The organism is Acidobacteriota bacterium (assembly GCA_019347945.1).
Lineage (GTDB): Bacteria > Acidobacteriota > Thermoanaerobaculia > Gp7-AA8 > JAHWKK01 > JAHWKK01.
Genome location: JAHWKK010000002.1, coordinates 115,344 through 230,686, shown reverse-complemented (window position 1 = coordinate 230,686; position 115,343 = coordinate 115,344). Strand labels below are relative to the sequence as shown.

General features: G+C 62.0%; 101 protein-coding genes, 1 tRNA gene and 3 pseudogenes (2 of these 105 cut by a window edge). 66 read left to right on the top strand and 39 right to left on the bottom strand.

Annotated features, from left to right (window positions below; translation table 11 throughout):
• The 11 genes from KY459_02525 to KY459_02475 all read right to left on the bottom strand — a co-directional run.
• A protein-coding gene (locus KY459_02525) for a tandem-95 repeat protein (protein ID MBW3563578.1) crosses the window boundary here: on the bottom strand, positions 1–3,857 show its start. 6,118 nt of this gene lie to the left of the window's left edge; the window shows 3,857 of its 9,975 coding nt (coding positions 1–3,857); its start codon is at positions 3,855–3,857; its stop codon lies beyond the left edge, outside the window.
• 299 nt (positions 3,858–4,156) lie between these two features.
• Entirely contained in the window at positions 4,157–5,602 is a 1,446-nt protein-coding gene (locus KY459_02520) for a tetratricopeptide repeat protein (GenBank protein MBW3563577.1), read from the bottom strand.
• Positions 5,599–6,027, bottom strand: a complete 429-nt coding sequence (locus KY459_02515; GenBank protein ID MBW3563576.1) for a RidA family protein — start codon at positions 6,025–6,027, stop codon at positions 5,599–5,601. Before KY459_02515 ends, KY459_02520 begins: the two co-directional genes overlap by 4 nt.
• A gap of 5 nt (positions 6,028–6,032) precedes the next feature.
• A complete protein-coding gene (locus KY459_02510) occupies positions 6,033–6,203 on the bottom strand; it encodes a hypothetical protein (GenBank protein MBW3563575.1) in 171 nt (56 codons plus the stop codon).
• A gap of 38 nt (positions 6,204–6,241) precedes the next feature.
• Positions 6,242–6,640 carry an AraC family transcriptional regulator gene (locus tag KY459_02505; protein ID MBW3563574.1) on the bottom strand — a complete coding sequence of 133 codons (399 nt, stop codon included), beginning with the start codon at positions 6,638–6,640 and terminating at the stop codon, positions 6,242–6,244.
• 145 nt (positions 6,641–6,785) lie between these two features.
• Positions 6,786–8,282 (bottom strand): tetratricopeptide repeat protein, encoded by a 1,497-nt coding sequence (locus KY459_02500; GenBank protein ID MBW3563573.1) that lies wholly within the window; start codon positions 8,280–8,282, stop codon positions 6,786–6,788.
• Positions 8,283–8,308: 26 nt separating this feature from the next.
• Positions 8,309–8,560, bottom strand: a complete 252-nt coding sequence (locus KY459_02495; GenBank protein MBW3563572.1) for a nucleotide pyrophosphohydrolase — start codon at positions 8,558–8,560, stop codon at positions 8,309–8,311.
• 80 nt (positions 8,561–8,640) lie between these two features.
• Entirely contained in the window at positions 8,641–9,150 is a 510-nt protein-coding gene (locus KY459_02490; GenBank protein ID MBW3563571.1) for a cyclic nucleotide-binding domain-containing protein, read from the bottom strand.
• A 28-nt stretch (positions 9,151–9,178) separates the two neighbouring features.
• On the bottom strand, positions 9,179–9,760 hold the full coding sequence (locus KY459_02485) for a TIGR00730 family Rossman fold protein (protein MBW3563570.1): 582 nt from the start codon (positions 9,758–9,760) through the stop codon (positions 9,179–9,181).
• A gap of 249 nt (positions 9,761–10,009) precedes the next feature.
• A complete protein-coding gene (locus KY459_02480; protein ID MBW3563569.1) occupies positions 10,010–12,142 on the bottom strand; it encodes a HAMP domain-containing protein in 2,133 nt (710 codons plus the stop codon).
• The gene (locus KY459_02475) at positions 12,139–12,684 is read right to left on the bottom strand and encodes a DUF4390 domain-containing protein (GenBank protein ID MBW3563568.1); all 546 of its coding nucleotides are present in this window, start codon (positions 12,682–12,684) and stop codon (positions 12,139–12,141) included. The genes KY459_02480 and KY459_02475 overlap by 4 nt, the downstream gene beginning before the upstream one ends.
• A 120-nt stretch (positions 12,685–12,804) precedes the next feature.
• On the opposite strand from KY459_02475, the gene KY459_02470 reads away from it, so the two are divergent.
• From KY459_02470 to KY459_02420, 11 genes are all read left to right on the top strand, one after another.
• Positions 12,805–13,116, top strand: a complete 312-nt coding sequence (locus KY459_02470) for a nucleotidyltransferase domain-containing protein (protein ID MBW3563567.1) — start codon at positions 12,805–12,807, stop codon at positions 13,114–13,116.
• Positions 13,103–13,462: a DUF86 domain-containing protein gene (locus KY459_02465; GenBank protein MBW3563566.1), complete on the top strand. Its 360-nt coding sequence runs from the start codon at positions 13,103–13,105 to the stop codon at positions 13,460–13,462. The genes KY459_02470 and KY459_02465 overlap by 14 nt, the downstream gene beginning before the upstream one ends.
• Positions 13,463–13,599: 137 nt before the next feature.
• Positions 13,600–14,271, top strand: a complete 672-nt coding sequence (locus tag KY459_02460) for a M23 family metallopeptidase (GenBank protein ID MBW3563565.1) — start codon at positions 13,600–13,602, stop codon at positions 14,269–14,271.
• Positions 14,272–14,329: 58 nt separating this feature from the next.
• On the top strand, positions 14,330–14,563 hold the full coding sequence (locus tag KY459_02455; GenBank protein MBW3563564.1) for a DUF465 domain-containing protein: 234 nt from the start codon (positions 14,330–14,332) through the stop codon (positions 14,561–14,563).
• 21 nt (positions 14,564–14,584) lie between these two features.
• Positions 14,585–15,235: a phosphatidylserine decarboxylase family protein gene (locus KY459_02450; GenBank protein MBW3563563.1), complete on the top strand. Its 651-nt coding sequence runs from the start codon at positions 14,585–14,587 to the stop codon at positions 15,233–15,235.
• Positions 15,232–16,110, top strand: a complete 879-nt coding sequence (gene pssA / locus KY459_02445) for a CDP-diacylglycerol--serine O-phosphatidyltransferase (protein MBW3563562.1) — start codon at positions 15,232–15,234, stop codon at positions 16,108–16,110. The genes KY459_02450 and pssA overlap by 4 nt, the downstream gene beginning before the upstream one ends.
• Positions 16,097–17,098, top strand: coding sequence for a hypothetical protein (locus KY459_02440; GenBank protein MBW3563561.1), 1,002 nt, complete (start codon positions 16,097–16,099; stop codon positions 17,096–17,098). Before pssA ends, KY459_02440 begins: the two co-directional genes overlap by 14 nt.
• A gap of 83 nt (positions 17,099–17,181) precedes the next feature.
• Positions 17,182–18,924, top strand: a complete 1,743-nt coding sequence (locus tag KY459_02435) for a sodium:alanine symporter family protein (GenBank protein ID MBW3563560.1) — start codon at positions 17,182–17,184, stop codon at positions 18,922–18,924.
• A gap of 47 nt (positions 18,925–18,971) precedes the next feature.
• On the top strand, positions 18,972–19,562 hold the full coding sequence (locus tag KY459_02430) for a riboflavin synthase (protein MBW3563559.1): 591 nt from the start codon (positions 18,972–18,974) through the stop codon (positions 19,560–19,562).
• Entirely contained in the window at positions 19,559–20,581 is a 1,023-nt protein-coding gene (locus KY459_02425; GenBank protein MBW3563558.1) for a hypothetical protein, read from the top strand. The genes KY459_02430 and KY459_02425 overlap by 4 nt, the downstream gene beginning before the upstream one ends.
• 124 nt (positions 20,582–20,705) lie before the next feature.
• Positions 20,706–22,103, top strand: a complete 1,398-nt coding sequence (locus KY459_02420; protein ID MBW3563557.1) for a S1 RNA-binding domain-containing protein — start codon at positions 20,706–20,708, stop codon at positions 22,101–22,103.
• 107 nt (positions 22,104–22,210) lie between these two features.
• On the opposite strand, the gene KY459_02415 is transcribed toward KY459_02420, so the two are convergent.
• Positions 22,211–23,767, bottom strand: a complete 1,557-nt coding sequence (locus KY459_02415) for an HD domain-containing protein (protein ID MBW3563556.1) — start codon at positions 23,765–23,767, stop codon at positions 22,211–22,213.
• 87 nt (positions 23,768–23,854) lie between these two features.
• On the opposite strand from KY459_02415, the gene KY459_02410 reads away from it, so the two are divergent.
• The gene (locus KY459_02410) at positions 23,855–26,563 is read left to right on the top strand and encodes a hypothetical protein (protein MBW3563555.1); all 2,709 of its coding nucleotides are present in this window, start codon (positions 23,855–23,857) and stop codon (positions 26,561–26,563) included.
• 31 nt (positions 26,564–26,594) lie between these two features.
• Here KY459_02410 and KY459_02405 read toward each other — a convergent pair whose 3' ends face one another.
• Both KY459_02405 and mutL read right to left on the bottom strand, forming a co-directional pair.
• Positions 26,595–27,041, bottom strand: coding sequence for a YraN family protein (locus KY459_02405; protein ID MBW3563554.1), 447 nt, complete (start codon positions 27,039–27,041; stop codon positions 26,595–26,597).
• 13 nt (positions 27,042–27,054) lie between these two features.
• Entirely contained in the window at positions 27,055–28,842 is a 1,788-nt protein-coding gene (gene mutL, locus KY459_02400; protein MBW3563553.1) for a DNA mismatch repair endonuclease MutL, read from the bottom strand.
• A gap of 123 nt (positions 28,843–28,965) precedes the next feature.
• Here mutL and KY459_02395 point away from each other — a divergent pair, with 123 nt between their 5' ends.
• The 3 genes from KY459_02395 (at position 28,966) to yidD (ending at position 30,616) form a co-directional block, all read left to right on the top strand.
• Complete coding sequence (locus KY459_02395; protein MBW3563552.1) at positions 28,966–29,124, top strand: hypothetical protein; 159 nt, start codon at positions 28,966–28,968, stop codon at positions 29,122–29,124.
• A gap of 16 nt (positions 29,125–29,140) precedes the next feature.
• Positions 29,141–30,265: a hypothetical protein gene (locus KY459_02390; GenBank protein MBW3563551.1), complete on the top strand. Its 1,125-nt coding sequence runs from the start codon at positions 29,141–29,143 to the stop codon at positions 30,263–30,265.
• A 150-nt stretch (positions 30,266–30,415) separates the two neighbouring features.
• On the top strand, positions 30,416–30,616 hold the full coding sequence (yidD, locus tag KY459_02385) for a membrane protein insertion efficiency factor YidD (protein MBW3563550.1): 201 nt from the start codon (positions 30,416–30,418) through the stop codon (positions 30,614–30,616).
• 218 nt (positions 30,617–30,834) lie between these two features.
• On the opposite strand, the gene KY459_02380 is transcribed toward yidD, so the two are convergent.
• Complete coding sequence (locus KY459_02380; protein MBW3563549.1) at positions 30,835–31,710, bottom strand: peptidoglycan DD-metalloendopeptidase family protein; 876 nt, start codon at positions 31,708–31,710, stop codon at positions 30,835–30,837.
• Between the two features lie 297 nt (positions 31,711–32,007).
• Between KY459_02380 and pyrR the strand changes: the two genes are divergently transcribed.
• The 8 genes from pyrR (at position 32,008) to rimO (ending at position 41,267) form a co-directional block, all read left to right on the top strand.
• A complete protein-coding gene (gene pyrR, locus KY459_02375; GenBank protein ID MBW3563548.1) occupies positions 32,008–32,544 on the top strand; it encodes a bifunctional pyr operon transcriptional regulator/uracil phosphoribosyltransferase PyrR in 537 nt (178 codons plus the stop codon).
• Positions 32,541–33,491 (top strand): aspartate carbamoyltransferase catalytic subunit, encoded by a 951-nt coding sequence (locus tag KY459_02370; protein ID MBW3563547.1) that lies wholly within the window; start codon positions 32,541–32,543, stop codon positions 33,489–33,491. The genes pyrR and KY459_02370 overlap by 4 nt, the downstream gene beginning before the upstream one ends.
• Positions 33,488–34,825 carry a dihydroorotase gene (locus KY459_02365; protein ID MBW3563546.1) on the top strand — a complete coding sequence of 446 codons (1,338 nt, stop codon included), beginning with the start codon at positions 33,488–33,490 and terminating at the stop codon, positions 34,823–34,825. Before KY459_02370 ends, KY459_02365 begins: the two co-directional genes overlap by 4 nt.
• Positions 34,758–35,213 carry a response regulator gene (locus KY459_02360; GenBank protein ID MBW3563545.1) on the top strand — a complete coding sequence of 152 codons (456 nt, stop codon included), beginning with the start codon at positions 34,758–34,760 and terminating at the stop codon, positions 35,211–35,213. Before KY459_02365 ends, KY459_02360 begins: the two co-directional genes overlap by 68 nt.
• Before the next feature lie 74 nt (positions 35,214–35,287).
• Positions 35,288–36,733: a PilT/PilU family type 4a pilus ATPase gene (locus tag KY459_02355; protein MBW3563544.1), complete on the top strand. Its 1,446-nt coding sequence runs from the start codon at positions 35,288–35,290 to the stop codon at positions 36,731–36,733.
• A gap of 7 nt (positions 36,734–36,740) precedes the next feature.
• Complete coding sequence (queF, locus tag KY459_02350; protein MBW3563543.1) at positions 36,741–37,112, top strand: preQ(1) synthase; 372 nt, start codon at positions 36,741–36,743, stop codon at positions 37,110–37,112.
• Complete coding sequence (locus tag KY459_02345; protein ID MBW3563542.1) at positions 37,112–39,616, top strand: hypothetical protein; 2,505 nt, start codon at positions 37,112–37,114, stop codon at positions 39,614–39,616. Before queF ends, KY459_02345 begins: the two co-directional genes overlap by 1 nt.
• Before the next feature lie 313 nt (positions 39,617–39,929).
• Positions 39,930–41,267, top strand: coding sequence for a 30S ribosomal protein S12 methylthiotransferase RimO (rimO, locus tag KY459_02340; GenBank protein ID MBW3563541.1), 1,338 nt, complete (start codon positions 39,930–39,932; stop codon positions 41,265–41,267).
• Positions 41,268–41,747: 480 nt separating this feature from the next.
• On the opposite strand, the gene KY459_02335 is transcribed toward rimO, so the two are convergent.
• The 5 genes from KY459_02335 to KY459_02315 form a co-directional block, all read right to left on the bottom strand.
• Complete coding sequence (locus KY459_02335; protein ID MBW3563540.1) at positions 41,748–42,428, bottom strand: class I SAM-dependent methyltransferase; 681 nt, start codon at positions 42,426–42,428, stop codon at positions 41,748–41,750.
• Positions 42,429–42,478: 50 nt separating this feature from the next.
• A complete protein-coding gene (locus tag KY459_02330; GenBank protein ID MBW3563539.1) occupies positions 42,479–43,969 on the bottom strand; it encodes a peptidase S10 in 1,491 nt (496 codons plus the stop codon).
• 85 nt (positions 43,970–44,054) lie between these two features.
• Positions 44,055–45,869 carry a sulfatase-like hydrolase/transferase gene (locus KY459_02325; protein MBW3563538.1) on the bottom strand — a complete coding sequence of 605 codons (1,815 nt, stop codon included), beginning with the start codon at positions 45,867–45,869 and terminating at the stop codon, positions 44,055–44,057.
• A 113-nt stretch (positions 45,870–45,982) separates the two neighbouring features.
• Positions 45,983–46,492, bottom strand: a complete 510-nt coding sequence (locus tag KY459_02320) for a GNAT family N-acetyltransferase (protein ID MBW3563537.1) — start codon at positions 46,490–46,492, stop codon at positions 45,983–45,985.
• Between the two features lie 154 nt (positions 46,493–46,646).
• Positions 46,647–47,705, bottom strand: a complete 1,059-nt coding sequence (locus tag KY459_02315; protein MBW3563536.1) for an A/G-specific adenine glycosylase — start codon at positions 47,703–47,705, stop codon at positions 46,647–46,649.
• An 85-nt stretch (positions 47,706–47,790) separates the two neighbouring features.
• Here KY459_02315 and KY459_02310 point away from each other — a divergent pair, with 85 nt between their 5' ends.
• From KY459_02310 to KY459_02290, 5 genes are read left to right on the top strand one after another with little or no spacing between them, the layout of a single operon-like run.
• Entirely contained in the window at positions 47,791–48,573 is a 783-nt protein-coding gene (locus KY459_02310) for a GvpL/GvpF family gas vesicle protein (protein MBW3563535.1), read from the top strand.
• Between the two features lies 1 nt (position 48,574).
• Entirely contained in the window at positions 48,575–48,904 is a 330-nt protein-coding gene (locus KY459_02305; protein MBW3563534.1) for a gas vesicle protein GvpG, read from the top strand.
• Positions 48,901–50,751, top strand: a complete 1,851-nt coding sequence (locus tag KY459_02300) for a hypothetical protein (protein ID MBW3563533.1) — start codon at positions 48,901–48,903, stop codon at positions 50,749–50,751. The genes KY459_02305 and KY459_02300 overlap by 4 nt, the downstream gene beginning before the upstream one ends.
• 12 nt (positions 50,752–50,763) lie before the next feature.
• Positions 50,764–51,129 (top strand): response regulator, encoded by a 366-nt coding sequence (locus KY459_02295; GenBank protein MBW3563532.1) that lies wholly within the window; start codon positions 50,764–50,766, stop codon positions 51,127–51,129.
• Positions 51,125–53,452, top strand: coding sequence for a DUF1343 domain-containing protein (locus tag KY459_02290; protein MBW3563531.1), 2,328 nt, complete (start codon positions 51,125–51,127; stop codon positions 53,450–53,452). The genes KY459_02295 and KY459_02290 overlap by 5 nt, the downstream gene beginning before the upstream one ends.
• Before the next feature lie 172 nt (positions 53,453–53,624).
• On the opposite strand, the gene KY459_02285 is transcribed toward KY459_02290, so the two are convergent.
• The 3 genes from KY459_02285 to KY459_02275 form a co-directional block, all read right to left on the bottom strand.
• Positions 53,625–54,155, bottom strand: a complete 531-nt coding sequence (locus KY459_02285; protein ID MBW3563530.1) for a DUF4388 domain-containing protein — start codon at positions 54,153–54,155, stop codon at positions 53,625–53,627.
• A gap of 72 nt (positions 54,156–54,227) precedes the next feature.
• On the bottom strand, positions 54,228–55,250 hold the full coding sequence (locus tag KY459_02280) for an isoaspartyl peptidase/L-asparaginase (protein ID MBW3563529.1): 1,023 nt from the start codon (positions 55,248–55,250) through the stop codon (positions 54,228–54,230).
• A gap of 28 nt (positions 55,251–55,278) precedes the next feature.
• Positions 55,279–56,760 (bottom strand): AAA family ATPase, encoded by a 1,482-nt coding sequence (locus KY459_02275; protein MBW3563528.1) that lies wholly within the window; start codon positions 56,758–56,760, stop codon positions 55,279–55,281.
• 839 nt (positions 56,761–57,599) lie between these two features.
• On the opposite strand from KY459_02275, the gene KY459_02270 reads away from it, so the two are divergent.
• From KY459_02270 to KY459_02240, 7 genes are all read left to right on the top strand, one after another.
• Positions 57,600–60,443, top strand: a complete 2,844-nt coding sequence (locus KY459_02270; protein ID MBW3563527.1) for a peptidase — start codon at positions 57,600–57,602, stop codon at positions 60,441–60,443.
• 514 nt (positions 60,444–60,957) lie between these two features.
• Entirely contained in the window at positions 60,958–61,422 is a 465-nt protein-coding gene (locus KY459_02265; GenBank protein ID MBW3563526.1) for a TerB family tellurite resistance protein, read from the top strand.
• A 14-nt stretch (positions 61,423–61,436) separates the two neighbouring features.
• A complete protein-coding gene (locus tag KY459_02260; protein MBW3563525.1) occupies positions 61,437–62,465 on the top strand; it encodes a TIGR00266 family protein in 1,029 nt (342 codons plus the stop codon).
• Complete coding sequence (gene purE / locus KY459_02255) at positions 62,462–62,950, top strand: 5-(carboxyamino)imidazole ribonucleotide mutase (GenBank protein ID MBW3563524.1); 489 nt, start codon at positions 62,462–62,464, stop codon at positions 62,948–62,950. Before KY459_02260 ends, purE begins: the two co-directional genes overlap by 4 nt.
• The gene (locus KY459_02250) at positions 62,947–64,089 is read left to right on the top strand and encodes a 5-(carboxyamino)imidazole ribonucleotide synthase (GenBank protein ID MBW3563523.1); all 1,143 of its coding nucleotides are present in this window, start codon (positions 62,947–62,949) and stop codon (positions 64,087–64,089) included. Before purE ends, KY459_02250 begins: the two co-directional genes overlap by 4 nt.
• A 219-nt stretch (positions 64,090–64,308) precedes the next feature.
• Positions 64,309–65,475 (top strand): methionine adenosyltransferase, encoded by a 1,167-nt coding sequence (gene metK / locus KY459_02245; GenBank protein ID MBW3563522.1) that lies wholly within the window; start codon positions 64,309–64,311, stop codon positions 65,473–65,475.
• Entirely contained in the window at positions 65,372–66,862 is a 1,491-nt protein-coding gene (locus KY459_02240; protein MBW3563521.1) for a M24 family metallopeptidase, read from the top strand. Before metK ends, KY459_02240 begins: the two co-directional genes overlap by 104 nt.
• A 359-nt stretch (positions 66,863–67,221) precedes the next feature.
• Here the strand turns inward: KY459_02240 and KY459_02235 are convergent.
• From KY459_02235 to KY459_02225, 3 pseudogenes are all read right to left on the bottom strand, one after another.
• Positions 67,222–67,434: pseudogene (locus KY459_02235) on the bottom strand (hypothetical protein).
• Positions 67,435–68,463: 1,029 nt separating this feature from the next.
• A pseudogene (locus tag KY459_02230) lies at positions 68,464–68,877 on the bottom strand (SpoIID/LytB domain-containing protein).
• A 150-nt stretch (positions 68,878–69,027) separates the two neighbouring features.
• Positions 69,028–69,549, bottom strand: a pseudogene (locus KY459_02225) (SPOR domain-containing protein).
• Between the two features lie 70 nt (positions 69,550–69,619).
• Between KY459_02225 and KY459_02220 the strand changes: the two are divergent.
• Positions 69,620–71,806, top strand: a complete 2,187-nt coding sequence (locus tag KY459_02220) for an ATP-dependent RecD-like DNA helicase (GenBank protein MBW3563520.1) — start codon at positions 69,620–69,622, stop codon at positions 71,804–71,806.
• 41 nt (positions 71,807–71,847) lie between these two features.
• Here KY459_02220 and kdsA read toward each other — a convergent pair whose 3' ends face one another.
• From kdsA to ribD, 6 genes are all read right to left on the bottom strand, one after another.
• On the bottom strand, positions 71,848–72,666 hold the full coding sequence (gene kdsA, locus KY459_02215; GenBank protein MBW3563519.1) for a 3-deoxy-8-phosphooctulonate synthase: 819 nt from the start codon (positions 72,664–72,666) through the stop codon (positions 71,848–71,850).
• On the bottom strand, positions 72,663–74,360 hold the full coding sequence (locus KY459_02210; GenBank protein ID MBW3563518.1) for a CTP synthase: 1,698 nt from the start codon (positions 74,358–74,360) through the stop codon (positions 72,663–72,665). Before KY459_02210 ends, kdsA begins: the two co-directional genes overlap by 4 nt.
• A 204-nt stretch (positions 74,361–74,564) precedes the next feature.
• Entirely contained in the window at positions 74,565–75,314 is a 750-nt protein-coding gene (gene kdsB / locus KY459_02205) for a 3-deoxy-manno-octulosonate cytidylyltransferase (protein MBW3563517.1), read from the bottom strand.
• Entirely contained in the window at positions 75,311–76,588 is a 1,278-nt protein-coding gene (locus KY459_02200; GenBank protein MBW3563516.1) for a dipeptidase, read from the bottom strand. Before KY459_02200 ends, kdsB begins: the two co-directional genes overlap by 4 nt.
• Complete coding sequence (locus tag KY459_02195) at positions 76,588–77,097, bottom strand: hypothetical protein (protein ID MBW3563515.1); 510 nt, start codon at positions 77,095–77,097, stop codon at positions 76,588–76,590. Before KY459_02195 ends, KY459_02200 begins: the two co-directional genes overlap by 1 nt.
• Before the next feature lie 77 nt (positions 77,098–77,174).
• Positions 77,175–78,296, bottom strand: a complete 1,122-nt coding sequence (gene ribD, locus KY459_02190) for a bifunctional diaminohydroxyphosphoribosylaminopyrimidine deaminase/5-amino-6-(5-phosphoribosylamino)uracil reductase RibD (GenBank protein MBW3563514.1) — start codon at positions 78,294–78,296, stop codon at positions 77,175–77,177.
• Between the two features lie 241 nt (positions 78,297–78,537).
• On the opposite strand from ribD, the gene KY459_02185 reads away from it, so the two are divergent.
• From KY459_02185 to KY459_02135, 11 genes are all read left to right on the top strand, one after another.
• Positions 78,538–78,729 carry a hypothetical protein gene (locus KY459_02185; GenBank protein ID MBW3563513.1) on the top strand — a complete coding sequence of 64 codons (192 nt, stop codon included), beginning with the start codon at positions 78,538–78,540 and terminating at the stop codon, positions 78,727–78,729.
• Complete coding sequence (locus KY459_02180) at positions 78,716–79,828, top strand: glycosyltransferase (GenBank protein ID MBW3563512.1); 1,113 nt, start codon at positions 78,716–78,718, stop codon at positions 79,826–79,828. The genes KY459_02185 and KY459_02180 overlap by 14 nt, the downstream gene beginning before the upstream one ends.
• Positions 79,825–81,219: an undecaprenyl-phosphate glucose phosphotransferase gene (locus KY459_02175; GenBank protein MBW3563511.1), complete on the top strand. Its 1,395-nt coding sequence runs from the start codon at positions 79,825–79,827 to the stop codon at positions 81,217–81,219. Before KY459_02180 ends, KY459_02175 begins: the two co-directional genes overlap by 4 nt.
• Positions 81,220–81,505: 286 nt before the next feature.
• Positions 81,506–81,883, top strand: coding sequence for a hypothetical protein (locus KY459_02170; protein MBW3563510.1), 378 nt, complete (start codon positions 81,506–81,508; stop codon positions 81,881–81,883).
• Between the two features lie 139 nt (positions 81,884–82,022).
• Positions 82,023–83,687 (top strand): M28 family peptidase, encoded by a 1,665-nt coding sequence (locus KY459_02165; GenBank protein MBW3563509.1) that lies wholly within the window; start codon positions 82,023–82,025, stop codon positions 83,685–83,687.
• 433 nt (positions 83,688–84,120) lie between these two features.
• On the top strand, positions 84,121–84,411 hold the full coding sequence (locus tag KY459_02160) for a tetratricopeptide repeat protein (protein MBW3563508.1): 291 nt from the start codon (positions 84,121–84,123) through the stop codon (positions 84,409–84,411).
• A 155-nt stretch (positions 84,412–84,566) separates the two neighbouring features.
• Positions 84,567–86,453: a hypothetical protein gene (locus KY459_02155; protein ID MBW3563507.1), complete on the top strand. Its 1,887-nt coding sequence runs from the start codon at positions 84,567–84,569 to the stop codon at positions 86,451–86,453.
• 50 nt (positions 86,454–86,503) lie between these two features.
• A complete protein-coding gene (gene deoC, locus KY459_02150) occupies positions 86,504–87,454 on the top strand; it encodes a deoxyribose-phosphate aldolase (GenBank protein MBW3563506.1) in 951 nt (316 codons plus the stop codon).
• Positions 87,455–87,489: 35 nt separating this feature from the next.
• A complete protein-coding gene (locus KY459_02145; GenBank protein ID MBW3563505.1) occupies positions 87,490–88,977 on the top strand; it encodes an aldehyde dehydrogenase family protein in 1,488 nt (495 codons plus the stop codon).
• Positions 88,978–88,987: 10 nt separating this feature from the next.
• Complete coding sequence (locus KY459_02140; GenBank protein MBW3563504.1) at positions 88,988–89,851, top strand: aldehyde dehydrogenase family protein; 864 nt, start codon at positions 88,988–88,990, stop codon at positions 89,849–89,851.
• 72 nt (positions 89,852–89,923) lie between these two features.
• Positions 89,924–90,154 (top strand): SWIB/MDM2 domain-containing protein, encoded by a 231-nt coding sequence (locus KY459_02135; GenBank protein MBW3563503.1) that lies wholly within the window; start codon positions 89,924–89,926, stop codon positions 90,152–90,154.
• A 320-nt stretch (positions 90,155–90,474) separates the two neighbouring features.
• On the opposite strand, the gene ftsH is transcribed toward KY459_02135, so the two are convergent.
• From ftsH to KY459_02115, 4 genes are all read right to left on the bottom strand, one after another.
• Positions 90,475–92,373: an ATP-dependent zinc metalloprotease FtsH gene (ftsH, locus tag KY459_02130; GenBank protein ID MBW3563502.1), complete on the bottom strand. Its 1,899-nt coding sequence runs from the start codon at positions 92,371–92,373 to the stop codon at positions 90,475–90,477.
• A 105-nt stretch (positions 92,374–92,478) separates the two neighbouring features.
• Positions 92,479–92,982 (bottom strand): hypoxanthine phosphoribosyltransferase, encoded by a 504-nt coding sequence (locus tag KY459_02125; protein MBW3563501.1) that lies wholly within the window; start codon positions 92,980–92,982, stop codon positions 92,479–92,481.
• A 3-nt stretch (positions 92,983–92,985) separates the two neighbouring features.
• Positions 92,986–94,356, bottom strand: a complete 1,371-nt coding sequence (tilS, locus tag KY459_02120; GenBank protein MBW3563500.1) for a tRNA lysidine(34) synthetase TilS — start codon at positions 94,354–94,356, stop codon at positions 92,986–92,988.
• Positions 94,357–94,366: 10 nt separating this feature from the next.
• Positions 94,367–94,443, bottom strand: a tRNA-Met gene (locus tag KY459_02115).
• Between the two features lie 94 nt (positions 94,444–94,537).
• Here KY459_02115 and KY459_02110 point away from each other — a divergent pair.
• Positions 94,538–94,735: a hypothetical protein gene (locus KY459_02110; GenBank protein MBW3563499.1), complete on the top strand. Its 198-nt coding sequence runs from the start codon at positions 94,538–94,540 to the stop codon at positions 94,733–94,735.
• Between the two features lie 48 nt (positions 94,736–94,783).
• On the opposite strand, the gene KY459_02105 is transcribed toward KY459_02110, so the two are convergent.
• Positions 94,784–95,635, bottom strand: a complete 852-nt coding sequence (locus KY459_02105; protein MBW3563498.1) for a DUF2911 domain-containing protein — start codon at positions 95,633–95,635, stop codon at positions 94,784–94,786.
• 187 nt (positions 95,636–95,822) lie between these two features.
• Between KY459_02105 and KY459_02100 the strand changes: the two genes are divergently transcribed.
• The 16 genes from KY459_02100 to KY459_02025 all read left to right on the top strand — a co-directional run bounded on the left by KY459_02100 (position 95,823) and on the right by KY459_02025 (position 112,314).
• Positions 95,823–98,156, top strand: a complete 2,334-nt coding sequence (locus KY459_02100) for a heavy metal translocating P-type ATPase (GenBank protein ID MBW3563497.1) — start codon at positions 95,823–95,825, stop codon at positions 98,154–98,156.
• Entirely contained in the window at positions 98,140–98,469 is a 330-nt protein-coding gene (locus KY459_02095; GenBank protein ID MBW3563496.1) for a divalent-cation tolerance protein CutA, read from the top strand. The genes KY459_02100 and KY459_02095 overlap by 17 nt, the downstream gene beginning before the upstream one ends.
• Before the next feature lie 9 nt (positions 98,470–98,478).
• On the top strand, positions 98,479–99,219 hold the full coding sequence (gene pyrH, locus KY459_02090) for a UMP kinase (protein MBW3563495.1): 741 nt from the start codon (positions 98,479–98,481) through the stop codon (positions 99,217–99,219).
• A 2-nt stretch (positions 99,220–99,221) separates the two neighbouring features.
• The gene (gene frr, locus KY459_02085; GenBank protein ID MBW3563494.1) at positions 99,222–99,782 is read left to right on the top strand and encodes a ribosome recycling factor; all 561 of its coding nucleotides are present in this window, start codon (positions 99,222–99,224) and stop codon (positions 99,780–99,782) included.
• Positions 99,783–99,884: 102 nt separating this feature from the next.
• Positions 99,885–100,568 carry a 2-C-methyl-D-erythritol 4-phosphate cytidylyltransferase gene (gene ispD / locus KY459_02080; GenBank protein MBW3563493.1) on the top strand — a complete coding sequence of 228 codons (684 nt, stop codon included), beginning with the start codon at positions 99,885–99,887 and terminating at the stop codon, positions 100,566–100,568.
• Positions 100,553–101,059 (top strand): 2-C-methyl-D-erythritol 2,4-cyclodiphosphate synthase, encoded by a 507-nt coding sequence (gene ispF, locus KY459_02075; protein MBW3563492.1) that lies wholly within the window; start codon positions 100,553–100,555, stop codon positions 101,057–101,059. The genes ispD and ispF overlap by 16 nt, the downstream gene beginning before the upstream one ends.
• A gap of 4 nt (positions 101,060–101,063) precedes the next feature.
• Positions 101,064–102,590, top strand: a complete 1,527-nt coding sequence (gene gltX / locus KY459_02070; GenBank protein ID MBW3563491.1) for a glutamate--tRNA ligase — start codon at positions 101,064–101,066, stop codon at positions 102,588–102,590.
• Positions 102,591–102,592: 2 nt separating this feature from the next.
• Positions 102,593–103,684 (top strand): quinone-dependent dihydroorotate dehydrogenase, encoded by a 1,092-nt coding sequence (locus KY459_02065; GenBank protein MBW3563490.1) that lies wholly within the window; start codon positions 102,593–102,595, stop codon positions 103,682–103,684.
• 154 nt (positions 103,685–103,838) lie between these two features.
• Complete coding sequence (gene rplM / locus KY459_02060) at positions 103,839–104,273, top strand: 50S ribosomal protein L13 (protein ID MBW3563489.1); 435 nt, start codon at positions 103,839–103,841, stop codon at positions 104,271–104,273.
• Complete coding sequence (gene rpsI / locus KY459_02055; GenBank protein ID MBW3563488.1) at positions 104,270–104,671, top strand: 30S ribosomal protein S9; 402 nt, start codon at positions 104,270–104,272, stop codon at positions 104,669–104,671. The genes rplM and rpsI overlap by 4 nt, the downstream gene beginning before the upstream one ends.
• 113 nt (positions 104,672–104,784) lie before the next feature.
• Positions 104,785–105,561: a 30S ribosomal protein S2 gene (gene rpsB / locus KY459_02050; protein ID MBW3563487.1), complete on the top strand. Its 777-nt coding sequence runs from the start codon at positions 104,785–104,787 to the stop codon at positions 105,559–105,561.
• 88 nt (positions 105,562–105,649) lie between these two features.
• The gene (gene tsf, locus KY459_02045) at positions 105,650–106,567 is read left to right on the top strand and encodes a translation elongation factor Ts (GenBank protein ID MBW3563486.1); all 918 of its coding nucleotides are present in this window, start codon (positions 105,650–105,652) and stop codon (positions 106,565–106,567) included.
• 109 nt (positions 106,568–106,676) lie between these two features.
• On the top strand, positions 106,677–109,511 hold the full coding sequence (uvrA, locus tag KY459_02040) for an excinuclease ABC subunit UvrA (protein ID MBW3563485.1): 2,835 nt from the start codon (positions 106,677–106,679) through the stop codon (positions 109,509–109,511).
• Between the two features lie 199 nt (positions 109,512–109,710).
• Complete coding sequence (locus KY459_02035; protein ID MBW3563484.1) at positions 109,711–110,061, top strand: PDZ domain-containing protein; 351 nt, start codon at positions 109,711–109,713, stop codon at positions 110,059–110,061.
• A gap of 13 nt (positions 110,062–110,074) precedes the next feature.
• A complete protein-coding gene (locus tag KY459_02030) occupies positions 110,075–111,607 on the top strand; it encodes a HAMP domain-containing histidine kinase (GenBank protein MBW3563483.1) in 1,533 nt (510 codons plus the stop codon).
• Entirely contained in the window at positions 111,604–112,314 is a 711-nt protein-coding gene (locus KY459_02025; protein MBW3563482.1) for a response regulator transcription factor, read from the top strand. Before KY459_02030 ends, KY459_02025 begins: the two co-directional genes overlap by 4 nt.
• Before the next feature lie 30 nt (positions 112,315–112,344).
• Here the strand turns inward: KY459_02025 and KY459_02020 are convergent, their stop codons facing one another.
• Together KY459_02020 and KY459_02015 are read right to left on the bottom strand one after the other, a co-directional pair.
• Positions 112,345–113,325, bottom strand: coding sequence for an ABC transporter permease (locus tag KY459_02020; protein ID MBW3563481.1), 981 nt, complete (start codon positions 113,323–113,325; stop codon positions 112,345–112,347).
• On the bottom strand, positions 113,322–114,245 hold the full coding sequence (locus KY459_02015; GenBank protein MBW3563480.1) for an ABC transporter ATP-binding protein: 924 nt from the start codon (positions 114,243–114,245) through the stop codon (positions 113,322–113,324). Before KY459_02015 ends, KY459_02020 begins: the two co-directional genes overlap by 4 nt.
• Before the next feature lie 35 nt (positions 114,246–114,280).
• On the opposite strand from KY459_02015, the gene KY459_02010 reads away from it, so the two are divergent.
• Both KY459_02010 and KY459_02005 read left to right on the top strand, forming a co-directional pair.
• Entirely contained in the window at positions 114,281–115,066 is a 786-nt protein-coding gene (locus KY459_02010) for a GDSL family lipase (protein ID MBW3563479.1), read from the top strand.
• Between the two features lie 11 nt (positions 115,067–115,077).
• Positions 115,078–115,343 carry the beginning of a lytic transglycosylase domain-containing protein gene (locus KY459_02005; GenBank protein ID MBW3563478.1) on the top strand. 487 nt of this gene lie beyond the right edge of the window, so only the first 266 of its 753 coding nucleotides appear in the window; its start codon is at positions 115,078–115,080; the stop codon falls past the right edge of the window.

The following is a 115,343-nucleotide window of genomic DNA, read 5'->3' as shown; positions in this document are numbered from 1 at the left end:
TTGCTGCTGATCGTATTGATGCCGTTGCCACCTCCGATGACGTTCTGATCGGAGAAGCTGGCGATGAAGATTCCGTAGGAGTTCGGGGCAGCTGCGCTGGTGACGTCGAGACCGATCGTATTGCCGGCGAGGGTGTTCGTGTCGGAACCATCGATGTAGATGCCTCCCGTGGCGAAGCCGGCACCGTCGTGACCCGTGATGACGTTGCTGGTGACCGTGTTTCCGCTGGTGCTCGAGAGAAGGATGCCGACCGGGCCGCTGGACGAGCCGACGCCGTTGCCGAGCCCGCCCGTTCCGTCGAGGCCCGTCCCGATCCAGTTGTCCGTGATCTGCGTTCCCGTTCCTCCGAAGATCTCGACTCCAGCCCCCGAGAACTGGGCGTTGTTCGATATGACGTTCGCGGCGATCACGTTTCCGTTCACACTGTTCGTGTGAATACCGCTGCCGCCGGATCCGGCGGGTGCGCCCGACATGTCGAAGCCGAGGGTATTGCCCTCGACCGTGTTGAACGGACCGGAGAGCTCGACTCCGAAGTTGCTGGCCGAATGGAAGACGTTGCGGTCGGACGGGTTCGGCCCGCCGATCAGGTTACCCGTGGCTCCCGCTCCCGAGATCACGACCTGCGATACACCGGTATCGAGCTCGTTACCCGCGATCGTATTGTCGGGCCCGGTGACGAAAAGCGTTTGCGAAGCGTTGGTATCGTGGAAGTGGATGCCGGTGATGATGTTGTTCGATCCGGAGATCTGCAGCATGTTGGTGCCGATGTAGTTGGCCGGCTCGGTCTCGACGACGATCGTGCGGATGGCGTTCGACGGAGAGCCCATCGGCGCGGTGTCGGCCGAGGAGCCGGGAGCGGTGAATCCATCGATCAGAACGCCGGTGGTCTGGGTCAGCGCGGGAAGCTCAGTCGTGATCTGGATGGTGCCCGAGACGGTGAAATCGATCACGTTGCACAGCCCGGCGTTTGCGTCGGTGATGGCCTGGCGGAGCGAGCCGCCACCACCGTCGGCGAGATTCGATACGGTGCAGCTCGCGAACGGGATCAGTGTCCAGGGGGAGAACGCGGTGACGTTCGGCGCAGAGGCGATGTTGTTCGTCGTGTCGACGTTCGCACCTGGGGGTACGACCCACTGCGTGCCGTCCCAGCGGGCGAGCTGGTACTGCGATTCATTCCCCACCACGTCCGAATCGGCATACCGGAAGGTTACGTCCGCCTGGCCGATGTTGGTCGGGGTGAGCTGCCAGTAGAGGTCGAGCGAACCGGCCGGTGCGTTCGGCTCGGTCGTGCCGACAGCGGTGACCTGGATCGAGGCGGGAGACGCCGTGGTCGCGTCGACCGTGATCGTCACTGGTGCGACAACTCCACCGACTCCGACGGGAAGGGTCTTTGTCTGTCCCGCGGTCACGATCTGTTTGACCGGGCCCTGGATGTAGCCGCCCGCCTCCGACACGTTGGATGTCGAGTCGAGTGTCAGCGGCGTGGGTCCGTTCACGGTCAGAACATTCGTGCCGAGGTCGAGTGTCCCGGTGATGGTGAGATCCGTACCAGAAGTGAGATCGAGATTCTGCTGGATCGTCAGATTGGAAAACGACAACGGGTTCGCGGCGGTGAGAAACTGCAGGGTGGACCCGTTGAAGACGATCGTTTTCGTTCCGGTGAGATAGGTACCAGCGATGTTGATGCTGCGGCTGAAGGAATCCTTGAGGCCGGTCGAAGAGTCGAACGTGACACCCGAAGCAACCACCAGCTCCGCTGCAACGATGTCTCCTGCCGCGGTCTTTGTCCCGGAGCCCTGAAGGCTCAACTCGCTGTAGGTGAGTGACGGGACTGACTGGTTGCCACCGGCAAAGACCAGAATGTTCTGGTTGGTCGAAAAGTCGAATGTGAGGCTCGGGTCGAGCGGTGTGGCCCCCGAGATTGCCAGCAGCGAGCCGGACCCTGCCACGAACGATCCGCCTGAACTTTGAGAGACGACTCCCCCGAGGACGTTGAGATTACCGGTATTCGTGAGAGTTGCTGCCGGATTGATGGCAATATCCTGGGAGATGAATGGAGAGCCGCTGACCGTGGTGGGTCCGTCGACGTCGAGGGTTCCCGACAACGAACCGTCACCGCCGAGTTGCTGGAAGACGCTGAACCGTCCCGTCGCCGGAGCGAGGGTGGAGAGATTCGTCAGAAACAGCGACTGCGCACTGGATGGGCTGGCGATCTGATAGGGCCCTCCCGCGATGGTCAGAGTGTTCCAGGCCAATGGATAGAGAATCAAATGGGAGGAGAAGCTCGTGCCGGTCCCGTTGAATGTCGCCGTCGCGGGAGTCCCCGAGATTTCGACTTCCCAGCTTCCGCCGACCGTGACCTTCTCCGTACCGCTGAAAAGGACTGTGCCATCGACCAGGGCGTCGAAGCCCTCGTCTGCATTTCCAAGCACGTCACCGGTGACGCTGAGGTTGAACCCGGCCATGTCCAGGATGACATTGTCGGCCGGACTTTGAGCTCCATCATCGAGAACCTGGAGAAAACCGAGGACATTCAGATCAGCGGTGACCACCGGTTTGGTCCAGGTTGCCCCTGCGTTGGGACGAAGGACCGAGCTTCCGGACCGGCTGACCGCACGCTGACGCGACGTGACCGAATTGCTCTCCTCACCTCCCTCGAGAGATGCTGGTGGCAGGTTCGCACCGACGTAGATCTTCTGATACATCGATGTGACGATCAGGTTGCCGTATGCGGGGGTCCCGTCGATGATCTGATTGGCGGCCGCGCTGTACTCGACCGTACTCGTGGGGTCGAGCTGATAGCCCGTGAAACCCTTTGGAAAAGTCGCGAACGCGGGCGGAGTCTTGGCATTGTTGCCTTCGAGATCGAACCTCGACACAGCTTCCATGACGAGCTGGTTCGCGCCCGGACCCGACAGGACCGAGCTTTCGGCGATCTGGAGATGTCCGCTCTTCCTGATCGTGAAGTCGTTGTAGACAGTCGGTGGGTCGTAGTAGTAGAAGAACTCCGGGGAAGCCGTCGCGTCGAGCGTCAGATTGTAATAATTTCTCCCCTCGATTTTCTGCGCCGTGGTCCCGTCGTAAGTGACGGTACCGTCATAGGTGATATTGGCGCCGGAAAACGAGCCGAAATTGAAGTCCTCTCCTTCGAGCCGGAGCTCGCTGCCCGTGTCGAAGACCACATTCCCGCCCCCGGTAAGATCTCCCGCGAGATCGATGATACTGCCGGGACCGAGGCTGACCGTATTGGGGTTGAAGGTTTCAATGCGCAGTTGGCCTGTCACCACGAGCGTTCCGTTGACTGTAAAAGTCGCACCCGCGGTATCGGTCGTGTCGAAAGTGAGGCCTACAGAAAAAGCCGGAATGGGATCGGCGAGCGTCAAACTCGACGCCCTGATGTTTGTCAGGATGTCAATCGAGCCGGAGCCACCGAATGACGTCGTTCCGGCATCCACGAAAAATTGACCGCTACCGAAAGTCGCTGTTGGGAGCGGGAGAATGTTCCCGTCAATTTGAATTGCCCCGCTCGAGCTGAGGGCCGATGAGTCGTCCAGCTGGACCCGACCCGCCGCATCGACCGTGAGCCCGCTCGTAGTGAGATTGCTCGAACTGTTGTTGGCGAGATCGAGCGTGCCGAAGACCGTCGTCGTCTGGGCCGCTTCGAAGGTATTGAGCGTGACGACGTGGGGCGATACTACAGTCACGTCGTCAATCGAGCTCGGCACGGCTCCGCAGCTCCATGTGGCGGCGTTGTCCCAGGTCCCAGTCGTGACCGAATCGCAGGTGGCGGCGTAAACCGATGGGGTCACGGCAAGCAGCGAGAGCCCGGCCGCCAGAATGATCAGACACCGGGTCATCGAGTTGAGGGAGAGATATTCACGCATTGTGTCGAGCCTCGCAAGAAAATAAAAAAAGGACGGCACAAAGCACCCGCCCCTTTACGTCGAATTTTGGAACCGACCGGAAGAGGACCGCCCTTTGGCGGCCTCCACTGGAGGAACCGAAGCTTAGACTTTTGTCCCAACGAAGTCCAGCAACTAGCGATGGGGAGCATAGGGCTCCGCCGGAGCTCTGCCGTGATGTCGGTCACATGGAGGGAGGCTTCGGACCGGTCTGACCCGTCCGACGGATCGGACACGTCGGAGAGAGAAAAAAATTATCTCGCCAGCAGCTCCCGCAGCAGTCGCTTGGCGTCGGTTTGACCCGGCGAGAGTTGCACGACGCGCTGGTATCCGTCGATCGCCTCCTGGGTGCGCCCGAGCCGGACGAGCGCATTCGCCCGGTTGAAGTGCGCGGTCCCGTCGTACGGGTAGAGCTCGATCGAGCGATCGTACGATGCGATCGCTTCCTCCATCCGACCGTCACCGGCGAGCCATACCCCCCGCGCGCTCCACGCCTTCGCATTGTTCGGCGCATCCTCGACGAAGGCTTCGTGAAATCGTTCACCGCTCGACCAGTCGCGGTAGCGGACCACGCTCAAAGATGCGAGCACCAGGACGACGATGATCATCGCCGGCTTCAGCCGGGACGTCCTGATTCCGGAAACCCGGACCGCCAGAAAGTATGCGAGCCCGGCGCTCGGAAAAAATGCGAGCCGTTCTCCCATGATCGTTCCGATCGGAAAGAGAAGGTTCGATGCGGGAAGGAAGAGAACCCACCACGCCAGAACCCCCTTCCATCCGCGCGATCTCTTCACGATCAGTACGGCCGATCCGATCGCGAGACCGAGTCCCGCCAACGCCCGGAGATCCCCGAGCGACATCACGAGCGGAATCTCCCGGTAGGAGTAATCCGCGGCGAGGTTCAGCGGAATCAGCGTCTTCCACAAATAGAGGCACTGCACCCAGAGCGCGGTGAGAATTCGCGGAAAATGGGGGAGGAGAGAGGCGGGATTGTCGAGCGCCGGAATTTCGGTCGATCCGGCGTCGACGGAGAGGCGGGCCCATGTTGCACACGCGACGATGGCCAACACCGCGAGTCCCGCCGGAATCATCCGCCGCTTCGGCGAAGGCGTCTCCAGCCAGCCGAGCACCGCGATCGCAGCTGCGCTCTCCTTGCTGAGGACGGCGAGCGCGAAGAAGAGCAGAGCGGCTGCGGGTCTCGATCGCTTCCAGAAAAGAAGGGACGCCAGGCCGAAACCAGCGGCGAGGAGCTCCGACTGGCTCGCCGCCTGAACGATCACCTCGGTGTGAACCGGGAAGACCGCGAAGAGAAGGGATGCGATCAGCGCGGTTTTTCGTCGGACGTGGGTCTGAAGATAAGCGAACAGCAGCACCACAACCCCCGCATGGAGAAGGATCGAAACGAGCCTGAAAGGAATCGGGCTGCCACCACCGAGGGCGTGCTGGAGGATCCAGAGCGTGCGGGGAACGGGGCGGTAGAGAGGAGAGCCGGGGCGCCCGTCGTACCAGAGCTCGCTCGTCCACGCGCCCGGGATCTCGGACACCTCATCGAAAGCGTTGGCGTTTGCGATCAGCGCGGTGTCGTCCCAGAGCCACGGTGCGCCGAGTGTGAAGAGCCGGGGGAGGACCGCGACTAGCAGAAGGAGGGCGAAGGGTAACCAGTCGCGGGAAGGGGTTTCGTCCCCGGCGCTTCGCTTCAATCGTCGACGCGCTCGCCCACGAATTTCTCGAAAGCGGACGCGATGATCGCTTCCGCTTCGATCTCGACGAGCATCGACGGATCGATCAGTCGCTTAACCTCGACAATCGAGGTCGCCGGCAGGATGTCACCGAAGACTTTTCCGTGGACCCGTCCGATCTTTTCCCACAGCGCGATGTTGGTCACGTAGATCCGGGTACGCACGACGTCGGACAGCCGCGCGCCGGCCTCGGTGAGTGCGCGCTCGATGTTCGCGAGCACCTGGGCCGTCTGCTTTTCCGGATCCCCGAGCCCGACCAGCTCACCTCTGGCGTCGGTCGCGGTCGTTCCGGAGACGTAGACGAAGGGCCCGATCCGGACCGCTCGCGAATACCCGACGACCGGCTCCCACGCGGTGTGACTCGAGATGTTCTTTCGGCCCGTCATCCGGCTCAGGATAGCAGGAAGAGGGCAGGGAAGAGTGAAGAGTGAAGAGTGAAGAGTGAAGAGTGAAGAGTGAAGAGTGAAGAGTGAAGAGTGAAGAGTGAAGAGTGAAGAGTGAAGAGTGAAGAGTGAAGAGTGAAGAGTGAAAGGAAGGGTGGAGAGTCTGACACGTCGGACACGTCCGACATGTCAGACGTGTCCGACTGTCTGACCGCTTCTAAGCGCGATTCTTGCGGATCCGGAGTCGCATCTCCGCGAGATCGGGAAAGGCAGTCTCCTGGAGGACCGAGAGGTCGCCCTTGGCCCGGAACTGCCTCGGCGACATACCGAACTTCAGCTTGAACTGCTGGCGGAAGTAGTTTTCCGAGTCGAATCCGCAGAGTCGCGAGACCTGAGACACGCGCATCTTCTTTTCGCGAAGAAGCCGAGCCGCTTTGTCGAGCCTTCGCTCCTTGAGGTAGTGGCTCAGCAGGTTGCCCGTTGTGCGATGAAACCGGCCTGACACGTACTGCCGCGTGAAACCGAGCTCTCTCGATACCGCTCCGACAGATACCTCTTCATCCTGGAGAATTCGTCTTTCTACGCATGAAACGATGTTTCCGACCAGTCCGTCCAATGGGACCTCCTTACGTAACAATTGATTGGCCGGCGACTCCGCCCGGAGCCGCGACTACAGGGACCAGACGATAGTATAGCTGCTTTTTTGGTGGTTGTCAGTTCCGTTGGGAACGCTCCCGTCTGAGATGCACCCGAGGGGACCTTCATCGCTCGGAAACCACGACGCCGGAGCCCTGGAAGCGGACGTGGAACGAGTCGGATGCGTCCTCGACCATGAACTGCCCGAGGTCGTGATCGTCGACGACGGTGGCGAGGAGACTCCCGGTCCAGGCGACGATGGAGCCGGAAGAGATCGACAGCGGATAGTTCGGCTGAACGCGGAGGGTCAGTGGCTCGATCGTCGTGGAGATCGCGAGCGAGCCGCGACCGTAAACCTTCACGACATCGAGTTTGTTCTGGTAGGTGGAATCGAAGATCGGTTCGGGTCGCGACGAGAGGGACTGCTCGAGCGCGAGCAGGTGCCGGCTTTCTACGAAGACGAATTCGTCATTGAGATCGAGAAGGAACGTCTGCCGGCCCCGGTCATACACCACGAGCCGTCCGGAGCCCTCGGCATTGACCATGGTCGCCGCCTGCGTTCCCGCCGGAGCGGGCTCCTCGATGAACCTCAGATTGCCGGAGTAGCTCGAGATCGTTCCCCGTTTGACGCGGACTTTGTTCGAGAAGTTGATCTCCAGAAATCCGTTCTCGTGGAGCAGGAACGTTCTCGATGCTCCTTCGATCTTTCGCAGGTCGATTCGTCGGGTCTGATCGAGCTCTTCCGGATCGACGGCCATCTGGAGCTTGGCAGCGGCACTCTCTGCCTGCGGAGGAGGCGAGGCCTTCTGGTCGAGGGTCGGACGGGTGAATTCGTCCTCCGGGAAAGGTGCTTCCTCCCGCTCGTCGACCCGGTTCTGGCCGGGTTGAGTGGAAAAGGTATCTCGCGGAGCAATCGGTTTCGATGACGCGGTCGAACGCTGCTCAACACCGGAGATTCGCTGTTCGGCAGCGGGTGGCGTCGCTTTCGGTTGCGGGGCCGTTTCGGCAGGGCGCTCCGGCATGCGTTCCTCTCGAGCTTTCGGGGGAGGGGGGGCCGGGGCTTGCTCATCGGCCTGTTCCCCGGGGGGGGCCGCCTTGGCAGGGGCCGTCTGGACGACGCCACTCGGCCCGCGCTGGCCCCCCTTCATCATCTGTTCGACCTGCTCGACTGCGCGGTCTGCGCCGGCAAAGCGGAGATGCTCGAGCGCGAGTCCCAGCTTGCCCTTGTCGCGATAGAGCAGACCGAGATAGAGGTGAGATCGGATGTAGTTGGGCTTGAGCTCGATCGCCTTCAGCAGGTGTTTTTCGGCATCCCCGGTCTTCTTCAGCTTGTACTTCACCAGCCCGAGGTTGGACTGGAGAATGAAGACCTCGGGATTGTCTGCCAGCAGCTTCTCGTAGACGAACTCGGCAGAGGGGTATGCCTCGAGTCTGAAGTAGACGAGGCCGAGCAGGTTGAGGACCTCCGCGTCGTCGGGGCGCATCTTCTGAGCCGCTTCGAGCTCCTTGCGGGCCTCGCCGAAGCGTCCGGCCTGAAAGGCTTCCTTTCCACGGTTGTAGTGAATCAGGAAGACTCCCTGGTCGAACGGGGGTGGAACGTTGTCGTCTTTACGTGGAGACATGCGCGAAAGTCGTGGCAGCTCCAATCTTACCGCGATCCGCCGGTTCGGGGAGTCCAGCGCGTCTGGTCGCGGCTTCTGTATTTGTTCATGACCCCTTCGAAGGCGGCATCCATGTCGACGTCGAGCGAGTTGGCCAGCGCCAGCAGGACGAAGACGACGTCGGCGATCTCCTCGGAGATTTCTGCGCTCCGCTCGCCGGGTTTGCGCGGCTTTTCGCCAAAAGAGTGGTTGATCTCGCGTGCGAGCTCCCCCACCTCCTCGGTCAACCGGGCCAGCATTGCGAGCGGAGGCCAGTATCCCTCTTCGAACTGACCGATCCAGCCGTCTACTTCGCGCTGTGCGTCCCGGAACAAACCGCTCACCTCGTACACATCGCGTACGCTTCCCTGAAGGTAGGGTTGTCCACCAGAGCGCGGTTGACCTCGAAGTACTGGCGGACGACCTCGTTGGTCTCGACGAGCCGGTCGCGGAGATCGCGAGCGAGCGCCTGCCAGAACATCGCGGCAGCCACGGGACTCTGGCGGAGGACGAAGTCGAGATCATCCATCGAGAGGGAAAGCACACGGCTCGGGGAGACCGTCCGAACCGTCGCAGTCGTTCTCTGATCGCCGAGGATCGAGAGCTCACCGAAGGTCTGTCCGGGTGACAGATCGCAGAGCGCGACCTCCCGCCCCTCGACGATGCGGCAGACGCGGAGTCTTCCGCTTCGGAGAATGTGGAAGGCGTGATTGTGGGCTCCTTCCTCGATGATGACGGCTCCCTTCTCGTACTCGACCTCCGACATCGCCTCGGAGAGTGCGGTCAGCTCGACCTCATCGAGCAGCCGGAGCTGCGGTACGGTGCGGAGAAATTTTGCGATCTCGGACATCGCGGACCCCCTCGGAGAGGATCATAGCTCACGTCTCGTCGGGCTCGATCCAGGTGCGCACCGGAGGCGGTACGTGCGCCGCCATCGAGAGGAGCAGTTGCCGCGGCTCGTCCGCGACGTGAACCATTCGCGCGTGCGTGATCTGGACGAACTCGGCCGCGACCATGTGCTCGAGCATTCGAATCAGGGGATCCCAGAACCCTCCGACGTTGTAAAGCCCGACCGGGTTGCGATGAAGACCGAGCTGCGCCCAGGTCCAGACCTCGAAGGTCTCCTCGAGCGTTCCCAGCCCGCCCGGCAGCGAGACGAAGCCTTCGGCGAGCTCCGCCATCTTCGCCTTCCGCTGGTGCATCGACTCCACGATGTGGAGCTCGTCGAGGCCCCCGTGCGCATGCTCGCGCTCCACGAGTGCCTGCGGGATGACGCCGATCACGCGTCCACCGGCGTCGAGCGCGGCGTTCGCGGCTTCCCCCATCAGGCCGAGCCTTCCGCCGCCGTAGACCAGTGTCAGCCCCTGCTCGGCTATCTCGCGACCCATCCGCCTCGCTGCTTCGATGAAGCGCTCGTCGTTGCCGGGCCGCGAACCGCAAAAAACCGCGACGCTCTTCATGGGGGCGTCACAATGCATCAGGAACGAGTGGAATGCAAATGGAGGCTGGAGGTTCGAGGTCGAGGCTGGAAGGTGGACGAAGTGGACGTTGTGGAGGAGGTCCGTCCACTTTGTCCATTCAGTCCATTTCGTCCACGACGTCCATTTCATCGAGCCTTAAGCCCGACGGCGGCGCGATGATTCAGAGGCTCAATTCGAGGTGACGAGCTGCACCTCGTCCAACCTCAAACCTCAAACCTCCACCTCACCTCACGCCGGGATCTCGATCTCGAAGATCGTGCCGGTCGGCGAATTGTCCATCACCGAGATCCTGCCGTCGTGATCGTGGACGATCCGGTGGACGATCGCGAGACCGAGTCCGGTGCCTTCCTTCTTGGTGGAGAACCACGGAAGGAAGAGTTTCTCCTTGTCCGCGTCGGGGACGCCGATCCCGGGATCGGCGACCGAGATCGCGATGGCGCGATCTCTTCTTTCGGCGCGAACGACGATCTCCCCCTCGGCCGTGGCCGCGACCGCGTTGTCGAGGAGATTGACGGCAGCGCGCTTGATCTGCTCCGGGTCGACGATCGCTTCGAGATCTTCGGGAGCTTCCACTCGGACGACGATGTCGTCGCGCGTGTCGCGGTAGAGAGATGCCGCCTGCTCCAGAATGTCGCGGATCGAGCACCGCCGCAGATGGACGGCGGGCATTCTCGCGAAGCGGGAGAACTCGTCGACCAGGCGTTTGAGCTGCGCAACCTCTTCGATGATGATCCGCGTCCCCTCTCTGGTCACGTCCTGGAGCCCGGGTGGACTGTCCGCGGCATGACGGGCGATTCGCTCGGCCGACAGCTGGATCGGAGTGAGTGGATTCTTGATCTCGTGCGCGATGCGACGAGCCGCCTCGCTCCAGGCTGCCAGTTTCTGCGCCTGAACGAGCTCGGTCGTGTCCTCGATCGCGATGACCCATCCGTTGACCGTGTCGGCCGAGCCGAGCCTTGCGGCGTGCAACTCGAAATAGTGGAGCTCACCTTTTCTGACGAGGCTGAGATCGCGCGGCTTCAGCCGCGACTCGGTGTCGAGTCCCGTGATGTAGCCGGCCAGGGGCGCGAGGTCGCCGTCGAGAAAATCCGAGACGTGCGTTCCGGGCGACGGCTCGTCGATTGCGAGCAGGCGAAGGGCAGCGGGATTCAATCCGAGAATGGAGAGACTGTCGTCGACGGCGATGATGCCGGTCGACAGAGACTCCTGGACGGCCGAGAGGAAGGCGCGCTCGTCGTCGAGTCTGCGGTTGACGAGCTGGAGCTCTTCGTTGGATCGCGTCAGTGCCGATCGCTGCTCCGAGAGCTGCTCGGCCATCGCGTTGAACGAGTCGACCAGCGTTCCGAGCTCATCCGTCGCCGTCGCTTCGATCCGGTGGTCGTAGTCGCCGTGAGCGAGCGTCCGGGTTCCTTCCGCCAGAGCCTGAACGGGTCCCGTGATTCTGCGAGAAACGTAGATCGCCGCCCATAGCGCCCCGAAGAGAATGTAGAGCGTGGCCGTCAGAAAAAGAGAGGTTTGAGAAGTCTTCAGCTCCGGTCTCTGTGCGACCGTCTGCCGATACTCGTCGTACGCGATGAGGTTCTCGTCGACGAGGCGGGCGAACGAGGCGGGGATGAACACACCGGTGACGACGTACCGGTTGGGCCCGGCGCCGACGCCCGAGCGCAGCCACTTTCCGCTCGGTGCGACGTCGATCTTGGTGGCGACGCCCTCTTCGTCGATCTGAGCGAAGAATCTGGCCGGCGGGTCCCGAAGCTCGTGGACGGGACTCCGGGGATCGGCGATCAGTCGGATCGTCCGGCCCGACTGGTAGAGTCCGGCGACGTCGACGTCGCTCTCTTCCCTCAGAACGTCGAGCGGAGGGGGGTCGTCTCCCCGCCATTGCGTGGCGATCGCCTCCGCGGCGCGCGTCGCGTGACTGAATCTTTCGCCCTCGTACGCTTCTGCGATCTCGGCGCTGTTGCTCACGAGCGTTTCCACCGGGACCGAGAACCAGCGATCGATCGAGAGTCTCAACAGATCGTTGGCGACCACGAAGAGAAGAACGATCGGAACGAGTGTGGTCGCGACCCACGTCACGACGAGCTTTGTTCGGAACCGCGAACCGAGGATGCCCCGCTGTCGCTCGAGGATCAGCTTGATCAGCACGCGCGAGAGGACGATGAGGATCCCGAGAATGAGAATCAGATTGATGTTCCAGAGTACGAACAGCAGCATCCGGCTGCCGAGCGCCTCGGGGGAGAGCTCGTTGGCTCTCTGGATGAGGTAGTAGATTGAGGAGGCAGCCGCGAGAATCAGAATGGCGATTCCGATGACGAAGCGCGGGTCGCGCCGGTATTCGAGCAGTCTCGGCAGGTTCACTGCTCCGCCTCCCGGGTGATCGGGACGATCTCCCACGGAGTCCCCCCTCTCCTGACTGCGTAGAACCACGGTCGCGAATCGTGGCTGTTCCACCCTCTGACGCGCACCCGGAGCCTGGAGAGATAGCGATCATCGGGTTGAGTGAATACGTCCTCCATGACCATTTTGGTCATTCGCTCCACGAGAGTGTCGAAGCCGGCCACGTTTTCGGATCGAACGAGCCGACGGTTCCGGCGATAGTTGACGAGGTACTCTCGGGTTCTGGAGTTGAATGTGGCGATCACCTCGAGTCGGGCCGAATCGAGAGTCTTGTCGAACCAGTTTTCTCGCTTGAGAGTCAGCTCGATGTCGAATGTGAAGATCGTCGGCAGACCGCTACGGACCGCCTCGCTGATTTCATCGTTCTCGAACGGCCCTTCGTACTCGAACGACACCGAGATTGCCTTCTGATCGGCGGATGCGCTGAGATTTCGAATCCTGTCGGCAGAAGCCTGGGCGGCGGCTGCCGCCACGATCGCCACCAGAACGAGTCGACGAACCATCCGGGCTAGTTTAGCCAGTTGTGAAAACAGTTGCAGATTGCCGGTTTGGATCATCGAGAACAAGACCCTTTCTCCATCGATCGACGACCGCTGTCGATATAATCGTTTACCGTGGAATTCATGACCTTACTACCGGCGGAACACGCTCAGGCAGTCCACGAGCTCTGTCAACGGTTTCGCGTGGAGAGTCTGTACATATTCGGATCTGCCGTGACGAGTGATTTTGATCATGCGAGGAGTGATCTTGATTTCCTCGTTCGGTTCGCCCCGGCCGCACCTCGAGATCACGCTGATCAGTACTTCGGGCTGCTCGAGGCGCTGCGAGATCTTTTCGGGCGGCAGATTGATCTGGTCGAGGAAGAGGCCATTCGGAACCCCTATCTACTCCGCTCGATCACGGCGTCGAGACAACTCGTCTATGAAGCAGCGTGATCTCCGGAAATACCTGTACGATCTCATCGCCGCTGCCGAGTTGATCCAGAAGTTCCTTTCTGGCAAGACTCTCGACGATTACCTGAACGACTCCCTGCTTCGTTCAGGCGTCGAACGGCAGTTCGAGATTATCGGTGAAGCTCTCCGGCAGGCTTCAGAAGTGGATCGATCAATCAGTGAGAGGATTACGGGTTTTCGGCGGGTCATCGACTTCAGAAATCAGTTGATTCACGGTTACATGATTGTTCGGAACGAGATCGTCTGGGCGGTGGCCGAGAACGACCTACCGGTCTTGATCGCCGAAGTTCAAAGATTCATGGACGAGCTCAATTCAGACCAGAACTGAGCCTTCTTCTCGCGCTTTTCATGGCAACCTCACCACCCTTCTGTCGACACGCTCCTTGTGATTGAAATGGAAATTGGGACTGAAAAGAGAATTCAGCCCGGGGTTAGAATCGCCTTGTGAAGCTGCTCAGTCGAGCGATGTTCTTCGTCTACGGCGTGGTGTTCGGGGCATTCACGACCGTGGTCTATCTGCAGTGGACGGGGCAACTCTCAGCTCCGACACGAACAGGAACCACCGATGTGACCCCGCAAGCCGTCGCCACCGCGACGGATCCTCTCGATCAGACCTTCGATGAAGGCGCTGCGCCTCCGGGCCGGGGAGACTGGCTGGCGATTCCGGTTGCAGACGTGACGAGATCAGCGCTGCAGGACACGTGGGGAGCGGCGCGCGGCGCGGCGAGAAAGCACGAAGCGATCGACATCGTGGCGCCGCGGGGAACGCCCGTTCTCGCCGTGGACGACGGGTCGATCATGAAGCTCTATCGGTCGACTGGAGGCGGCATAACGATCTATCAGTCGAGCGCCGACGAGCGGTGGATCTATTACTACGCCCATCTCGACCGCTACCGGCTGGGACTCGGCGAGAAGATGACCGTTCCGCGCGGAGAGGTGATCGGTTACGTCGGGACGACCGGAAACTCACCGAAACAGTCTCCCCATCTCCACTTCGCGATCGAGCGGATGCCCCCCGGAGGAGAGTGGTGGAAGGGTGAGCCCATCAATCCATATCCGGTGCTGCTTCGAAGGGGCAGAACGGTTCCTTCCGACTCGCTGCCGCCACCCGACTCGACATTGGAAAGCGCGGATTGAACGGAGCCGAACACCAGGAACCGGGCGCGATACAATCGGTCATATCTCAGGAGGACGAATGCGCAAAGGCGACGACAGCATCCGAAAAACATTGAGTCGGCAGGACAAGGAATTCCGCGCGCTGATGGAGGAACATCGGCGCCACGAGCTCCGACTCGAGGAGCTGGCTGGCAACGAGCCCCTCTCTCCCGACGAAGAGCGGGAGGCCCGCGAGATCAAGAAGCAGAAGCTCCATCTGAAGGACCGTATGGAGAGCCGGGTGCGAAGCTGGAAGGAAAACCGCACGGTCTGAAGAACCGGGAGGATTTCAGACTTGAGATACGGCATTGCGCCTGAAGGCTGGGTATTCATCATTCCGGCAGCGCTCCTGGCGATCGCCGCGCTGGCCGCGGGTTTCTGGCTGGTGGCGATCGTCCTCGGAGTGCTCGCCATCTTTCTGCTCAGCTTCTTTCGTGATCCGGTGCTTTCCGCCGGCGAAGCGGCAGACGAGGTCCTTTCACCCGCGGACGGGACGGTCGTGCGGATCGCTCCGCTGGAGAGCTCTCCCTGGGAGGGTCTGACTCAGCAGATCAGCATCTTCATGTCGGTCTTCGACGTTCACGTCAACCGCGCACCGATCTCGGGAGAAGTCGTCCACTACAGCTACAAGCCGGGTGCGAAGGGAAACGCGATGTCCGACAAGTCGTCGGCCGAGAACGAGCAGAATCTCATCGTGATGCGGGACGCGAATGGGCGTCACGTTGCGTTCCGGCAGATCGCAGGCCTGCTGGCGCGCCGGATCGTTTTCGACTTGTCCGAGGGGGACCGCGCCGAGAGGGGAACGCGGATCGGGATGATCAGGTTCGGCTCTCGTGTGGATGTTTACCTCCCACCCGATGCCCGGATCGAAGTCGAGATGCGGCAGAAGGTGAAAGTCGGGCGAACGGTGCTCGCGACGCTGAGCGCGAAGGGGGAGGCCGAGTGAACAAGCCGAACCGGTTCGGCCGGGGCGTTTACGTCGTTCCGACGTCACTGACCGTGCTGAATATCTTTTTCGGCTTCGCGGCAATCCTCTACAGCATGGGAGGGATGCGGGCGTCGACGATAGGGAACGTGGAGGAGGCGAGCCGGCTCTTTCAGCTGGCGTGCTGGGCAATAGCCTTCGCTGCTCTCTGCGATACATTCGACGGGCTCGTCGCGCGCAAGATGAATGCGACGAGCGAGTTCGGCAAGGAGTACGACTCCATCGCGGACGTCGTGACATTCGGGGCTGCCCCCGCCGTCCTGGTCTATGCCTGGGCATTGCAGACGCTCGGCCGGCTCGGGGGAGGGATCGCGTTTCTGTTTCTCGTCGGCGGGTCACTCCGTCTCGCACGATTCAATGTTCAGGCTGCGACCACGGACCCTCGTCACTTCATCGGTCTCCCGATTCCGGCTGCCGCGCTCACGCTGGCAGCGATCATCAATTATGCGCCGGCCCCCGTCTACGACGTGACGTTCGCCAGGATCATGCTGGTGGTGACGCTCGGGCTTGCGGTCGCGATGGTCTCGACGGTGAAGTACCGATCCCAGAAGTCCCTGCGCATCGAGCGGAAGCGGGCTCCGTTGTTTCTGTTGGGGTTCTCGGCTCTTCTCGCGCTTCTCTATTTCCGGCCCGAGGAGTTTCTCTGCGCATGGTTCGTCGGCTACGTCGTATCGGGGCCGGCTCTGATGTTGTGGCGGCGGGCGTTTCCCGGCGCCCGGCAGCCCGCAGAGGATCCGCTGGAGGACGACGACACGGTCCCGGGCTTCGAGGAGATCGGAGAGGACGAACCGTTCGAGTCAGCCATCGAGCGCGAGGACGCCGATGACGGGCTCTGACGGGTATCGCGTCGGAGTTTTCGGTGCACTCACGCTGCATGGAAAGGAGCTCGTCGGGATACTTCGGGATCGGATTTTTCCCGTTGCCAGGCTCGCACTTCTGACCGATGACGAAGAGGAAGCGGGAACGCTTGCCGAGGGCGTGCTGGAGCCGGCGTTTCTGAGGATGGCGAGTCGCGAGGTACTGGAAGGACTCGACATGATTTTTTTCTGCGGGGATCCCGAAACGGCGGCACGATGGATTCCGCTGCGCGACGAGCTCTCTTTCACGGCAATCGATCTGACGCAACCTTCCGCCTTCTCGAAAGACGTGGAGGCGAGAGTCGCCGGGATCGGCTCGGACGAACCGCCGACCGGGGATCTCGTCGTCTCCGCGCATCCGGTCGCCGCGATGATCTGTTTGATCCTCGAACCCCTGCTCCGACACGCGACGATCGAGTTCTTTACTGCAAGCGTCATTCTTCCCGCCTCGGAGCTGGGACAGGAGGGAATCGACGAGCTCTTTCAGCAGACGCTCGCTGTCCTGAACGCCGAGGGCCCGCCCCGACAGGTCTTCGAGCAGCAGGCTGCGTTCAATATCTACACGCCGCGGGACGCTTTCGAGCTCGAGAACTACATCGTCGGGCAAATCCGTCAGATCATCGGTTCGGAGCTTCGCGGTTCCGTTCTCGTCCAGCAGGGCTCGACCTTTCACAGTCACTCTCTCGCCCTTCACGTCAGACTGGCGGAAGCGGTGGGACTTGCCGAGATCCAGGAGGCGCTCGAGGGAAGCCTCTCCCTCGTCGCGGCGGATCCCGAGACACTTCCGGGGCTGACCGATGCCGGAGGACTGGATACGGTGCTGATCTTACGGGTCGGTCTCGACCGAGAGGACTCTCGAAGTCTCTGGATCCAGGCGGCGAGCGACAACCTTCGCAGAAGCAGTGTTCTCAACGCGGTCATGCTCATCGAAGAGCTCGTCGGCCGCACCGCGAGCGGTCCGAACTGAGCGCGAGGATGTTTGGCGCGCGTCGCCCGGACTGCAATAATGCGCCTTTCGTATCCGCAGGCCCGAGCAAGGAGGGAGACTGAATGAGCTGGTTCGAGTGGATCGTGGGGCGCCTGGAGTACTACGTCTGGAACTTCGGGATACCCGTCGCCGGAGAGATGATCCCGATCATCGTCATTGCGCTGCTCGGAACCGGCGTATTTCTGACGCTCCGTCTCGGGTTCATCCAGCTGCGAAGACTCGCGCACGGCTTCGGCGTCACGAGCGGCAAGTATGACGATCCGGCCGAACCGGGCGACGTTTCCCACTTCCAGGCGCTGACCACGGCGCTGTCGGCGACGGTCGGGATCGGAAATATCGCGGGAGTGGCGATCGCGATCCACTTCGGGGGTCCGGGGGCGCTGTTCTGGATGTGGATCACGGCGCTGCTCGGGATGGCGGTGAAGTACTCCGAGGTCGTACTCGCGCAGGAATATCGCGTGGTGGAGAAGACAGATCTCGATCCGAAGAAGTGGGAAGGGTCGGTTTCCGGTGGGCCGATGTACTACATCGAGCGGGGACTGGGGCCGAAGTGGAAACCGATGGCGGTGTTTTTCGCGCTCGCTCTGATGGCGACCTCGTTCCTTACTGGCAATGCGGTTCAGGCCAACACGGTTGCCGACACCGTGCAGACCGAGTTCGGGCTGGCAACGTGGATCACGGGGGCGATCACCGCCGCGATCGTTGCGGCCGTGATCATCGGAGGAATTTCGCGGATCGGTGCGGTCACCGGAGTCCTTGCCCCGGTGATGGCGGGTATCTACGTGATCGGGGCGCTGACGATTCTCGCGATGAACCCCGGTCAGATTCTTCCGGCGTTCGGGACGATTTTCTCCGAGGCGTTCAATCCGACTGCAGGAGTTGCGGGGACCGGGGTGGGAGCTTTTCTGGTCACGATGATGTGGGGAGTGAGGCGAGGTCTGTTTTCCAACGAGGCGGGACAGGGATCGGCGCCGATCGCGCACTCCGCTGCCAAGACCGACGAGCCGGTTTCAGAAGGTGTGGTGGCGCTGCTCGAGCCGTTCATCGACACCATCCTGATCTGCTCCATGACGGGGCTGGTGATCATCGTGACGGGAGTCTGGAACGATACGATTCCGACGACGATCGAGCTTCGGGGCGGAGATCTCTCCTACGTCGAACAGTTCGACGATGGTTCGTTCAGATCGACGACGCCGAGCGGAGAGATTCGCTACGAGAACGGGCAGCCGGCGGGAGGTCCCGTCCTCGCGTGGCACGAAGTGGGAATCGAGCAGCTGTGGGCCGACGAAGCGCGCTCGGTTCCGTTCACCGGAACGATCGATTATCAGCGCGGCGTGGCAGTGACACCCAGAGGTGAAGAGCTCGACCGCCTCTACGGAGACGCGGTCGAGAGCGGTGCTCCGCTGACAAAGCTCGCATTCGAGCGTGGTCTGGCACCGCTCGGGAACTGGGGTGGGATGATCGTCGTCATCTCGGTGCTTCTCTTTGCGATCTCCACGGCGATCTCCTGGAGTTATTACGGGGACAGATGCGCGAACTACGTCTTCGGCAAGGTCGCGATTCTGCCGTTCAAGTTCGTTTTCGTCGGCATGCACTTCATCGGTGCAACCGTGACGCTGGCGACGGTATGGACGCTCGGAGACATCGCGCTCGGATTCGTCACGTTCCCCAATCTCATCGCGCTGGTCCTGCTTTCGGGAGTGGTCGTGAGGCTGACGAAGAGCTACTTCGAGAGGAAGCCGTGGATCGAGAACGCAGAGGTACACAAGAGGATCGCCGAGGAGAAAAGGCAGCGCAGACATTGATGGCGGATCGTGCGGTCGTGCCGTTCGACCGCCGGCATTCCTGAGAGATGTTCACCGGACTGATCGAAGCAACGGGAGTCGTCGAGGAGCTCGTCGACGTCGACGGAGGCGCCCGGATCTCGATCCGTTCCGAGCTCGCCGGAGTGATCGCCGGCGAGAGCATCGCGGTCAACGGCATCTGCCTCACCATTTTCCCGAAAGACGGTCTGCTCCGTGCGGACGTTTCGACGGAAACGATCGAGCGCACCACGATCGGGGATCTGCAGCCGGGTGAGGTGGTCAATCTCGAAAGGGCGCTCGAGGCCGGCTCGCGCTTTGGCGGCCACCTCGTGCAGGGCCACGTTGACACGACCGGCCGGCTCGAATCGATCTCCCGCGCGGGGGAGTTTGCCGTTTACCGATGGAGTATCGGAGAGGCGTATGCGAGACTGCTCGTCGACAAGGGATCGGTCGCGATCGACGGCATCTCGCTGACCGTAGTGGAACCCTCGGAGTCGCAATTTTCCGCCGCGCTGATTCCGGAGACGATCGAGCGAACGAACCTGAAGAATGCAAGGGTCGGTGACAGAGTCAACGTCGAGCTCGACCTGATTGCAAAGTATGTCGAACGGCTGATTCGGCCGTATCTGAAAACGTGATCATCCACAGCAAATCGACCGCTCCATTCGTGAAGGAGTTCGCGACGCCTGCGGAGCCATTCCACACGAGAACGTGGATCTCGCCATACAGCCTGTCCGCGCGGTCATCGTGGCATCCGGCGATCGATCTCTACCGGCTCGAGGGAGTCGCTCCATCGCGAACCAACGTCGAAGTCGCTTCGGGTTTCGACCGGGCCGGAGCCGGGGCTTTGGCGCGACCCGTCGTCTGTGACGTGAGTGGTCCGCAGGAACGGGTGTACTCGACGGGACGCGAACTGGTGGCGGCGGCAGCGGGACGGAACGGAACCGGGGTCAGTCTGTTGATCAATCCGGAATCGGGACTTCCATCGTCGTACCGTTCGGCGGGGGAGGTGATTGTTTCGGCCTGGCCTCCCTGGCCCGGTGAAGTGGAGGAGCTCGCGGAGCGGCTCGAGGAGATGCGCTGGCACCTGATGATTCCGCTCGCTCCGCCGCTGACGACGGACCTTTCGATGCTCGAGAAGCTCGTCCGAACTGCAGAGCAGCGGGGAGCGCGCTCGGTGGTTGCCGTCTCGGTCGATCTCGATACGCCGGCGCGCCGCCGGCTCGCGGAGATGTCGAGGAGCGAAGAATCGTGGATGGTGCTGTTCGACGATGACATCGAGCTGCTCCAACTGGCCAGCGAGCGGCACGTTGCGGCTCTGGCGCTCGAGGCAGGCCTGGACTGGCGGCTTCCCGAACCGACCGACGACGGGACAAACTGGGCAGCGGCGAGCCACCTCGCGCGAATCGGAACGCTCATGGTACGGCTCGAGGAAAACGCAGAGCTCGGCTGGCTCTTTCTGAGAGCATCGAAAGTTGTCGCCGGTCTCGGCCACTCGGTCCGAGAGCTTGCCCGAGGCGACTCACTGGAAATCGTCGACCTTCTCGAAGGCGTCGTCGGCGAGACTCTCCGCGAGTGGATCGATCAGGGCGAGAGCTCGCTCCTCCATTCGATGTCGACCTCGTGGCCATTGCGACGGGATTACACGCGCGACTGATCGAGAGACTACGAACACCGGGCTGCAGCGAGCCGGTCAAGGAATTCGACCCACCGCGCGCCGAGTTATGCGAATGACCCCGGAGCTCTCCGGGGCGAACACAAACCCACGAAAGAGGCAGTTAATGACTTTTCCCAACGAGAGCGCCGAATCATTCGAGGCGGCGCTCGAAGAGACGCTCGATTTCAAAACACCGCAAAAGGGTGACCTGCTGCGGGGAACAATCATCACGGTTTCCGGAGACGACGCCTACATCGCTTACGGCGGCCCGACCGAAGCACTGATCCACGCTGATGAGCTCGATGAAGGTTATACGCTCGGCGAAGAGATCGAGGCCTCGGTCGTTTCCATCTCAGGAGACCAGATTCGCGTCTCGAGAAAACTGCTCGCGAAACAGGCCTCCATCCAGGCACTGAAGGATGCTTACGAGGAAGGCCTCGTCGTCGAAGGAAAAGTGACCGGCCGCAACAAGGGCGGCTTCGACGTGAAGATGGGCTCTGTCAGAGCCTTCTGCCCTCTCTCCCAGATCGATCTCGGCAAAATCGTCGATCCCGATCAGTACGTCGGCAACACTTACGATTTCAAGGTTCTGGAAATCTCGGACGATGGGAGGAAGCTGGTCATCTCCCGCGCGGCCGTCCTGAAGGAAGAGGCTGCCGAGAAGGGGAAGGAGACGCTCGAGAATCTGCAGATCGGCATGACGGTCAGCGGCGTCGTCCGCAACGTAGTTCCATTCGGCGCATTCGTAGACATCGGTGGGATCGAAGGCCTTCTTCACGTCTCGGAGATCAGCCATCATCGCATCGAAGATCCCAAAACGGTGCTCTCGCCGGGCCAGAACATCGACGTCGTCGTGACGAAGATCGAAGAGAACGGCAAGCGCATCTCGCTCTCCCGCAAGGATCTCGAACCGGATCCGTGGATCAGCGTTCCCAGCCGGTTCAACCCGGGAGACAAGTTCACCGGAACGATTGCCCGGAAGACCGACTTCGGCCTGTTCGTCGAGCTCGAGCCGGGAGTCGACGGGCTCGTCCATCAGTCGATGCTGCCGCACGGCACGTCGCCGTCCGATCCGGAGTTCCAGATCGGCAGCCAGATCGAAGGATGGGTCAAGGAGGTCGACGCGAACAGGCGACGAATCTCCCTGGCGCTTCGCGAAATCTCCGACGGAGATCCATGGGAGCACGTCCTGACGAAATATCCGATGGGAAGGACGCTGGAGGGAACCGTAGAGAAGGCGGTCGACTTCGGGATTTTCGTCGAGGTCGAGCCGGGTCTCACCGGTCTCGTACCCGTATCCGAGCTCGATCTCGCGCCCGATCAGTCGCCGGAGGGTCTTTTCGAGCCGGGAGCGAAGCTTCCAGTCCGCGTGCTGAGCGTCGATACCGAACGCCGCCGCATGTCGCTGACCATCGCCGGCGGTGAGGAAGAGGGTGAGGTTTCCGACCAGATCGCCGAGACCGCACCTGGCAAGAGCGCGATGGCGCTCGCGATGGAACGGGCTCTCAGCAACGGTTCCTGACGTTGCTCAGACGCCGATTCGAAGGGGGCTCACCGGAGCTCCTTTTTCGTTTCACTGCAGAAAACGCGGTTCTTTGCCGGGAATGAGTCTCGGTTGGCCCCGTCGTATCAGCGATGTTGCGAGGCGAGCATTTCGGCGAGCCCGCGCGCGTACGCGGCATCGAACTGGGAGCCGGCATTTCGTTCGAGCTGAATCAGGGCGGCACTCTCGGGCATTGCAGGTTGATACGTGGAGGTCGTCATCGCGATGAAAGCTTCGCAGATCGCGAGGATACGAGCCCCGCGCGGAATCTGTTCTCCCCGAAGGCCTTCCGGATAGCCGGTTCCGTCGACGCGCTCGTGGTGGTAGAGAACCAGTCTGCCGATCTCGGCCCCGAGAGGCGAGTCGGCCGTCAGCGCGGCACTGACGACAGGATGGCTCGTCACGAGCTCTTTTTCGGCTTCACTCAACTCCGGTTTCGTGTAGATCTCGTCATATTCGAGTTTTCTCATCCCGACGTCGTGGACCAGCCCGGCGAGGCGGATCATTTCGATCTCATCGGGAGGCAGCTCGTGATGATGGGCGAGCTGTTCGGCGAGCGCACTGACCCGACGCGAGTGTTCGACGAGCTCCGGATAGGTCTCGAAGTCCGGTTCGAGGAGCTTTTCCGCCACCCGCTGGCGCATCGCGCGGACCGAGTCAGTCGAGATCGAGCTCCGAATCGTCTCCTGGACCTGATCGAGATAGGGCGTCAGAAGCTTCTGGGTCTCCCGGTCGGGCGGCTGCTCGAATCCGACGCTGAGCACCAAGCCCTTCATCGATCCGATCTTCACCGGCGCGCTCAGGATGGAAGCGAGTCGCGCGCCGTTGATCGGGCGGCCCGAGCCGGTCGGCGCCAGGGTGACCCGCGCGGGACTACCCGCCTCGGAAACGGACTCTCCCTGTTTCTCCAGCCACGCGCGGAGCTTCTGATCGAGCTTCGCGAGCGCGTCCGGGGTCGGTTCGCCATCGACGACGACCGGCTGCACATTGCCGAGATGACCGAATGCGGAGAAGGCGGCGAGAATGACCCCGGGTACCGCAAAGATCGTCTGCAGTGCCACCGTGACGGTGTTGATCTGCGACTCGCTGAGCATCTCGCCCGTCACGGGGCGGTTCGTGATGCGGCGGCTCACCACCTGCTTTGCCATCTCGATGAGCTTCGCTTCCGGGCTGACCTGCTGCCGCGTCTCGCTCACCTTGACGCCAAAAGCTCCGCGGGAGGACAGAAAATCGAAGATGTCGCGGAGAATCGGCATGACGCTCTGGAGATCGGCATTCGTGAACGGCTTTCCCCCGCTCTTGTCGCGGAGATCCAGAAAGCCGAGCAGTTGCCCGTGAAAAAAGATCGGCGCCACGAGGATGCGATCGGTGTTGACGTCGAAGAGAACCGGCGCGATCCGGGGATCGGCTGCAACCCCATTTACGAAAAACGCCTTTTGCGAGAGGAGGAGGCGCTCGACGACCGGATGACGCGGCGGGAGTTCCTCGGCCAGCTTGGCGTTGAAACCGTAGCTCGCCGCCACCCGATACGGACTTCCTCCCTCGGTCATGTAAAACGCTGCTTTGGTCGCCTGCAACGACTCCATGCAGCGGTAAAGCAGACCCTTGAGATGCGAGCTCAACTCGCTGATCTTCGATGTCATCGCTTTCCAGAATATAAGAAGTGTCGCGCGAACGTGAGGTCGGGCCCTGTCACCCCGTTTCCCCCTCCATACTTTACAATTTCGATCATGACCCGCCGTCCGGCTGCAGCGTTTCTCTTCCTTCTTGTTCTTCTTTTCCCGGCCAGCAGCTCGGGAGCCGCGTGCGACCTCACGCCCGCCGAGACTCGCGAGTTCCGCTCCACGGTGCGCGACCTCGATCTTCACGTCGACCGGCTGTGGGCCGCCGAGACTTATCGAGTCACTGCGTATTCGACGACCGGAGGGGGACTGATCCCGGTCGGCACGCGCGCGGTTGCCGGCATGACCGGTGTCGTCGACGCGGTCGAGGGAGGGGCCTGGGTAGGCTCCTCTTCCACGCTCTTCTTCTTCGATCCCGACATGAACCTGATTCACAGCGTCTTTCTCGACGCCGAGATCAACGACATCCTTCAACAGGGGGAGTACCTCTACATTGCGACCACGGGTCGGAGCGTGCTGCAGCTGATCGCCGCCCAGCCCGGCCTGCTTCCCCGGCTGATGGAGACTTCGACCGGTTCCGCCAGTTCGGTGGCATTCCGGAACGGAACGCTTTATGCCGCCGACGGCGATTCGACCATCGAGGCGTTCTCGCTGACGATCCCGTCGCTTCCCCAGAAGATCGGCTCGATTCCGAGCTTTCCGCAGACCAGCCGAATCCATTTCGACGGAGAGCGGCTCATTGCCTCCAACGGGCGCCAGACCGAGATCTTCAGCGGGTCGGGGGCGCAGATGAATCGAATCGGGGTGCTCGAAAAAGGTTCGATCTCGTGGGTCAGGCTCAATCCGGGAGTCGCCATCTCGTCCGGTCTCGATACGACCCTCCGGGCATACGATGTCTCGTCGGCATCGCGCCCGGTGAAGACATGGGAGACGAGGCTTCCGGCGAGCGGGGGATCGCTGAATCGGATCGGGAGCCTCGCGGCTGATTCGCGTCATCTCTACGTCGCGGCGGGGGACCTCGGAATCGTGACGGTCGAGGTCGAGTCGTTTCATCCGCCCTACCTCCTCAGGTCGGTCCCGGCGGCCGGGCCGAGCTCGATCGCTCTCGGCAGCGACGAAATCTATGTCGGCTTTCCCGGCGCGGGAGTCCAGGCGTGGCAGCTCTCTTCGACCGGGAGCCTCGCGGTGCAGAGAACCGTCGTCACGGGCTCTCCGGTGATTCGCGACTACCGTGAGGGATCACTGCTCCTCACCGCAAGCAGTGAAGCATTCGTGATCGATGCGAAAACCGGAGAGAAAACCGCCTCGGTCGCAATCGGGTTTGGCGCGGCCGACGCGGAGCTCGCGGATTCCGGGGCGTGGATTCTCGCCTCCGACGGAACAGTTTTTCGCGCCGTGTTCGAGTCGGGTGCCGTCTCGCCGGTCGATCTGGCCGGCGTTCCGATCTCCTGGATCGACGCTCGAGACGGAGTGCTCGCGGCTGCCGGCCTGAATGAGGCTGGATCTACCGTTGTTTTCCTCGTTCGGGACGGCGAGCAACCCGCGTCGATCACGATCGAAGGCGCAGCGACGTCCGGGGTTGCGGTCGACGATGCCGGAAGAGTCGCCCTCGTGACGTTTCGAGGCCTGAGCGTTCTCGACGTCGTTGCGGGCTCGGAAGTCGTCACTCCGCGCGGCAGGGGATTCGCGACGAGTCTCGTCTGGCTCGGCGACGAGATAGTCATCGCGGACGGTTCCGGGTTCGAGATCCGCGGTCCCGGAGGGGAGGTCCGGCGCACGATCGAGGTTTCCGGAGGTGGACAAAGCCTCTCTGCTTCGGAGTCCGGCGCCTTCGCGGGAGCGATATCGAGCCAGGCGGTGACGATCATCAGCGGATCAGCTTCGGCCGGCTCGCCCGGCGAAGTAATCATCGACAGTTCGAATCTCTTTTACGACCGGCTGGCCTCGGGGGGAGATTTCATTCTGCTCGGTGAGCCGGAGACCGTCGAGAGGATCAACTTCATCGGTGAGCGGCTCGCTCCATCGGGCCGGGTACACGCATCGGCAGGGGATGCGGTCGCGCTCACTCCCTGGCGCGATGGATGGTGCGAGCTTCTCGGGGACGGCACGATTGCCTGCCGCGGAGCATCGGGGGCGACGTTCATGGAGCGAAAGCTCGATGAGGGGCCCGACAGTTCCTTCCTCGGCATTCGACGGATCGGTGATCTCTTCTGGGTCACGGTTTCGAAGGGATGTCTTTCGACCGGCTGTGTCACTGCTTCGGTTCTTCTCAACGATCAGCTGATGAAGGTTGGCGAGATCGGCGGTGGTATTCGGGATTCAGTCGTTTCGGGTGAACGAGGATGGATTCTGGCCAGCGCCCCGCGGAGCATTCTCGCGCTCGATATTTCGAATCCGTCCGGACCCGTCGTCATGGCGTCGACACCAGTGAACCCGTCAGCAACCGCGATCGCTCACCATGAGTCGGGCACGCTCTACGTGCTGACCTCCGAAGGTGCCATTGCGATGAATGATGCGAGCCTCCTGCAGATCGGCGCGGTTCCGCTTCCGACTTCCGGTGGATCACTCAACGAACAGACGCTCGCGATCTCGGGGGAGTGTGCCTTCGTCATCGGCCGGACGGGTCGTCTCGAGGTTTTCAGAATCGATTCTCCGCTCGACTGGATGGCCTACTCGTCGACAGAGTTTCCGGCGTCCCCGATCGATCTCGTCGTCGATGGCGATCGCATTTTCGTTCTGACGACGCATTCGGTTGAGGTGCTCTTCGCCGGCGAGCCTCCTCCGCCGCTGCGGCGTCCGGGAGCGCGCCGGAGATGAAGCTCGCGGGTATGTCGCTTCCGGCGGACCTTCACTTCAGCTTCCAGGGGTAACGGGGATCGGCGAGCGGGCGGAAGGCGTCCGGAAAGTGCCGCAGCGAGATGTGGTGTCGATCCCAGTCGATCGATACCACATCGAACCGGACCGCTGTGGGTGCCGGGCTCATCCGTGCGAGCTCGAGCGAAGCAGCGCGGATGATACGGAGCTGTTTGGTGCGATCGACCGCAGTCCAGCCGGCGCCGAGCCGTTCGGGTCCCCGCGTTTTGACCTCGACGAACGCAACGAGGCCGAAGCGGCGGACGATCAGATCGATCTCCCCCTGCTCGTTCCGCAAGTTGATCGCCAGAATCCGAAAACCGAGAAGACGGAAGTACCAGGCCGCGCGTCGCTCGCCCGCCCGCCCCAGTCCCGAGTGATCCGCCGGCTGCCCGCCGAACGATACGAGACTCTCCGCAAGGCGAATCCAGATCCTTTGCATGGTCTCCACGGCTTCACCTGCGATGGAAGTGTTTTTCGACGTCGACGTGTGCGATGTCGACGATGATCGGTCGGCCGTGCGGGCAGGCGAAGGGGTTGCTCGAGCGAAGCAGGGATGCAGCGAGATCCGACATCTCGGCCCCCGACAGAGGGCGGTGAACCTTGATTGCCGCCTGGCAGGCGAGCGATGCGACGATCCGATGGCGCACGCTTTCGAAAGCTCCGGACTCTTCGTCGGAGGCGACGTCGCCGAGAAAGGCGAGGATCCGCTTCTCGCTGAGGATGACCGGCACCGCGGCGATTCCGAAGGCGCCGGCTGAGAATCTCTCGATCTCGAACCCGACCTTTCTCAGCTCGTCGAGTCTCGAATCGAGCAGCGCCGCCTCGGCGGCCCCGCAGTCGTAGACGACGGGACTGAGCATTCGCTGCGACTCGAGACCCCGATCCCTCGACGCCTCGATGCGATCGTAGAGCACCCTTTCATGCGCGGCGTGCTGATCGATCAACCGGAGACCGGCCGGGATGTCGACGACGATGTAGCTGTGCCGGTACTGGCCGATGACCCGACCTTCGAGGTCGCCGAGCCGTCCGATTCCGGGCACCTCCGTCGTGGGCTCGGGCCGTGGTGGTTGGACGATCGATCCCTGGCGGAACAGCGGCGTCGCCCGGTACTCCGGCTCGGGAACATCCCATCGTCGTGGATCGAACAGCGGATTGTCTCGCTCGCGGATGGTCGAGGAGTCATGGTGTGACCGAGACCGGTCGCCCGTCATGAGGCCGGCGCCCGATTCGGGAGCCCCGAGAGCGGTCCGGACGCCCTTTTCGACGGTGACGAAAATCCGACCGGAGTCGCGAAATCGGACCTCCGTTTTCGCGGGATGAACGTTGACGTCGACTTCATCGCTGCGGACGCGGACGTCGAGAATCAGAGCGGGCTGTCTCGAATCGTCGAACGCATCGGTGGCTTTTCTCACGGCCTGGGTGATCACGCGATCCCGGACCATCCGGCCGTTGACGAAGGTGAACTGATGTTTGCGGCCTCCGATGTTCGACCCTCGGGCCACGAAACCGTGTACGTGGCAAGCCTCGGTTCCGAAATCGATCTCGCGGAGGTGGGGCTCGCAGCGCGCTCCGAGGATCTGGATCGCGCGCTCCCTCTCCGAGTGCATCGCAGGGAGATCGAGCACGAGTCTCTCGTTGTGTGTGAGGCGGAACGACACGGCAAAGTTCGGGATCGCATATGAGGAGACGACGGAGGTGATTCGTCGTAGCTCCGCGGAGGCGGTCTTGAGAAATTTGCGGCGGGCGGGGACGTGGACGAAGAGATCTTCGACGACGACCGTGGTTCCGCGATCGCGAGCCGCCGGGCGGACATCGGCGGGCTCGTCAGGCTGCAGCTGGGTGAGCTCGTGACCTCCGGGGCCGGATCCGTCACCTGTGATCATCCGGAACCGGGAGACCGAGGCGATCGACGGAAGCGCTTCCCCTCGGAATCCGAGCGTGGAGACGGAGAGCAGGTCCTCGAAGGTCTGGATCTTCGAGGTCGCATGACGACGTAAGGCGAGCACGGCATCCTGCTCGCTCATTCCGATTCCGTCGTCCGATACCTCGATCAGTCGTCGTCCGCCGTCGAGAAGCACGATCTCGATCGTGGAAGCCTCGGCATCGAGCGAATTCTCGACCAGCTCCTTGACCACGGATGCAGGTCTTTCGACGACTTCCCCCGCCGCGATCTGGTTGACGAGCTCGCGAGGAAGAACGCTGATACGGCTCGTTTCGTTGAGGTTTCCGGAGACCGGCATGTCCGTCTGAGGCCAACTCTCGGCAGGGGTGAAAATTCCGAAAATCTACGACTGTATTGTCTCAGAATGCCGATGGGTTCCAACCATTGTAGACATCGGTCGGCTGCGATAGAGTAGGAACCGATGGTGAAGCGCATCCTGGCGCTCCTGGGTCTGGCAGTCCTGATCGTGGTGGTTCTCGCCTTTGGCCGGGCCCTTTATGAACACAAAGTCGCATCGGACGGTGACCTCATCGTCGTCGCCGGTGCTGACGAAATCCTGTTCCTCAGTCACGGCACCTGAAGGAGGTTCTCACACGATGATGATCCATGAGCTCGTCAACCGACTTGCCGCACGCGAAGATCGCAAGGGCATCTTCGTCTCTCTCTATCTCGACACTACCGGCGGTGATGGTGCGAGAAAGGAGAAATTCAGAATCCTGGTCAAACAGGAGGTGCAGCAGTTGCGCGACGCTCTCGGCAACGGGTCCGGACAGGATGCAGAGGCGGCGATGACCGGAGTCAGCGACCGGATTCTCGAGTACATCGACGAGGAGCTCGAACCGGCAACGCGCGGCGTGGCGATTTTCGCCGCTCCGGGGGAGGATCTGTTCGAAGCGATCCAGTTGCGCGTACCGGTCGAGACGAGCCTTAGGATCGACAGCAGACCTCATCTCAGGCAGCTGATCGCGATCCGCGAAAAGCATCCTCACGTGATCGTTTTCCTGGCGGATGCACGATCGGCGAGGATCCACCGGATCGAGATGGGGGAGATCATCGAATCGGTGACGCTCGAGGACGACACGGTTCCCAGCCGAACGGATCAGGGGGGCTGGTCGCAGGCCAACATCCAGCGTCACGTTCAGGACCACATCGATCATCACCACAAGAGCGCGGCTGAACGGCTCGCCCGCATGGTCGAACAGAGGGCACCGGAAGCGGTTCTGCTCGCGGGCCAGGACCGCAACGTCGCGAACGTGGAGTCGTTTCTGCCGGCGCGGGTATCCGAGCGGCTGCTCGACCCGCTCCATCTCGACATGCGGGCCTCGAGTGAAGAGATCATCGAAGCGGCGGAAAAGCGGGTTGCGGAGCGCCGATCCGACGAGCTTTCGAGCCAGATCGAACAGCTCGAGGCGCTCGCTTCGGCCGATGGACGGGCGGCGGTCGGGTTCACGAATGTGCTGCGTGCGGCCAACGAGCGTCGAATCGACCGTCTGCTCGTTGCGGGACAAGCGGGTGGCCTCGGCTGGAAGTGCCCGAACTGCTCGATGATCGGCGAGAAGATTCCTCTCGGCTGTCCCTCATGCGGCGAGGGTGTGGTCACGGTCGATCTGGTCGAACAGCTCATCTCCAGCGTGCATGCCGACAATGCCCGCGTGTCGTTCTCCGACTCGCACGAGGTGCTCGACCGGCACGATGGGGTTGCAGCGCTGCTGCGGTTTTAGGGTTGGAGGTTGGAGGCTTGAGGTTCGAGGTTGGGGGTTAAGGGTCGGAATCGATTTCGCCCGCTGGTCGTGCTCGCGACGATTGCCTTCATTCTCGTCCTTCACGACTGGCCGCAGCCGCGGCATCGCGAGATCACAACGGCCGCAGCCATCACGGTCATCGAAGGATATCGCTCCGCCGTCTCCCCCCGCCTCAGAGGCCGCGTCAACTGCCGCTTCGAACCGACGTGCTCGCTCTACGGCCTGAAGACGATTCGGAGGAATGGAGCGCTCGTCGGCGGGCTGCGGACCGCCGGACGGATTGCGCGCTGCGGTCCCTGGACGCCGGCCGGCACCGTCGATCAGCCGTAAAAAGTTGGAGGTTGGAGGTTAGAGGTTGGAGAGACGGAATCGAATTCGCCCGCTTGCCGCGCTCGCGACGGTTGCGATCATTCCCGTCCTTCACGACTGGCCGCAGCCGCGGCACTGCAAGATCACGAAGGACGCAGACGATAACGGAGGGGTGGAGCTTAGTTGGAAGGCTGCCCAACGCACCTCAAACCTCACACCCCGATCCTCGAACCTGGTTCTCAGAACGCGTCGAGGATGTACTCGAGCGGATTGACCGGCTGTCCGTTGACACGAACCTCGTAGTGGAGATGGGGTCCGGTGGAACGTCCGGTCGATCCGACGTAGCCGATGGTGTCGCCCCGTTTGACCTTCTGTCCAGCCTTGACAGCGATCTTCGAGAGATGGCCGTATCGAGTCGAATAGCCGTAGCCGTGCGAGATGTAGATGACCTGCCCGTAACCGGATGCCCAGTTCGCCTTGACGATGATGCCATCGGCGGGCGAGGTGATCGGAACGCCGCTATTGGTCGAGATGTCCACCCCGCTGTGGCTCGTCATCTTCCGGTTGAACGGATCCCGGCGCATGCCGTAGCTGTCGGTGAGGATGCCGCGAACCGGCGCGATCGATGGTGTGCTGGAAAGGAGCCGGTGCTGGCTGAGAAGCTCGTTCTCGAGAATCGAGAGGTCGGTGTGGAGGCTTCGCGAGCGGAAGCTCATCTGGTCGACTTCATCCATCCACTTGCCGGTCGCTTCGCCATCCATCGAGAGACCGCCGACGCCACCCTGCTGCCGGAGGTCTTCGGGCGTGATTCCCGCAACGATCGCCAGGCGACGTGTTCTCTCTTCGACCGCATTCAGCTCGGCCCGCAGCGACTCGATCGAGCGTCCGAACTGGTCGTTGGAGGTCTGAAGCTCCCGGTTTTCCTGACGGATCCGGTTCAGCTCGGAGGTCCGCGACAGGGTGTTGAAGTACTGGAAGGAGAACCATCCCGAAAGAATCAGCGAGACGGTCACGACGGTCGCAGCGGTTGCGAGAACGCGGTGCGAGACCCGGATTTTCCGGAATTTCGCGCGCGCATGTGGAACGAAGACGATGGTTGAAAATCGTTTGTTCATTGACTCCCCGAGTTGGCGTTCCGTGCGTTGTTGCCGCGCTGAACGCCGTGAGGTGGACCGTTATTCTACGTCGTCGAAGACCATTGTCAACCGTAATTCTGCCTGACGCAAAGACTTAAGTGGTGCTTCGGTTTATTGAAGAGCCGATGCAGTCGCATGAATTCAGCATTTTTTGGACAAAATATGCTTCAGCACAATTTTATGGCATTCGCCCCTGCGCCCTTCCGCCCCCGTTGACACCACGAGGGCATCTGCTTATTCTGCGCTGCGGCCCGCCCTCGCTCCCACGGAGACCCGATGAAAGAGAAGAAGAGCATCCTCGACGCCGCACGCATGAACCGCGCAATCAGCCGGATGGCGATCGAGATCGTCGAGGGAAACCGAGGAATCGAAGACCTCGTGATCGTGGGCATTCGAAGCCGAGGCGTTCCCCTGGCGGAGCGAATCGTGGAAAAGATCGAGGAGACCGAAGGGGAGGTCGTCCCGCTCGGGATTCTCGACATCACCCTGTACAGGGATGACCTCACGACCGTGGCTCCACAACCGGTCGTGAAGCCGACCTCGCTTCCGATGATCGAAGGGAAGAATGTCATCCTGGTCGACGACGTGCTCTACACCGGACGGACCGTTCGGGCGGCGCTCGACGCGCTCGTCGATTTCGGACGGCCGAAAGTCGTGCGGCTCGCCGTCCTCGTCGATCGAGGCCACCGCGAGCTTCCCGTCCACGCGGACGTGATCGGAAAACTCGTGCCGACCGACAGGTCCGAAGTCATCAAAGTGAAGGTCAAAGAGATCGACGGCGATGACGAGGTGCTCATCATGGAGAAAGTTTGAGGACAGCAGCGAAGGCGCTCCGATCGAAGGATCTTCTCGGTATCGAGCCCCTCACCGCCGATGAGATCGAACTGATTCTCGACACGGCGGAAGGTTTCAAGGAAGTCAGCGAACGGCCTGTGAAGAAAGTCCCGGCGCTGAGAGGTCAGCTGGTCATCAACTTCTTCATGGAGGCTTCGACCCGAACAAGGGTCTCCTTCGAGATCGCCGAGAAACGGCTCTCCGCCGACACTCTCAACTTCAGCGCATCCGGCTCCTCGGTCGAGAAGGGAGAGACGCTTCTCGACACGGCGATGAACCTGATGGCGATGAGTCCCAATATGATCGTCATCAGGCACAAACATGCCGGCGCGCCCCATATCCTCGCCGCGCGGCTTCCCGCTTCGATCATCAATGCCGGCGATGGTCCTCACGAGCATCCCACCCAGGCACTGCTCGACGCTTTCACGATCCGCGAACGCCTCGGCCGGCTGAAAGATGTCGCAATCTCGATCGTCGGCGACATCGCCCATTCCCGAGTGGTCCGCTCCAATATCCACCTGCTGACGAAAATGGGAGCGAAGGTGACGCTCTCGGCACCGCCGACGCTGATGCCGGCAGAGATCGAGAAGTTCGGTGTCCGCGTGGTCCACTCGCTGGACGAGGCGCTCGAAGGGGCCGATGCCGTGATGATGCTCCGGATGCAGCTCGAGAGGCAGGGCTCGCTCCGATTCCCGTCGCTTCGCGAGTACTTCAACACGTTCGGCCTCACCCCTGAGCGGCTCAAGCGGGCGCGTCCCGACGCCATCGTGATGCATCCGGGACCGATGAACCGCGGCGTCGAGATCGCCTCCGACGTTGCCGACGGCCCGTGGTCGGTGATCCTCGACCAGGTGACCAACGGTATCGCGGTCCGGATGGCCGTGCTCTATCTGCTGTCGGGCGCCAGGCTGGAGCTCGGCGAATGAAGGATCTTCTGATCAGAAACGGCAGGATCATCGATACCGCGAACGGAACCGACACGGAAGCGAACCTGCTGATCCGCAAGGGGCGGATCGAGAAGGTCGGGTCGAAGGCGAATCCCTCGGGGATCCAGACGATCGATGCGAAGGGAAAGATCGTCGCGCCGGGCTTCATCGATCTTCACACTCACCTCCGCGAGCCAGGATTCGAGCACAAGGAGACGATCCGGACCGGAACGGCGGCAGCGATCCGGGGGGGATTCACCGCCGTTTGTGCGATGGCGAACACGCTCCCTCCGAACGACGAGCGTGCGGTGACCGAGATGATTCTCGCCGAGGCGAATCGCAACGGACTTTGCCGCGTCTATCCGGTCGGGGCGGTGAGCAAGCGCCTGGCCGGCGAAGAGATCGCGGAGATGGCCGATCTTGCAAAAGCCGGGTGTGTTGCGTTCAGCGATGACGGCCGCCCGGTGATGAGCCCGCTGCTGATGCGCCGGGCTCTGGAGTACAGCAGCATGCTCGGCCTGCCGATCTCGGTGCATCTCGAAGACCTCGTCCTGGGCGAGTCGGGAGTGATGCACGAAGGCTATTATTCGACGCTGCTCGGGATGGTCGGGATGCCGGCGGCATCCGAGGAAATGATGGCATGGCGGGACGTGGTGCTGGCGGCGATGACGGGGGGGCGGCTCCACATTGCCCATCTGTCGACCGCGGGAGCGATCGAAGCGGTTCGTTACGGCCGCGCGCACGGCGCGAAGGTGACGTGTGAGGCGACGCCACATCACCTCGCATTGACCGACGCCGAGCTGGTCAGCTATTCGACCTCGCTCAAGATGAAGCCGCCTCTTCGCTCCCGTGAGCATGTGGATGCGTTGATCAACGCGATCGAAGACGGAACGATCGATGCAATCGCCACCGACCACGCGCCGCATCATCCGGACGAAAAAGACGTGGAGTTCGACCTCGCGCCGTTCGGCATCATCGGTCTGGAGACGGCGTTCGCGGTGTCATGTGAGGCGCTGGTGCATGGAAAACGAATCGGTATCGAGCGGCTCATCGAGCTCCTGACGAGCGGGCCGGCTGCGGCGTTCTCATTGCCCGGCGGCCGATTCGATGAAGGAGAGGCCGGCGATGTGACCATCGTCGACCCGGAAGCCGAGACGAGCTTCGAGAAGTTCCAATCGAAGGCGGTGAATTCGCCCTTCCGCGGAAAGTCGTTCCGAGGCAGGGTGGAGGCGACCATCGTCGGAGGAGAGGTGCGGTACGCAATTGATGAAGAGAAATCGAGAACCGGACGAAAAGCCCCGGCAGGTTCCGGCCGGAAGCGCGCCAGGCGGTGAAGGCGCAGGCCGCCGGAAGAGGATCGTCATCGTCGACGACTCTCCGGCATTCTGTGACCTGTGGGAGAACACGCTGTGCGAGCGCTATGGAGACATCGCCGAAGTCGAAACGTATCGGCATCCTTATGATGCGCTTCCAGCGATCGATGAGTCGATCGATCTGCTGATCGTCGACCTCGAGATGCCCGGGATGGACGGGCAGAAGTTCGTCGCATACGCGCGCCAGAGGAACGTCCCACCCCGAAGGATCATCGTGACCTCGTCTCATCACGCGGACGAGCTGCACCGCCGGTTCCGCATCGGAGAAGCCATTGCGGTGATCAACAAGACCGAGCCGAAGCAGCAGGAAGCCTTCATGATGATTCTCGATTCCGTAATGAGAAAGTAGCTGCCCGCGCGCGCGTTGTGATGGAATAGTCGGGAGAAGGCAACGCTCCAGGCGACGGAGAGAAAGGTGAAAGCGTGACGGCGGCAACGACTGCGAAAGCGGCAGGCAACGAGGCTCTCGGCCTCAACGACCTCCTGACGTTCATGGCCCAGCATCAGGCCTCGGATCTTCATCTGAAACCGATGAGACCCCCTCTTCTCCGGATGCGGGGGCAACTGGTGCCCGTGAAGATGGAACCGTTGAAGCCCGCGGATCTCGAGCGAATGCTCCTGCCGATTCTCACGCCCCGGCAGCGGAACGTCTTCGACGAGAAGAATTCGGTCGACGTCGGATACGGTGTCCCGGGAGTCGCGAGGTTCCGCGGAAACCTCTACCGCCAGCGTGGAACTGTGGGAGCGGTGTTCCGACGCATTCCGATCAATGTCCAGTCGATGGAGGACCTCGAGCTTCCTGATTCGCTCGATTACTACACCGAGATTCCCGACGGCCTCGTGCTGGTGACCGGACCGACCGGGAGCGGTAAATCGACCACGCTGGCGGCGATGATGCGCCGGATCGCCGACCGCGAGCCGCTTCACATCGTGACCATCGAAGACCCGATCGAATTTCTCATGCAGGATGCCGTCGCGGCGATCTCTCAGCGTGAAGTCGGTACTGATACGCCGAGCTTCCGGGAAGCGCTCCGCAACTCGATGCGGCAGGACCCGGACGTCATCATGGTCGGCGAGATGCGCGATCCCGAAACGATCGAGACGGTCCTTACAGCTGCCGAGACCGGCCACCTCGTCTATTCGACTCTCCATACGAACAACGCGGCCCAGACGATCGACCGGATCGTCGACTCCTTTCCGGCCGACCAGCAGCAGCAGGTGAGGGGACAGCTCGCTCTCGTCCTGCGCGGAATCATTTCGCTCAAGCTCGTCAAAACGATCGACGGGAAGATGACGGCCGCCGTCGAGATCCTCCGGAACACTCCGAAAATCGCCAAGCTCATCGAAACGGGTGCCACCAACGAGATCATGGAGGAGCTCGAAGGCTCGGTTTCCTTCTTCAGGATGCAGTCGATGAACCAGTCGCTGATGGCGCTTCTCGTCCACCAGCGAATCTCGTACGAAGATGCGATGGAGCTGACGAGCGAGCCGGAAGACTTGTCGCTGAAACTGCGAAAGATGTTTCCCCAGATCGAAGAGCGAGTACGAACGGGAGGTGGAGACGTGCCGAGCAAAGCCGATTTCTCACAGATCGCCGAGCTGATGGACATCAAGGAACGCTTCGAGGAACAGGAGGAGAAGTTCAAGCTCCGGATGCTCGAAAAGGACGAGGAGATCTCCAATCTCCGTCAGGATTTCGAATATCAGATCAACGCGCTCAAAGAGCGGCTCGAGACACCGAGCGGGGATGGCGAAGAGCTCCAGAAACTTCGCGCGGAGAACGAGAGGCTTCGTTCCGAGGGTCAGGCCAAGATTCAACAGCTTCAGGAGCGGATCCGCGAGCTCAATCAGAAACTGATGGCGAAGTGAGGAAGGATTGCCGACCGCCCCCTCCAGAGACCTCGAAACTTTTCCCAATCCGAGACCCGGGCGCGATTACGAGATTGCGTTCGACACCAGCGAATTCACCTGCGTATGTCCGATGACCGGGCAGCCGGATTTCGCACGGATCAGCATCCGATACGTTCCCGACGAGTTGTGTGTCGAGCTGAAGTCGCTCAAGCTCTATCTCTGGTCGTATCGTGACGAGGGAGCCTTCCACGAGGCGGTGACCAACCGGATCCTCGACGATCTGGTCGGTGCCGTTTCCCCCCGATGGATGGAAGTGAGAGGAGACTTCCAGATTCGCGGTGGGATCCGGACTGTGGTCACGGCTCGTCACGGATCGAGACCGGAGGCGGCCGGCTGATGAGCCAGAGCGCCGGCGGCGAATTCGAACCGCTTCCGAAGACCGACCTCCGCTCCCGTTTCCGTGCTCTCGTCATCGAGCGGTTTCCGTTCGCTCTCGGGCTCGCGCAGGTCGCCTTCGAGAACGCGATGGACGCCTCCTCGGGCAATCCCGAACGGAACCCCGAGGCGATTCGCTCGTTCGGCAATCACCTTCGTCACGCGCTGTCCCATCTGTTCGAGCGCTCGAATGCGCGCAATCTCGAGGGGACCTCGATCGACGCCGAAGTGACCCCGCGCGTCACTACAGGCAAGCGACTCGAGATCGCGCTCGACCAGCTCATTGACGAGGCGGGATCGTTCATCGAGAGAGAGGCGATCCGCGCGTCGCTCCGCCCGGAGGAACGGATCGAGATCCTTCGCGGGATGCTTCTGACGCGAGCCACCGACAACCGTCTCAAACAGTTCTTCTCGAGCGGCGAGGTCAAGTTCGAGGGGGCTCCGTTTCAGGGCAAGGGCTTCCGCTCGCTCGGCCAGGAGGCGATTTATGCGGCACCGCTGAGGCTGCGTCGCGGGGCAGCGCTCGAGATCGGCGGAGAATGGACCGGAGATGTGATCGCTCCCCTCATCCGTGACCTCGGAGCGGCGCTCGCCATGTCTCCCGACGGCGATACCGTCCGGATGGTTCTCAACGCTCAGATGGGCAAAGCCGGCCCGCCGATGAACGGGAAGGATCTGCACATCGGCCGATGGGACCGCGGAATCCTTCCGGCGTCGGCACCGCTCGCGATCTCGTCCGCCACGATCGCGGGGGTCGCGATGGCGTTTGCGCGGCAGGGGACCGGCCGGGTCGCGGTGTCCTTCATCGGAGAAGGAGGGACCTCCCTCGGAGAATGGCACGAGGCAATCAACGTCTGTGCCGCACGAAAACTACCGGCGATCTTCTGTGTGCAGAACAATCAGACGGCCCTCTCGACTCCCCTCGAAGACCAGACCGCCGTCCGCTGCTTCGCCGACAAGGCCCTTGGTTACGGGCTCCCGGGCGTAACGGTCGATGGAACCGACCCGGACGGAATCGCCGCTACCTTCGCCTGGGCTGCCGGTCGCGCTCGTGACGGAAAAGGTCCGGCGCTCATCGAGCTCGTCGCCATGCGGATGTGTGGTCACGCTCATCACGACGACATGCTCTATCACGGTCGGGAGCAGCTTCCCGGCTGGAGCTATCCCGAGCTGACCGATCAGGGCTATGCCGATCGCGACGCATGGGACTACTGGAGCAGGCGAGATCCGATCGACCGGTACGCCGCGCTTCTGATCGGTGACGGCGTCATCGACGAATCCCAAACCGAGGAATGGATGCGGGAGGCGACCGAGCTCGTCCAGTCGGAAGCACAGAGGGTAATCGACGCGGACTGGCCCGACGAGTCGGAGGCAGGGCGCGGTGTGACCTTCGACGACGAGCCTCAGAGACACTTCGAGGTTCTCGACCGCCTGCAGGGGACGCCCGCGAAGGCTTCCACACCCGCTCTGGAGCCGATCGAGACCGATCCGTCGGGAGCGACCTTTCTCGATGCCGTGATGCTCGGGGTTCGCGATGCTCTCGTGGCCGACGATCGGGTTTTCGTTTACGGAGAAGACGTCGGCGGGAAGTACGGAAATGCATTCCTGCTGCTGAGACCGTTGCTCGAGGAGTTCGGCGAACGGATCGTCAACTCGCCGCTGTCCGAGGGGGGGATTCTGGGAGTCTGCGTGGGCGCGGCGCTCGGCGGGCTCCGGCCGATCGGCGAGATTCAGTTCAACGACTTCGTTGCAACAGGGTTCAATCAGCTCGTCAACAACGCCGCGAAGACCCGATACCGGTGGGGAGGCGAGGTTCCGATGGTCGTACGGATGCCGTGGGGCGGGCTGCGGCATGCAGGTCCTTACCACAGCCAGAACACCGAGCCGTGGTTCTACCGGACCGCCGGGCTGCGGATCGTCGTACCCTCGACCCCGCGCGACGCCCGGGCATTGATGGCGGCGGCCGTCGCCGATCGCGATCCGGTGCTCTATTACGAGCACATCGGCCTCTACCGCGATCCTCGGATTCGCCAGTCGATCGACGATCCGGAGCCGGTCGGGATCGGGCGGGCGGCGCTGCGCCGCGCCGGCTCGGATCTTCTGATCATTTCGTGGGGTGCGTTCGTCCATCGCGCGCTGGCGGTGGCCGCGAAACTCGAGGGGGACGGGGTCGAAGCAGCCGTGCTCGACCTGCGGACTCTCGCGCCGCTCGACGTCGACAGCGTTCTGACGATGACGAGGCACTGCAGTCGTGTGCTGATTCTTCAGGAGGATTCGAAGCGGGGGAGTGTCGGGGAGTCGATCGCGTCGATGATCCAGGAGCAGGCTTTCGACTGGCTCGACGCGCCGGTGAGGGTCGTCGGCTCGCTCGATACCCCCGTGCCCTATTCGCCGCCGCTCGAGCGCGCCTATCTCCCTTCGCTCGAGCTCATGACCGCCGCCGCACGAAAGGTGCTCGAGTATTAGGCGAAAAATTAGTGACGAGCGGCGAGCGGTGAGCGACGAGCGCGCTTGCAGGCTCTAACCGATGGTGACCTTGGGCGATGCAATTCTAGCGAGCCGCGATCCTCGAGATCGAGCCTGAAACCCGCGACCATCCGGGCGGGGGCTTGGCGTGTCAGCTGGCCAAATCCCGCTAGCTCGCGGCTCACCAGAGGCTCGCCCTCCCGGTATGGCGGGACCTCGCGCAAGCCCGGGCCCGCGTCGCTCGCCCGCTCGCCGCTCTCCTCCGCGAATAACCCATCCGGTTCCCTCGTTCCTCGCGGCGATGGAAGAGACGGTGGAAAGGGCTCCGAGAAAGGTCTCGATGATCTCGCTCGGGTGCCCCAAGAATCTCGTGGATGCCGAGATCATGCTGGGACAGCTCCGCGCGGCCTCCGAGGTCGAGATCACCAACGACCCCGGCAGCGCCGATGTCGTGATCGTCAACACCTGCGGGTTCATCGACGCCGCGCGGCAGGAATCGGTCGACACGATTCTCGAGGCGGCACAACTCAAGTCGGGAGCTGCTAAAAGGCTCGTCGTCACCGGCTGCATGGTGCAGAAGTACCGTGCGGAGCTGCAGGAGTCGATCCCCGAGATCGACGCATTCGTCGGACTCGACCATCTCGAGAAGATCTCCGAAGCGGTCACCGGTGACGTCGACGCGGCTCCGGTGAAGCGACGAATGTCGAAGCGGCTCTACGAAGATCTCCCGCGCGTTCTCGCCCAGGGGGCTCCCCACGCGTATCTGAAGGTCTCGGAAGGCTGCTCGAACGCCTGCACGTTCTGCGCGATCCCGCAGATGAGAGGAAAGTTCCGCAGCCGCGGCATCGACTCGCTCGTTCGTGAGGCGCGCCAGCTCGAGGAGGCCGGTGCGATGGAGCTCTGTCTCGTCGCTCAGGATACGACCCGGTACGGGGAGGACATTGGCCTCGGGAGCGGACTGACTCGCCTCGTCGAAAGGCTTCTCGCCGAGACTGGTTTCGAGTGGATCCGATTCCTCTACGCATACCCGGGAAGTCTCGATTGGAGCCTTTTCGAGCTGATGGGAAAAGAGAAACGGTTCGCCTCGTATTGCGACATTCCGCTGCAGCACGTTTCGGAAGAGGTTCTTCGGGTGATGCGCCGGCCTGGCTCAGCAGACGAATACCGGAAGATGATCGACCGGATGCGCGAGCTCGTTCCCGATCTGTCGCTGCGGACGACCTTCATCACGGGGCACCCGGGCGAGACCACCCGTGCCTTTCGCGAGCTCGAGAGCTTCGTGGAGTGGGCGAGAATGGAACAGGTCGGCGTCTTCAGTTACTCGTCCGAAGAGGGAACGCCTGCAGGACGGATGAAAACATCGGCGCGGCAGACGGCCGATCGCCGGCGCGACGCCCTGATGGAGATGCAGCAGGAGATCTCGCTCGAGCTGAACCGGGCCCGCGTCGGGCGCAGATTCGATGCAATCGTGACCGGGGTCTGCTCCGAGACCGAGCACCTTCTCGAAGGGCGGCTCGTTTCGCAGGCACCCGAGATCGACGGACGGCTCCTGATCAATGACGGAATCGACCGGCTGGGTGCGCTCCCGTCATTCGCACGGGTCGAGGTGAGCGACGCGCATCCGTACGACCTCGTTGCGGCCGTCGTTTGAAGAGGGTTGCCGGTTGCCAGTTGCCGGTTGCCGGAGGGTTGCTCCACTGCATGAATTTGCACCGTCAATTCACGAGCGTGCCCCAGTCCTTCGTCGCTTTGCTCCTCCTAATGAAACGACGACGAAATTGCGTGGACTTCGACCCTTGCCCACCCCGACCGCCCGCTCGGGACGACGTCGGTTTGAGTATGGGTGCGGAGTTTTGCGGGCTCCGGTTTTCATTCCAGCTTCACCGGCGCAACGCGCCGGTCAATTACTCAAGATGACGAATGTTTGGGTAGCGCGAGAGCAAACATTCGTCCATGATCGGCGCTTCGCGCAAACACAACAGTCGTCATTCTGAGCCCGGCGAAGCGCGGGCGAAGAATCTGGGCGCGGGATCGTGAGTCGCCGCTCCATGTACTCGTACTGCGACTTTCGTCAATCCGGCTACCGGCCACCGGTTACCGGCCACCGGCCACCGGCCACCGGCCACCGGATTCATTCTGATTTCTCGAAGATCAGCAGGTGTTGCGACGGAAGAGTCTCGATCCGGTCGACCAGATCGAACCCGGCGGGAAGCCATTCGGCAAGGATCTGAGTCACTGACATCCGATGCTCGAGCCGGATGTGCTCGGCGGTAGCGCCCTCGAGTCGATATTCGACGAGCGCGATACGGCCCTCGTCGGTGACAGCTGCCCGGATTGCGCGCAGCATCGCCTGCGGTTCCTGCATCTCGTGATAGACGTCGGCGATGAGGATCCAGTCGAAGGTTGCTGTCGGCAGGTTCGGATCTGTCTCGGTGCCGAGGATCGGAACGATGTTCTCAATCCCTTCGTCGGCTGCGAGATCCTCCATCAGCTCGAGCATTTCCGGCTGGATGTCGACGGCCCACACTTCGCCATCCGGTGAGACTTCCTTCGCGAGGCGGCGGGCATAGTAGCCGGTCCCGCTTCCGATCTCGGCGACCATGTCGCCATTGCGGAGATCCATTGCATCGAGCACGATGTCGGGTCGCTCCTCGATCGCGCGGGTGGGGCGCTCGAGCCATTCCGCGCCTTCGAATGCCATTACCGGCGCGGGATTTCGCTCGGGGAACGATTCGAGATTCCCCTCGGCGCGGCAGCCTGGGAAAACCGCGGCGGCCGCGATCCCGAGTGCCGCCAGGGCTCGAAGAGTCATCGCGAAAGTGTATCGCGGGGGCGCCACGACGGCCGGCATCCCGGGCGGGTCTACATCGAGTCGCGGATGAAGGCTGCGAGCTGGGCCCGCTGCGCCTCGAGCGAGCGGCGCTGGATGTACATCATGTGCCCCGCCTCGTAGTACTCCATCCGGATCCGGTCTTCGAAGCCGGGATCGAATGCGAGATGGTCGAAAGTGTACTCGGTTGCGAAATACGGAGTGGCGAGATCGTAGTAGCCGTTCGCGACGAAGACGCGGAGATCCGGATTGCGGGTCATCGCCTGGCGAAGCTCGTCGGCGACGTTGACGTACCGCCCTTCGAACTCGTCGTAACTCCACGGCCTGACCCGGCCGGTCAGGATCTCGTACGGAACCTCCGCCTGGAAATCGAGCTCGCTCGTGATGTAGTGGTTGAGCGCACCGGCAAATGGCCCGAGGATCTCGGCGTAGCTGGGATCGTACTCGTACGATTCTCCCGCCGCGTCGTAATCGGTACCGGTGAACCGGCTGTCGAGACGGCCGACCGTGGTCCGTTCGTCGCGCCGGAGCTCCTTGGTGAACCGCCAGATCCGGATGCGGAGATTCGTGTCGAGAACGTACTGTGGATCGAGACCGGTGTAGCGGGCGAGGCGGCCGGCAATCTCCCTTTTGCTTTCTTCCGGAAGGTCGTTCCCACGCATCAGTGCGAGCGTGTAGTCGCCGAGCGCGAACTCCTCGACTTCATCGAGAAAGTCACGAAGGCTCGTCTGCTGCAGTGCCGGCTCGAGCTGGCGATGGAACCATGCGGTGGCGGCGTAGGTCGGAAGGAACAGGATATAGGGGAGGTCGTTGCCGACGTCGAAGCGTGCGGTCTGGAAGTTCAGAATCGAGGAGATCAGCATCACTCCATTCAGATACATCCCATGCCGCTCCTGAAGCCAGTTCGAAAGAGCCGCGGTGCGTGTCGTTCCATAGCTCTCGCCGATCAGATACTTCGGTGATGCCCATCGCTCGTTCCGGTTGACGTACATGTGGATGAACTTCCCGACGGCCTCGACATCCTCCCGCAGACCGGTGAACTGCGATTTGTCCTCGCCCGGAACCGGACGGCTGTAGCCCGTCATGACCGGGTCGATGAAGACGAGGTCGGTGACGTCGAGGAGCGACCAGGGGTTGGGGCTCACCTGGTATGGAGGGGCGGGAGCGTGCCCTTCCTCTCCCATATCGATCCTCCGCGGCCCGAGGAGCCCGAGGTGGAGCCAGACCGAGGATGAGCCGGGTCCTCCGTTGTAAGAGAAAGTGAGCGGTCGCGCGGCCATATCGTTGAGGCCGAGTCTCTGGTAGGCAATATAGAAAATCTCCGCTTTCGGGGTCCCGTCCTCTTCCTCGAGAATATAGGTTCCGGCCGTTGCCCGATAACGGATCGGCTTCCCGTCGATCGTGACCTGGTGCTCCGTCGCGACCGCGCGCTCCTCGGGGACTCGCTTCTCTTCGTCGGTCGCCGTCGGGGCTTCCTGAGCGAGAAGAGGGAGAGAGAGGATGAGAGCGATCAGTCCTGCCATCGGGAATCGCGTTTTCATACGGCAAATCATATCGGTAAAGGATTCGAGTCCGGAATGTCGCGGGTACGTTTGCGTCGAGGCGACGTCACTGAAGATAGCCGAGGCTACGCAGTGAGTTGATCGTATCGGAGCTGGGGGAAGAAGAGTCCCGCGTTCCGCCGGGTGCTTGCGTGGCAGCTTCGACGCCGATGAGGGAGATCTCGGAGCGGAGCCGCCCGAGCACGGCCGGAGCGGATCCAGCGAGGTTGTTCGCTTCGCTGGGATCGGTGGAAAGATCGTAAAGCTCTTCACGCGGAGTCATCGGAAAGGATGAACAACAGGGATGGCTCAGCTGTCCATAACCGGTCCGACGGATCAGCTTGTACCCACCGGTGCGGAGACTCTCCCTCGCCGGGCCGTAAGTCGTCGCCTCGGCGAAAGCCGGAAGGTCATCCCGCCGCTGTCCATTCATCCACGGTGTGAGGTCCTTTCCTTCCATCCCGAGGGCGCCGTCCAGACCGATGAGTGCGAGGATGGTCGGTGCGATGTCGATCGAGCGAATCTGGGCCGTGACGATCATCCCTTTCGGAACGTCCGGTCCACTCATGACGAGCGGAACCCGGAGAATTTCGTCGTAGAGAGTGTGACCATGCTCGGCAAAGGACTCCCAGGGTGGAACTCTACGTTCAAAGAACTCCTTGCCGTGGTCGGAGGTGACGAGCACGATCGTATTCGAGTCGAGGCCCTGGCTCCGAAGCAACTGAAAGAGCTCTCCGAGAGCTTCGTCGGCGCGGCTGATGTCCCCGTCGTACTTCGCGACGAGGTTCGCTTCGAAGTCCCGGGAAGGAGACTCGCCATCGATGAAGCGATGATCCGTGAACGGCTCGTGAGGTTCATAAGAGTGAATGAAGAGGAAGAAGCTGCGGTTCCTGCGGCGTCTCAGCCACTCGGAAGCTTTGGATACGATCGTGGTGACGTCACTTCCGTCGACCAGATCGGTTTCGTCGTACGCATCGAAGCCTCTGTCGAAGCCGAGATCCGCTGAGACCGCCCCGCCTCCGGTGAATGCCGCCGTCAGGTAGCCGGCATCGCGCATCAGTTCAGCCAGCATCGGCACACTCGGCATCGGAACGACGATCGACTGAACCGGGCTGACCGAGCCGCTGGTCGAGGGGAGTGTCCCGCTGAGGATCGAATAATGAGCCGGCATGGTCCATGGCGCCTGGCTGAAGCATGCTCCGAAGTACGTTCCGTTGCGGGCCAGCGCGTCGATATTGGGTGAAGTATTGCGGCGGTATCCCTCGAGCCCGAGATGATCGGGTCGGAGCGTGTCGAGCGAGATCAGAATCACGTTCGGACGATCGAGGCTCTGCGGAACGATTCGAGGAAATCTCCAGACGACGAGGTCCGTGGCGGCGATCTCGAAGTCGGCGAGCAACTCGCTTGCCTCGCCGAGATGTCGCTTGTGAAAGGAAAGATCCACCGGACCGCTCCGGTCTTTGAGATCGATGCTCAGAGATATCCATCCTCCTGAATCGTCAGCCGGGTAGGAGCGTTCGAAAATTTCAGTGTATTCATCGTTTTCGTCCGTCAATCCGATTCTGAGCTCGAAATGGCCATTTACGAGCAGCGAGGCCGATGGATCGATGGCGATGGCGGTTTCGAGAATGCCTCGAGGGGGTGCTTCGAGCGTGAGTCGATCGACTGTCGTACCCCGGCTCCAGAGAGTCTTCACGGTCGTGGCGTGTAACGAGGATTTGCCGTGAGCCTCGATCTGATCCAGCCGCCCGAGAAGCTGCTGCCGTGCCTCCGTCGGTTTGAGGTGTGCTTCTTCGGAGGAGCTGGCGGGGACCTGACGATCGCAGCCGATCGCGGCAACGATCGTCGCTCCCAGGAGGAAGAGAAATGACGACCGGCGCACGTTGACGCTACTCGTATCAGGACTCAAGGTATTTCGAGTCTAACGAAGAGAAGAGTGAGGAGTGAAGAAGGACTTCAGACCCCGCCGGGTCATTGACCTGCCCTGGCCTTTTTTCATTCGGTCTGCAGCGATCGTGATTCTCCGCGTGCAGCAAGCGACTTCAACTGGCTTTCATCGAGCCGGTAGGAATGCCATTCGCTGAGCTGAATGGCGCCGCGTCTCTCGTAGAATCCGATCGCGTTCTCGTTCCAGTCGATGACCATCCATTCCATCCTGGCGCAGTTGCGGTCGACGGCCTCTTCGACGAGATACTGGAACATCTTTCCGCCGAAGCCCTCCCCGCGAACGTCCTCGTAGACGAAGATGTCCTCGAGGTAGAAGACCGGCCGGGCGAGAAACGAGGAGTAGGCCTCGTAGGTGATTGCGTAGCCGACGTCGCGATCGTCGAGCGAGGCGAGAAAAGCGGAGAACCTGCGGTGGTCGCCGAATCCGTCCTGCAGCAGGCGTTCTTTCGCCTCCGGAGTCATCGGTTCCATCTTCTCGAAGGCGATATGAGCCTCGACCAGTTCGATGAAGGATTTTTTGTCGGAGCGGGTGGCGGTGCGGATGACGATCTCGGACATGGACGTACCCGGCAAGCAAAAGTCGTTCTTGGACCCCTCTCCGGTGCCAATTGTGCCGGGACATTCTCGACGGAATCCCTCTGATTCCGGAGATTGTGCAGCCAGGAGCATGGTCCCCGCCCGGTTCTTCCCGGGAACTTCCGGACCGCGTGAATTACCGACTGAGGGTGCGAGCGGCAAGCCCGTCGCGAAGGCGGGCGTGGCGAAACGCTTTTGCGACGTAGGATGGCGTGGCGAGATCTTCTTCGGGATCCTGCCAGGCCGCCTCCGCGAATCCCTCGCCGAGCCGGCAGTCGAGATCGGCACGATGGATCACGAAGGTGATGCGGCGGTCGGTCACCGAATGGCGGAACGTCCCGAGAACCTCCCTCGAGGTCCAGCTGGCGATGGCGGTCTCCGGAATCAGATCGGGGACACCGTGGGGAAGGTGCCAGAGTCCGGTCATGAGCGAGCCCTGTTCGGAGCGGAGCATCAGTACCCTGCCCGCATCGTCCGTGACGACGAGCAGCGGGATCTCGAGACTTTTCCGGCTTTTGCGCGGAGCTGGCCGGGGGTAGTCGGCGGCGCGGCCGAGCTCGAAGGCCCGACACTCGGTTTGCAGCGGGCAGATGACACACGACGGCTCTCTTGGTTTGCAGATGGTCGCACCAAGCTCCATGAGCGCCTGGTTCAGCATCCGTGGAGAGCTCGCGGCTTCTACGATCTCGCGAGCGGCATCCGTGGCTTCCCGGCCGAGCCTCGCGCTGCGCCAGGGCGGCTCGAGTGCCTCGATTCGTGCGAGGAGTCGCATGACATTCCCGTCGACAGCGGGAACGGACTGGTCGAAGGCCGTCGACGCGATCGCCCCGGCGGTGTATTCGCCGATGCCCGGAATCGAACGGAGATCCTCGAGTCGCCGGGGGAGCTCTCCGCCGAATTGCTCGACCACGCGGATCGCACCGGCCCTGAGCATTCTGGCGCGCCGGTAATAACCGAGGCCCGACCATGCGGTGAGAACATCGTCGTCATCGGCAAGGGCGAGGGATTCGGGGGAGGGGAATCGTTCAATGAACTGGGGAAAGCGGGAAGCGACGACCTCGATCCGAGTCTGCTGGGCCATCACTTCAGCGACCCAGACGTGCCATGGCTCGTAGTTGACGCGCCATGGGAGCGGCCGCTGGCTTGCCTGGAACCACCGTTCGGCGCTCGACGCGATCACTGCATTTCGTCGCATTTTCAATGAAGGAGTCTAACCCGGGAGGGTCCGGAGCAGGGGCCCGGCACCGAGCCCGGCATCGTGACTGCATCCGTGCGGAGCGATGGAACAGAGCGCTACCCCTCAGGAAGAGGGTCGATACGTTTACGGAATCATCAAGGCAGCCGAGAATCAGAGCTTCGGGCCGATCGGGATCGGGGGTCGGAACGACGAAGTGTATACGGTCCACTACAAGGATTTCGCAGCCGTCGTCTCGAAGTGCCCCCTTCAGATTTACGACCCGACGCGTGAGAACGCGCTGGCTCACGAGCATGTGAATGAAGTCGTGATGAAGCAGTACACGGTTCTTCCGATGAGCTTCGGGACCGTGTTCCGAACGGAAGCCGACATCAGAACCTTCATGCAGGGGACGTATCCGGCTCTGGTCGACGTCCTGGACAAGATGGAAGGAAAGATCGAGTTCGGTCTGAAGGTCAACTGGGATCGAGAGGCGGTTCTGAGGCAGATCGAAGCGGAGAACGATGACGTCGGGAATCTGAAGCAACAGATCGAGGCCGGAACGAGCGGCTCGGCGTATTTTCTCAAGATGCAGCTCGGAAAGATCGTCGAGTCCGCGCTGCAGGAGAAATCGGAAAAATATGTTCAGGAGATCTACAGCCACCTGCGGGATTCGGCGGTCGCCTCGAGATCGAACAAACCGATCGGGGACCGGATGATCATGAACGCCGCCTTTCTCGTCGAGCGCGAGAAGACCGAGCTGTTCGACCAGCGGGTCTCGGAGATCGCGAAAAAGTACGAGGATGCGCTCTCGTTCCTGTACACAGGTCCCTGGCCGCCATACAATTTCGTGAATATCCGGCTCAAGCTCGAGCGGGCAGACACCTGAAATGTTTCTCATCGACGATCTCCTGGCGCTTCCGTTCAAGGCGCCTGTTGCCGGCGTGAAGTGGGCGCTCGAACAGGTGCGCACCATGGTCGACCGGGAGATGATGAATGACGAGGTGTGGAAAACCCGGTTGCTCGAGCTCCAGATGCAGCTCGAGCTCGGCGAGATCAGCGAGGAAGATTACGCGGCTGAGGAAGCAATCGTCTTCGATAAGTTGCGCGAGATCCGGATGCGTCAGCAGGCCCAGGCAGAGGAGTTTCTCGACAGGCAGCGTGGCCGCGACGACGATGACGCGGCGGACGTGGTCATTCATACCGGGTACGGGGAGTGAGCTCGCGAAGAGCCGGTTCGCTGGCTCGCGCCGTGGACCAGCTCTCGGACCGTTCCATCATCATCGTCGGGGGCAAGGGAGGCGTCGGAAAGACGACGATCGCCGCCGCAACCGCGCTCCGGATCTCCTCCGATCGTGATGTCGTACTTTTTTCGACGGATCCCGCGACGAGCCTTCCCGATCTTCTCGACCCCGCAGACAGCCCGTTTCGAATCGAGAGCCTCGATGCCGAGAGCGAATGGAACGGATTCCTCGATACGAGTCTCGAGCCGATCGTCACCCTGATCGAGCGAGGTACGATCTTCGACGAAGAAGAGATCCGACAACTGATCACGCGCTCGATCCCCGGCATCGACGAGATCATGGGCTGGCGGAAGATCTTCACCTTGTATCGAAATCTCGGTTCGGACGGGGCGCTGGTGATCGATACGGCCCCGACGGGACACACGCTGAGACTTCTCGACGCCCGTTCTCATTACGATGCATTCACGTCGGCGCTGGAAGCGATGTCGGAGAAGCACCGCGAGATCGTCTTCCAGCTTGCCGGCGCTGACGTCGATGATTCCGCGGAAACCTGGCTCGACGAGCTCCGCAGCTCGATCGAAGAAGAGGCTTCGATCCTGAGCGATCCGTCTCTGACGACGTTTCTTCCCGTCACGCTCGGAGAGGATCTCGTGGTTGATCAGACACTCCGGCTGGTGGATTCGGTCGAATCTCTCGGCCTCGATGTTCCGTTCGTCGTCCTGAACCGCGTGACCGGCGACTGCGATTGTCAGTCCTGCCGCGAAGCGAGAGCCGGTGAGGACGCCGCCCGTGGAAAGCTCGAGGCGAAGGCCCGCATCGTGACGGTCGAGAGGCTCTGCCGGCCCGTGGCCCGGCTGGCCGATCTGGAAGAGCTGCTGGCCGCGAGGCGGGGAGTGGAGCCGGAGAAACCCGCAAAGAGTATGCGCGGATCGAAGGCGCTCGATCCGGAGGGCCGGCGGCTGGTCTTCGTTGCGGGAAAAGGCGGCACCGGCAAGACCTCGACGGCCACGAGCATCGGCCTTCAGCTTGCCGTGAGGAACGATGGAGAAATCCACCTTCTGTCGGTGGATCCGGCGAGATCGCTCACGGATCTGACCGACGGGCTCGATCTTCCGGACAACCTTCACGTCGAGCAGGTCGACCCGTCGCGAGCATGGAAGGATCTCGAGGATGAGATGGAAAAGACTCTCGACGAGCTGTTCGGCGCACCGGATGGGCGCTTTCGGGCCGTACACGACGAGCGGATTGCACGAAGCCTTCTCGACATCGCCCCACCCGGCGCCGATGAGATCTTTGCGCTGATGAGAATCGTGGAGCTCCTTCGAAGCGGTGCGGAGCGGATCGTCGTCGATACCGCCCCGACCGGTCATTTCCTCCGCCTGATCGATCTCCCGGAGCTGGCGACTTCCTGGGTTCGCCAGTTGATGAAGATCCTTCTCGAGTACTGGCAGATCATGCCGGCCGGCTCGCTCGGTTCGACGCTGCTCGAGATGTCGAAGGGCCTGCGCGAGCTGGAGGAAGTGCTCGTCAGCGAGCAATGCGGAGTCGTGATCGTCACCAGACCCGAGCCGATGGTGATCGCAGAGACGAAGCGCCTGGCCGACGAGCTCGCAAAGCGAAAGATCGGTCTGATCGGGATTGTCGCCAACTACCTGACTCCTCAGAACGAATGCCCCTGCGATCGGGCTCGACGGGCGGCCGAGATCCGGCTGCTGGAGGACTTCCCGGACGTGACGATGGTCGAAAGAATCGATCCCGAGCCGGGAACCATCGAGGTGCTCGAATCGCTCGTCCCTCTCCCGGCCGGGCCCGCCGGTCATTAGAATAGCGACTCGATGACTGGCCAGCCGACGATACTCGTTGTCGACGACGATGAGCCCCTGTTGAAACTCATGGAGGCCTTGCTCCGGACGTACCGGATGATTCCAGTGACTGCTTCGTCCGGCAAACAGGCCATCGAACTGGTCCGGAGTGAGAATCCCGATCTGGCGATCGTCGATCTCAATATGCCGGATGTGTCGCCGGCCGAGCTGGTTGAGTCAATGCGCAGGGCGAGCAGGCGGAGCGAGCTTCCGATGATCATTCTCAGTGGTGATCCGGTCGATGAAGCCCGGAGGTCGGAAACGGGTATCGATGTCGCGATCCTCAAACCCTTCGATACCGCGGATCTGATCGAAAAGATCAAAAAGGAGCTCGATTGATTTGAGCCGTGATTCAGACATCCGCCGGACCTCGAATCTTCCGGTGGCCGCGCTCTTCCTTCTCCTGGTTTCCTGTACCGGTGCGATCCGCACTGACGAAGCGATCAGGCCGCTTCCGGTCGCAATTGTCGAGATCATCGAGGACGAGATCAGCAAGGGCCACCTTCCGGGAGCCGTCGTTCACATCGAAGCTTCCGGGGAGGTCTATCGGGGTGCCATAGGAAAGAGGTCTCTCGAGCCCGCAGTGACACCGATGAAGGAGGATACGATTTTCGACATGGCGTCGCTGACCAAGGTCGTCGCGACGACTTCGGCGGTGATGAAACTGATCGAGCGAGGCGATCTCGCTCTCGAGGATCGCGTCGTGGACCTGATCCCGGAATTCGCGGGAGAGTGGAAGAACGACGTCACGATTCGGCATCTGATGACGCACTCGTCCGGTCTCGATCCGGGCGTTGATCTGAGGGACGACTGGGAGGGAGCGGAGGAAGGTCTGATCAGGGCGGCGACCCGGAGGCCGCGGACGAAGCCGGGCTTCCTCTTCCGCTACAGCGACGTGAACTTCATTCTTCTCGGCGTCATCGTCGAGCGGGTTTCAGGCAGGTCGCTCGACGACTTCGTCCGCGAGGAGATTTTCGAGCCTGCGGGAATGGTCGATACGGACTTCGGAGTGGCACGGGGGAACCTGCACCGCGTCGCGCCGACCGAGCGCGTCGCCGGGGAGATTCTCCACGGAGTGGTCCACGATCCCACCTCGCGCCGGATGGGGGGCGTGGCCGGTCATGCGGGTCTGTTCAGTACGGTCGCCGACCTGACCCGTTTTGCGCGAATGCTGCTCAACGGCGGCACGATCGATGGCGTGCGAATCTTCGAGCCTTCCACGGTCCGGCTGATGACCTCGATCGCAACGCCGGAAGCGATGGCCGTGCGCCGCGGGCTCGGGTGGGATCTCGACTCGATCTACTCGCGGCCGAGAGGGTGGTTCCCGATGGGATCGTACGGTCACACCGGCTGGACGGGAACATTCATCTGGATCGACCCGGCGTCCGAAGCGTTCTACATCGCCTTGTCGAACCGGGTTCATCCGGATGGTACCGGCACGGCGACCATTCTTCAGGAGCGTCTCGGGAAGGCGATCTCGCCGATGGCGGGATACGCGAGCTGGGACCCGTCAATCGAAATCCTTCCCTGGAGGGGACCGCACGCGGTCTCCAACGGCGTCGACGTTCTGCAGGACCGACGATTCGAGCCTCTGGTCGGGAAGAGGGTCGGGCTGATCACGAACCACACGGGGCGGGACAAGTACGGCAATCTGACCCGCGATGTGCTGAGGAGCGGCCCGCTCGAGCTCGTCTCCATCTTCAGTCCCGAACATGGGTTGCGGGGGACGCTGGATGAGAATGTGCCGGACGGGCGCGACGAAGCGAGCGGCCTCCCCATTTTCAGTCTCTACGGTGAGCGAAGGGAACCGGCCGCGGCGAGTCTCGACGGTCTCGATGTTCTCGTTTTCGACCTCCAGGACATCGGATCGCGCTATTACACCTACATCTCGACGATGGCTCTTGCGATGGAGGCGGCCGCGGAGTCCGGCGTGCCGTTCGTGGTGCTCGACCGGATCAATCCGATCGGAGGCGTGGCCGTGCAGGGGCCTGTCGAGATCGACCGGGAAGCATTCGTCGCGTTTCATCCGGTGGCGGTGCGGCACGGAATGACGATCGGTGAGCTCGCTCGGATGTTCCGCGACGAGCGAGGCATCGAGGTCGAGCTCACCGTCGTCCCACTCTCGGGGTGGAAGAGGGGGTTGTATCAGAACGACACGACGCTGCCGTGGTTCGACACGTCACCGAATATCCGCAGTCTCGAGGAGGCGATCCTCTATTCGGGGATCGGGCTGCTCGAGTATCTCGATCTCTCCGTCGGTCGAGGAACGGCGACGCCGTTCGAGCTCATCGGTGCTCCTTACATCGATAAAAACGCGTTCGCATCCGAGCTGAACGATGTAATTCCACCGGGTTGCATCACGATCGAGCCGGTGGAGTTCGTCGCCGATGCAAGCAAATTCGCAGGTGAGCGGGTCGGTGGCGCGGCTTTCGATCTCGTCGACCCGGAGTGCGACTTCCCGGCGATCGGCATTCGGATCGCTACCGTTCTTCACGACATGTACCCCGGCGAATTCCGGCCCGAAAGCTTCAATATCCTTCTGCAGGATCAGGACACGGTCGAGCTCGTCGAGGCTTCGGCCGATCCGGACGCGATCATCGAGCGATGGCAGCCGGAGCTTCGGGAGTTCCTCGAGAGGCGCCGGAGACATCTGCTCTACTGAGGAGGCGGGGTCGGGTCTGAACTTGGAACTTAACTCACTGATCATCGGACTACGCGGGATCTCAACGTGTTAAGTTCCAAGTTCAGACCCGACCCCGATCCCCGCGAGATCTTTCGCCGGTTTTCGGCAACAGCCCGGAAGACCTCTCGCTTCGAGAAGGCGTTCGAGATCGTCAGAGCTCCGGAAGATCGAGATTGATGCCGGAGGCGTCGAAGTCGTACTCGCCGCGCTCGTCCATGTTCTGGGTGATCCGGAGGAGCATGTGCGAAAGGTCGACGCGGAGTGGGAGGAGCTCGAGCGTCGGCATTTCGCGATCGTTGAACGAGAACTCGGCCTCTCTGACCTCGAAAAGCCCGAAAACCTCCCGTTCCGCCTTCTTTCTGAGAAACCGTGTCATGTCGTCGGGAGCGACGAGCTTGAGCTTCGAGAGCGCCTTGGCGATTCCGAGTCCGTCTTCGTCGCGGAGCTTCCTCGCGCGCTCGTACATCTCCCGGGTCACGACGCCGCGCGAAACGAGCAGCGCTCCCAGCCGCTTGTCCGGGTCTGGTGAGGATGAGTAGACGAGAGCGCCTTCGAGAAACGCGAGAATGTGCGTGTCGTCGTCGTTTTCGACCACGCGGACCGTCCCGGTCTTCCGGAACTGGCTGATCCACATCAGCAGCTCCGGCAGAGGCATGGTTCTCAGATCACCATGCAGCGGCATCAGTTTCTCCCAAGAGGGCCAATCATATCCCGGAGCCCGGGGGAATTTGGTTTCAACGCCGGTGAATCGCCGTCAGTCGAGTCCGCCGTAAATCGCGACCGTCTTTTCGCCGGAGTAATCGATCCATCCCCGATACATTCCGGACGTGTTGAATGGTGCGGTGATCGTGCCGTCCTTCGAGAGCGCGATTACGCCTCCTGTTGCGCCTGCCTCGCCGAGCCGGCGGATGGCTTCGGCTGCGGCGTCCTCGAGCGGTACCGAGCCGAACTCCATCATGGCGGAGATGGTTCGAGCGATCGTGAGCCGGATGAAGTACTCGCCCTGGCCCGTGCCGGACACCCCGCAGGTGCGATTGTCCGCCCAGGTACCTGCGCCGACGATCGGGGAATCGCCCACCCGGCCGAACCGCTTGCCCGTCAGTCCTCCGGTGGACGTTCCTGCAGCGATGTTGCCGTTCTGGTCGATCGCGACCGCTCCCACGGTTCCGAAGTAGTCGTCGGCCGGAGCCAGCCTGTCCGATGTCTTCTTTCTGAGGAAATCGCTTCCGAACTCGTCGGATTTGCGGAGGTGGTTCTGGAGCGATTTCCACCGCCGCTCCGTCCAGAAGTATTCGGGAGCGACGACCTCCAGACCGACGCCCGTCGCGAAGAGGTCCGCGCCGCGTCCCGCGAGGATGACGTGCGGGGATTTTTCCATCACCGCTCTCGCGGCCGAGATCGGATTCCGGATCATCGTCACGGCCGCGACGGCGCCCGCGTCGAGATTCGACCCGTCCATGATCGACGCGTCGAGCTCGTTCCGGCCATCGGCGGTGAAGACCGCACCTTTTCCGGCGTTGAACAGAGGCGAGTCTTCCATGATCCTGATCGCGGTCTCGACGGCATCGAGCGAAGAACCGCCATCGCGGAGGATCGCGTAACCGGCGTCGAGAACTTCCGACAGAATTTCCCGATACTCTTTTTCGAGCTCGGGGGTCATGTTTTCCCTGGTGATGGTGCCGGCTCCGCCATGAATGACGATTGCGATGGGCTCATCCGCCTGGACTGGAAGGGTGAGGGCGACCAGAGTCACCACGGCATTTGCAAGATTTCGCATATCGATCCTCCTCTTCCGGAATTCTACGTCAGCGCACCGGAACGAATCGTCCCGCCGCCTCGCTTCTGACGCGCTGGATCGCTTCGGCACGGGAGTGAGAGAGCGGCGTCGTCTGGCCGATCTCGTGAAGGATGATGGAAGTGCCGAGCGTTTCGCCCCGGTGCAGCGATTCGTAGAGACTCGAGATCACCGCCTGCTCGATCTCCGCGCCGCTCCATCCGTCGGTCGCCGACGCGAGCCGCGCGATATCGAAGCCGTCCGGGTCCTGATTCCGCGCTCGAAGATGAATCCTGAAGATCTCGGCACGCTCCCCCTCGACGGGGAGATCGACGAAGAAGATCTCGTCGAATCGTCCCTTCCGAAGCAGCTCGGGAGGAAGCCGCTCCAGATTGTTCGCCGTTCCGACCATGAACACTCCGGGCTTCTTCTCCTGTAGCCATGTGAGAAGCATCCCGAAGAGCCTGGCCGATAGTCCGCCGTCCTCGGTGCTCGCCGCGCCGGACCCGAAGGCTTTCTCGATCTCGTCGATCCAGAGGACCACGGGCGCCATCGATTCGGCCATCCTGGTCGCTTCCCGGAAGTTCCGTTCGGACTCTCCGATGTACTTGTCGTACAACCGTCCGGCATCGAGTCGCAGCAGAGGGATTCCCCACTCTCTGGCGATCACTTTCGCGGCGAGCGATTTTCCGCAACCCTGGACGCCGACCATCAGAATGCCTTTCGGAGGATCGAGGTTCATTCTGGCCGCGGCAGGAGAGAAACCGAGCCGCGCCCGCTCCAGCCACTTCTTGAGACGTCCGAATCCGCCGATCTCGTGGCGGTTCGTGCCGGCCGGGTAATACTCGAGCACACTGCTCTCCTGAACCAGTTTCGCCTTCCGCTCGAGAACCCTGGCGATGTCATCGCCGCCGAGCCGCAGATCCTCGACGATCACCCAGGCGAGAATCTGTCTCGCCTGATCGATCGTCAGCCCTGCGAGCGCTTCGACCAGAGCCGAAGAATCGTCGGCGGAGAGTGAAACGTCGATTCTGTGTTTCTCCTTCATCGACGTCGTGACGACCTTGATGAGCTGCAGCAGCTCGTCACGATTCGGCATGCGGAGGTGGACGTGCACTGCCTGATGGTCGACGTCGTCCGGAAGCGTCACGCTTCCGCCCGAGAGGACGATCGTCGAGTGATTTCTCGCGTAGTGGCTGACGACCTCCCGGAATCCCCTCGCCACACGAGGCTTCTCGAGATGAACCGCGAAGTCCTTGAGGTGGGCGATCACCTCGAGCTGCATCGAGAGAAGGTAGTCCATCAGTTTTTCCGGATCATCCGTCCCGTCGATCGGATCGGTACCGGGCCGGCAGACTCCCTGGGTGACGGACCAGTCGAGCTGCGGCAGGTTCAGCTCGTGCGCGAGCGCTCGGACGAGCGAGCTCACACGGCGTTCCTCGACCGTCTCGAAGACGATGAGCGGATGGTAGGAAAGCGCGAGAGCCTTCAGGTCGTGCAGGGTCGACTGCATCGGCGAGTAGTTTAGATTCCTCGAGCTGAGAATTCATTCCTTTATTGAAAAGAGGAGGGAGGACGGTTGCCAGTTGCCGGTTGTCGGTTTCACATGATGGTTGGAATCGTGATCGCTCTGTCGCCCGCTGAAGCGGGCTCGAAGTTCAGAGGGGTCGCCTCTATCCCCCGGCTGAAGCCGGGGGCTAAGATCTGCCGCCGCCTTTCGGCGGCTTGGCCGGCTTCGTCTATTCAGCGAGTTGGAGACGATCTGCCCCTCGCGTGTCGTTCTGTCGCTCGCTCCGCGGGCTCGAAAACGTGCATTTCCGATCAGCCCGCTTCAGCGGGCGAAAGAACGCTGACCGTCCTGGAGTGTTGATGTCGATGAGAACATCATCATCGGTCAGCCCGCGCAAGCGGGCGAAAGGTCTTAGCCCCCGGCTTCAAGCCGGGGGATAGAAGCTCTCCCCAAAATCGTGTGGAGCCCGCTTTAGCGGGCGACAGAATGCCGAAGGCTCGGATCCTCCGCGAAGATCCTTCGCCGTCCTTCGGCGGCTCCTAATGAAACCAACATGAAATTTGTTGGACTTCGACCCTTTGCCGCTTCGCTTGGTCTGATGTCCCAACCTGCGAGGTCCTTCGCCTGCCCGCCCGACCGTCCGCTCAGGATGACGTCGGTTTGAGTATGCGAGTGCGGTTGTTTCTGCACTCACGGGTGTCATTTCCGTTTCACCGGCGCACGGCGCCCGTGACTTGCTCAGGATGACGAGTGTTTGGATGTGGCGAGATCAATCTGGCAACTGGCCACCGGCCACCGGCAACTGTCTCTCGATATACTTCCCGGCCGGAGGATTCGAACCGATGACAACCACGAGATCTGCCGCGCTCGCTCTGGCCGCGATGCTGCTGTCCACCCCTCTTCTGGGTGTCGATCCGGCCCCCGACACCGCGGAGCCGGGGAGTATCGAGGCGATCGCCCGTTACACGACAGATCCGAAGTACCTCCCGGAGACCGTTGCCTACGTTCCGGAATCGGCCACCGTGGCGTCTCCAATGGACGCTCTGGGCCGGCTCTCGGGAACGCCGAACGAGCTGACCCGCGTGGCGGAGATTCACGGTTATTTCAACCGGCTCGGATCGGAGAGCCCCCGCGTTCGAGTCGAGACGATCGGACGCACCGAGGAGGGTCGTGACCTGATCCTCGCCATCATCTCCTCGGAGGAAAACCTGGCTCGGCTCGACCGGCTGAGCGGGATCACGGCTGCTCTGGCCGATCCGCGCACGACTTCGCGTGCGGAAGCCGAGGCGCTGATTCGGGAGGGCAAACCGTTCTACTACCTGACCGGCGGTCTCCATTCGACCGAGACTGGCAGCCCAGAGATGCTGATGGAGCTCGCCTACCGCCTTGCCGTCAGCGAAAAGGAAAACATCCGCAACATCCGGGACAACGTCGTCGTCATGATCACGCCGGTGGCCGAACCGGACGGGCGGGACCGAATCGTCGACTGGTACTACCGACACCTGCGAGGGAAGAATCTTCCTTTCGATGATCTGCGCCGAGTCGGTTCGCCTCCCTACTGGGGTCACTACGTGTTTCACGACAACAACCGCGACGGGATGCAGCTCACGCTCGCCCTGACGCGCGCGATCAACGCTGCGTGGTGGCGCCATCACCCGCAGGTGTTCCACGATCTTCACGAATCGCTGCCGCTGCTCTACATCTCGACCGGTCACGGGCCGTACAGTGAGGCGATCGATCCGCTCACGGTCAACGAGTGGACTCAGTTCGCATACAACGAAACCTCGGAGCTGCAGGCGATGGGGCTGCCCGGCGTCTGGGTCTGGGGATTCTGGGACGGATGGTGGCCGGGATATCTCTTCTCGGTCGCGAACAATCACAATGCGATCGGCCGCTTCTACGAGACGTTCGGCAATTCGCTCGCCGGGACGTTCGAAAGAGAGCTCGAGGACGTGAAGTTCGTTGGCAAGAGTGTGACTGAGCGACAGTGGTACCGTCCCTGGCCACCCGACGAGAAGGTTCGGTGGTCGCTGAGAAACAATACGAATTACATGCAGGCGGGAGTTCTGGCCGCGCTCGATCAGGCGGCGACCCGGAGCGACGAGCTCCTCAGGAACTACTGGGTCAAGGCGGATCGGGCGATCTCTCGAGGAAAAAGCGAGGCGCCTCATGCCTGGATCATCCCTCGCGAGCAGAGAGATTCCGGCCGGGCCGCGTATCTGATCAACCAGCTTCGCGTCCATCGGATCGAAGTTCACACGCTCGACGCCGAGACCGAATCGGGAGACGAGACGTTCGAAGCGGGTGACTGGGTCGTCCGGCTCGATCAGCCCCATCGCAACGCAGCAGTGAATTTTCTTCAGAAGCAGGAGTTCCCGGCTGACGAGCCGAACCCTCCTTACGACGACATCGCATGGACCTGGCCGCTGCTCTACGGTGTCGATGCCACCCGGATCGACGACGACTCGATTCTTTCGGCGGCGATGTCCCCGGTCGAGCAGGACGTCGTGCCGCGGGGCGAAGTGATCGGAAGTGGTCGCATTTACCTCGTGAGGGACAGCGGACAGAACGCGATCATGAATCTCGCGCTCGAACTGAAAGACGAGCGAATCGAAGTGGCGGAGGAGGGATTCGATCTCGACGAAACGGACTACCCCGCGGGGAGTCTGATGATCTGGACGAGCGCCGCGAAAGCTTCGGCGGCTGCCGAAAAGCTCGGACTCACCTTCGTCGGTGTCGACTCGAAGCCGGATGTCGCGTCGCATCGAATCTCGCTTCCTCGCATCGCGGTGCTCCACAACTGGTCGACTCAGGACACGGGCTGGGTGCGGTATCTCTTCGATCGAGAGCGGATCCCGTACACGCTGATCAATCCCGATCACGTTCGCGCCGGAAATCTCGGGCGACGGTTCGACGTGATTCTGGTGCCGGACCTCGGCGGGGATCTGTCGCGGATGATCCACGGAATCGACACGAAGCTCGCTCCGCTCGCGTACACGAGAACCCCCGAGTATCCCTCTCACGGGATTCCGGACCCATCGCAGGACATTTCGCGTGGGATGGCATTCAGCGGCCTCGCGAACCTCCAGTCGTTCGTCGACGGAGGAGGAGTCGTCGTCGCGCTCTCCAACGGTGGAACGCTGGTCGTCGACAGCGGGATCGCCAGGCGGGCCGAACGTACCGGTGATATCGGAAGGACGCCCGGGTCGGAGATCCAGGCGAAGGTGCTTGCCCCCAGCCCGATCGTCTATGGCTACGAGGAGTTTCCGTCCGTCTTCCGTGGGAACGGACCCGTATTCGACGTGGCCGACAGGGACCGGGATCTGGTGGTCATGCAGTTCGGCACGAAGGAGGTCGAGCCGGCGACCGACTATTTCGAGATTTCGGCCTCCCTCGGAACCACCGAAGAGTCCGACTTCGGAATGGAACCGGCCGAGGAGGACTCCGAGGCGGAGGAGGCGGAAACGGAGGAGGAAGAAGACGAGGAAGAGAAGAAGCCGCTCGTGCTGTCGGGAGGCCTCGAGGGGGATGCGCTCGACGGCAAGCCCGCGATCATCGACATGCCCGTCGGAAAGGGGAGAGTGGTGCTCTTCAACTTCAACCCGCTGCATCGCTATCTCAATCACTCCGATTTCCGGTTCGTCTACAACGCGCTGCTGAACTGGGATGCAGGGATTAGGGATTAGGGATTAGGGATCAGGGAGAAAAGCAGGGATCAGGGATCAGGGATCAGGGTAGAGAGATTTCGCGATATCGAACACTCGTCATCCTGAGCAAGTGATCGGCGCCTTGCGACGGTGATCGGAAATGACACCCGTGAGTGCGGAAACAACCGAACTCGCGTACTCAAACCAACGTCATCCTGAGCGGGCGGTCGGGCGGGCAGGCGAAGGACCTCGCAGGTTGGGACATCAGCCCAAGCGAAGCACTGCAAGAGGGTCGAAGTCCAACAATTTCGTGGTCGTTTCATGGGAGACCGGCGAAGCACGGGCGAAGGATCTGGGCGGGGGCTCGTGAATCGCGGGAAGGGATTCCGGACTGCCCACGTCGTTGTCTACATGCCCCTACGTCGGGTTCAGGCGATCGCCCTGATCCCTGATCCCTGATCCCTGATCCCTGATCCCTGATCCCTGATCCCTGATCCCTGATCCCTGATCCCTAATCCCTAATCCCTAATCGTCTGATATCGTTCGCCTGGCGATGCCAATCTCCCGGATTCTGGAGCTCTTCAACCGTCAGCGTGACGAAGAAACGGAGGAGGGGCGCGACGAAGCGATCCGGCTCGCGACTGCTGCGGTTCTGCTCGAAGTGGCGAATGCCGGCTCCGAGATGGGTGAAGCGGAACGGCAGGAAGTCGTCGGTCACCTTCGGAATGCGTTCTCGCTCGATGACGCTTCATCTGCCGAGCTGCTGGCTGCGGCCGACGATCTGAGGAGCGACACGATCGACCACTTTCATCTGACGAATCAGGTGAGACGCGCCACGGAACGGGACGAGCGGATGCAGATCGTAGAGGCGATGTGGCGCATCGTGTACGCCGATGGGAAGTTTCATCAGTACGAGGGATACATCGTCCGCAAGCTTTCGGATCTCCTCGGGCTGGAGCATGCAGAGATGATCGACGCGAAAATGCGCGTGAGGGAACAGATGGGTCTCGCGCCCTGAGAGGAGAGGCTCGAATGGAACAGTGGTACGTCGCGGTCAGCGGTAAACAGATGGGGCCATGGTCCGCGGAGGAGATCCTCCAGAAGATCCGGTCGGGCGAGCTCGACCGGACCGCTCATGTCTATCTCCCTGGGATGGCGGGATGGGAGCCGATCGGGGGGCGGCACGAGTTCGCCGCCGCGATCCGGTCGAAGAGGATGAAGGAATCTCCACCGCCGATGCCGACGCGAGCGAGCATCGCGGACGAGATCGACTATGAGATCTTCGGGGAAGAGATGCAGTTCGTCGAGCTCACGCTCGACCCGAACGAGGCCTGCGTCGCCGAGGCAGGCTCGTTCATGTACATGGACCCCGGCATGCACATGGAGACGATTTTCGGCGACGGCTCACCGCAGTCGGCGAGCATGCTCGGAATGCTGGCCCAGGCGGGCAAGCGGGTTCTGACTGGGGAGTCTCTCTTCATGACGGTCTTTTCGAACCACTCCGGGGGGAGGCAGAAGGTGGCATTCGCGTCGCCCTATCCCGGCCGGATCATTCCTCTCGACCTCGCGCAGCTCGGAGGTTCGATGATCTGTCAGAAGGATTCGTTCCTCGTTGCGGCGAAGGGGATTTCGGTCGGAATCGCGTTCCAGAAGAGGCTCGGCGCCGGCTTTTTCGGCGGTGAGGGCTTCATTCTGCAGAAGCTGGAGGGCGATGGTCTCGCCTTCGTGCACGCCGGCGGGATGATCGTCGAGCGCCATCTCGGACCGGGTGAGGTGCTTCGACTCGATACCGGCTGTCTGGTCGCCTTCGAGCCTCGGGTCGACTACGACATCCAGTTCGTGAGCGGCATCAAGACCGCGCTGTTCGGCGGGGAGGGTCTTTTTCACGCGACACTTCGCGGTCCGGGGAAGATATGGATGCAGTCACTCCCGTTCAGCCGTTTCGCGAGCCGGGTGTTCGCGGCAGCACCGCGTTCGAAGACCCGCGGAGGAGGGAAGGATCGTGGTGAGGGATCGATTCTCGGGCTGATCGGCGATCTCGCGGGCGGCGACCGTTCATGAGCACCGCTCCACTGGTCGCCGTGATCATGGGAAGCCGCTCCGACTGGGAGACGATGCAGGCGTCAACCGCCGTGCTCGACGAGATCGGCGTTCCGCACGAGAAGAAGATCGTTTCCGCCCACCGCACCCCGGAACTGATGCGCGAGTTCGCGTCGGGCGCGAGAGATCGTGGAATCGAGGTGATCATCGCGGGTGCCGGAGGGGCAGCGCATCTCCCGGGGATGGTCGCCAGCTGGACCACTCTCCCTGTGATCGGTGTTCCGGTTCAGAGCCACGCTCTCAACGGCCTCGATTCGCTTCTCTCGATCGTCCAGATGCCGGCCGGCGTTCCGGTGGCGACGGTTGCGATCGGAAAATCGGGTGCGACCAACGCCGGGCTTCTCGCCGTGTCGATTCTCGCAACGAGCCGGCCCGAGCTCGTGGCGAAGCTCGAGGCGTATCGGAATTCGCGACGTGACGCCGTCGCCCGGGACGTCCTCGGTTGAAATCGACCCTTCTTCCCGGATCCGTCATCGGAGTCCTCGGGAGCGGGCAGCTCGGGCGAATGCTCGCGCTGAGTGCGGCGGCGATGGGCTACCGCGTGCACGTCTACTCCCCGGAGGAGGACTCGCCGGCGGGCGCCGTCTCTGAAAAGGAGATTGTCGCCTCTTACGACGACCTCGAGCGGGTCCGGGAGCTTGCCCGCTCGGTCGACGTCGTGACCTTCGAGTTCGAGAATGTGCCGTCCGAATCGCTCGCCGCAATCGAGGAGATCGTTCCGGTGCGACCGTCCGCGAAGATCCTGCACGACACCCGGAACAGGCTTCGTGAGAAACGGCTGATGCGGAAGATCGGCGTTCCGGTCGCCAGATTCGAGCCGGTCACCCTGGACAGTGTCGAAGAAGCTCGAGGCCGCCTCGGTGGCTCGATCATCCTCAAAACAACGACCTCCGGCTATGACGGGAAAGGTCAGCTCCGGGTCGGCAGTGAGCCGGTCGACGACGTCGCCCTCAACGCTCTCTTCTCCGATCAGGAGATCATCGCGGAGGCAGTGGTCGAGTTCGAGGCCGAATTGTCGGTTCTCGTCGCCAGGAATCCATCCGGAGAAGTCGTCACGTATCCGGTGACTCGCAATGTTCACGTGGAGGGGATTCTCGATGTCTCGAGTTGTCCGGCCCGTCTGCCCGGACTGGTCGAGCGGCGCGCCGAGGAAATCGCCCGGATCGTTGCACGGGAGCTCGAGCTCGAGGGCGTGCTCTGTGTTGAGATGTTCGTCGAATCGAACGGCGAGGTGATCGTCAATGAGCTCGCTCCCCGTCCTCACAATTCCGGGCACTGGACCATCGATGCGGCGCGTTGCAGCCAGTTCGAGCAGCAGGTTCGGGCCGTCTGCGATCTTCCTCTCGGATCGGCGGACCGGCTCGCCCCCGTCGCGATGGCAAATCTTCTCGGGGATCTGTGGCAGGGTGGGCGGCCGGACTGGGAGCGGGGACTTTCCATTCCCGGCGTCGCGCTTCACCTTTACGGAAAAAGAGTCGCAAGGCCCGGGAGAAAGATGGGTCATCTCACGGCCACCGGAAGTGACGTCTTCGAAGCTCTGGAGCGGGCTCTGACCGCGAGAAGCGCTCTGAACAGACAGGGGTGAAGAGAAGAGTGAAGAGAAGAGTGAAGAGTTAAGAGTGACGCAGGCTTAACAGTGAAAAGAAAGGGAAGAGGTCTCCCGCTGGCTCCCGGTCCCTGATTCCTGGCTCCTGACGGGTGCGGAATCGACTGTCCGATCCCCCGGTTGTCGCCAGCTGATTATCCGCGGGATACACTTCCGGAAAACGCCCGCGATCCTGCCGGCAAAGGAGCCTTTCACGCAATGACTTCCGAACGAAAATATCTCTTCACCTCCGAATCGGTCACCGAGGGCCATCCGGACAAGGTTGCGGACCAGATCTCGGACGCCATCCTCGACTCGGTCCTGGCGGAAGATCCGATGAGCCGTGTTGCGTGCGAGACGCTCGTGACCACGGGTCTCGCGATGATCGCGGGTGAAATCACCACCAAGGCGTACGCGGATTTCCCATCGATCGTTCGCGCGACGATCCGCGACATCGGCTACAACAACGCCAGTTACGGCTTCGACAGCGAGACCTGTGCGGTCATTTCGACCATCGACGAGCAGAGTCCCGACATCGCGATGGGCGTCGATACGGGTGGTGCAGGAGATCAGGGCCTGATGTTCGGCTACGCGAGTCGTGAGACCGATGAACTGATGCCCGCTCCGATCACCTACGCTCACAAACTCGTACAAAAGCTCGCGGAAGTCCGAAAGTCCGGAAAGCTCGATTTCGTAAGGCCGGACGGGAAGTCGCAGGTTACGGTGGAGTACGAGGGTCGCCGGCCGGTTCGCGTATCCGCGGTGGTCGTTTCCACCCAGCACGACGCGCGAGTTTCGCAGGCGGATCTCCGCGACGCGCTCATCGAACATGTCGTCCGCGCCGTGATTCCGGCGGAGCTGCTCGACGATACGGTCTTTCACATCAATCCGACCGGCCGCTTCGTCGTGGGCGGACCGATGGGCGACGCAGGCCTCACCGGCAGGAAGATCATCGTCGACACGTACGGTGGAATGGGCCGCCACGGAGGAGGAGCGTTCTCCGGCAAGGACGCGACGAAAGTCGATCGATCCGCCTGCTACATGGCTCGGCACGTCGCCAAGAATCTCGTCGCCGCCGGGCTCGCGGACGAGATCGAAGTTCAGCTGGCCTACGCGATCGGTGTTGCCGAACCGGTTTCGGTCAATGTGAACACCTTCGGTACCGGCAGGGTCGACGAGGTGAAGATGGAAGATCTGATTCGCGCACATTTCCAGCTCACTCCGAAGGGGATCATCGAATCTCTCGACCTTCGCAAACCGGTGTTCCGGAAGACCGCAGCCTATGGGCACTTCGGCCGCAACGAGCCGGAGTTCACGTGGGAGCGTACCGACAAAGCCGAAGCGATCGCCTCCGACGCTGGTGTCGAGGCGACGGCTGGAGTCTGACTTGGGCAGGGTTGCGTCTCGACTCGACCTGCCGGCCAAGGCGTTCGCAACGTGTCTTCTGACGCTCGCGGCCGGCCTTCCGGCGGCTGCGCAGCCGTCCGCGGAACAGGGGCGCAGCATCACCAGCACGCCCGGTGTCCTTCCGGAGCGCGCCCGCGCCGCCGCGATAAACCTCATTCTCCAGGATCGTCTCGAGAATCTTCTTCCCAGGCTGATGAGAGAAGAAGGGATCGAGATGTGGCTCGTCATCAATCGGGAGTACAACGAGGACCCGGTCTATCTGACGCTCGTGCCCGAGCCCGTATTCGCGGCGCGTCGCACGACGATGCTCGTGATTCACGACCGCTCGCCGCGTGAGGAGCTCGACCGTCTCACCGTGAGCCGATACCCGCTTCAGGGAGTTTATGCGCCTGCATGGGAAGGTGGCTCCGATGATGAGCAGTGGCGCAGACTCGCGGAGATCATTCGTGAACGGAGCCCGAAGACGATCGGAATCAACGTAAGCCCTGAATGGGCTTTCGGCGACGGGCTCTCGGCTTCGCACCGCGACCGGTTGCTGAGGGAGCTGGGACCGGAGTGGAGCCGGCGTCTCGTCAGCGCGGAACGGCTCGCCGTACGCTGGCTCGAGACCCGAGTCGATCGTGAGATCGAGATCTATCCGACCGTCGTTGCCCTGGCGCGGTCGGTCATCTCGGAGGCTTTCTCGTCGAAGGTGATCACTCCGGGCATCACGACGACGGACGACGTTGCCTGGTACATCCGGCAGCGATACACCGACCTCGGGCTTCCCGTCTGGTTCATGCCTTACGTCAACATTCAGCGCCGAGGAGTATCGGACGAACCGGACGCCCCGTTTTTCGGACGGGGTGGCGTGATCGAGCGAGGTGACGTGCTGCACACCGACGTCGGAATCTCGTATCTCCGGCTCGCCACCGATACCCAGGAGATGGGCTACGTGCTCCGGCTCGGGGAGGATGACGTTCCGGCGGGGCTGAAGAAAGCGCTCGAGACGGGCAACCGGTGGCAGGACCTGCTGACCGAAGAGTTCGTCGCGGGCCGGCCAGGAAACGACATTCTCGCGAGGACGCTCGCCCGGATGGACGAGGAGGGAATCCGCGGAAGCGTCTATACCCATCCGATCGGGTTCTTTGGTCATGGCCCGGGACCAACCATCGGGATGTGGGACAACCAGGGAGAAACGCCCGTACGAGGAGACTGGCCGCTGTACGCGAATACTGCTCACGCGATCGAGGGGAACGTCAAAGTTCCCGTTCCCGAATGGGACGGCCAGCTCGTGCAGATCAAGCTCGAGCAGACGGCGCTCTTCGATGGAGAGCGCGTCTGGTATCTGGCAGGCCGCCAGACGAGCTGGCACCTCGTCGAGTAGAACCGGTAGCCGGGTAGCCGGGTAGCCGGTAGCCGGTAGCCGGTTGCCAGTTGCCAGTTTCCGGTTTCCGGTTGCCAGTTGCCGGTTGCCAGTTGCCTGGGTACGACCCAGGTAGATTGTGACCAGATCTGTATAGGTTGATTGTTACCACGCTGTCGCCCGCTGAAGCGGGCTCGATACTCAATTTGGGAAAGATTCTGCCCCCCGGCTGAAGCCGGGGGCTAAGAACTGTCGCCGCCTTCGGCGGCTTCATCGACTATGTTTGTTTTCTCGAGCCTGCAACGAATAGCGCTTGGCGTTGGTTCTTCGCCCGCGATGCGGGGTCGACACTTCCTGGAGGATGCGAGACCCATCCCTCGCCGGCAACCGGCAACCGGCAACCGGCAACCGGCAACCGGCAACCGGCAACCGGCCACCGGCCACCGAGTTGCCAAGAGCACGGTTTTTTTTGTTCGCCTGAATCCTGATTCCTGAAATCCTGCCTACTGACTGCTGACTCCGACCGCCGCAACCTGCGCGCCGGTGTAGTAGTGCTCGACGATTTGCTCCGCGGTATGGCCTCGCAGCGCCATTCCGTACGCGCCGACCTGACACATGCCGGTGCCGTGTCCCCATCCCTTTCCGTAGAAGGTGTAACGATCGACGCCGTCGGGGTCCTTCGATTTCATGAAGGCGAAGAGATTGTCCGGTACGTTGAGACCCCAGCGAACGGGAAGTCCCCGAAGCGTAAAGGTGGAGCCGTCACCCGTGACGAACTCCATTGCGGAGATGCGGCCGATTTGGTCAGCCGAAAGGATTCGCAGATCCGAAAGCGATGTGATGGGATGGCGTCGATTGATCGAGTCGACCAGCTCGTTGGCCCGGAACGATCGGATCCAGCTCGAGAAGCTGGACGTCCGATCGAAGGCGGCGCCATCGTAGTTCGCCTGGATGATCAGGCCCGCGACGGTTCCCGCGCGATCGTGGATGACGGTGACGCGATCGCCCACCAGATAGGGCACCTCGCGATGTTCCCGGTAGCTCGTCTCGCTCTGACGGAAGATTGGCAACCCTGAGGGAAGGGCGAACGTTTTACGCTCATTCTCGAACTCGAGAGTGATCGTGCGGGACTCGATACTGTGGATCTTTCCCTGGACTCTCTGGATTGCCCCTTGTGCCTCGAGCCAGGCGAGAAGAATCGAGTCGAGCTCGTCGGCCGAGATCGGGGCCGAGAGGTCGAGCCGCTCGATCGGCTGCGCGGCATCGCGGAGATATTTGTTGATGAACGCGGCAGCGCCGGCCTCGATCGATCCTTGTTCCGCGTGCGGGAAAAAATAGACGCGGTCCTCAGGGAGGAGCAGTACTGACTGAATCCGATCCCACCCGAGTGCCGTGGCGAGATGTCGAAGGACGTCGCGTCTGCTGACCGAAGACGGTGGATTGCCGACGGCAGGGCTGAGACCTGCTTTTTGCGCGGCACCCTTCACCCTTCCGGAGACGACTGCGGCGTTGAAGCGGGAATCGTCGGGATAGCCGGTGATCGATCGGAGAATGCGCCCACGCACCTGCCGGTCGTCGAGAATGGCAGACTCGGTCCGTCCCGCAACATAATCGAGCGCGAGCTCGACACAGTCCGCCGCCCGCAGATACGGCTCACTTCGTCCGGGGAACATCACATCGACATCCGAGGTCGCCCCGCCACATGTCGAGGTGTAGAGTGCGTCGATCGGCTTTCCTTCGTAGGTGATGATCAGCCCGGCGGTTTCTTCCACCGCGCGGTTCGACAATTCGTGCTCGGTCGAGAATCCCTCGTAGACCTGGCAGGCCGCGGTCGGGCAGATGTCGAATCCTTCGCGATCGAACTGACCCATTCTGCTCACCGCGTAGGTTCGTGCGGCGAGTGCCTGCGCCTTCAGCGCTTCGATCTGGTCGTAGACGCGCGGGCCCATTTCGTTCGGAACGACGCCCTTGACGTAGTCCTCGAGATTCAGAACGTTCACGACGTTGAGAAGCGCGCGGTCGTTGAGGTAGACCATCACCACCCCTCTGTATCTGCTCTCACCGATCGCGATCGGATCGCCTGCCGAAGATGAGATCCAGATTGTGCGGCCGTCGATCAGCGTCTCGTTTCCTTCATCATCAGTGACGAGCAGCTGCTCGACGAGAGGGTCCCGCGCGGGGAGCTTAGTGACGAACGCCTCATCCGGGTAGCCCGCGTTACCGAGTCGCGCGCTGAGCCGCTGGGCGTCTTCTACGGTCGGAAAGTCGCCCGCGAGAACCTTGTACAGTCCAGCGGCGGCGTCGAAGAGAACGGTGGAGGGGCCGTAGCCGCCGGCGTCGAGCGCGCGGGCGAGCTCGTTCGCTCCCTCCTCTGCGGGGGTGGCCGAGACCTGCACTGCCCAGCGCACGGTGGCGCCTGCCGACGCGGGAGCACTTACTTGTAGACCCCGATAAGTGCTCCACGCCGCGGTGCCGTCCGGGTCCGGCGTCAGAACATATCCGCGCGGGATTCGGGGCAGCTCGAAACTGGCGACATCGGTCTGGATTCCGACCCGGATCGCCGGAGCATCCGGCGTCGCGGACCACGCGACGAGCGGAGGGGCATCGGCGGGTGGTGGGTCGGGCGCCGGCGCCATCGAGGCGCATGAAAGAGTCGAGACGGCCAGAGCGACGATCGCAAGCGAGGAAGTCAGACGTGGCATTCGCATGAGGGGCGCGGCTGCAAAAGAGGCGCCGTAGTGGCGCCTCTGCCCCACGTTTTCCTACACTGAGCCGCGAATGGAGAAGCTCTCGGCTGTGATCGAACGGGTGACCTTCTACGGGGAGGACTCCGGATTCTCCGTTCTCCAGGCGAGATCGCTCGGAGCCCGTTCGAGTCGCGTGACCATCGTCGGGAACCTCCCCCCCATCTCACCGGGTGAGACGGTCGAAGCGAGCGGTGAGTGGCGGACCGATTCGAAACATGGCGTCCAGTTTCAGGCGGAATCGGTCTCGATCCGGGTTCCGACCACGCGCTCCGGAATCGAGCGCCTTCTCGCCTCGGGGCTGCTGAAGGGAGTCGGTCCATCGACTGCGAAGCTCATCGTCCAGCGGTTCGGCGAATCGACCCTCGAGGTGATCGACGAGGATCCGGCACGCCTGACCCAGGTCGTGGGGATCGGACGGAAACGCGCCGGCTTGATCGCAAAGAGCTGGAAGGAAGCGAGAGGACTTCGCGACCTGATGCTCTTCCTTCAGGAACATGGCGTCGGACCCGCGAGAATCCGAAGGATCTGGAATCAGTACGGTGCAAACGCCGTCGCCGAGATCAAGAACAACCCATACCGCCTCGCGGACGATGTTCGAGGGATCGGATTCAGGAGCGCCGACGCGATTGCACTGAGTCTCGGTTTCGAGCGGAGCTCGATCTTCAGGGCCAGAGCGGGCCTGACCCATGTCCTGTCCGAGGCGATGTCGCAGGGTCATTGCGGTCTTCCCCGGGAGGATCTGGTCGAAAAGACGGTGAGTCTGCTCGAGATCGAGCCGACGAGGGTGACCGAGGCTCTGGAGATGGAGCTCGGCGGGAACCATCTCGCGCAGGAGGCGTTGGAGGACGGAACGATGATCTATCTTCCGTGGCTCTACCGCGCGGAGGAGCGGATCGCGGGAACACTCACGTCTCTGGCCGGGGCTTCGAGCCGGCCGTGGCCGGATATCGACGCCGAGGCTGCAATGGGATGGGTCGAACGACAGAATTCGATTGTCCTCTCTCCCTCGCAGCGCCAGGCGATCACGCTGGTTCTCGCGTCGCGCGTTGCTGTGATCACGGGCGGGCCCGGGGTCGGCAAGACGACTCTCGTCAATTCGATCCTCCGGATTCTCACGGCGAAGGCGGTCGACGTGGCGCTTGCCGCGCCGACCGGTCGGGCCGCCCGGCGTCTGGCCGACAGCACGGGATTCTCGGCAAGGACGATTCATCGGCTGCTCGAGATCAACCCGAGAACCGGAAAGTTCACGCGCAACGAGACCCGGCCGATCGAAGCCGATCTGCTCGTCGTCGACGAGGTCTCGATGGTCGACGTGCCGCTGATGGACTCGCTCGTGAGAGCGCTCCCGTCTCACGCCGCGCTGCTGCTGGTCGGCGACGTCGATCAGCTCCCCTCGGTGGGTCCCGGCAAAGTTCTGGAAGACGTGATCGAATCGGGAAGAGTTCCCGCTGTGCGCCTCACCGAGATCTTCCGGCAGAAGGAGACGAGCAGCATCATCGTCGGCGCTCACGAGATCAACCGGGGCCGCATGCCGCAATTCGACACGGCGGATTCAGACGCCAGCGACTTCTTTTTCGTCGAGACTGAGCCGGAGGCGATCGCCGATATGGTCAGGCGCCTCGTAAGCGATCGGATTCCACGCAGATTCGGTCTCGATCCGCTGCGCGAAATTCAGGTGCTCACTCCGATGAATCGGGGCGGTTCGGGGGTCGAGGCGCTCAATTCGGTACTGCAGCGCTCGCTCAACGAGCGGTCCCGAAAAGAAGGAATCGAGCGATATGGCTCGAGGTACACCGCCGGCGACAAGATCATGCAGACCGAGAACGATTACGACAAGGAAGTCTTCAATGGAGACATCGGCGTGATCCGCCGGATCGACGAGGAGGAGGAGGAACTGGTCGCCGAGTTCGAGGGCCGGAGCGTCCGTTATGGTTTCGACGAGATCGACCGGCTCGTGCTCGCCTACGCCTCGACGATTCACAAGTCCCAGGGCTCGGAGTACCCGGCCGTGATCGTCCCGCTGTCCATGCAGCATTACGTGATGCTTCAGAGAAATCTGATCTATACCGCGGTGACTCGCGGGAAGCGGCTCGTCGTTCTCGTCGGACAAAAGGAAGCTTTGCGGCGGGCGATCTCGAGACGGGTTTCGAACAGGCGATGGACACGTCTCCAGAGACTGCTGAAGACGAGTGAAGAGGAAGAGAAGAGTGAAGAGTGAAGAGTGAAGAGTGAAAAGAAGAGTGAAGGCTCTGCGCTGGTTTAGCCCAGCGCTTCGCGGATGCGGAGGATGTCCTCGATGACACCGCGCGCGATTCCGATGTCGAGCTGCGTCGTCTTGTCCGAGAGCGCTTCATCAGGACGGTCATGGACTTCCATGAAGAAGCCGTCGACCCCTACCGCCGCTGCGGCGCGCGCGAGGGGCCGCGCGAACTGCCGGGTTCCACCGGTGTAGGTGCCCTCGCCACCGGGCCGCTGCATCGAGTGCGTGATGTCGTATACGACCGGCGCGCCGTAGCTCCGCATGATCGGAAACGATCGCATGTCGACGACCAGGTTCTGATACCCGAACGACGAACCCCGCTCTGTCAGAAAGACCTTGTCGCTCCCGGCCTCGTCACCTTTCTGAAGGATGTTCTTCGTCTCCTCGGGCGAGAGGAACTGTCCCTTCTTGACGTTGACCGCCTTGCCGGTCTTCGCCGCGGCGACGATCAGATCGGTCTGGCGGCAGAGAAACGCCGGAATCTGAAGAACGTCGAGGACCTCGGCTGCCGGCCCGGCCTGCGATACGTCGTGGATGTCCGACAGAACGGGCAACCCGTGCTCGCTCGCGACCTCGGCGAGAATCGCCAGTCCTTCGTCGAGTCCCGGGCCGCGGAAGGAGTCGATACTGCTGCGGTTCGCCTTGTCGAACGACGACTTGAAGATCAGTGAGATGCCGAGCTCATCGCGCAGCGCGACCAGCTCATCGGCCATCTTCATCACGTGGTCGCGCGACTCGATGACGCATGGTCCCGCGATGAAAACTGGTGGACTCTGTCCGCCGATCGTCACATTTCCGATCGGGATGGCACGCGTCAAGGAACTTCCTCGAGAGCGTGTTCGTCCCTCTCTACGGTTTCCTCGGAGTGCGTGTTCTGTGCGGCCGGCTCCGGTTGTGCGCCGCGCGAGCCCTTGAACTTTCGCGCTGCCTCAATGAAGTCGCGGAAAAGCGGATGCGGGCGCGATGGGCGGGAGCGATACTCGGGATGGAACTGACATCCGAGGAACCAGGGGTGATCCGCCAGCTCGACGATCTCGATGAACTTGCCGTCGGGCGACTTCCCGGTCATTTTGAGCCCCTGCTCTTCGAGACGCTGCACATACTCCGGGTTGACCTCGAAACGGTGACGGTGCCGTTCCTCGACGAGCTCGCTCTCGTAAGCGCGGCGCGCAAGCGATCCTTCCTCCAGCTCGCAGGGGTACTTGCCGAGGCGCATCGTTCCTCCGAGCGCGTCGACGCCGATCAGATCGCGGAGCTTGTAGATCACCTTGAAAGGAGCGTCCTCGTCGAATTCGGTGGAGTTCGCCCCCGTGAGGCCGGCGAGATTTCGTGCGACCTCGATGACGGCGCACTGCATCCCCATGCAGATCCCGAGGAAGGGGACTTTCTTTTCGCGTGCATACCGGATCGCCTGGAGCATCCCTTCTACGCCGCGCTCTCCGAACCCGGGACCGACGAGAATGCCGTCCACTCCCTGAAGCTCGCCGTGATAGCCATCCTTTTCGAGCTCAGTGGAGTCGATGTAGCGGATCTCCACTCGAACATTGTTGGCGACACCACCGTGAAGGAGCGCTTCGTTCAATGACTTGTAGGAATCGCCGAAGTCGACGTACTTGCCGACGAAACCGATCCGAATGATGTCTTCGGGATGGCGGAGCTTTCGCACGATCTCTTCCCACTTGGTGAGATCGGCGAGCTCTTCCTGCGGAAGGTGAAGCTTGTCGAGAAGAATCCCGTCCAGCCCTTCGCGGGAAAGCGAGAGTGGGACCTGGTAGATGTAGTCGACGTCGTAGGCGGGGATGACGGCTTCTTCCTCGACATTGCAGAACAGCGCGATCTTGCGGCGCATCTCGTCGGGAATGATCCGGTCGGAGCGGCAGAGAAGAATGTCGGGCTGAATACCGATCTCGCGGAGCTCCTTGACCGAATGCTGGGTCGGTTTGGTCTTCAGCTCGTTGGAAGCCTTGATGAATGGTACGAGCGTCAGGTGGACGTTGATCGCGTTGCCCCGGCCGACCTCCTGACGGAACTGGCGGATCGCTTCGAGGAACGGGAGCGATTCGATGTCGCCGACGGTTCCGCCGATCTCGACGATGACGACGTCGATGTCCTGGTCGGCCGTGACTTCTCGAATGCTCTGCTTGATCTCGTCGGTGACGTGGGGAATGACCTGGACGGTCTTGCCGAGGTAGTCCCCGCGCCGTTCCTTGTCGATGACCTGCTGGTAGATGCGTCCGGTCGTGAAGTTGTTGCGACGAGTCGCCTTCATGTGGGTGAAGCGCTCGTAGTGACCGAGGTCGAGGTCGGTCTCGGCGCCGTCGTCGGTGACGTAGACCTCTCCGTGCTGGAAGGGCGACATCGTCCCCGGATCGACGTTTACGTAGGGATCGAATTTCTGCATCGTGACGCGAAATCCGCGCGCTTCGAGAAGAGCGCCGATCGACGACGCAGCGATTCCTTTTCCAAGGGAGGATACGACTCCGCCGGTCACGAAAATGTACTTGGTGCTCATCCAGACCTCGATTCGAAAAGCGCTGCGGTTGATGTCATCGCCATGGTCGGCTGTCCGCTCCGGAGCGGAAACCGCCCGCATGACGGGTTTGTTTCAGTTACGGTGCCTGATGGGGAAGAGAGGGGTGGGGACTGCTGGTGGCTCGGGCGTTGGCGGCGGACGCCGCTCAACTCGACTCCCCATGTCCTGGTTTACAGAATTGCGTCATTCGCTTTCCAGGGCCCGCTCGACCCGGGCGACGTCCTCTGGCTGGTCCACGCCCTGATGCGGTCGATCCGTCTCCAGCACCAGAATTTTAAATCCGTTCTGAAGAAGTCGCAACTGTTCGAGCTTTTCGGAGCGCTCCAGAGGAGAAGGAGGGAGCTCTGTGAACTGGCGCAGGACCTCCGAGCGGAATCCGTAGACCCCGATGTGCCGGCGGGCTGTCTGCGTGTTGCCGTGCGGGATCGGCGAGCGCGAAAAATAGAGCGCATAGCTCTCGAGATCGGTCACGACCTTGACGACGTCCGGACGGTCGAGCTCGTCCGGTGCACCCAGCGGGCAGGCGAGAGTGACCACGTCCGCGCCGCTGCTCTCGAGCGTCGACGCGATTCGATCGACGAGCTCCGGATCGATCAGCGGCTCGTCTCCCTGGACGTTGATCACAAACGCCGGCTCGCGTCCGAGCTCGTCGCGGATCGCATCGATCGCGGCGGCGATCCGATCGGTTCCCGTTGCACAGTCGCCGGGAGTCATCACGACCCGGCCTCCGATCTCGCGGACGTGCTGCTCGATCCTGGGGTCGTCGGTCGCCACCCAGACTCCAGCGGGAATCCGGGCCTCGATCACTCTCTCCCACACGCGGCTGATCAGCGATTTGCCGGCGATCGGGACGAGAGCCTTGCCGGGGAATCTCGTCGAGCCATAGCGGGAAGGGATGACGACGACGGTCCCACCCGCGGACGAAGCGCTCACTCCCGGTCGAGCTCCGTGATGAGGGCATCGGAGGGTGGCCGGGCGCGCTGCAGCTCCGCGGCAACCTCTTCGCTTCGTCGCATCACCCGAAGGACATTGAGGCCTGCAATCTTTTCGAAGTCATTGTCCGAATATCCGCGACGGAGAAGCTCGGCGAAGAGCGCAGGGAACGTCTCGACTCCCTCGAGGCCCGTCGGCGTCGACGAGATCCCGTCGAAATCCGAGCCGATGCCGATGTGATCGATCCCCGCGACGGCTCGGATGTGATAGATGTGGTCGGCGACCTGGCTCAGCGTCGCCACGGGGGATGGATGCTCGAGCTGCCACTTGGCGAATGCGGCCGCGACTGCGTCCGGACGTCCCGTCCAGAGTGATTTCAGCCGGGCTTCTTCCGCGTCTCTCGCAGCACGCCACTGGCGCACCTCTTCGGAGATGAAGGAAGGAACGAACGTGACCATGACGACCCCGCCGTTCTCCGGAAGTCTCCTCAGGACGGCGTCGGGCACGTTTCGGGGATGGGCATTGAGCGCCCGGGCAGACGAGTGGGAGAAGATCACGGGAGCCGGTGTGACGTCGAGGATGTCGTGCATCGTCGTTTCGGCGAGGTGAGACATGTCGACGAGCATTCCGAGTCGCGCCATCTCACGAATTACTTCTTCACCGAATTGAGTGAGGCCGTCGTGTTCCGGGTCGTCGGTGGCGGAATCTGCCCACGGAGTGTTGTCGGAGTGCGTGATCGTCATGTAGCGGGCGCCAAGCTCGTACATCTGCCGCAGAACCGCGAGTGATGATCCGATCGAATGTCCTCCCTCCATTCCGATGAGCGACGCAATTTTTCCTGAGCGGTGGATGCGCTCGATGTCGTCCGCGTCCAGTGCCAGCTCGAAGACCGTAGGATACGCAGCGGTGATCCGCTTTGCGACGTCGATCTGTTCGAGGGTCGTCTGGACGGCTACCGGCTCCTCGAGGTCTGCCGGCACATAGACCGACCAGAACTGCGCACCGACCATTCCCCTTCGCAGCCGGGGGATGTCGGTGTGCATCGGGGCGGGGAGCGTCGTGGTGTCACGGCTCAGATCGACTCGGGCGATGTGGTTGGCAACCGCTTCCCGAAGCGTCCACGGGACGTCGTTGTGCCCATCGATGAGTGGAACCCTGCGGAGGATTTCTCTTGCGCGGTCTTCGTACTCGTCCGCAGAAATCGTGATCGAGAGCACGCCGAGAAGGAGCAGCGCGAAGATCTTCGGGATGAAGCGGGGGGAGATGTCCTTCATCAGTAAGAAAACCCTTTCGCTCTGATCCTGTCGGGAGTCCAGCCGAGAATCCCCTCGGCGGCAAGCCGCCACGCATACCAGAGTGCGACGATCTGAACGGCAACGCTGAAAACGAATCCGACCGTGATCGTCATCAGCGGTCCGGAAGCTCCGATGTGGTTGATGATCGGAATGGCCGCAAAAAATCCCGCGATGAGCGCGAGGAGCATGAAGGGGATGGCAGCCTTCTTCAGAGTGAAGAGCAGGAAGCCGGCGACGAGCTCGAGGGTGCCGGCGACGAGCAGCGCGATCCCGAGCTCACGAGAGAAGATTCCGGCGAACTCGGCGAGACCCGGTTCGGAGCTGGCGAACTGAAGCAGGGCGAAGTAGGGAACGAGGGCGAAGGAGGTCATGCCGCTGCCGATCAGATAGACCGAGAAGAGCCAGACCCCGATCGTTCGCCGCGGGTTGTCGAGAAACCCGTAGCTTGTGAACGATTTTCCGCACGAGCTGCACTCGGCGTCGTTCACTTCGAAAGGTACTCCGCAGTGGCTGCACGTGAGCATTCGCGAATTCTAACGCGGTGGAAGAAGCAGCAGTCGAAACTTCACGAATCCGACTCGTGCGTCGCTCGCTTCAGTGGCCGGGCGATGAGCAGGACGTCGGGATCGATCCTCTCGATCTCATCGAAGCGAAATCTCACGGCCTGATCGAGATCGGCCACGACCGATCCCGAAAGAAAACCGTAGCGTTCGCTGCCGCCGGCGAGAAGAGGCGCGATGAAGGCGTAGATCTTGTCCCAGCGCCCGGCATCGACGAACGATCGGATGATCGATGGTCCCCCTTCGGTCAGCAGCGAGCGAATTCCGCGGCGACCGAGATCGCCGAGGACGAAGTCGAGATCGATCCGTCCCGACTCGGCTGGCGCTTCGATCGCTTCGCAAACCGAGCTTTCGTATCGTCCGGGGTTCGGGGTGAAAACCAGCGTCGGGGCCGCACCGTCATTGATGACGCCGGCCGAGAGCGGTAGGGTCCCGGAGGCATCGAGGATCACTCTGGTGTGCTTCTGGATCGACGAGGCGAGCCCGAGCCGGCGTGTGAGACGCGGATCGTCAGCCCTCACGGTTCCGCTCCCGGTCAGAATGGCGTCGTACCGCTCGCGCAGCTCCAGTCCGCGACGACGCGCCTCATCGGAGGTGATCCACTGGCTCCTGCCGGATTCGGTGGCCATTTTTCCGTCGAGCGTCATCGCGGCCTTGATCGCGATGAACGGCCGGCCGCTTCTGACGGACCGGAGGAACACTTCATTGAGACGTTCGGCCTCGTCGCGGCAGATCCCGGTGGTGACGTCGAGTCCCTGCTCCTGGAGCTGGCGAACCGACTCGCCCGACATCGCTTCGCCCGGATCTTCGGTTGCGATGACGGCCCGCGCGATGCCGCTGTGGAGGATCCGGTCGACGCAGGGAGGTGTGCGACCGTGATGGCGGCAGGGCTCGAGCGTCACGTACAACGTCGATCCTCGCGGATCCCGCGAAACGGAATCGAGCGCCAGAATCTCCGCGTGCGCCTTGCCGGCACGTTCGTGCCACCCTTCCCCGATGATCTCTCCGTCGTGGACCACCACGGCCCCGACCATGGGATTGGGGCTGACCGAATAAAGACCCTTTTTCGCGAGCTCGAGAGCTCGCATCATGAACTTCCGATCGACCGACGCCGTTTCCGGTCTCACTGCGGAGCGATGTAGAGAGCGGGAAGAGCCAGGAGGAATGTCCCGAGCACGAAGGCCCGCGAAAGTTTGCTGATCATCTGACCTCCTGTCGGTTGCATGGGCGCAGAATCGAGAAGCTCTGTTTACACTCGGCGGGCGACTCGATCGGTGAGCTGGCGATTCAGGCGATTATTTCACACAGGGGTCATCGCGTATGGACGCTGGTCGTCCGCGGCACGTATCATGCCGGGGCGTCGAGACGATGAACGAGGAATCCGTACCGAGGCTCCGCCCGGGGCGAACCGGAAAACATGTCTGTGTCCAGTGTCTCAGCGAAACTCCAGCCGAGGACTACTTCGAGTACGACTTTCACTGCAGAAAATGTGCAGCGCGGACGGGGGAGTATCCGCTCGCCTCGACCCCCGGAAAAGCGGAGTCGGGTGCGAACGACTGAGCGTAATCCTCTCGGGAATCTGAAAGTCGCCGTCGTTCACGACTGGCTCACGGGGATGCGCGGAGGGGAACAGGTGCTCGAGGCGATTCTCGAGATTTTCCCCGGCGCGGACCTCTACACGCTCTTCCATTTCGAAGGATCCGTTTCTCCTGAGCTCGAGGCCCACTCGATCACGACCTCATCGCTCCAGCGGCTCGCCTCGAAGATTCCGAACTATCGGTACCTCCTCCCGCTGTTCCCCGCCGCGGTCCGCGCGTGGGATTTCCGCGAATACGATCTGGTGGTTTCCTCGAGTCATTGTGTCGCGAAGGGCGTCGACACGGGAGGGGTTCCCCACGTTTCCTATTGCCATACCCCGATGAGGTACGTCTGGGACCGATTCGACGATTACTTCCCGCCGGGCCGGCCGATTCAGAGACTCGCCGCGAGCGCGCTCGCGCCGGCTCTCAGGCGGTGGGATGTCTCCAGCTCGGCCGGAGTCGACCGCTTCATTGCGAACTCGAGCTTCGTGCGACAGCGTATCCGCGATTACTACGGTTGCGACGCGGATGTCGTACACCCCTTTGTCGACGACTCATTTCTCAGCGAACCGCTGCCCGAGGGGCGGGACCAGTGGCACGTGGTGGTATCCGCGCTGGTTCCCTACAAGCGAGTCGAGCGGGCGATCGTGGCCGCAAGCCGGATCGCCCGGAAGCTGATCATCATCGGCACTGGACCGGACCGGCGCCGGCTGGAGTCGCGATGGGGAAGCGTCGCGGAGTTCAGAGGGCACGTCGATCGTGAGGAGCTGTTCGACCTGGTAGGCTGTGCGAGATCGCTGGTGATTCCCGGTGTCGAGGATTTCGGCATCACCGCGCTGGAGGCGATGGCGCTCGGAACGCCGGTCGTCGCCCCGTCGGAGGGAGGCGTGGTCGACTCCGTGATCCACCAGAAGACCGGCATCCTCTACGATGATCAGGTATCAGGGCTCGAGGAGGCGATGCTGGCGGCCGAGAGAATCGACTGGGACCGCCCGGTTCTGCGCGATCGAGCATCCCGATTTCCCAGAAGCGGTTTCATCAGTCGGATGAGCGAACTGCTGAGGGAGGTTCTGGCTTGATCCGTCGAAGACAGAGAATTCTCGCTTCGATTCACGTGCTCCTGGATGCGCTTGCCGCCAGCGCTGCGCTCGTGACTGCCTGGTACCTCCGTTTCGTCGTCGAGATCATTCCGGTCACGCGTGGCCCGCAGGATCTTTCGGTATACCTGCGGCTGGTACCGCTCGTCGCGGTTTTGTTTCCGCTGATCTTCACCCTGCATGGAATCTACCGTCAGCGTCCCGGCCGGACGGCGATCGAAGAGCTGCTGAGCGTCGCCATGGGGGTGGCCTCGTCGACGATCGTTCTGTCGGGGCTTCTGTTGTGGTTCCGGCCTGCGGGGGGTGACTATTCACGCGCGACCCTGGCACTCTTCTCGATTTGCTCGCTGCTGTTCATTTCAGGCGGGCGGCTCATCGCCCGCTGGCTGATCGGGCGTCGAATTCGTCGCGGGGAGGGCCTCGAGCGGGTGCTCGTCGTCGGGGGAGGCGACCTCGCCCGGGAGGTGATCCGACGAATCGAGGATCACCGCGGGCTCGGTCTCACGGTCGTCGGCTACGTCGCCGCGGCGCCGTTCGAAGGTGATCCGGAGTATCTCGGGACGCCGGACGATGTGGTGCGCCTTCTGAGGTCGCGGCAGATCGATCACGTCTATGTCGCGATGCCGCATCAGTCGGCTCCCGAGACGATGATGCTTCTCGACCGGCTTTCGCGCGAGTACGTATCGGTGCACGTCGTACCGGATCTGCTCCAGTACATGGCTCTTCGCTCGAAGGTCGAGGATCTCGACGGACTTCCCACGGTGAATCTGTCGGAGACGCCGCTCGCGGGATGGAACAGCCTGCTCAAACGGATTTTCGATCTCGTGACGGCGACCGTCGCTTCGATCCTGTTCGCTCCGGTGATGATCGGAATTGCGGCAGCGATCCGGCTGGAGGACGGTGCTCCGGTCGTCTACCGGCAGCGCCGGATGGGTCTCGATGGCCAGCCCTTCGAGATGATCAAGTTCCGCTCGATGAAGAACGACGCCGAGGCTGCGAGCGGAGCCGTGTGGGCCTCGCGCGATGACGAGCGACGGACCAGGGTCGGGCGGTTCATCCGCCGCTGGTCACTCGACGAGCTTCCTCAGCTGATCAACGTGTTGCGAGGCGAGATGAGTCTGGTCGGGCCTCGCCCCGAGCGCCCCGAGTTCGTGGAGAAGTTCCGCGAAGAGTTTCCTCACTACATGCTCCGACACAAGGTCCGCGCCGGTATGACCGGCTGGGCGCAGGTTCACGGCTGGCGTGGCAACACCTCGGTGCGAATGCGCGTCGAGCACGACCTCTTCTACATCGAGAACTGGTCGCTCTTTCTCGACCTGAAGATCCTGCTGATGACCATTCGCTACGGCTTCCGTCACGAAAACGCATATTGACCCCGTGAGGTCTCGCGGAGCTTCATTTTCTCAAGCCGAATGACGCGGACTTCCGGTCTGATGGGCCGAGAGAGCGGCGGGCTTCTTGCTCTTCGAAGCAACTCGAAACCGAAAGGAGGAGCAGATGAAATTCGAAAACCTGAAATCAGTCCTCGTGACGCTCTCGATGGCAGTGCTCGCGGTCGGTTGTGCCCCGGAGCAGGAGCTCGAGGAACCGGCGAGCATGACCGAGACGCGTCCCGCTGCGGAGCCGGAGACGACCCAGGAGATGACCGCTCGTTCCGCCATGATCGGGGTTCGGACGACCGAGCCGTATGGTCAGCACCTAGTCGACGATTCGGGGATGAGCCTCTATCTCTTCAAGAAGGATGAGGGACAGCAGGGGAGCACTTGCTACGACTCGTGCGCCCAGGTGTGGCCTCCGCTGATGACCGACGGCGAACCGAGTGCCAGTGATCCCACTGTTCAGACGGGGATGCTCGGCACGATTACGAGGACTGACGGCACGACCCAGGTGACCTATGGCGGCTGGCCTCTCTACTATTACGCGCAGGATCAACAGCCGGGGGACGCCAGGGGCCAGGACATCGTCGAGTCGGGAGCGGAATGGTATCTGGTGACGCCGGCTGGCGAGGAAGTGCACGCCGAAGAGAGCGAAAGCTGAGCGTTCGCGTCCTTCTGGGCTGTGATGGGCACCGCGACTTCGCGAGATTCGAGGAGTTAAAGGCATTCAATCCATCCCGATGCCTTCGGACCTTCCCGGATTGATAGACTCCGGTTCGAGATGAAAGGAGCAGTTCACGATGCGCAGACTGACGATTCTCATGATTTCAATGCTCGCGGCCTTTGGCGTCATGGCCCACGAGCCCGATCCGCTTCCGCCGCAGGCGCTGGAGGCTGGGGACTCGATCGACGGCTCGCTGCTCCGGGCACACGTCCGATTTCTCTCGGATGATCTGCTCGGCGGCAGAGGTCCGGCCACCGAGGGCGATGCGCTGACTCAGCTCTACCTGTCGACCGAGATGGAGAAACTCGGCCTCGAGCCGGCCGGTATCGACGGCACCTGGACGCAGCCGTTCGACATCGTCGGCGTCGATACGAAAGTTCCGGCGACGTGGACGTTCTCGAGGGGCGGACAGACCGTAAGGCTCGATCGAGGGGAGGAGTTCGTCGCGGTTTCGGGGCAGCAGAAAAAGCAATCGTCGCTGAACAACTCCGAGCTCGTCTTCGTCGGATACGGAATCGAAGCTCCCGAGTACGGGTGGGATGACTTCAAAGGGATGGACCTGAAGGGAAAAACCCTCGTGTTCATGAACAACGATCCCGACTGGGCCCCGAATCTCTTCGAGGGGGATCGCCGGCTTTACTACGGGCGCTGGACCTATAAATATGAGAGTGCCGCGAGGCAGGGTGCAGCCGGAGCAATCGTGATCCACACCACACCGACGGCGGGATATCCGTGGCAGGTGGTTCAGACGTCATGGACCGGCGAGCAGTTCGGACTCCCTGCCGGTCCGGAGCCGCGGCTGAGCGTCGAGGCATGGGTGAGTGAGGACGCGGCGCGGGAGCTCATGAAGCTCGCGGGGAAGGATCTCGACCAGCTCGTCGAGTCGGCGAGGCGGAAGGACTTCCGACCGGTCCCGCTCGGTATTCGGACCTCGCTCGATCTCGCGGTCGAGATCTCGGCTGTGACTACGGCGAACGTCGCCGGAATCCTCCGCGGAAGCGATTCGATTCTTCGCGACGAGGTCGTCATCTATACGGCCCACCACGATCATCTCGGGACGGCCGAAGAGGGGGAGGGAGACCGGATCTACAACGGAGCACTCGACAACGGATCCGGAACCTCGCAGGTTCTGGCGATCGCGAAAGCATTCACGGAGCTCCCGGCTCGGCCAGCGCGCTCGGTGATGTTTCTCTTCGTGGCAGCAGAGGAACAGGGACTTCTCGGAAGCCGGTACTGGGCGGATCATCCGACGATCGAGCCCGGAAAAATTGCGGCGAACATCAATATCGATGGCGCAAACATCTGGGGTCGCACCGAGGATCTGACCTTCATCGGGTACGGAAAATCCTCTCTCGATTCGATCGTCGAGCGCTTCGCAGCGATGCAGGGCCGGTCGGTCCAGGGAGACCAGTTCCCCGACAGGGGTTTCTTCTATCGGAGCGATCAGTTCCACTTCGCCCGGATCGGGGTACCGGCGATCTATACCGATACGGGAACGAAGTTCCGTGGAAGACCGGCCGGGTGGGGGAAGCAGCAGATCGAAAACTGGGAGGCGACCAACTACCACCAGGTTAACGACGAGCTCGAGGACTCGTGGAACTTCGAAGGGATGGTCGAGGACGCTCGGCTTCTCTTCCTGACCGGGCTCGTCGTAGCGGAGAGTGAAGAGATGCCGTCGTGGAACCCGGGAGACGAATTCGAGGCCGCCCGTAAAGAGGCGCTTGCGAACCGGACGGACTGAAAATTCTCGAGAAGATCGGGAGTCGCGGTGACGACCCCGTTGCCGCGTCTCCCCATCTCAGGCGCCGTGATCCAACCCATCGCCGTCGCCCCCGTGGCTCTCGCGAATCCACCTCCTCGTCATCTTGAGCCGCCGAAGGACGGCGAAGGATCTGGTCGGGCGCTCGTGACCGCAGAGGCGCGTGAGGGCATTACACCGATTCACGCGCCCCCAGGTTCTTCGCCCGCGCTCACGCCGGGCTCAGAATGACGAGTGTTGTGTGCCGCCCATCTGCGGGATTGCGTGAAAAGAGAACATCGAATAAGATATTTACAGTAACTGTCTGAAGTGAGGGAGGGCGTGCGTGATGGACAGACTTCCGATTCGGAAAACAGAAGCACCTTCGTCGAAGCGTTTGATTTCCGCAGTGCTTTCCCGTTTGCCGGGCGCGTGGATGAGCCCATCGCCACAGGATCTCGTGGCGCTGTACCGGATGCGATATGAAATGGCGCTCGAGGAGAGCAAGTTCGACTCGGCGCTCGTTTTTCTCAACAAGATTCTCGAGGTCGATCCGCGGAATCTCGAAGCGAAGCTGCAGATCGGACGCATTCATCATCTCCACACCCGCGAGTATTCGAAAGCGATCGCCGAGTACAACAAGGTCATCCGCCTCGCGTCCGACGACGCCCCGATCCGGAATCAGGCGAGGTCTTCGCTGAGCGAGCTGATCGAGCTCGTGAGCTGATCTCCGTAACTTCCGGGGCCGCGCGAACGTCCTGATTGTGTGAGGCGCGTGCGCCGTCGCACCGGCGGGGAATGGAACACACAAGCAGTCCGTTGGTCGCGACGGGAGACGCGGTTTCACGCGGATTCGACTCCCGAACTTCCCAAGAGGCCATGATGAGCAGATGCCCCAGAGCCGTGCAGACGGCCGTACTCTCGATTTTGATCCTCGCCTTTGCCGGGTCGGCGCTGGCGTTTCCCTCGGCTCGGCGTAATCCGGCGATGACGTGGAGCACGACCGAGGGCGCTGCCGTGCTCTTCGGCGGACTCAGTGCTGCCGATGCTTCGAGGATCACCTACTCACTTGGCGACACCTGGGAGTGGAACGGGATCGACTGGATTCGGGTCTACCCCGAGATCTCACCTCAGAAGCGCTCCGGAGCATCGATGACATTCGATTCCGTTGGCGGACGGGTGATCCTGTTTGGTGGATTCGACGGCGAGACGACATACGCCGACACCTGGAGCTATAGGAACGATGAGTGGACGCTGATCCAGACGCCTGCCTCGCCGCCGGCCCGAAGGCTTCATGCGATGGCCTTCGACCCGATTCGCAATGTCGTCGTGCTTTATGGCGGAAGTCGTGGGACCGAGATTCTCCACGACACCTGGGAGTTCGACGGAACGACCTGGCGGTCGGTTGCGACGGTTCCGCAGATCGACAATCCGAGCATGGTCTGGGATGAGGCGCGCTCCGAGATTCTGATGCTGGGCATCGATCAGGACGACGACAAGGTGACTCTGGCTTTCCGTGACGGCGCCTGGGTCGTTCTGGGGAACGAGACCAATCCCGACTGTGTGATCCAGGTCTCGATGGTCTTCAGGACCGAGGATCAGCGCGTTCTCACGTACGGAGGCGGCTGCACTGGCGGATTCATCGACGCGTCGACGTGGCTTTGGGATGGCGAGGACTGGGAGGAGGCCGAGGTCGACTTTTCGGCTGCATTGAAGTTCGGATACGGCCTGGCCTACGACGTTGGCCGGCGCGAGACCGTTCTGTTCGGTGGCACCAGCGATCGACCGACGAACTCGACCTACGTTCTCGCCGATGGGCGATGGCGCCGGATAATCCGTTTCGGTGATCCCGGACCTCGCAGCCAGTTCGTCTTTCAGCCAGACTGGACCGGTGAGAGGGTTCTCTTTTACGGCGGCCACAATTCGGTCGATTTTCTCGGAGATTTCTGGACGCTCGAGGGAACGCGCTGGACCCAGCGCCGTTTCGACGACCAGCCGCGGGTCTGTACCTACCCGCTCGGAGCCATCGATACCGCCCGCGAAAGGCTCGTCATGATCTGCGAGGACTCGGCAACGTACGAGTTCGACGGCACGGCATGGGAGCTCAAAGATCCGGATACCGCTCCACCGGTTCGGAGGTTCGGGATGATGGCCTATGACCCGAATCTCGGCCGTACGATCCTGTACGGAGGTACTCCCGATGGTCTTCGCTATCTCAACTCGACCTGGAGATGGGACGGCACAAACTGGACCGAGATGAATCTGAGACGGGAACAGCGACCGGATGCGAGAATTCTCGGGGCGTACTTCTTCGATCCGAATTCCGGCCGGATCATTCTGTTCGGAGGAATCGGCCGGCCGGACGACAACGCGTCATTCCGCCGCTACGAAGACCAGTGGTCGTTCAACGGAACGCGTTGGACAGAGATGAATCCGCCGACCAAACCGTCGCAGAGATACGGGGCCATGACGGTGTGGGACCCGATGACTCAGAGGATTCTCCTCTACGGAGGGAAGAGCGCCGACGAGGAGTATCTCGGTGATCTCTGGGCGTGGGACGGGACGACCTGGACGCTGCTGTCGGAATCGAATCCGCCAGGCCCGCGGATGAATGGCCGGATGGTCTGGGATCCCGTGTCGGAGTCGATTCTCTTTTACGGCGGCTACGACGGGGTTTATCACTCCGACCTCTGGAGACTCCGTGGTACCACCTGGGAGCTGATTCATGAACTTCCTCGGCGGCGCCGGGGTGTCGCGCACGGCGGTTGAGCCGGCGATTACGGTTTCGGATCGATTCGTTAAGGTATAGGATCGAGACGATGACCGAGCTCCTGGAAACGACCGGCGGAAGAGACCCGCTGCCCGGCCGTAGTCTCAATGATGCGCTCGCGCTCGTGCGACCGGTCGATGAGGTGGCCGTCACGGAGCGCGCGAGCTCGCTCGCAAAGCGGTCCATCAAGAAAGCTTCCAAGATCGAGGGCCTCAGGACGATCATCTCGATGATCGATCTGACGACGCTCGAAGGGAAGGACTCCCCCGGCAAGATTTTCGCCCTCTGCCGGAAGGCGATTCGCCCCGATCCTTCCGATGCGTCGATTCCCCATGTCGGGGCGGTCTGCGTCTACCCGAGCCTGATCGCCCACGTCGCCCGGGTTCTCGAGGGCTCGGGCGTCCACGTCGCCTCGGTGGCGACCGGGTTCCCAAGCGGTCAGACCTGGACCGACCTCAAGGTCGACGAGACCCGCAGAGCCGTCGCCGCCGGAGCCGACGAGATCGACATGGTGATCAACCGCAACGCCTTCTTGAGCGGGCGCCTTCAGGACGTGTTCGACGAGATCGTCGCGGTCAAGGAGGCCAGTGGCCCTGCCCACCTCAAGGTGATCCTGGAGACCGGCGAGCTGGAGAGCTACGACCAGGTGAGGAAAGCCTCGATGATCGCGATGTACGCCGGTGCGGATTTCATCAAGACTTCCACCGGGAAGGCGAAGACGAATGCCACGCTTCCCGTGACGCTCGTGATGCTGGAGGCGATTCGGGATTTCCACTACGAGACCGGCCACCGGGTGGGCATGAAGCCTGCCGGGGGAATCGCGACATCGAAGCTCGCCCTTGCGTATCTGGTTCTGCTTTTCGAGACGCTCGGGCCTGAATGGATGACGCCCGATCTTTTCCGGTTCGGCGCCAGCTCGCTTCTGAACGATGTATTGATGCAGATCCGCAAGGAGCGGACCGGGCGCTATCAGTCGTCCGACTACTTCACACTCGATTGAAAGACATGACAAGGGCTACCGCAAAGAAGACTCCGATGACGTCGCAGGCGCTCGACCGCCTCCAGCCTGGTCCGGCCGTACCCTCGGCGTTCGAATGGGACTACGCTCCGGCACCCGAAGCGACCGACCACTTCACTCTCGACGACCGTTATGGTCATTTCATCGGTGGATCGATGGTTCCGCCCGCCAAAGGCCGCTGGTTCGAGACGATCAATCCGGCGACCGAGGCAACGCTTGCGGAGGTAGCGGAGGGCACGGCGGAGGACATTGATCGAGCCGTCGCCGCCGCGAGGAAAGCTTACCGGAGCTGGAGCCGTTTGAAACCGCTCGAACGGGGGAAATACATCTATCGAATCGCCCGGCTCATCCAGGAGAAGAGCCGCGCGCTCGCGGTCATCGAAACGCTGAACGGTGGCAAGCCGATCAAGGAGTCCCGGGACATCGACATTCCGCTGGCCGCCGCTCACTTCTTTTACTATGCCGGCTGGGCCGACAAGCTCGAGTACGCCTTTCCGAACCGGAACGTCTCTCCCCTCGGAGTCGCCGGGCAGATCATCCCGTGGAACTTTCCGCTCCTGATGGCTGCCTGGAAAATCGCGCCGGCGCTCGCGACGGGAAATACGGTCGTGCTCAAGCCGGCGGAAACGACCCCTCTGACGTCGCTGATGCTCGCAGAGATCATTCAGGAGGCGGGCCTCCCCGACGGAGTCGTCAACATCGTCACCGGGGCGGGAGAGACGGGTGCGTCGCTGGTGAACCACGCCGGCGTGGACAAAATCGCATTCACCGGATCCACCGAGGTGGGCAAGCGGATCCAGCGCGCGATCGCGGGGACGAAGAAGAAGCTGACTCTCGAGCTCGGCGGGAAGGCGCCCAACATCGTCTTCGAGGATGCACCGATCGATCAGGCGGTCGAAGGAATCGTCAACGGAATCTACTTCAATCAGGGACACGTCTGCTGCGCGGGCTCGAGGCTCTTCGTACAGGAGTCGGTGCTCGAGCCCGTGATCAGGAAGCTGCGCGATCGGATAGGAACGCTGCGGGTCGGCGATCCTCTCGACAAGAACACCGATGTGGGCGCGATCAACTCGCAGGCGCAACTCGACAGGATCCGGGAGCTCGTCGAAAGCGGCGTCGAGGAAGGTGCCGAGATCTGGCAGCCGGAGTGCGAGCTGCCGGAGCGGGGCTTCTGGTTCAAGCCGACGTTCTTCACGGGTGTCGCCCAGTCGCACCGGATCGCCCAGGAAGAAATCTTCGGTCCCGTCCTCTCGGTGCTGACCTTCCGTACGCCTGAAGAAGCAATCGAGCGGGCGAACAACACTCCCTACGGGCTCTCCGCCGGGGTCTGGACGGAAAAGGGCTCGCGGATCCTCGAGATCGCCCGCAGATTGAGGGCCGGTGTGGTCTGGGCCAACACGTACAACAAGTTCGATCCTTCGTCTCCGTTCGGAGGCTACAAGGAATCCGGGTTCGGGCGCGAAGGGGGGCTTCACGGTCTTCGCCCTTACGTGGAGCTCTCGTGAGGGACGTCGGATGACACGCCTGGCGGTGAGGAAGACGTGGAAGCTCTACATCGGTGGAGATTTCCCGCGAAGCGAATCAGGACGGTATTATCCGGTCCATTCCGAGGGAGGAGACGAGTTGCTCGCGAACGTATCCCGAAGCTCACGGAAGGATTTGCGGAACGCGGTTGCAGCAGCCCGGAAGGCATTTCCCGGCTGGAGTGGACGAACGGCATACAACCGCGGCCAGATTCTCTACCGGATGGCAGAGGTGGCCGAGGCGCGCAGCGCCGAACTGGTCGACGAGGTCGCACGCTCCGGTTCAGCACGCGCCGACGCCCGGAAGGAAGTCGCCGCCTCGATCGATCGGCTCGTGCATTACGCCGGTTGGGCCGACAAGTATCAGCAGCTGTTCGGATCGGTGAATCCGGTGGCTGGCCCCTTCTACAACTTTTCCACTCTGGAACCGACCGGTGTGGTGGGAATAGTCGCGCCGCGCGAGAGCGCGCTGCTGGGGCTGATCTCGCGGGTCGCTCCTGCGATCGTCGCCGGCAACACGGTCGTGGTTCTGGCATCCGAGGGGCGCCCGCTCCCGGCCATCACGTTCGCGGAGATTCTCGCGACGAGCGACCTGCCGGGAGGCGTCGTCAACATTCTGACGGGCTTCAGTGACGAGCTCGCTTCGTGGCTGGCAGGCCATATGGATGTGAATGCGATCGATATTTCGGGCTTGGAACAGGAAAAGTTGGCCGAGGCAGTGCATCTTGCTGCCGAGAACGTGAAACGGATGGTCAGAGACGACAGAATAGATTGGTTTTCGGATTCAGCGCAGTCCCCGTACCATATTGCCGAATTTCAGGAAGTGAAAACAGTCTGGCATCCGATGGGCACCTGAGCGTGCCTCGTGCTATGTTGGTCCCGAAGTCGGGACGAAAGGAGAAGTGAAATGGCCGAAAAAAAAGGAATCATGAAAGAAGTGCAGCCGAGCCCGGAGCTCGCTGAGATCGTGGGCAGCACTCCGTTGCCGAGGACCCAGGTGACCAAGAAAGTCTGGGATTACATCAAGAAGCACAACCTGCAGGATCCGAAGAACAAGCGAATGATCAACGCCGACGCGAAGCTGAAGCCGGTGTTCAACGGCAAGGCGCAGGTCTCGATGTTCGAGATGACCAAGCTCATCAGTAACCATCTGAGCTGAAAAGTTTGCAGCAACGGTCTGGCGAAATTCGATTTCCGGACCTATATTGGAAGGAGTCGGCAACAGAAGCACGCCGGCTCCGTTGCGGCGCGCTAGCGTGCCGAAAAACCCCTCTTCCGAGCCACCTCTCGAAGAGGGGTTTTTATTTGTTCAGGGGTCAGGGATCAGGGATCGGCGCATTTGCTGGATCGCAAGATTAGACCCTGAGACACGTAGGACGCTTGGACGAAGAGGCGAGAGGCGAGGGATGGTGGCTCGCTTCGCTCGCATCTATGCTTGCGAACTGGCAACCGGCCACTGGCAACCCGCAACTGGAACTGTCAGGCCGGTTCCGGTACCGGAACGTCCGAAGATCCTTCGGGCCCGGGAGCGATCGTAATCTCGTCCTGAACTTCGTGCGAGCTGGAGTCTTTCTCGGAGAAGAAATCGCGGCCGGTCTCCTCATGGAGGATCCGGTTGACTTCCGCTCCGTCGAGCGTTTCCTTCTCGAGCAGGTTTTCGGCGATCCGCTCGAGGGCCTTCTTGTAGTCAGTGATGATCTTTTTTGAAGTCTTGTAGGCACGATCGATGATCTGCCGCACCTCGGCGTCGATCTGCTGTGCCGTAGACTCGGAGAATTCCTGGCTCTGGTTGAAGTCGCGTCCGAGAAAGACGGGATCATTATTTCGTCCGAACGAAATCGGTCCGAGCTCGCTCATCCCCCATTCGCAGACCATGCGGCGTGCCATACCGGAAGCCTTCTCGATGTCATTTCCGGCGCCTGTGGTGATCTCGCCGATGAACATCTCCTCGGCGATCCTCCCTCCCATCAGGACGGCCAGCGTCGAGTCCAGATAGTTTCGCGAGTACGAGTACTTGTCCTCGGTGGGCAGCTGCTGTGTGACACCGAGAGCGCGCCCTCGAGGAATGATCGTCACCTTGTGAAGCGGATCGGCGTGTGGAAGCACGGCAGCGACGATCGTGTGCCCGGCCTCGTGATAGGCAGTGATTCGCTTTTCACGGTTGGACATCACCATGCTCTTCCGCTCGACTCCCATCATCACCTTGTCTTTGGCGTACTCGAAGTCGGCCATGGCGACGCGCTTGCGGTCGTAACGAGCCGCGTTCAGAGCCGCCTCATTGACGAGGTTGGCGAGATCGGCACCGGAGAAACCGGGAGTTCCGCGGGCCAGAACCGAGAGATCGACGTCCTCGGAAAGCGGGATGTTGCGTGTGTGGACGCGGAGGATGCCCTCGCGGCCTTTCAGATCGGGAAGATCGACGACGATCCGGCGATCGAACCGTCCGGGCCGGAGCAGCGCGGGATCGAGCACGTCCGGGCGGTTGGTGCCGGCGACGATGATGACGCCGTCGTTGCCCTCGAAACCGTCCATCTCGACCAGAAGCTGATTCAGCGTCTGCTCGCGCTCGTCGTGTCCACCGCCGAGTCCGGCGCCCCGATGACGCCCCACGGCGTCGATCTCGTCGATGAAGATGATGCAGGGGGCATTCTTCTTCCCCTGCTCGAACAGATCACGGACGCGCGATGCTCCGACGCCCACGAACATCTCGACGAAGTCGGAACCGCTGATCGAGAAAAAGGGGACGTTCGCCTCGCCAGCGATCGCCCGGGCGAGGAGGGTCTTTCCTGTTCCCGGGGGGCCCATCAGAAGGACGCCCTTCGGAATCTTACCGCCGAGCTTGGTGAATTTCTGCGGCTCCCGGAGGAACTCGATGATCTCGTGGAGCTCGACCTTCGCCTCGTCGACGCCCGCGACGTCCTTGAAGGTGATCTTCTTTGCGGCACCGGAGAGGAGTTTCGCTTTGGACTTTCCGAACGAAAGGGCCTTGTTCCCACCGGCCTGCATCTGGCGCATGAAGAAGATCCAGAGGCCGATCAGGAAGAGAATCGGGGCCCAGGTAATCAGAGCCGTGACGAAAGAGCTGTCGCGGGGCTCCCTCACCTCCATGTCGACCCGCCGTTCGCGGAGATCCGCCAGAAGATCGTCGTTGACGATCGCAAGGGTCTGGAAGGGTTTTTCGTCCTCGCCGAACGTTCCCTGGATCTTGTTCCCTTCGATGATGATGTTTCGGACTTCGCCGTCTTCGACCTTCGTCAGAAACTCGCTGTAGCTGATTTCGGTCATCGCTTCCTGCTGCTTCTGGAACACGTTCCAGAGGAAGAAGACGAGCGCGAAGATCACCACCCAGAGAAGCGCTGTTTTAACTTTCGAATCCAATAGTCGATTGCCTCCGTCGGACGACCATCCCGTCAACCGGGGTGGTCTACGATTCTAACGGCTCACTATCCGAATTAAATTCTGGCGATTGGCGGGGGGGCCGGTTCAGAGCCGGCGGATGTCGCGGTAGTTGCTGTAGCGGTTATCGAGCTCCAGACCGTATCCGACGTAGGATCCCGGGGCTACGGAAAACGCTGCGTAGTCGACCTCGAGGGGCACGGTGCGCATTTCCGGCCGGTCGAGCAACGCCGCGAGCTTGATCTCGGCGCCCGACTTCTGACGGAGCTGGTTCAGGAGGTACGTTTCGATGACTCCTGTGGATACCACGTCCTTCAGAAGGATCATTTTCCGTCCTTCCAGAAAGAAGTTCGTGATGAAGTTGATCTGGAGTGCCTCCGCGGTCTTGGTATCCGCCACGCTTCTGACCACGTTCATCAGCTCGTAGTTGACGGGCTCCTCGATCTGGCGGATCAGGTCAGCCAGAAAGACGGTGGTTCCCTTCAGAATGCCGATCAGGGTGATCGTTTCGTTCCCGGCGTCGGTGCGGATCTGACGTCCGAGCTCGGCCACCCGAGTCGCGATCTCATCGGCGCTGTGAATCGTCTCCATCGCTCAGTCTCTTTCGGTCTGCGCTCGATCATAGTCTATCGAGACCCGGAGCAGATCGCGACCTTCTTCGACACGGAATCGCTCGGAGACTTCGACTCCGGGAATCCAGGCGACGACTCCGTCGATGACGAGCAGTGGAATGCGGTCTCGCTCGGAGCGCGGAACGCGCCGATCGATCAGGACGTCCTTGAGCTTCCGGTGCCCGGTCATGCCGAGGGGTTGAAACCGGTCGCCCGGCCGGCGGTTTCGGAGCTCGATTTCGCCTCCCGCGGTCTCGAGGCCCAGGAGCTGGGTCGTCCGCTGGTCGTTGGTCGTCGCCTCTGTGTGATCCCCGGGAGCGAGCTCGACCGTTACCGTCGCGGCGATGTCCGGCACGGCGCGCGGCTCTCCGATGACGACGGGGTAGCTCCAGGGAGCAACGGTCACCGCCGTGTCGACGAGTGTCAGCTCGCCGGCGCGAAGGATCGCGTCGATTCCCTCGCCCACGGAGACCTTCCCGCCACGACCGAGCTCCCGCTCCAAGCGTGACAGGCTGATATTTCGTCCTTTAGGACGGAATCTTCGGAGCTCCCGCGCCAGAACCTCATGCAGCAGCCACGGCTCGTCCGGCAGTGCGGAAATCGGAATCGTCGAGGAGCTTTCCGCCCGATGCCAGACGACGGATACCTCCGCGATCGCGGAGCGGGAGCTCTCGAACAGCGCGTCAACCGCATTCGCAACGGCCGACAGCTGCTCGTCGATCGATTCCGATTGTTCCCGGAGAAGCGGAAGGATCTCGTGACGGACCCTCGGCCTCAGAAACCTCCGATCGAAGTTCATCCGGTCACGCCGGGCCGTCACTCCGGAGCTCGAGTGGAGATCGACCAGGGCGCTTCGCGGCATGTCGAGAACCGGCCGGATGAGCCGGCCACGTCGCGAACGGATCCCTCGCAGAGAGAAGATGTTTCCGCGATCGAGCAGCTTCATCAGGACAGTCTCGGCCTGGTCCTCCAGCACGTGAGCCGTTGCAATGTAGTCGAATCGGAGCCGGGCCCGAACGTCTTCGAGTGCGGCATACCGCGCCGTGCGCGCGGCCGCCTCGACGCCGCTCCGACGGATGACTTCGGGATCGGGCTCCGCGACGACGGATTCGAAATCGACCCCCAGGTCCGCGGCGTACGCGCAGGCCCAGGCTTCGTCCTCATCCGATTCCGCACCGCGGAGGCGGTGGTTGATGTGGACCGCGAGAAGATCGATTCCGGAGCCCGACTCTCCGGCGAGATGGGTGAGAAGAGCAGTCGAGTCGCCGCCTCCGGAGAATGCGACGATGAGACGTCGAACCGGAGGATTCAGCTCGTCCAGGAACCGCCGGATCCTCGCGCGAACTTCGGACATGTGGAAGAGTTGGTGGCGGTGCGCGGACTCGAACCGCGGACCTAGCGCTTATGAGACGCCCGCTCTAACCAGCTGAGCTACACCGCCACACCGTTTCCATCATACCCGGCGGGCTATACTGAACGCCCGCGACAGGAGGCAGATTCCTCTTGCGGGAGCCGGCCCGGGAAAGGGATCCATCTTGGAGCTCACCCAGCAGTGCATCGAATGCGGTATCTCGGAAGAAGTCGCCAATCTGGAGCGATGCCGCATGTGCCATCGTTACTTCTGCCCCGACTGCGGGCACCGGATGAGAGGCGCAGTCTTCTGCTCGGAGGGCTGTGCGGCCTACTACGTCTACGGGGACTCGGACGAAGACGAGGCTCCTGTCGACGACTGAGGCCGCACTCCCGCATCGATGCGGTCGTGATTCATGCCGCGAAAACCGTCAGCGTTCGAGCCGGCGAATCAGAGCCTCAGTCGCCGAGACGTCGGGGCGCCTTTCCATGGTTGCCGCCACCTCGAGGGCACGCCGCGCGGTCGCGAGAGCCTCGCTCGTTCGTCCCGCCTGCTCGAGCGCCCGGGCCCTGAGACTCAGCGTCGGGTAATTCTCTTCGATGTCGAGTGCGACTTCGGTCCAGCCGAGCACCTCCTCATCGATCAAACCCGCCTCGAGCGCATACACGGCTGCCCGATACGGGACCCGCCAGTCGCGCATTCTGGCGATGGCCGCGCGGGCGGACTCGATCACCTGGTCGCTCGTGTCCACCTCGATGCGCATCGGGAGCGCCAGCCGCTCCCACTCGAGCCGGAGGACTGCCTCATCGTCGCCGACCGTGGGAAACACGAAGGTCATCCGCTCTACGGGCGCCGGCGTACGCGTCGGAACGATCTCGACTCTCGCCACATCGAGGGACTCGTCGTACTGGCTGGTGCCAGGCTGGTCGGGGTTTCCGTTCAGGATCACCGTCCATGCGCCTTCTCTGGGAATCGTGAAGAGGGCGTAGCGACCGGCTTTGACCGCCTTCCCTTCGAAGACGACGTCTCTGCTGAACTCGATCGTGGTTGCCGCATTCGCCCCCGTTCTCCAGAGGGTCTCGTACGGGACGAGCTCACCCCAGATGACTCGACCCTTGACGCCCGGCCGACTGTAGTCGACCTCGACATCGGTCAGGCCGACGGTCTGGGAGATGCTCGCTCTCGGGCTCGCCTGCGGAGTCTGGAACTGAGCCTCGAGATGTGGAGCGAACGCAAGGCCGGTCAGGATGAGGAGTAGGGGGGTCAGCGTGGAGGGTTTCATGGATGTGTTCTCCTTCGGACAAATGCTAGCACGCGCTTCCGGTTGGGTTACCGTACGAGTCTGGAACCAAGGATGCAGATTGACCTGGCGGAACGTTCAGCATCCGGGCAGGATCGGGCGCCGAGCACGAGCGTGCGCGGGCCGGATATCATGAGCGGCGTTTGACTCGAGGCTTCGAGGTTGAGGATTGAGCACAGCTACGGATGAAAAGCAGATCGATCCCGTCTGCGGGATGACGATTCGCCCGGAGAACGCTGCAGGCTCCTCGGTTCGTGATGGAGAGCGTTATTACTTCTGCTCGAAGGGCTGTATGGCGAAGTTCGAGGCGGGAGACGACGCGAAGCAATCCGATGCGGTCGGGTCGGGAGAGCCGATGATGTGGACCTGCCCGATGCATCCGGAGGTGAAGCAGGACCACCCGGGTCCGTGCCCGATATGCGGAATGGCGCTCGAGCCGATGACGATCACGCGCGACGAGGGTCCTGATCCGGAGCTGCGTTCGATGACGATCCGATTCTGGATCTCGGCGATCCTGACGATCCCTCTGGTCGTGATCGCAATGGGTCCCTCGACGATCGTCGATCGTCTCGATCTGCCGTTCGGAAAGGGGCTGCTCGAGCTTCTTCTGGCGACGCCCGTCGTACTGTGGGGTGGCTGGCCCTTCTTCGAAAGAGCGGCAATCTCGATTCGGACGATGCGGCTCAACATGTTCACGCTGATCGGTCTCGGAACCGGCGCGGCTTTTCTCTACAGCCTGGTCGCGGTTCTGCTCCCCGGACTCTTCCCTGAAAGCCTCCGCGGTCCGAATGGAATGATCGGTCTCTACTTCGAGTCTGCCGCAGTGATCGTGACTCTCGTGCTTCTCGGTCAGGTGCTCGAGCTGAAAGCGCGGCGGAAAACGGGGGACGCGGTACGCGCGCTGCTCCATCTGGCGCCGCCCACGGCGCGTCTCGTCGAGAACGACGGTACGGAAAGGGACGTTCCGCTCGAGAAGGTGGGTTCCGGCGATCTCCTGCGAGTCCGGCCGGGAGAGAGGATTCCGGTCGATGGTCGGGTCGAGAGCGGAGAGTCGTCCGTAGATGAATCGATGATCTCGGGCGAGCCGATGCCGGTGGCGAAAACGACAGGGAGCGAGGTTGCTGCCGGGACGATCAACGGAAGTGGCTCGTTCGTGATGCGCGCCGAAAAAGTCGGTTCCGATACGCTGCTGGCCCGGATCGTCCGAATGGTCTCCGAGGCGCAGAGGAGCCGCGCGCCGATTCAGCGAATTGCGGATCAGGTGGCCGCGTGGTTCGTTCCTTTCGTGGTAATTGCGGCGATTGCGACATTCATCGTGTGGCTCTCGATCGGATCGGTCGACGCCCTCGGGTTCGCGATCGTGAGCGCAATCGGCGTCCTCATCATCGCCTGCCCCTGGGCGCTGGGACTCGCGACGCCGATATCGATCATGGTTGCAACGGGGCGCGCGGCATCGTCCGGTGTCCTGTTCCGCAACGCCGAGGCGATCGAGACGATGAAAAGGATCAGCGCGCTCGCGGTCGACAAAACCGGCACACTCACGATCGGGCGGCCGGCCCTGACCTCGGTTCTGAGCCATGACGACCTCGACAGCTCCGAGCTTCTTCGCCTCGCCTCGAGCCTCGAGCGGGCGAGCGAGCATCCGATTGCCGAGGCCATTACCAGAGGCGCCGAACAGCGAGGTGTGAAGTTCGAAGAGGTGAGTGGGTTCGAGTCTGTGACCGGGAAGGGAGTAGCGGGGCGCGTTGACGGCCACGAGGTAATCGCCGGGAACCTCGCATTTCTCCGCGAAAGGAAGATCGACCCCGGAGTGTACGAATCGGAATCGGAGCACCTGCGTCGCGACGGGCAGACCGTCGTCTACGTTGCCGTCGATCGGAAGGTCGCCGGCCTTCTCGGCATCAGCGATCCGATTCGGGAGGAAGCAGTCGAACTCATCCGCGAGCTGAAGGGCGATGGAATTCGCGTGGTCATGGTCACGGGCGACAGCCGGACCACGGCCGAGGTCGTATCGCGCCGTCTCGGAATCGACGAGATGTTCTCCGAGGTGGTGCCGGAGAGAAAAGTCGAAGTGGTCGAGGCTCTCGAGAAGGAAGGCCACATCGTCGCGATGGCGGGAGACGGAATCAACGATGCCCCGGCGCTGAGCCGTGCCCACATCGGTATCGCGATGGGAACCGGCACCGACGTCGCGCTCGAGGCCGCCGATGTCACGATTCTGCGGGGAGATCTTCGCGGCGTCCTGAGGGCTCGCAGGCTGAGCGAGGCCACGGTTCGCAACATCCGCCAGAATCTCTTCTTCGCTTTCGTATACAACGCGCTCGGCATTCCGATTGCGGCGGGCGTTCTCTATCCGGTAATCGGAATACTGCTCAGTCCGATGGTTGCGGCAGCTGCCATGAGTTTCAGCTCCGTTTCGGTCATCGGCAATGCGCTGCGGCTGCGGACGATCGACCTGGGCGGACCAATTGAAGACGGGGGATCTGATGACGCCATCGAGTGACGTGGCCGTCCTTCTGACCACGATCGACGAGGAGAGCGCGGCGAAAGCGCTCGCCAACGACCTCGTCGAGCGGGGTTTGGCGGCATGCGTCAATCTGGTACCGGGCATCCACTCCGTTTACAGATGGGAAGGGCGGGTCGAGACCGCAGCAGAGTTCCTGCTCGTCATCAAGACCACGGTCGAAGGGGCCCGGCGAATCGAGAGCTACTTCGAGGACGGTCACCCTTACGACGTACCCGAGCTGATCGTGCTCGATCCCTCCTCGGTGGGAAACTCCTACGGTCAATGGGTCGTCGAGAGCGTGGGTGTATAGTTCGCGGCGATGCAAAGCGGGAAAGCGACACCGAAATACAAGAGAATCATGCTCAAGCTCTCCGGAGAGGCTCTGATGGGGAGCAGCTCGTACGGGATCGATCCCGATACCCTCTCCGACGTCGCCGACGAGATCAAGTCGGTCGTCGAGCTCGGAGTCGAGTGCGCCGTGGTGATCGGTGGCGGTAACATCTTCAGGGGTATGAACGCGGCGAGCCAGGGAATCGATCGGGCGGTGGGCGATCACATGGGGATGCTCGCCACGGTGATCAACGGACTGGCGCTCCAGAATGCGCTCGAGCATCGTGGTGTGGTCACGCGCGTGACCTCCGCAATTCACATCGAGGAGGTCGCGGAACCTTTCATCAGAAGGCGAGCGGTTCGCCATCTGGAGAAGGGCCGTGTAGTGATCTGCGCGGCGGGAACTGGAAACCCGTTCTTCACGACGGATTCGGCGGCCGCCCTTCGCGCTGCCGAGCTCGGATGCGAGCTGATTCTCAAGGCGACGAAGGTAGACGGCATCTACACTGCTGATCCGAATACCAACCCGGATGCCGTCAAACTGCCCGTGATCAGCTATCAGAAGGCGCTCGAGATGGGACTGAAAGTCATGGACGCATCGGCGATCGATCTTGCAAGAGGAAGCTCGATCCCGATCTGTGTGTTCGCCATGACCCAGCCGGGAAACATCCGGCGTGTCGCCATGGGCGAACAGATCGGGTCGCTCGTGACCGATAATGGGGAGAGATGAGCATGACGATCGACGAGATTCTGAAAGACAGCGAACAGCGGATGGAGAAGGCGGTCGATCATCTTCATGAAGAGTTCAGACATCTGCGGACCGGACGGGCATCGACGGCAATGCTCGACGGAATCACAGTCGATTACTACGGAACTCCCACGCCGCTGAATCAGGTGGCATCGATGAACGTGCCCGAGCCGACGATGATCGTCATCCAGCCGTGGGAAGCATCGATGGTCGGAGCCATCGAGAAGGCGATCATGAATGCCGGGCTCGGTTTCAATCCGACCAACGACGGCAAGATCGTTCGTGTACCGATTCCTGCGCTCAGCGAAGAGCGGCGAAAGGAAATCTCCAGGAAGGCGCACCAGCTCTCCGAGGAATCACGGACTGCGATTCGACAGGTTCGGCGCGATGCCAACGACAAGCTCAAGAAGCTTCAGAAGGACCACGAGATCTCCGAAGACGATGAAAAGCGGGCCCATGACGCAGTTCAGAAGCAGACCGACCTCTGGGTCGGCAAGGTCGACGAAAGCCTTGCCAGGAAAGAGTCGGAGATCATGGAAGTCTGAGATTTCCGTTCTCTGCCGGCAGTCGCGGGAGAACCCGCCGATCGCTCAGCCTTTCATCTGGCGAGCCGCAGATCGAACGATTTCCCAGGATGGATCATCCGGATGAATTGCACAGTGGTCATTCCCGCGGCAGGTCGGGGAGTGCGTTTCGGTGGTCCAGTCCCGAAGCAGTATTCTCTTCTTCGCGGAGAGCCGCTGATCGCCCGTACGATCGACCGCTTTCTCCGCAGCGGTCTCGCGGGACGGATCATCGTCGCGGTGTCGGAGGACGACACCCGCTGGCCGGCGCTTGCCGAACAGCGACGATGGGAGGATGTCGAATGGGTCACCGGCGGGGAAACGCGTCAGGCCTCGGTCATGAACGCGATGCGCGTCGTCGACCCGGCCGTGAGGTTGGTGGCCATTCATGATGCGGTCCGCCCGTTCTTCAGGATGAGTACGCTCCGGACTCTGCTCGAGCTTGCCGAAGAATTTGGTGCTGCCATCCCGGTGATCCACGTGACCGAAACCCTTCACAGGGTCGACGGGAACGAGGTCGAGTCGACCCTCGATCGCGACTCGATCGTTCGCGCGCAGACGCCTCAGTGCTTTCAGACGGAGCTGCTGGCCTCGGTCATCGAGCGCGCCTGGCATGAAGGGAACATCTCGACGGACGAAGCCGCTCTGGTGGCGAGCTACGGGATCAAGGTTCGCACGGTCGAAGGGGACGAGGGAAATCTGAAGATCACGACCGCCGCGGACCTCGAGTGGGCCGAGCGGAATTACGAACAATGGAGCCGCTCGTGAACCAGGACATTCGCGTCGGACATGGAATCGACGTTCATCGATTCGATCACGAACGGCCACTCATGCTCGGAGGACTGCAGCTCTCTCCTGACGGAGGGCTCGCCGGGCACAGCGACGCCGACGTCGTCCTGCACGCGATCACCGATGCGATTCTCGGCGCCCTCGCTCAGGGAGACATCGGCTCGATCTTTCCATCGGATGATCCTCAATGGGAGAACGCGAGCTCGCACCTCTTCGTGGAAGAAGCGATGCGCCGGCTCGAGGAGTCGGGCGGTGTACTGACCGGTGTCGACGTCACGATCATCGGAAATCATCCGCGGGTTGCGCCTGTCCGCCTCCGGATCCGGCAGTCGATTGCAGATATCCTTGCTGTGAGTATGGAACGCGTGTCGGTGAAAGCAACGACCACGGATGGGCTCGGATTCACGGGTCGTGGAGAGGGATTGTGCGCGATTGCGGTCGTATCGATCGCAGCAGCGCCCCGATCCTGAGACGATGGGCCGAGTTCGGACGAGATTCGCGCCATCGCCGACCGGACATCTCCACGTCGGCGGAGCGCGCACGGCAATCTTCAACTGGCTCTACGCCAGGAGCCAGCGAGGGGAGATGTTGCTGCGGATTGAAGACACCGATCGGGAGCGGTCCACTCGAGAGTCCGAAGCGAAGGTCATCGAAGATCTGAAGGCGCTCGGGATCGACTGGTCCCAGGGTCCGGACATCGGTGGACTGGCAGCGCCTTTCAGGCAGTCGGAGCGACTGGAGCGGTACAAAGAAGCAGTCGAGTCGCTCGTCAACAACGATCTCGTCTACCACTGTTTCTGTGACGAGGAGACCCTCGAGCGGAAACGACAACTGAGCCACCAGGCAGGAAAGCCTCCTCACTACGATCTGACGTGCTTTCGCCTTCGGGGCGAGGAAATCGACGCCGCCCTGGCCGCCGGAAAGCCGAGCGCGTTCCGGTTTCACGTTCCGCAGCCTGGGGAAGACTGGCCGTTCGACGCCGAAGTGACGATCCACGACCTGATCCGTGGGGAGGTCACCTGGAAGCCCGACTCTCTGGGAGACTTCATCATCATGCGCGCCGACGGGATGCCGACGTACAACTTTTCGGTCGTCGTCGACGATCACGACATGAACATCACCCACGTGATCCGCGCCGACGAGCATCTGACCAACACCCATAGGCAGGTTCTGATCAGCCGCGGTCTCGACTGGGCTCCGCCGGAGTTTGCCCACGTCTCACTGATTCTCGGCGAGGACCGGTCCAAGCTCTCGAAACGTCACGGATCGACCTCGGTGGCGTCGTTTCTGGAGGGAGGCATCCTTCCGGAGGCGCTCTTCAACTACCTCACGCTGCTCGGATGGGCTCACCCCGACGGGAAGGAGATATTCAGTCGCGAGGAGGCCGGGGAAGTGTTTGATCTGGCACGTGTCAATCCGGCGCCGGCAATCTTCGACGTCGCGAAGCTGGAATGGATGAATGGTGAATACATCCGGGCTGCGGATCTCGATGAGCTCGCGACGGAAATCCTTCCGATGCTTGAGTCGCGAGGCTGGATCGAATCCACGAATGACGAGCTGATGGGCTGGCTCCGGGACGCCATCGACCTGGTTCGCACTTCCACTCAGAGGACGGTCGAGATTCCGCGGGAGCTCGAAGCACTGATCCTGTGGGAACCAAAGACCGTGCTCACCGATCCCGAGGCCGCTGAGGTCCTCGGCGCAGAGTCGACGCATGTCGTCCTCAGGTGCCTGGCCGACGATCTCGATGCGTACGGACCGCCCGTGACGCCGGATCAGTTCCGAGAAATGTCGGAGAGGGTCCGCGAGGCGAGCGGGATCAAGGGGAAGCCGCTCTTCATGGCGCTCCGGGTCGCGTTGACCGGCCGAGGCCATGGTCCGGAACTGAAATCCGGAGTTCCTCTCATTGCCAGAGCTGCGAGGACGACCGGATTTCGGGTGGAGTCGTTGTCGACGCGCGTGTCGCAGATCCGGGATCTCGCGGGAATCGGCGAGGGCTGAGAATGGGCGGGGCACTTTGGAACAACCTTCTGAGGCCGGTACTCTTCAGGATGGATCCGGAGCTGGCTCACGAGCTGGCCAGGTGGGGAGCGAGGAAGGCGGGGACGAGCGGAGCAGTCCTGTCGCTGATTCGAGAGCGGTATTCCGGACGGCAGACTCCCGGAATCGAGCGGAAAGTGTGGAATCTCCGGTTCCGCAACCCGCTTGGGCTGGCAGCCGGCTTCGACAAGAGCGCCGACATGATTCCCTTTCTGGAAGCGCTCGGATTCGGCTTCCTCGAGGTCGGGACGGTCACGCTCAATCCGCAAAAGGGCGACCCGAAGCCGCGGATTTTCAGATTTCCCCACCAGAACGCCCTCGTCAACCGTCTGGGCTTCAACAACGAGGGCGCCGCGGCCGTCAGGCAGAGGCTCAAACGGTGGACCGACCTCGCGATCCCGATTCCCCTGTTCGTGAATATCGGTAAGAACCGGGAGGTCAAGCCGGAGGACGCGCCGGCTGCCTACCGGAAGACATTCGACGTCGTGGCGCCATGGGCCGACGGAGTCGTCGTCAATGTTTCGTCGCCCAACACGCCGGGCCTGAGGAATCTGCAGAGGACCGAGAATCTGAGGAGGATTCTCGAGGAGATCGCGGAGGAGCGCGAGCGAGCCGTCTTCGTGAGAGGAGAGGGGACCCACCCGGTACTGGTCAAGCTTTCCCCGGATCTCGACGACGAAGGGATCGAGGGGGTGGTCGAGGTGAGCCGGGAGCTCGCGGACGGAATCGTCGCCACGAATACGACGACCGATCACAGTGTGATCCCCGAGCCCGCCCGGCAGAGAGGCGGCCTGTCGGGCGCCCCTCTTTTTGCCCGGTCGACGGCTGTTCTGCGCAAGGTGAGGCAACTGGCCGGGCCTGACTATCCGATCGTCGGGGTCGGTGGAATCATGGATCTCGACGACGCCTCGTTGAAGCTCGATGCGGGAGCCGATCTGATCCAGATTTACACCGGTTTGGTCTACGGGGGACCCGGCACCGCGCGATCGATCATCGAAGGCCTTGCTGCCGAGGCCTCGGCCAGGCGGAAGGCCTCCCTCCCTTCCGGGGAATGATCTCGCTCCGAAGGGATGTTCGCAGTGGTTGCCGTTCCGCCCCTCCGGGGCGATGGACGAGCCATGCCCGCCGGATGGCGGGACGATTTCGAGACAGGCGCCCCGTACCGCCGATCCCGCGATCATCAATTCGACTGGAGAGAGTGAAAAAGAAATGCGTACCTATGTACCGAAGCAGGGAGACATCGAGCCCCGCTGGCATCTGATCGACGCGGAGGGTCTGGTTCTCGGGCGGCTCTGCACTGAGGTGGCGAGGATTCTGTCGGGGAAGAACAAGCCGACGTGGACGCCCTTTCTCGATACCGGGGATCACGTGATCGTGATCAATGCCGACAAGATCGTCCTCACCGGCCAGAAAGCGGACAAGAAGCTTTATCACCGGCACTCCGGCTACCCGGGAGCTTTGAAAACCACCACGGCGAAAGTGATGCTTGCGGAAAAGCCTGCCTTCGCGATCGAGAAAGCCGTCAAGGGGATGCTTCCCAAGAGCCGCCTCGGCCGGAAGATGATCAAGAAGCTCAAGGTCTACACCGGACCCGAGCATCCTCACCAGGCGCAGCAGCCCGAGACGGTCGAGCTGGCCAAATAAAGGAGACGACATTGGCAGAGCATTACGGAACCGGAAGAAGAAAGAGCTCGACGGCGCGGGTCTATCTCCGAAACGGATCGGGAGCCATCGTGGTGAACGGTCGCGACATCGATGCATACTTTCCGAATGAAGTCCTCAAGATGATCATCAAACAGCCGCTGTCGCTGACCGAGACGGGCGACCATTTCGACATCCAGATCAGCGTAGCCGGCGGCGGACCCTCGGGGCAGGCCGGTGCGATCCGACACGGAATCGCACGCGCACTGCTCGAGTACAACTCCGAGCTTCGGCCGCGCCTCAAGAAGGCAGGCCTTCTGACCCGCGACCCTCGCATGAAGGAGCGGAAAAAGTACGGACAGAAGGGCGCGAGGGCGCGCTTCCAGTTCTCGAAGCGCTGATGCGAATCGGCCACCAGATCGTGTAAAACCGGGGCAGGGATGGGCGTCCATCCCTGTCTCTTTTTTCTCATCAATCAAATTTTCAGGAGGATCCATTGGCAGTTTCCATCACGATGAAAGAGCTATTGGAAGCTGGCGTCCATTTCGGTCATCAGACCCGCCGCTGGAATCCGAAGATGAAGCGATATATCTTCGGCAAGCGTAACGGGATCTACATCATCGATCTGCAGAAGACGCTCAAGCTCTTCAGAGAAGCTTCCTCGTTCGTCACCGATCTCGCATCACAGGGCAAACGCGTCCTTTTCGTCGGCACCAAGCGCCAGGCGCAGGATGCCGTCGTCGAAGAAGCGAACCGCTGCGGAATGTTCTTCGTGAACAACCGCTGGCTCGGTGGCACACTCACCAACTTCATCACGGTCAGGAAATCGATCGAGCGCCTCAAAGAGCTCGAGCGCACCCTCGCGGATGAAGAAAAGGAAATGTCGAAAAAAGAGCGAGCCGCCATGGACAACGAGAAACAGCGGCTCGAGAAGAATCTCCTCGGCATCCGGGAAATGGAAGACCTTCCCGATGCGATCTTCGTCATCGATCCGCGCAAGGAACACATCGCGGTCAGAGAGGCGAAGAAACTGGAGATTCCGATCGTGGCGGTCGTCGACACGAACTGCGACCCGGATGGAATCGACTACATCATTCCGGGCAACGACGACGCGATCCGGGCAATCCGGCTCTTCACCTCGAAGATGGCCGACTCGGTGCTCGAGGGTTACCGGATTGCTGAAGAGGAGTACATGGCCGAAGAAGGCCGTGAAGAGGACGAAGACGAGGAGGCTCCGATGCCTCCCGCCGAAGAAGCCAAGGCCGGTGAAACGGCCGTCCCGGTCAACTGAGCCGGCGGCGCTCCACTCCACAACGCGAACTCCGGGCGGGTCTCGATTCCGAAGACCCGCCCGCTTCCCAACCCCAGGAGGTATACCAATGGCAGACGTCACTGCTGACATGATCCGCGACCTGCGCGAGCGTACGGGCGCGGGAATGCTCGACTGCAAGAAGGCACTCGTCGAGTCGAACGGCGACATGGAAGAGGCGGTCACGATCCTTCGGAAGAAGGGTCTCGCCGCAGCCAACAAGAAGGCGGGCCGGATCACGAGCGAGGGCCTGATCTCGATCGAGGCCCGCGACCGCGAGGCCGCGATGGTCGAGCTCAACTGCGAGACCGACTTCGTCGCTCGGAACGACGATTTCCAGGCGCTTCTCCAGAGCCTGACGAAGGCGATCCTCGACAACGATTACCAGAACGTCGAGCAGGTGCTGGATGCCAAAGGGCCCGGTGGCCAGACCTTCCGCGAGGAGATCAGCTCGAAGATCGCGAAGATCGGCGAAAACATCTCGCTCCGCCGCTTCGAGCGATTCGAGGCGAAGGATGATGAGGTCATCGGCTCGTACCTTCACTCGAACGGCCGCGTCGGCGTGCTCGTCAAGCTGAAGCACGAAGGCGGCGATGCCGAAGAGTGGAAAACCGTTGCGACGGACGTGGCGATGCATGCCGCGGCGCTCGATCCGCGCTTCACGACGAGATCCGAGGTCACCGACGACGTCCTGGCCAACGAGCGGGACATCGCGAAGACCCAGGCGCTCGCCTCGGGGCGGCCGGCCGAGTTCGTCGACAAGATCGTCTCCGGCAAGCTCGAGAAGTGGTACCAGGAAGTCGTGCTGGTCGAGCAGGAGTTCGTCAAGGACGAGTCGAAAACGGTGGGCAAGTACGTCGAGAGCAAGGGGAAGGAGCTCGGGGGCAAGGGCGAGATCCTCACCTTCACCCGCTTCAAGCTCGGCGAAGGGCTCGAGAAGCGCGCAGAGAACTTCGCGGAGGAAGTCGCGAAGCAGGTCGGCGCCTGATCCGCTGAATCACATCGATCAGACTGAAAAGGCGTGGCCGGGGCCCCGCCTTTCTGTCTTTTAGGTACCGGAAATGGTCGCCCCGAGACTCACGTTGGGTGACGTGTCCATGGAATCGATCATCGTACGCGGCGCCCGCGAGCACAACCTCAGGAACATCGACGTCGTCATCCCCCGCAACAAGCTCACCGTCATCACCGGTGTCAGCGGCTCAGGCAAGAGCTCGCTCGCGTTCGACACGGTTTTTGCCGAGGGGCAGCGCCGCTACGTCGAATCGCTGAGCGCCTATGCCCGACAGTTCCTCGAGCAGATGGAAAAGCCCGACGTCGACTCGATCGAGGGTCTCTCCCCGGCGATCTCGATCGAGCAGAAGACGACCTCGAAGAACCCCCGCTCGACAGTCGGAACCCTCACCGAGATCTACGACTACATGCGTCTCCTCTGGGCCTCCGTGGGCCAGCCCCACTGCACCAACTGTGGCAAGGCGATCGCGCCGCAATCGGTCCAGCAGATGACCGAGCGGCTGATGACGCTCGCTCCCGGAACGAAGTTCACGATTCTCGCCCCGTTCGTGCGCGGAAAGAAGGGCGAATACAGGAAGCAGATGGAGCAGCTCGTCAAGCAGGGATTCACGCGGGCGGTCGTCGACGGAGAGATGATCGAGCTCGCCGACCCGCCGACGCTCGACAAGCAGAAGAAGCACGACATCGACGTCGTCATCGACCGGCTCGTGATGAAGGAGGAGCTCGGAAGCCGTCTGGCCGAGTCGCTCGAGACCGCCTCGAAGGTCGGAAGCGGGCTCGTCAAGATCCTCTACGCCGAGGACGGAAGGGAGGAGCTCCTCTCCGAGAAGTTCTCCTGTCCCGACTGCGGCGTGTCGATCGGCGAGGTCACGCCCCGCCTCTTCTCGTTCAACTCCCCTTACGGAGCGTGCAGCGCATGCTCGGGGCTCGGACGAATTCTGCAGCCGGACCCTCGCAAGATCATTCCCGACGACAGCCGCTCGATCGCGAAGGGCGCCATCGCTCTATGGAACGAAGGCGCCTCGAACTGGCGCATCCGGCAGATCGAGCAGCTCGTCTCGCACCTCGGCGGAAAAGCGACGACACCGTGGTCGAAGCTCACCGCGAAGATCCGGACCGCCATCATGGAGGGTTCCGACGCCGAGATGCGATTCCGCTACAAGGGGGAGAAGAGCCGCTACAGCTACAAGGGAACTTTCGATGGCCTGCTCCCGATGATCAGCCGCCGGTACCTGGAGGCGGAATCGGACGATCTCCGGTCCGAGCTCGAGAAATTCATGACGGCGCAGGAGTGCACGGACTGTGGCGGACGGCGCCTCAAACCGGAGGCGCTGGCGGTGACCTTCGCGGGGAAATCGATCGACTCGGTGGTCGCGATGTCGCTCGGTGATGCGCGCGAGTTCTTCTCAGCGATCCGGCTGAGCGAGCGCGACCAGGCAATCGCAGGGAAGGTCCTCCAGGAGATCCGCGACCGGCTTCATTTTCTCTCCGAGGTCGGGGTTGCGTACCTTTCTCTGGATCGGGCAGCGGCGACGCTTGCGGGAGGAGAGGCGCAGCGCATCCGGCTCGCAACCCAGATCGGATCCCGCCTGATGGGTGTGCTCTACGTCCTCGACGAGCCCTCGATCGGGCTGCACCAGCGCGACAACCGCCGCCTTCTCGATGCGCTGCTCGGGCTTCGCGATCTCGGCAATACGGTGCTCGTCGTCGAGCACGACGAAGAGACGATTGCCACCGCGGATCACGTCATCGACCTCGGTCCTCGCGCGGGAGAGCACGGGGGAGAGATCGTGGCCGAGGGGACAATGGAAGAGGTCGTGAGATACGAGCGCTCCCTGACGGCGGACTACCTGACGGGGCGCCGATCGATTGCGATTCCCGAGGAACGGCGGGAGCCGGGCGAGGCGAAACTCAGGATTCTCGGAGCACGTGAGAACAATCTGAAAAATATCGATGTCGAGATACCGCTGGGGCTCTTCGTCGCGGTGAGTGGCGTATCCGGCTCCGGAAAATCGACACTGGTGAACGAGATCCTCTACAAAGCGGTCGCTCGGGAGATCTACCGGAGCGTGGCAGTGCCGGGGGAACACGAATCGATCGAGGGGCTCGACCAGATCGACAAGATCATCAACATCGATCAGTCGCCGATCGGAAGGACGCCGCGCTCGAATCCGGCGACCTACACGGGCGTCTTCACCGAGATCCGGAACCTGATGAGCCGGGTGCCCGAAGCGAGGATGCGCGGCTGGAAGCCGGGGCGGTTCTCGTTCAACGTCAAGGGCGGCCGCTGCGAGTCGTGCCGCGGCGACGGCCAGGTCAAGATCGAGATGCACTTCCTCCCCGACATCTATGTGACCTGCGAGGTGTGCGGCGGGAAGCGGTACAACCGCGAGACCCTTCAGGTGCATTACAAGGGTCTTTCGATATCCGAGATTCTCGAAATGCCGGTGGAGAGGGCGCTGGAGGTATTCGAGAATGTGCCGAGGATCCACCGGGTGCTCGATACGCTCAACCAAGTGGGTCTCGGGTACATCCGTCTGGGGCAGCCCGCAACGACGCTCTCGGGAGGGGAAGCGCAGCGGGTCAAGCTCGCCAAGGAGCTGTCGAAGCGCTCGACCGGCAAGACCCTCTACATTCTGGATGAGCCGACGACCGGGCTCCATTTCGACGATGTGGCAAAACTCGTTGGACTGATGCACGGGCTCGTCGGGAAGGGGAACACGGTGGTGATCATCGAGCACAATCTGGATGTGCTGAAGACCGCGGACTGGCTGATCGACCTCGGGCCTGAAGGGGGGCGTGGTGGGGGAAAGATCGTGGCTCAGGGCTCGCCGGAGGCGGTCTCCAGCGTCTCCGACAGCCACACGGGCCTGTGGTTGAAGAGAGTTTTCTCGAGCGATCGTCTCGTCGCGGCAGGCTAGATGAGGATTTTGCGTTCCGTCACCCCGCGGAATGCCAAAATCGGAATGAAACTGTTTGATGCGATCCTTTGCAGGGTTGATGAACGTCAATCGTCAGGGCCGGCTCGCAGGCGTGCTGGTTGTGCTCGCGGCAATGTCGAGCCCGGTGGGTGCAGAAGGCAGGAAGTGTAAGGCGCCCGCCCATGAGTGCGAAGCGCAGATGCGATCAATTCTCGCCGACAAGATGTATCTCGGGGTCACCCTCGCGCCCGGTCGCTGGGGGACCGTCATCACGGACGTCGACGAGGAGAGTCCGGCGGAGAGGGCGGGGCTCGACGCAGGCGATCGCATCATCGGGATCAACGGTCACGATTGCCGGGGAAAGAGTCCTTCACAGATCAAGCGCTATCTCAACCCCCGGGACAACGGACGGGATCTGACCATCGTCGTCGTCCGGCTCGGTGAGCTTCTGCGGCTTCACGCCCGGCTTGCACCCCTCCCCCCGGAGCGGATCGAGCAGATCGTCGCCAATCACCTGGCGAAGCAGCACGACGACTCCGAAGGCCATTAGACTTTGAGGCGTCATGCCGCGCCTTGCTCCTGATCGGCGAGTCTCGGTCGTACTCGCATTCGCGATCGTCTCCGTGGTTTTCGTGACGCTCTCATGGGTATCCGTGCGCGTCGCCACGAAGATGGAGCGAGGACTCGAATCGTTCACGGTGGAGTACCTTCACAGCGCCGCCGAGATCGCGGCGCGGCGCGTGGATGCCGATGCCGCAAGGATGATCAACTCGGCCGCCGCCGACTGGCGGGAGGTCGAGTCGGAAAGCGGCTCGGTGGGCTACGACGAGATGAACGCCTGGATCGACAGGCATCCCTGGGTCATCTCGGCGATCTGGCTCCCTGATGGCGATCCATCCGGCTCGGTTTACGTCAGCCGGCGGCGCTCGTCATCGGAGAGCGAAGACGGTGAGTTCTACTCGGCTGGCGGGGCTGTCCGGTATAAATTCGACAGGGAGCTGTTGCTCAGAATCGCCCGGGGTGACGCGCTGATCGATGTGGAGGATACCCATGGCGAGGGATCGCGCGATGCGGAGGAGATCCGCCGGCGGTCGACGGTCGAGATCGTGACGGCGGAGCTGACGGAGGGGCGGTTCGAATCGTCCGGATCCGGCTATGCGGTGACCGTTCCATTGCAGCCTCCGCTGGAAGGCTGGGCAGTCCGTGCGTCGATCGACGACCGGTTCTCCGGCTCGGGCTTTCAGAATCCTCGTTTCGTCAGCATTTCGACGGCACTGATCGCTCTGTTTCTTCTGCTGCTCGCAGGCAGTCTGATCCTGAAGAGTCTGACCGAGGAGCGGAATGCGGTGAGACTTCGCGAAGCGCTGGTTGCGAACGTGAGTCACGAGCTGAGAACGCCGCTGTCGATGATCCGCCTCGGAATCGAGACGCTCGACCGCGATGAGGAGCTGAGCTCCGAGCAGCGTGGAGACATCCGCAACGCGATTCATCGCGAAACGATGCTGCTTTCACACCTGGTCGAGAACGTTCTCGATGTGGCACGGCTCGATGCCGAGGGAGTCAAACTCGTCAGGGCTCCGGCTCGCCCGGCGGATCTGATTCGATCGCTTCTGAGCGATTACACATCCTGGATCGAGAGCAAGGGCTTCAGCGTGGAGCTCGACGTGGACGACTCGGTCGGCGAGCAGGACTGGGATCGTGAGGCGATCTCGCGAGCCCTGCTCAACCTGATCGACAACGCCGTCAAGTACTCCCCCGATCAGGGAAAGATCGCCGTGACGCTGAGCCAGACCCCGGACAGCGTGAGAATCTCAGTCGAGGATGAGGGAGTCGGGCTGGATGAAGCGGAGCTGGGAAGAATTTTCGATCCCTATTACCGCGCCGAGTTCTCCGATATCGCCATGGTTCGTGGCGCCGGGCTCGGCCTGACACTGGTTCGCGAGATCGTGAGGGCGCACGGCGGCAAGATGGAGGTCCGCTCGAAGAAGGGCTCCGGCTCGACATTTACCATGATGTTTCCGAGAACCGCAGGCCCGCCGGGTGTCGTCGACGATGTTCCTCGGGGTAAACTCTCCCCGGAGGTTGACGCGGGATGACAAAAGTACTGATCGTCGAAGATGACGCGGGCCTGAGACAGGGGCTCGAGATCAATCTCAGACTCGAGCAGTACGAGACGCTTCAGGCGAAGGATGGGGAGGAAGCGATTCAACTCTTCCATTCCGAGTCGCCCGATCTCGTGCTCCTCGATCTGATGCTTCCCAAAAAAAGCGGATTCGAGGTCCTGGACGAGATCCGGAGGTACTCCAAGGTCCCGGTGATCCTGCTGACTGCCCGGGGCGCGGAGACGGACAAGGTACGCGGCCTTCGGGGTGGCGCCGATGACTACGTCACCAAGCCCTTCGGTTTGCAGGAGGTCTTTGCCCGGATCGCTGCGGTGCTTCGTCGCACCGAAGGGGAGAAGAAGGAGAGCTACGAAGACGATCTCGTGAGGATGGACCCGGACACGCGGGAGGCCTGGGCCGGGGGGCAGGAGCTGAAGCTCTCGCCGAAGGAGTTCGATCTGCTGCTCTATCTGTTCCGGAACCGGGATCGCGTGGTACCGCGCGACGAGCTGCTCTCGCGGGTCTGGAACTATCGAGTCGATCTGAACCTCTCCAGCCGTACCGTCGACACCCACGTGACGCGTCTTCGTCGCAAGCTGCAGGGGGCGACCGACACGACTGACGAGATCATCCACGGAGTTGCTAAGGTCGGTTACCGCTACATCGGTCTGGAGAAGGACAAGGAAAAGAAAGCGAACTGAGCGGCGCGGTAGGTATTTTTCGTTTCGGTCTCAGGCGCCCATCATGTCCTGGCGGGTGAAGACGATGAAGGCGGTGGCGAGAGCGGCTGCGGCCCAGATGGCCAGAAGTGAGGCGCAGAAGGTCAGAGGCATTCCCGGATAGGGAGGAGCCTGGCCGGAGTAATAGGCAGCCATCGGCAGCCCGCTGACGAAGAGGTATTTCCCGGCCGTCCAGTCGGGGCTGATTCTCGTCAGAATGGTCCCGGCGATCAGGAAGGCCATCATCGTTCCGATCGAAGCGGCGCTCGAACGGAACAGGACCGAGAGCATCAGCGAGATGACGGCGACGGTCAGCAGAGCGAACCACTCGAGTCCGTACGCGATGACGAGATCGAGCCAGAGAGGCAACTGGCGGACTGCCGACGTCTCCACTCCCTCTTCCGAGACCTGGAATCCCGTGAACGTCGGCGCCTCCCAACCCCTCGGATCGAGTGCCAGCGAGGAGATGAGCCAGGCGAGAAGACCGCCGATCGCGAGGACGAGAGTCGTGTAGAAGACCAGAGCCAGAAGCTTCGAGAAGAGCACCTTCCATCGTCGAACGGGGCGCGTGAGGAGCAACCGATCGGTACCTTCGCTCTTCTCGGCCGACACGATGTCACTCGCGAGAATTGCGATCAGCAGTGGAAGCAGCAGATATCCGGCCGCGTCCGCGAAGTGACGAGCGAAGAACGGCGCGGTCGGCCTCTCGGGATCGATGCCTCGCTCGAGGTGGAACTGCAGCCGGCTCGACTCCGCTCGAAGAGCGCGCGCCCATGATGGATTCGTGTCGGGACGCCTGAGCCGGTTCTCGATTCGGGCGAGACGTTCCTGGGTCTGGATCCGCCAGTTGCGATCCGGCTGGCGCTGCAGCTGGCGGTACTGTCCGAAGGCGACGATCGAAATGATCGCCGTCATGATCGCGAAAACGATCAGAACGCGCCGGCGCCGCCACAGTTTCAGGATCTCGTTCTCGAACAGTCGCGCGAGGATCATTGGACGGTCGTCTCCTCGGTGCTCTCGAGAAAAAGCTCCTCGAGGGTGGGGTTCACCGCATATGCCGAGGATACCGGCGCACCTCCGGAGACGAGCGATTCGATCAGTTCCGCGCGCAGCTCGATGGGGGCATCGACGTCGATCGAGCCGTCATGCGAAACGAACGCGTAACCTGTCGCTTCGAGTATGCGGGATGCAGCGACCGTGTCGTTGGTCTCGACGCGAAAAATCGTCTTTGCTCCGACGAGATTGTCGACCGTGTCGAGTCGCACGATCCGTCCGCGGTGGATGATCCCCACCCTGTCGCACATCATCTGAATTTCTCCGAGAAGATGACTCGAGACAAAAACCGTGACTCCCCGTTCCCGTGCAAGCGTGCGCACCAGGGTCCTGATCTCCCTGATCCCCACCGGATCGAGACCGTTGGCGGGCTCATCGAGAATCAGAAGCGAAGGTTCGCCGAGTAGAGAGATCGCGATCCCCAGTCGCTGACGCATACCGAGCGAGTAGGTAGAGACCTTTTCGTCCAGCCTTCCCTCGATCCGCGTACGCGAGGCCACTTCGTCGAGTGTTCCTTCGTCGACCGGACCGATCATTCGAGCGAAGTGGCGGAGGTTTTCGCGTCCGGTCATGAACTTGTAGAGGTCTGGTGTCTCCACGATACAGCCGACTCGACGGAGAGCGTCGTCGTGGTGTTTCGCGAGATCATAGCCGTTGATCCGGATGGTGCCGCGAGTCGGCTTGATCAACCCCACCAGCATCCGGATTGTCGTCGTCTTTCCCGCTCCGTTCGGACCGAGAAAGCCGAAGACCTCGCCTTCGCGCAAATCGAAGGTCAGAGAATCCACGATCGTCCTTCCACGGATGACCCGTGTCAGATCGCGCACTTCGAGGACATGCTGCGATGCCCTGTCGCTCACCGGCTCCACGCCGGTGCAAAAGGTACACTAGCGGCATGACTATTTCGCCCGCCTCGACCCTGAAGTGGCTCGCTGTGGTCGTTTCGATCGCGCTGGCCGGGATTTTTTCCTGGGGCCTGATCGCGGGACTGCGAGCAGACGTCGGCCAACCCGTCGGAGAGCTGCCGGCGCCCGAGGGCAACGCCGGTCAGCTCGGCGGCGAAGTGGTGACGGAATGGCGGATCGCGCTGCTGGGTGATTCCCTCGCGAGGGGTACGGGAGACGCGTCCGGCAAAGGTATTGGCGGAAATCTCCGCGAGATGCTCGAGAGCCGCGGTGCCACGGTCGACTGGGTCCTGAACCTCGGTGTCAACGGGTCGAAAACAGCCGATCTTCAGGCCCGTCTCGGAAGCGCGGCTGCCGGCTCTCTCGCAGAAGCCAATCTGATCGTCGTTTCGATCGGGGCCAATGACGTCTTCAGCGAGAGCAGGGGCTCGAGAGCCGAGCTCGTCGACGTCGACCCGGAGGTGATCGTGTCGCGGGTGGAGGCAGTGGTCGGGGAGATCCGAAGGATCAACCCGGGGGCACGACTCTTCGTGATCGGGCTCTACAATCCGTTCCAGAAGCGGGAGCAGAGCGGGATGATCGACGGAGCGGTCGCCCGGTGGAATGCCATGCTTGCGACCCGGCTGTCGAAGCATCGGGCGGTGGTCGTACCGACGGCCGATCTGTTCGTTTTGGCCGATCGCCTGGGTACTGATCGCTTTCATCCGAGCGCGGAAGGCTACGAACTGATCAGCGCGCGCATTCTCGCGGCGATGGGTGGTTCCAGACTCGGCTGAGGTCTGCAATAATGAAGATCGAGAGGGTCGTTCCCGCAGCCATGAGCCAACGATCTCGGAGCCTACGCCGCTTTGCCCGGCATCTGATGCGGTGGAAGCGGTCCCGGCGCGCGATCATCGTTCTCGCGGCAGTCGCGTTGGTTGCCGGAGCCTGGCTGAGCACCCCCTCGACAGAGGAAACCGCCGAGCAGAGCCGAATGGAGATGTTCGCCACGGCCGGGCCCTTCGAAGCGGAGCCACGATCGATCTTTCAACGGCTGTTCTCCAGCTTCTCCGG

What these genes read in the sequence shown, in the direction of transcription:
- KY459_02285 (MBW3563530.1), bottom strand. Translation starts at nt 54,155, where the DNA reads ATGCCGCTGCATGGTGATCTGAGAACCATGCCTCTGCCGGAGCTGCTG.
- mutL (MBW3563553.1), bottom strand. Translation starts at nt 28,842, where the DNA reads ATGCCGGTCTCCGGAAACCTCAACGAAACGAGCCGTATCAGCGTTCTT.
- KY459_02465 (MBW3563566.1), top strand. Translation starts at nt 13,103, where the DNA reads ATGAAGCAGCGTGATCTCCGGAAATACCTGTACGATCTCATCGCCGCT.
- KY459_02270 (MBW3563527.1), top strand. Translation starts at nt 57,600, where the DNA reads ATGACAACCACGAGATCTGCCGCGCTCGCTCTGGCCGCGATGCTGCTG.
- KY459_02095 (MBW3563496.1), top strand. Translation starts at nt 98,140, where the DNA reads ATGACGCCATCGAGTGACGTGGCCGTCCTTCTGACCACGATCGACGAG.
- KY459_02455 (MBW3563564.1), top strand. Translation starts at nt 14,330, where the DNA reads ATGCGCAAAGGCGACGACAGCATCCGAAAAACATTGAGTCGGCAGGAC.
- KY459_02020 (MBW3563481.1), bottom strand. Translation starts at nt 113,325, where the DNA reads ATGATCCTCGCGCGACTGTTCGAGAACGAGATCCTGAAACTGTGGCGG.
- uvrA (MBW3563485.1), top strand. Translation starts at nt 106,677, where the DNA reads ATGGAATCGATCATCGTACGCGGCGCCCGCGAGCACAACCTCAGGAAC.
- KY459_02140 (MBW3563504.1), top strand. Translation starts at nt 88,988, where the DNA reads ATGACACGCCTGGCGGTGAGGAAGACGTGGAAGCTCTACATCGGTGGA.
- gltX (MBW3563491.1), top strand. Translation starts at nt 101,064, where the DNA reads ATGGGCCGAGTTCGGACGAGATTCGCGCCATCGCCGACCGGACATCTC.
- KY459_02160 (MBW3563508.1), top strand. Translation starts at nt 84,121, where the DNA reads ATGAGCCCATCGCCACAGGATCTCGTGGCGCTGTACCGGATGCGATAT.
- KY459_02125 (MBW3563501.1), bottom strand. Translation starts at nt 92,982, where the DNA reads ATGGAGACGATTCACAGCGCCGATGAGATCGCGACTCGGGTGGCCGAG.
- KY459_02105 (MBW3563498.1), bottom strand. Translation starts at nt 95,635, where the DNA reads ATGAAACCCTCCACGCTGACCCCCCTACTCCTCATCCTGACCGGCCTT.
- KY459_02485 (MBW3563570.1), bottom strand. Translation starts at nt 9,760, where the DNA reads ATGAAGAGCGTCGCGGTTTTTTGCGGTTCGCGGCCCGGCAACGACGAG.
- KY459_02310 (MBW3563535.1), top strand. Translation starts at nt 47,791, where the DNA reads ATGGAACAGAGCGCTACCCCTCAGGAAGAGGGTCGATACGTTTACGGA.
- purE (MBW3563524.1), top strand. Translation starts at nt 62,462, where the DNA reads ATGAGCACCGCTCCACTGGTCGCCGTGATCATGGGAAGCCGCTCCGAC.
- KY459_02240 (MBW3563521.1), top strand. Translation starts at nt 65,372, where the DNA reads ATGGGCACTTCGGCCGCAACGAGCCGGAGTTCACGTGGGAGCGTACCG.
- ispF (MBW3563492.1), top strand. Translation starts at nt 100,553, where the DNA reads ATGGAGCCGCTCGTGAACCAGGACATTCGCGTCGGACATGGAATCGAC.
- KY459_02365 (MBW3563546.1), top strand. Translation starts at nt 33,488, where the DNA reads ATGAAGGATCTTCTGATCAGAAACGGCAGGATCATCGATACCGCGAAC.
- rpsB (MBW3563487.1), top strand. Translation starts at nt 104,785, where the DNA reads ATGAAAGAGCTATTGGAAGCTGGCGTCCATTTCGGTCATCAGACCCGC.
- metK (MBW3563522.1), top strand. Translation starts at nt 64,309, where the DNA reads ATGACTTCCGAACGAAAATATCTCTTCACCTCCGAATCGGTCACCGAG.
- KY459_02490 (MBW3563571.1), bottom strand. Translation starts at nt 9,150, where the DNA reads ATGTCCGAGATCGCAAAATTTCTCCGCACCGTACCGCAGCTCCGGCTG.
- KY459_02185 (MBW3563513.1), top strand. Translation starts at nt 78,538, where the DNA reads ATGAACGAGGAATCCGTACCGAGGCTCCGCCCGGGGCGAACCGGAAAA.
- KY459_02330 (MBW3563539.1), bottom strand. Translation starts at nt 43,969, where the DNA reads ATGGCAGGACTGATCGCTCTCATCCTCTCTCTCCCTCTTCTCGCTCAG.
- KY459_02260 (MBW3563525.1), top strand. Translation starts at nt 61,437, where the DNA reads ATGGAACAGTGGTACGTCGCGGTCAGCGGTAAACAGATGGGGCCATGG.
- KY459_02220 (MBW3563520.1), top strand. Translation starts at nt 69,620, where the DNA reads ATGGAGAAGCTCTCGGCTGTGATCGAACGGGTGACCTTCTACGGGGAG.
- KY459_02405 (MBW3563554.1), bottom strand. Translation starts at nt 27,041, where the DNA reads ATGCAAAGGATCTGGATTCGCCTTGCGGAGAGTCTCGTATCGTTCGGC.
- KY459_02170 (MBW3563510.1), top strand. Translation starts at nt 81,506, where the DNA reads ATGATCGGGGTTCGGACGACCGAGCCGTATGGTCAGCACCTAGTCGAC.
- KY459_02435 (MBW3563560.1), top strand. Translation starts at nt 17,182, where the DNA reads ATGAGCTGGTTCGAGTGGATCGTGGGGCGCCTGGAGTACTACGTCTGG.
- KY459_02275 (MBW3563528.1), bottom strand. Translation starts at nt 56,760, where the DNA reads ATGCAGTCGACCCTGCACGACCTGAAGGCTCTCGCGCTTTCCTACCAT.
- KY459_02065 (MBW3563490.1), top strand. Translation starts at nt 102,593, where the DNA reads ATGGGCGGGGCACTTTGGAACAACCTTCTGAGGCCGGTACTCTTCAGG.
- KY459_02320 (MBW3563537.1), bottom strand. Translation starts at nt 46,492, where the DNA reads ATGTCCGAGATCGTCATCCGCACCGCCACCCGCTCCGACAAAAAATCC.
- deoC (MBW3563506.1), top strand. Translation starts at nt 86,504, where the DNA reads ATGACCGAGCTCCTGGAAACGACCGGCGGAAGAGACCCGCTGCCCGGC.
- KY459_02475 (MBW3563568.1), bottom strand. Translation starts at nt 12,684, where the DNA reads ATGGTTCGTCGACTCGTTCTGGTGGCGATCGTGGCGGCAGCCGCCGCC.
- KY459_02145 (MBW3563505.1), top strand. Translation starts at nt 87,490, where the DNA reads ATGACGTCGCAGGCGCTCGACCGCCTCCAGCCTGGTCCGGCCGTACCC.
- tsf (MBW3563486.1), top strand. Translation starts at nt 105,650, where the DNA reads ATGGCAGACGTCACTGCTGACATGATCCGCGACCTGCGCGAGCGTACG.
- KY459_02025 (MBW3563482.1), top strand. Translation starts at nt 111,604, where the DNA reads ATGACAAAAGTACTGATCGTCGAAGATGACGCGGGCCTGAGACAGGGG.
- KY459_02030 (MBW3563483.1), top strand. Translation starts at nt 110,075, where the DNA reads ATGCCGCGCCTTGCTCCTGATCGGCGAGTCTCGGTCGTACTCGCATTC.
- KY459_02415 (MBW3563556.1), bottom strand. Translation starts at nt 23,767, where the DNA reads ATGACATCGAAGATCAGCGAGTTGAGCTCGCATCTCAAGGGTCTGCTT.
- frr (MBW3563494.1), top strand. Translation starts at nt 99,222, where the DNA reads ATGACGATCGACGAGATTCTGAAAGACAGCGAACAGCGGATGGAGAAG.
- KY459_02210 (MBW3563518.1), bottom strand. Translation starts at nt 74,360, where the DNA reads ATGAGCACCAAGTACATTTTCGTGACCGGCGGAGTCGTATCCTCCCTT.
- ispD (MBW3563493.1), top strand. Translation starts at nt 99,885, where the DNA reads ATGAATTGCACAGTGGTCATTCCCGCGGCAGGTCGGGGAGTGCGTTTC.
- KY459_02515 (MBW3563576.1), bottom strand. Translation starts at nt 6,027, where the DNA reads ATGACGGGCCGAAAGAACATCTCGAGTCACACCGCGTGGGAGCCGGTC.
- KY459_02380 (MBW3563549.1), bottom strand. Translation starts at nt 31,710, where the DNA reads ATGAACAAACGATTTTCAACCATCGTCTTCGTTCCACATGCGCGCGCG.
- KY459_02315 (MBW3563536.1), bottom strand. Translation starts at nt 47,705, where the DNA reads ATGCGACGAAATGCAGTGATCGCGTCGAGCGCCGAACGGTGGTTCCAG.
- rplM (MBW3563489.1), top strand. Translation starts at nt 103,839, where the DNA reads ATGCGTACCTATGTACCGAAGCAGGGAGACATCGAGCCCCGCTGGCAT.
- KY459_02165 (MBW3563509.1), top strand. Translation starts at nt 82,023, where the DNA reads ATGCGCAGACTGACGATTCTCATGATTTCAATGCTCGCGGCCTTTGGC.
- pyrH (MBW3563495.1), top strand. Translation starts at nt 98,479, where the DNA reads ATGCAAAGCGGGAAAGCGACACCGAAATACAAGAGAATCATGCTCAAG.
- KY459_02010 (MBW3563479.1), top strand. Translation starts at nt 114,281, where the DNA reads ATGACTATTTCGCCCGCCTCGACCCTGAAGTGGCTCGCTGTGGTCGTT.
- KY459_02440 (MBW3563561.1), top strand. Translation starts at nt 16,097, where the DNA reads ATGACGGGCTCTGACGGGTATCGCGTCGGAGTTTTCGGTGCACTCACG.
- KY459_02135 (MBW3563503.1), top strand. Translation starts at nt 89,924, where the DNA reads ATGAAAGAAGTGCAGCCGAGCCCGGAGCTCGCTGAGATCGTGGGCAGC.
- KY459_02430 (MBW3563559.1), top strand. Translation starts at nt 18,972, where the DNA reads ATGTTCACCGGACTGATCGAAGCAACGGGAGTCGTCGAGGAGCTCGTC.
- KY459_02390 (MBW3563551.1), top strand. Translation starts at nt 29,141, where the DNA reads ATGATGATCCATGAGCTCGTCAACCGACTTGCCGCACGCGAAGATCGC.
- KY459_02345 (MBW3563542.1), top strand. Translation starts at nt 37,112, where the DNA reads ATGAGCCAGAGCGCCGGCGGCGAATTCGAACCGCTTCCGAAGACCGAC.
- KY459_02280 (MBW3563529.1), bottom strand. Translation starts at nt 55,250, where the DNA reads ATGCGAAATCTTGCAAATGCCGTGGTGACTCTGGTCGCCCTCACCCTT.
- tilS (MBW3563500.1), bottom strand. Translation starts at nt 94,356, where the DNA reads ATGTCCGAAGTTCGCGCGAGGATCCGGCGGTTCCTGGACGAGCTGAAT.
- KY459_02500 (MBW3563573.1), bottom strand. Translation starts at nt 8,282, where the DNA reads ATGTCTCCACGTAAAGACGACAACGTTCCACCCCCGTTCGACCAGGGA.
- KY459_02360 (MBW3563545.1), top strand. Translation starts at nt 34,758, where the DNA reads ATGAAGAGAAATCGAGAACCGGACGAAAAGCCCCGGCAGGTTCCGGCC.
- KY459_02335 (MBW3563540.1), bottom strand. Translation starts at nt 42,428, where the DNA reads ATGACTCTTCGAGCCCTGGCGGCACTCGGGATCGCGGCCGCCGCGGTT.
- KY459_02265 (MBW3563526.1), top strand. Translation starts at nt 60,958, where the DNA reads ATGCCAATCTCCCGGATTCTGGAGCTCTTCAACCGTCAGCGTGACGAA.
- KY459_02200 (MBW3563516.1), bottom strand. Translation starts at nt 76,588, where the DNA reads ATGAAGGACATCTCCCCCCGCTTCATCCCGAAGATCTTCGCGCTGCTC.
- KY459_02420 (MBW3563557.1), top strand. Translation starts at nt 20,706, where the DNA reads ATGACTTTTCCCAACGAGAGCGCCGAATCATTCGAGGCGGCGCTCGAA.
- KY459_02460 (MBW3563565.1), top strand. Translation starts at nt 13,600, where the DNA reads ATGTTCTTCGTCTACGGCGTGGTGTTCGGGGCATTCACGACCGTGGTC.
- KY459_02035 (MBW3563484.1), top strand. Translation starts at nt 109,711, where the DNA reads ATGCGATCAATTCTCGCCGACAAGATGTATCTCGGGGTCACCCTCGCG.
- KY459_02470 (MBW3563567.1), top strand. Translation starts at nt 12,805, where the DNA reads ATGACCTTACTACCGGCGGAACACGCTCAGGCAGTCCACGAGCTCTGT.
- KY459_02305 (MBW3563534.1), top strand. Translation starts at nt 48,575, where the DNA reads ATGTTTCTCATCGACGATCTCCTGGCGCTTCCGTTCAAGGCGCCTGTT.
- KY459_02155 (MBW3563507.1), top strand. Translation starts at nt 84,567, where the DNA reads ATGAGCAGATGCCCCAGAGCCGTGCAGACGGCCGTACTCTCGATTTTG.
- KY459_02495 (MBW3563572.1), bottom strand. Translation starts at nt 8,560, where the DNA reads ATGCTGGCCCGGTTGACCGAGGAGGTGGGGGAGCTCGCACGCGAGATC.
- pyrR (MBW3563548.1), top strand. Translation starts at nt 32,008, where the DNA reads ATGAAAGAGAAGAAGAGCATCCTCGACGCCGCACGCATGAACCGCGCA.
- KY459_02295 (MBW3563532.1), top strand. Translation starts at nt 50,764, where the DNA reads ATGACTGGCCAGCCGACGATACTCGTTGTCGACGACGATGAGCCCCTG.
- KY459_02395 (MBW3563552.1), top strand. Translation starts at nt 28,966, where the DNA reads ATGGTGAAGCGCATCCTGGCGCTCCTGGGTCTGGCAGTCCTGATCGTG.
- KY459_02410 (MBW3563555.1), top strand. Translation starts at nt 23,855, where the DNA reads ATGACCCGCCGTCCGGCTGCAGCGTTTCTCTTCCTTCTTGTTCTTCTT.